The sequence below is a fragment of the Thermoactinomyces sp. CICC 10521 genome (genome assembly GCF_016055135.1).
GTDB classification, from domain to species: domain Bacteria; phylum Bacillota; class Bacilli; order Thermoactinomycetales; family Thermoactinomycetaceae; genus Thermoactinomyces_A; species Thermoactinomyces_A daqus.
The window spans coordinates 115,344-230,686 of the sequence record NZ_JAECVZ010000002.1; the positions used below are offsets into that span (position 1 = coordinate 115,344).

Genomic DNA, 115,343 nt, shown 5'->3' on the forward strand with positions numbered 1-115,343 from the left:
GATTGGCAAGGATGTGGCCGTTTTGGGATTTGATGATATGGAATGGGCACCGCTGATCGGCCCCGGAATCACGACCCTGGCACAGCCTACTTATGAAATGGGCGTGACCGCGATGAAAAGAGTGTTGGAGCGGATTGACGGGGATCGGTCGCCGGCGCAAAATATCGCTTTTTCCGGTCAATTGCTGGTGCGCGGCTCTACGCCGGAAGTGAGGGACTAGAAAGATTGCCTGTTTTCGCCCTTTTTTGAAACCGATTTCAAAAAAGGTGGGAATGAGAGTTGGATTATGCCGGATGTCGTAACCTTTGGCGAAGCGATGGGAATGTCTGCGGCCGGTAAAGCCGGAGCGCTTCATCGGGTAAGCAGTTTACGCCGGGGGTGGCCGGGGTGGAAACCAATGTCCCCGTCGGTCTGTTCCGGTTGGGATATTGTGCCGGCCGGGTGAGCGAAGTGGGGAATGATCCGTTTGGACAATGGATCAAGGAGAGTTTGTGATGGGAAAACGTGGATATTTCCATGGTGGCGATCCGGACCATCCGACCGGTTTTCAGTTGAAACCCAAGGCGGGCAGCGGTGACCCCGAGGTGGTTTATTTCCGGAATCGGGTGATCTGCCCGGATCCTCACCGGCTATACCGGCCCGCGTGATCTGGCAGCATTTTATCTTGATAAGGAGGTGAATTGGTTGTGATCAAGTTGGGGGCAAGAGGCGCTGATGATCGTACGGTGACGGAAGAAGGGGAAGTTACAGGATTTCCTGTTTCGCAAGTGGTCGATACAGTAGGAGAGGGAGACGGATTTGACGTCGGTGTCCATCAGCGGAATGCTGGAGGGTTTGCCGATCCGTGAAGCGGTTTTGCGGGCAAATGCCATCGGGGCTTGGCAGTAATGAGTCAGGGGAACCAGGATGGATTGCCCGTACGGGAGCAGCCGGAGTCCTATGTCTGCACACCATGACTGCGCACCTGAGGAGTGAATCAGATGGAAAACAATCGTTTGGCCAAAAGCCGCTGGTATCGCTTGATTCCGATCGTTTTCATCACTTACAGCCTGGCCTACCTCGACCGCGCCAACTACGGGTTTGGAGCGGCAGGCGGGATGGCCGAAGATTTGCATATCACAGAGGAAGTTTCCTCGCTGATCGGGGCCTTATTTTTCCTTGGTTATTTCTTTTTTCAAATCCCCGGTGCGCATTATGCCGAAAAGAGAAGTGCGAAAAAGCTGATTTTTTGGACGCTGATCCTTTGGGGATTGTGCGCATCGGCGACTGGATTTCTGACTGATGTAAAAGCGCTGCTGGTAATTCGCTTTGTGCTCGGCGTTGCCGAAAGCGTTGTAATGCCGGCCATGCTCGTGTTTCTCTGCCATTGGTTCACCAAAGAGGAACGATCCCGCGCCAACACGTTTCTCATCCTGGGGAACCCGGTGACGGTTTTGTGGATGTCCGTTGTTTCGGGCTATTTGGTCGATGTGTTCAATTGGCGCTGGATGTTTATCCTTGAAGGGCTTCCGGCGGTGATCTGGGCCTTTGTTTGGGTAAAACTGGTTGACGACAAACCGGAGATGGCGAAATGGCTCACCAAAGAAGAAAAAGCCGGGATTTCCCGAGCATTGGAGCAAGAGCAGCAGACAGTACAGCCGGCCAAAAACTATTGGGAAGCGTTTAAATCGAAAAATGTGATACTGCTCTCCCTGCAATATTTTTGCTGGAGCATCGGTGTTTATGGATTTGTGTTATGGCTGCCATCGATTTTAAAATCGGCGTCAAAAATGGGGATCGTCGCGACAGGATGGCTTTCCTCCGTTCCCTATCTGCTCGCCGTCATTCTTATGCTGGTCGTCTCATATTACTCCGACCGCCTGATGAAGCGGAAAGTATTTGTGTGGCCGCTTCTGCTCATCGGAGCCCTCGCCTTTTCCGGATCGTATCTCTTGGGTAACTCCGACTTTTGGCTTTCCTACGTTTTGCTCGTGATTGCCGGCGGTACGATGTACGCGCCATATGGTCCTTTTTTTGCAATTGTTCCCGAGATTTTGCCGCGCAATGTCGCCGGCGGAGCGATGGCGTTGATCAACAGCATGGGAGCGCTCGGTTCCTTTGTCGGTTCATACGTTGTCGGGTATTTGAACGGTGCGACCGGCAGTCCGAATGCTTCTTATATCTTCATGGCGGCAGCCCTCCTGCTGTCGGTGGTTTTAACCCTGGCTGTAAGCAAAAAAGAGGAGAAACATGAAAGGTGAATATCAGATGAATGACGGCAGGCGAGGCGGTCAGGATCGCTGCCCGGGTGGAAGCGGAAACGGATTGGATTGAAGCGGGGACTTCACTGATCAAGAAGATGGCATGTCGATTGAACGTCTATGTCGTCGGAGAGACGATTGCTCCCGCCATTGCCGCAGAGGATCTCGTCATCACTGTTTCCGGGAAGACACAATCAGTACTGATGATCGAGGAAAAAGCGAGACGGATCGGCTGCAAAGTTCTTGCCGTCACCGCTAATCCGAAGTCTCCGCCGGGGGGTAGGCTGACGCGATCCTTCATGTACTGGCCGCGACCAAGGATCGCCGGCGGGGAAAGAAAGCCGCCATCCAGCCGCCCGGTTCCCTGCCTGACCAGTGCCCCCGCTTTTGCCGGATGCCATTTGCCTGCGGTATGCCTGGTTGAACGCAATCGGCCACCGAAAAGCCAGAGCCAGACATGCTGATTTGGAGCAGCAGATATGTACAAGGCTGTTGCCAAATAGGGTGAAGCGGGATTGATGCTCTATTGCAGCACTTTGTGAGAAAGAAGACAGAAGCTGAAAAGCACCAAGACCAACAGGAAAAATTGAATTTTTTCAATAATAAGGCACGCCTCTTCCAGTTTGGAGAGGTGTTATTTATTAATTGCATTATTATATTTTATTTTCTTTCTATTAGGGTAAATTATCCGTGATTCCGGCTGAGCAGAAAGGAAGGATCAACGTGGAGGCTATCCTGATTAAAAATGTGACCTTAATTGATGGAAAAGGGGGTGAACCGAAGAAAGAGATGGCCGTGCTGGTCCGGGATGGACGCATTGCTGAGGTCGGGCATGTGAATCGCATTCGGATTCCCGATGTGCCGGTGCGGACGATTGATGCGGATGGGTTTACTTTATTGCCGGGATTTATCGATGCCCATGTTCATGTTATGATGTCCCCGGTCAATTTCGCCAATAGTTTGAACACCCCTTTTTCTTATAAATTTTATGATTCGATCCGGAATATGAAAGCCACGGTTGCGGCGGGTGTGACCACTGTGCGGGATGCAGGCGGCGCCGATGCCGGGGTGAAGATGGCCGTGGAAAACGGGCTGGTTCTCGGCCCGCGGATGAAAATCAGCATAACTCCCTTAAGCATAACGGGGGGACACCTCGATTTTTGGCAGCGTTCGGGTGTGGATGTAACGCCGGCCCTTTTTGGCGGATATCCGGGAAACCCGCTGGGGGTCTGCGACGGGCCCGATGAGGTTCGCAAAAAAGTGCGCGAAGTGTTGCGGGCAGGGGCCGATTTCATCAAAGTTTGCAGCACCGGAGGGGTGATGAGCCCCACTGACCATCCGGAATTTACCCAATTTACCCAGGCGGAGCTGGAAGTGATGGTTGAGGAAGCGGCGTTTCGCCGGGGAATCAAAGTGATGGCTCACGCCCAGGGGAACGAGGGGATTAAAAATGCCGTCCGTGCCGGTGTTCATTCGATTGAGCACGGGATTTTCTTGGATGATGAAGCCATTGAGCTCATGCTGAAACAGGGGACGTATCTCGTTCCCACGCTGCTCGCCCCGCTGGCTGTTCTGGAGATGGCGGAGCAGGAGGGAACCATGCCGGAACATGCCATCCGCAAATCAAAAGAAGTGATTGAAATTCACCGGGAGAGCATCAGACAGGCTTTTCGCGCCGGCGTGAAAATCGCGATGGGCACCGATGCCGGGGTGATGGCCCACGGCCAGAATCTGCGCGAATTGGGACTTCTCTGCGAGATCGGCATGTCCCCGATGGAAGCGATTGTGGCTGCGACGCAGATGGCTGCAGCTTGTTTGCAATGGGAGGAAGAGGTGGGCACAATTGAAAAAGGAAAATGGGCGGATTTTGTTTTGACCGGGGTTGATCCGCTGAAAAATATCCGTGCACTTGAAAATCAGGATCAGATCGTGATGGTTATTAAAGGCGGGAAAATCGTGAAGGATCTGCGCAAGCAGGAGTCAAAAACAAAATAAATGGCGAAGCGCCACCTCTTTGCAGGGAAGGGGTGGCGTTTGCCGCTTAAGACTGCACAGCTTGCAGTTGTTGGTTCAATAGCCGCGCCTGATGTAAGGCGTGCTGATCATTCATCACTTCGCCCGGCTTATTTCCGACACCGAGGATATATCCGCCGAATTTCATCGACATAAAGTCAAAAATCAGCTGGAATTGCTGAATGAGAGGAAGTCCCTTCACGTTTATCGAATCTCCTCCGGTGACAATGACAAATGCCTGTTTATCCTTCATGCTTCCTTTGAAATCGTAGTTCGTGTTGCGCAGGCTTTGCGACCAGCGATCGATGAAATTTTTCATCAACCCGGACATTCCGTACCAATACAGCGGAGTAATAAAGAAAATAACATCATGATTTATTACCTGGGTGATGATGCTTTCATAGTCATCGTCAACAGGGTGAAATCCTTCGGGCGAGTGGCGGCCGTCAGCAACGGGAAGGATTTTTTTATGCCGCAGGTAAATCTTGGTCGCCTGAAGCCCGTCCAGGGCATAATCGGCCAGTTGTTCCGAATTTCCACTTTCTCGGGAACTGCCGTAAAGGGCGACGATTTTCATATCCATCAACTCCTGCTTTTGGGAATAGGCAACTTAAACTTGTGTGTTCGCCATCATACAGCAATTCCCTTGTTTTCATGAACGGAAACCGGAAATTCACATGAACGCGCAGACAATCATCATCTTTTTTTATTGTTGACGGAAGCGAAAAACGGGGACAATGGCGCAGGAAAATGGTTCTTTTTTAAAAAGGAGTCCCTGATACAATCAATGTGAAAGACTTTGGGCCGGACAGCACAAATCTGTTACAATTGGATGGAGAGTTTTGTCTGGTGGCAAGGCTTTCAGTCAATAATGTTTTATGATAAACACCTGATGTAAGGTTGATGCTGTCTTGGGAGGGCATTATGAAACGGAAACCGGTTTTGAAGGTGAACAATGTCACGAAAAAAATACATAATAAAACGATTGTCGAAAACCTCTCCTTTAAGGTTTATGCCGGAGAAGTATTTGGGCTCCTCGGTCCCAACGGTGCCGGAAAAACGACCCTCATCCGGATGATCGTCGGATTGATGGGAATCACCGAGGGAGATATTATGATTCATGATTTCAGCATTAAAACGCAATTTGAACAAGCGGTCCGCGGGATTGGAGCGGTGGTCGAAAATCCGGAGTTATATCAATTCATGTCGGGGTACAAGAATTTGGTTCATTTTGCCAGGATGACACCGGGTGTAGACCAGGAGCGGATCGATGAAGTTGTTTCCCTGGTCCGGTTGGAAAATCGCATTCATGATCCGGTTAAGACGTACTCCCTGGGGATGCGCCAGCGCCTGGGTCTGGCACAAGCGATTCTGCACCGCCCTTCGTTGTTGATCCTGGATGAGCCGACTAACGGTCTGGACCCTGCCGGAATCCGCGAACTGCGCGATTATTTGCGCGAACTGGCCAAGAAGGAAAATGTCGCCGTTCTTGTGTCCAGTCATCTTCTGTCCGAGATGGAGCTGATGTGTGACCGGGTGGGAATCATTCGCCAGGGGAAACTGGCAGGCATAAGATCGGTTGGAAAACTTGAAAATCAGAAGGCCGGGATGTTCAAGGTTCACTTTGAAGTTGATTCGGTTGAAAAAATTCCTGAGCTGCTTAAAAAGAAAAGCTGGAACAAAGAATGGGCTCAAGTGCCGGGAGGGTTTGAGATCGAGCTGAAACGGGAGCAGATCGCCGAACTGAACGCCAGAATGACGGAAGCAGGAATAAAAGTTTACGGAATTCGGACCATGGATCAATCGCTGGAGGACAAGTATCTGGAAATGACAGAAGGTGATGAGATTGCCTGATTTTTTTCGCTTGATTCAAAATGAAATGATGAAACAATTTGAGCGGACGAGAACCTATGTAATGCTCGGATTCTATATCGTGGTCAGTTTTTGTTCCGCTTTCGTCTTGAAGTATATGGAAAAGGCTTCGGGAAGGCCGGAGGATCTATGGGGATTTTTCGAGTTTGACTCACACCTGTTGCCGATCGCGCAAATCTTGACCGTGGTGATTGCCGGAGACATCGTGTCGAGCGAGTTTAACTGGGGAACGGTGAAAATGCTGCTGATCCGTCCGGCGCGACGTATAAAAATCCTTTGGGCCAAGTATGTTACCGTGTTGCTGTTTTCCGTGATTTTCGTGGTAACGCTCATCGTCTGCTCCTTTTTGTTTGGAGCGGTCTTTTTCGGCGTCACCTCCGCTTACGGAAGTCCGGTTCCCCTGATCAAGGAGCTGATCACCACATATTCCCTTTATTTTGTGGAAATTGTGATGATGGCGACACTCGCTTTTATGCTATCCGCTTGGACGCGCAGCAGTTCAGTGGCGATCGGCCTCTCGGTTTTTCTGGTGTTTGCCGGGGCCGTTCTGATTGAGTTTTTAAATATGTTCGGCTTTGCCTGGGGAAAATATCTCCTCTTTGCCAATATGGATTTCACACAGTATCTCTCAGGGGGACAACCGCCTTATCCGGGCATGAGCGCCACTTTTTCCGTCATCGTTTTACTGGTCTATTTTATTCTTTTCCACATAATCTCATGGTGGGCATTTGCAAAAAGAGATATTACTGTTTGAGGCCGGAAATTTGGTTTGAGATCAAAAGTGGACCGGGAAAAGGGTTAACAGGTTTGCTTTTGTGAAAAAATGTGCCGAAAAAATGATGTTTTCTTGAACCAAATTTGCGATGGAGGCGAAAGTATGGCCGAAGCGTTGGCAAACAAAAAGATCTTATTGGTAAAAAGGCCGAAAGGACTGCCGGCAAAAGACGATTTCAAAATGGTTGAAGGGACTGTGCCGGAGCCGAAAACGGGTGAAGTATTGGTTCGCACCTTATACTTATCGGTTGATCCCTATATGCGGGGACGGATGAATGACCAAAAATCGTATGTTCCTCCATATCCGCTCAATGAAGTGATTACCGGAGGGGTGATCGGCGAGGTTATCCAGTCCAGGGCAAGCGAACTGGATGAAGGGGATCTCGTGATCGGCAATTATGGCTGGCAAACGATGCAAACGGTGGATAGTGCGCAATTGCGAAAGATCGATGAAACGATCGCCCCGGTTACCACGGCCTTGGGGATTCTGGGCATGACCGGGCTGACCGCGTATTTCGGGTTGCTTGATATCGGCCGGCCGAAACCGGGGGAAACCGTTGTTGTGTCCGGTGCGGCAGGGGCGGTTGGTATGACGGTTGGCCAAATTGCCAAAATTAAAGGGTGCCGTGTTGTGGGGATTGCCGGTTCAGACAGGAAGATTCAATACCTGCTCGACGAGCTTGGATTTGATGCCGCCATTAACTACAAGACGACGAAAGAGTTGAAAAAAGCGTTGGCAGAAGCTTGCCCGGAGGGTGTGGATATCTATTTTGACAATGTCGGGGGCGAAATCTCCGATGCGGTCATGCGACTGTTGAATCCCCACGCCCGTATTCCGGTCTGTGGCCAAATTTCCTTGTACAACCTGGAAAAGGCCGATATCGGGCCGAGGATACAACCCTTGCTGCTGATCAATAAGGCGCTGATGAAAGGGTTTATCGTATCCGATTATGCAGCCCGATTCGATGAAGGAACCAACCAGTTGGCTGAATGGTTGAAGCAGGGCAAATTGAAATATGAAGAAAATATTGTGGAAGGTTTTGAGAATACCATTGATGCTTTTCTCGGATTGTTCAAAGGGGAAAATCTGGGCAAACAGCTGGTCAAGGTGGCAGAGCCCTCCAAGCGGCCTGTGAAAGAATAACCTTAACAGCCTGATGTGATATAAAAAGTCGGTGACGCAAAGGACGTTACCGTCTTTTTTTATATTTTTTTGCGAGCGGGAAAGAGTTCATCTTTGGATCGTGTTTGTTTTGAGCGGGGCAGAAATCAGAATCAGCCTGATTTTTTCTTCGGTTGAATTTATCCTGATTTTGAAACAATTATTGATTTATAAAGGGTTGATGTTTTGATATGATATTGAAAGCGGGAATTAAATCGTAATAATTTTGATTTAGCTCGTCATAAAATTCCAATATGATGACAAATCAACATGCCGGATCGCGTTCAGACTGGAGGAACAATCAGAATGTGGCTGAAAAATTACTACATTGAGATTACGGGAGTTCTCGTTTTTATCGCCCTGTTTTACTTTTTAACTTCCGGTCAGATCATGGAACTCGGAAGTTTGATGGCGAAATTTGCAATTACGGATAACGTTCAGTTGCAAAACCTGTCCACCATTTTTCTCAGCATTTTTATTGAAGGTTTGCCATTTATTTTGATGGGGGTATTTGTCTCCGTCTTGATCCATGAGTTTGTGGATGAAGAGGTCATCTGGAAGTGGATCCCCAAAAACCCGCTCTTATCAATCCCTCTGGCGGCGTGTCTTGGAATCTTTCTTCCGATCTGCGAATGCGGAATTGTGCCAGTCGCCCGTCGTTTGATCCAAAAAGGGCTTCCGGCTCATACCGCATTTACGTTTTTACTGGCAGCTCCGATTGTGAACCCTGTTACCGCCGTTTCTACCTATATTGCTTTCCGAAACAACTGGGATATGGTTTTCCTGCGTCTCGGATTGGGGGCGGGGATTGCCGTGGCGATGGGGATTATGTTTTTGCTTTTTTTCAGTAAGACCGATGTTTTAAAAGGAAATCTGCAAAAAGCAGACTGCCATCATTCCTGCCATCACGATCATGCTCATCCACATGATCACTGCCATGACCATCGGGGTTTGGAAGCGCGATTGTGTCATGCGTTCTATCATGCGATCTTTGAATTTATTGACATGGGAAAGTATTTTGTGGCCGGCGCTTTCATCGCAGCCTGCTTTCAAACGTTTATTGGATTGTCAGTGATGAAATCGGTTGCTGCACATGAGGGGATCGCTGTGATCGTGATGATGGGAATCGCATTCGGACTGTCCATTTGTTCATCATCGGATGCGTTTGTGGCCGCTTCTTTTCGGGGAATTTTAGGAAACGCTCCCCTGTTCAGTTTCCTCGTATACGGGCCGATGATGGATTTGAAAAATTTACTGATGATGATCGGGAGCTTTCGCTCTTCTGTCGTTTGGTTTTTTTGGGGCGGAACCACGCTCCTGACCATTCTGTCAATCTTGCTGTTTGTCTAAATGAAAGGAGACCGGATGAATGACCGCAATCCTTCGCACTGCCATTCTCATCGGGAATGCGATCATGCTTTTATACCTTCTCGTCACGAAAAACATCGACCTGTTTATTAACCCGCGGTTGAAGTGGTTGGTGGCGATCAGTATCTTTTTATTGCTTGTCCTGGGTTTGATTCAATTATGGAATCTGAAAGAGAAAGATATACATAGAACAGGATTTTGGGGATATGGATTCGTCATTTTTCCCCTTTTTATGTTTTTCCTGTTTCCGCCGAAGGTTTTGGATGGGAGCATTGCCAATCATAAAATGTTTACCTACTTATCTTCGCAATCGGATCAGAAAGTGTTAACCAAAAGCCAGTCTGATCAGAATAACGATGGGAAAAATAGCACCGACAAAGGCCAAAGCGAGACTCTCTCCGACGGCCAGGAGAGCTGGGAGGCGCAATACAAAAAGGAAGCGGCTGAATTGGTAAAAATGCCGGTAATTACTTTCAACGATCAAAATTATTTTGAACGGCTGAACGTGATTTTGCTGTATCCCGAGAAATTCAAAGGAAAGAAAATCCGGACCATGGGTTTTGTCTACCGGGACGAATCGTTTAAATCCAACCAGTTTGTTCCCGGACGGATGGCGGTTAGCTGTTGCGTGGCCGACGCGGCGGTTGTGGGAATCTTGGCTGAAGACAATCATGCCGATTCTCTGAAAAAGGACCGTTGGGTTGAAGTGGAGGGAACGCTGAAGACGGAAAAGATTGAGGGGGAAATAACGCCCGTGATTAAAGTAGAGTCTGTGAAGTTTGTATCTCCTCCCAAAAATCCCTATATTTATCCCTCTTAGACATTGACGGCTTTCGCTGCTTTTCGCAACTTCAATGAACGGAATGGTTGGAGATTTTTACGTTGCAGGTCGTTTCATTTTAACAGCCCTGCATCTTCAGTTTTCAAAGGGCTGCTGCTATCCTGAAAAAACGGTCAGTCTGCGAAAGGGGAAAAACATTCCCGCACGCCTGAGCAAACGAATTTTCAATCGGAAAGAGGATACAAGAGATTATCAGCGGAAAGACCATGGGACTTTGGAACGAGTTTTTCATTTCAGAGTCCTTTTTTGTATGCTAAAAAATAAACCGAATGAAATTTTATTATGAAAGCTTTAAAAAATATTTCACAAACCTAATTGTTTTTGGTGTTGACATTTAACCTCATTAAATTTTATTATATTAATCGTTCGTATGAGGAATATTTTCGATCCCTAAATGTTAACGGGAGTGACCATCTTTGGTAAGCGACGAACAGATTCAAGAACTCATCAATGCCATGCACAGTTGTTTTCAGGCTTATCGCAAGATCTTGCAAGAAGAGTTAAAAACTTGCCATTTGACGATACCTCAGGCTCGGGTGATCCAGGTTTTGCGGGAGGACGGCCGGCAATCGTTCGGCGAGTTGAGCAAGAAATTGGAAACATCGACCAGTTCGATCACCGGGATTGTCGATCGTTTGGAAAAAAGCGGATGGGTCAAGCGCGAGCGGGATGAACATGACCGGCGTATCGTCTGGATCAGCCTGACGGAAAAGGATCAGGAAATGTTTCAACAGTTTTCGTCGAACCAGATTCGCCAGTTGCGTCGATATGTCGACCGCTTAAAACCAAAAGAGGTTGCCAGTTTAACGGATACATTGTTAAAGCTGGCGACCATAATTGAAAGCGAGCCAAATTTATAAGAAGGAGTAAGCCGCATGAAGCGTATTGCAATCAGTATCATCGTGATCGTCTTTCTGGTGGCGGCGGTCGGAGCCGGGGCTTATTATTGGTATCAAAATTCCTTATATGTCAGCACTGATAATGCGCAAGTCCAGGCAGACCTCACCACCGTATATGCCAAACAGACAGGAAGGATTACAGACTGGAAGCTGTCATCTGGAGATAAGGTCTCAGCGGATCAATTGCTGGGAGACGAACAGATGGCCATCGATTCAACGAGCTCGGCCGATGCTGTCAAGCTCTCCGGTCTGGATCAGGCAAAGATGGCAGAGCAACCGGCAGTTGATAAGATTACGTCTCCGATCAACGGGGTGATTTTGCAAACCGATGTCGTGCCGGGAGAAGTGGTGGCACAAGGACAGCCGCTCGCCATGATTGCCGATTTGTCCAATGCTTACATTACCGCTTATATCGATGAACAGGAGATTAACGATGTGAGCAAAGGCAAAGACGTCGACATTTCACTGGATTCTTATCCTGGTGATTCTTTCCACGGAAAAGTGGTGGAAATCGGCAATTCTGCCGGAAATGTCCTTCAGGCGTCATCTGCATTGACGGCGAAAACGACGGATTCGCCGGAAGTGCAACGTGTTCCGGTCAAAATTTCGATTGATGATTTGAATGGGAAATACATCGCTCTTGGAATGAATGCGTCCGTACAAATACACAAATAGGAGAGCAGAAAATTTTCCGGTGAGAGGAGAACTTTCATGAAGACAGGAAAGTTATTGTTGATCAATGCGGTTATTTTTATTATCATTGTCGGACTTGGGATCGGCGGATACTACTACTATTACAACGAAACCAATTTCATTCAAACCGATGATGCGAAAGTGATGGGAGATATTGTACCTGTTGCTGCTGACAGCGCAGGAAAGTTGACCGAATGGAAAGTGAATGAAGGAGATCAAGTGACCAAAGGACAGGCGCTCGGAAAAGTTAACATTGGGTCGAACACGGTCGATATTCAAGCTCCGATTGACGGAACGATTGTGCAAAACAAAGGACTGGTCGGGCAAATGGTCGCTCCGGGTCAAGCGTTGGCTGATGTCGTTGATTTTAGCAAGTTGTATATCCTTGCCAATGTCGAAGAAACGGAGATCAAAGATATCAGTGTCGGTCAAGAAGTGGATATTACTGTTGATGCAAATTCTGATACCCGGATCAAAGGGAAGGTCGAGCAGATCGGTCAGGCGACCAACTCTGTTTTCTCTTTGATTCCGCAAAACAATGCCAGTGGCGATTATACGAAAGTGGTACAGCGGATTCCTGTGAAAATTTCGATGGACAATTATCCAAACGGGCTTGTTCCCGGGATGAACGCAGAAGTGAAGATTCATAAATGATCGTTGGCAGAAACAGAAAGGAGGGGCACTTGTGACTCAGCGAAATGAAGCGGAGGCCCAGGGAGGGATTGCCCGTCATATTCCCTTGTTGTCCATCTTGATGTTGGGGGTATTTCTGGCGATCTTGAACCAAACCTTGCTCAATGTCGCCATTCCTCACTTGATCAATGAATTTAACGTCAGCGCGACAACAGCGGAATGGCTCCTCACAGGCTACATGCTGATTAACGGGATCTTGATTCCGATGTCTGCTTACCTGATTGAACGGTTTGGGGTAAGGACCTTATTCCTGGGAGCCATGATCTTCTTTACAGTTGGATCGTTCCTGTGCGGAATCGCGCCTACCTTCAGTGTGATGCTGATCGGCCGCCTGATTCAGGCAGTCGGCGGAGGAATCCTGATGCCGCTCGTTATGACGATCATCTTGTCGATCTTTCCGCCGGAAATGCGCGGGAAAGGAATGGGGATCTTTGGTCTCGGGATGATGTTTGCTCCCGCCGTCGGTCCCACTCTGTCGGGATGGGTCATGGAGCATTACAGTTGGCGCGTGTTGTTTAACGGCATCGTGCCGCTCAGTTTGTTTGTCACCATCTTTGCTTCGTTCTTGCTAAAAGATACAAAGCCGCGGTCCAAACCGCCGTTTGATTTGTGGGGAACGATTATCTCCACCGCCGGCTTCGGACTGCTCCTGTATGGGTTGAGCGAAGCGGGAAGTAAAGGCTGGGATGATACGGTGGTCGACGTCTCGATCATCGTCGGGATCGTCTTGATCGCCCTGTTCGTTATTTTGCAGCTCAGCTCCAAACATCCGATGCTGGATTTCCGCGTCTTTAAATACGATGCCTTTTCACTGTCCAGTGTCATCAGCGCGCTGGTAACGATCTGCATGTACGCCGGGATGTTTCTGACTCCGATCTATCTGCAAAACTTGCGCGGTTTTACTCCGCTCGAATCCGGCCTGCTCATGTTGCCGGGGGCGGTGATCATGGGGATTATGTCCCCGATTTCCGGGAGTTTGTTTGACAAGATCGGTCCGCGTCCGCTGGCGATTGTTGGCATGCTGATTACGGCTCTGACCACCTATGGATTTACCCAGCTGACATTGGATACGGATTATTTCCATATTCTCATCTTGTTCATGATTCGTTCCTTTGGAATGTCGCTTTTGATGATGACGATCATGACAGCGGGATTGAACCAATTGCCCGCGGAAAAAAATGCGCACGGAACGGCGATGTCCAATACCTTGCGCCAAATTTCCGGTTCGATTGGGATCAGTGTGGTTACGACCATTTTCAGTACGCGCACGACATTCCACCTCGGTAAAATGACGGAATCGGCAAACCTGATGGACCCCGGATTTGCACAAACTTTTCAGGAGCATGTGATGAAATTGACGGATGCCCTTGGAATTCCGATGGCGCAAGCAAAACAGACGCTGGCGACGCTCTTGTTCGGGCAAATTAACCAGCAAGCAGCTGTAATGGGAGTCAATGACGCCTTTTTCTGGTCGATGGGTTTTGCCGTGGTCGGATTTGTCTTAAGTATTTTCCTGCGTGACGTGCGCAAGGATCATCTGAAAAAAGCGACGAAGGAAGATGTTGCCCTCGAAACGGAAAAGATGGAACCGAAAAAAGAGGTTGCAGCAGGTTGATTGCTGACAGGAGAAAATCCGGGCCGGGGAGTGAGGGACCGTGTCCGGCTATTGAGTCATCCGGCAAGATGGGTGCCTCGCGGCCTGATCTCCAATGCACTTTGATAGAAGCAAAGAGAAGCACCAAGATCCTGAAACATGGCAAACAAGCGGAGCGCCCCAAGATCCCGGGGCGCTCTTTTCATTTCGCGCTCATGATTATTTGCACTCACAATCGTCTTTGCCGCAAACCGAACATTTGGAACGGATCAGCATAAGGAATCCTCCTTTCCAGGGATGATAGTTTTATTATAATATAAAATTCATGTTTATTATGAATAATTTGATTATTTTGTTATGAATCAAGCCCGGGGATTTCAGTTTCCGATTCCGAAAAAAGTGAAGAATTTGGTAGAATGAAAGAACGGAACGGATCAACTTGGCAAAAGGTGAGAGAGATGAAAAGCGTGCGCGTGTTTGCGTGGGTTCTGCTGGTAGCCTTATTGGGCGGAGCTTTTTGGCATTACATAGAAAAAAAAGAGACGGGGGAAGCGAAAAGCCGTCAGACCCCTGTTTATACTGTCAGCGACTACATTCAGGATCATGTCCCGAAAACAGGTACAAAAGCGCCTGATTTTACCCTTCCCAAATGGGGAGGTGGCGAAGCGGGACTCGGCCAGAGCAAGGGGAAACCGGTGGTGATCAACTTCTGGGCGACCTACTGTGATTATTGCCAGGAGGAGATGGCCGCTTTTCAACGAGTGTATGCGCAGATGGGAGATCAAGTAAACTTTTATATGATCGACGCCGCATATACCGAGCATGAAGCTGCCATCGGCCGGTTTGTGAAGAGAAATCACATCACACTTCCGGTTTTGCTGGACCAAAGCGGAGATGTCGGCAATTCCTATTTTGCCAAGGCTTTTCCGCAAACCTTTATTCTGGATCGGGAACACAGGATCTTTTATCATCATTCGGGCCCGATGACGGAAGAACTGCTGCGGGAGCAGTTGCAAAAAGTGTTGAAAAAAGGGAAATGAACAGATGGGAATAAAAACAGGAGGGACAAAGGTGAAAAATATCTGTGTCTTCGCCGGTTCCAATCCCGGCAGGAATCCCGAGTACAGGGATGCAGCAAAATCACTCGGGCTCGTGATGGCCAAATCGGGTTTGAGCTTGGTTTATGGAGGTTCCAGTAAGGGATTGATGGGCATTGTCGCAGATGCCGTTTTGGAAAATGGCGGTATCGCAATCGGAGTGATGCCCGCTTTTTTATCGCGGAAAGAATTGAAGCATCACCATCTGACCCATTTTTACGAGACTGAAGGCATGCATGAGCGCAAAGCGAAAATGGGGGAACTCTCCGATGCTTTTGTCGCTCTTCCCGGCGGGTACGGCACTTTTGAGGAGATTTTTGAGGTGTTGAGCTGGGCACAATTGGGAATTCATCAAAAACCGATCGGACTGTTAAATGCGGCCGGATATTTTAATCCGCTTTTACAGTTGGTGGAGAAAGGGATTGATGACGGTTTTATCAGGCCGGAATATCTCGATTTGTTTGTCTGTGAGAGCGATGCAGAAGCGTTGGTAAAAAAACTGTTTTCTTACCGCCCGCCGAAGCCGGTGCTTAAATGGGAAGAGCTAGCTCCCCAAAAAGGTGCATCAAAGCGATCATGACCTGCCGGCACACCCTGGCATAAAAGCCCGGGCAAGCTGGCCCCCCCTGACCGGCCATCGGAGATGGAGGGGAGCAAAAGAATCGACTTGTCATGACGGGGTTTACGGTTCATCACTCATAGGGCTTGTCGGTGTTCCTTGATGGAAGATCATTTGCCATCTTCCCTCTTTCAGTTTCCAGACAGAGCTGCGCAGTGTATCCATTTTTCGCGTTTCATCTTTCACGCGGTAAGTCGTTAAAGCTACATCCGGAGCCAAAAGATGCACTTCAAAATGGGACAAACTCATTTTCCTTACACTCAGCCCTTCGCTTCCAATCTCCTCTTTGGACCAGACTGTGCCTGAGCTTCCAAACTCAAAAAATTCATCAGCGAGCAATTTGGAAAGTTCCTCCCGGGATCTGCGGACCTCGGGCAGTAATAATTTTTCCTCAAGCTGACGCAAATGTTCTTTTAAAGAAGTTCCGCTTTCCATGGACATTCTCCCTGAGAAGTTTTGATTTTTTTCTGAACAGTATAGCGGTTTTTGCTGCCGGCGTCAAAGGTCTCCGCTGGCGGCCAATCCGCTCCACGCTGTTTTCCAAATATTATGTATTCTGTCGCAGAGTTGGTTGTGATCGTCATTCAAAAACATATGAAGGAAAATTCCATCCAGCAGACAGAGATAGGTTTGCATCCGGATATCCGGGTCATGTCCTCCGCAGGGATCTTCTGCAAAAATGGTGTGAACGGTTTTGGAAAGAAGGTTGTTCATTTCCGAATATTTGGCGCTCAGTCGCTCTTTCAGGTGCTCGGGTGGAAACAGGAGAGTCCGGCGAATAAATGTGATCTTCTGTTCATTGTGCATCTGAAAGTGGACAAAGCTTTTAAGAAGGGAAAACAATTTTTCTTTCATGTTGTGACCATGCAAATGCCCGCCAGCCCGGAGCAGTTCATGTTGAAGTTCCTCCATCGCTTCATCGAAGACGGTCAGCAACAAATCATCTTTGCCTGAGAAAAAAGCATAAACGGACGGGGGCTTGATTCCGACCTCTTTGGCGATTGCCGCGAGGGATGTCCCTTCGTATCCGCTTTTGGCAAAATGCTTCAAGGCTGCGGCTTTTAATTTCTCTCTTGTCATGGTTCCTCCCGCAGAACGAACGAGAATTGGAAAATAAAAATTTTCATTTATCCGGCTGTTGGGAAAATTGAGCGGCAAGGGATGGTGGTTTTTTCGTCCACCCGGCCCCGCCGGACTTGTCAATAATCAGTTTTTATTTATGATACAATATTTATTTTTATAAATAAAGAAGGCAGAAAAACCTCTTCTGAAAAAAAGCATTCAGAAGTGGTTTGGGGCTGTCGGCCAACTTCATTTGGCAGGGGATGGGTGCTTTTTCAGCGGGCCGCCTTTGCGCCGAAGGAACCGGGGACAGAGAGAAGCCCCCTGCCCCAATGGATTCCTACCACCACCAGGTTCTCCAAATGAACGGGCCGAAAAAGGGAAACCCGAAGAAGGGAAAGAAAAACGGGAATAAACTGGTGTGGGCAGCCGGTTGGAAGTAGCCATCATCATAAGCGGGAGTGTGCGGGGGCAAGGCAGGGAAAGAAGAATATGAATAATAATACATAACAAGCACCTCATTTCGTTTTTAATACCGTATTCAATAGGTGAATGAAGGTGAATTGATTTTTCGTGAAAAGAATCGATTCTCATTGGTGACACATGATTTTCGTCGTGAATATACTGGGCATAAGCCGATCATCAGAGAGAACAACGGAGACCGACCCCTGGGTGAACAGCAGGCGGCCATGCAGTGTGACTGGCAGTCAGAAAGGGGTCATTATTTTTTATGGGAGCAAGTGTAATCCCGCAATTTCAGGGCTTCGGAAAAAGAGCAACCCCTGTAATTTTTACGGGATTGAGTCACTCATGCCCGGATTACTCATACATTAAAGTAGGCTTGTGGCAAATGATTAAGGAGGAAGTATTTTGAACATCAAGGTTGGCGTATTAAAAATAAACTCGGTCTCCATGACATCGTCAGTGACGATCGGTACGCACATATCCGTTTTGCCACTCAGCTTTCAAAAAGCAAATACAGGGGTTTCGACGGCGGGAGATGGTGCAGTGATTAAAGCGGCAAACCCGGTCATTGATCCGGATACGAATGACCACCCTGTACTGATCCACCGATAAATGAATGATTGGGAGGTAAAGTAATGGCGATTTACGTTGGAAGTGCGGAGATCATCTCTGTTACGTCAACAGCCAATATCAATGTGGCTCCTTGCACGGTGTCTCTCTTTTCCGAGAGTTCCGCGAAAAGTAACGGAGCCAGTTCGACAGTTGGTGATGCGCTGCGGATTACCCACATCGGAGCGATCATAGACCCGGATGTGCTGGATTCAGTGATGGGAGAAGTAAAGCCTTACTAAAAAATGGGGAGGGTCAGGGATGCCCTTTTTGATCAAATTGAACAATATTTCCAGTTCGGGACAGCTTAATATGTCTCCGGTCAATCTCTTGCTGAACCAGGAAAGTTTTCAGAAGAACAATATCTCCAGTAACAACCTGGGTGATCTGGTATTGTCCCTGATGTACGGGCCGATTTATGATCAGGATTTTATGGATACTCCCATTTCCCAGATCAAGATCGTCTAGTTTGCGAAAGGAAGATCACGATGATCCAGCCGATTATTGTTGGACCGTTTAAAGTAAATAACGTGTCGGCAACCGCCAAGGTGAATTTGTCTTATGGCTTGAATTTTCTGGCCTATCATCACAGCTTCAATAAGAGCAATTCGGTCAATAGCCACACGGGGGATGCACCGATTCAAGTGGTTAATGCACCAATCTGTGATCAGGATCTGATTGACACGCCGATAGCGGAAGTCAAGCTTATTTAGGCCTGCGGGTCAGAGCGGGAAATGCTTCGTTTCAACTGAAAATAAAACAAAGGATGATGGATGATGCTGTTTTTACCGAGAATGAAATTTAACAACACCTCTTCGAGCGGAGAGCTGAATCTGAATAACCTGCTGAATCTGCTGATCCAGAATGACAGCTTGCAAACAAACAACACAGCTAGTTTCAACAATGGCGATTTTGCCGTGAATCTGTTTTGGACGCCCACGTTCGACACTGATGTATTTGATACGCCGATCACCCAATCAAAAGTTACTCTTTAAAACCATGCAGGAGTTTCAGGAGAAATGTATGTAGGCGGCTTTGCCGAAGATGATGTTGGTAACCGTCCATTGTGTCAACCGGATCGGAATCTGTCCCGCCCCCGGCCTGCACGTATATTTAATGGGGAGCAAAAGGAAATCAAAGGGTGGATGCACAATGTTGTTTTTACCGTTGATGAAATTTAACAGCACCTCTTCGAGCGGAGAACTGAATCTGAATAACCTGCTGAATCTGTTGGTCCAGAATGACAGCTTGCAAACAAACAACACAGCTAGTTTCAACAATGGCGACTTTGCCGTCAATCTGTTTTGCACGCCTACATTCGACACTGATGTATTTGATACGCCGATGACGCAACGCAAACTTACTTTTTAAGATTCATCAAGGAGTATTGTCTGAAATGTCATTTGTTAACGGCATCATCGAGAATGAATTTTTTCTACTTGCTTGCACTCCATTGAGGGAAAAAGAGACAACGTTGGAATCCGGGTGGCCATATAACCGGAGTTTACCCCCGGAGTGGAAGCATGTAGTTACATATCGCTTGATCATAAAAAGATGACGATAGGAGGATGGCGATGCCGAATCAAAATATATTTTTCCAATTTGACATCGGCAGAATTTGGACTGCTTCGCGAAATGTTCGCGAAAACCGATTGGATGTCTTGGCAATGATGAAACAGGAACTTGTCGCCGATTCCGTCCATGAAAGGAACAGTTACTTTGACGTGGATGATCTCGACTACTTTTGCTTTCGCAACAGAGGGAAGATAAAAAAGCCCAGAGCCTGGGCGATCAATACAGATCCCAATATGGATAGGGAGTGAAAGGAGGCGGATTACCCGGCGGAATGGGACGAGGCGGCCGGATCGGACGCGAAGGACGCCGGGGGAAAATGGGATTGGGACGGGGAGGACGACCCCGATGTGGATTGGAATGGGGAACACGGAAATGTGGGAGTTCCTTCAGGCGGCAGTAAGGTACATACGGATAAATCTGATATTGATAGGAGTAATGAGCCGGGTCAAAAGGAATCATGCTTTGACCTCCTTGAATTTCTCCTCCTAGTTTATGTTCACGAAAAAGGCGGTATGATCCCGTTTTTTGTCAGTTAGAAGTATTTCTTTTTCCAGAAGATCATCGCCGTAATACATGACAACAATAAAGATAACAGCAAAATGATCAAAAAAGCATGGCGATAATGTTCAAAGGGCAAAGGGACATTCATTCCGAATAAACTGGCCACCATCGTCGGGAAGGTGAGCACGATGGTAAACGAGGTGAGAACCTTCATCACATGGTTCACGTTGTTGGAGATGACCGAGGCAAACGCATCCATCATTCCGCTTAAAATATGGCTGTAGATCTCCGTCATCTCCATCGCCTGTTTGTTTTCGATGATGACATCTTCCAACAGATGCTGATCTTCTTCATACATCTTCAGGTACTGGTTTTTTAACAGTTTTTCGGTGACGAGATTGTTTGTTTTGAGCGAGGTGGTAAAGTAGACCAGGCTCTTTTCCAGGCTTAACATGGAGAACAGCTCTTGATTCTGCATCGATTCCTGCAATTTGTTCTCAAGTTTGCTCGTTTTGCGGTTTATCTGTTTCAAATAGGTTAAATAATAGGTTGAAATCCGGTAAAGAAGTTGCAGGATGAACCGTGTCTTCATATAAGTATAGAAATTTTTGATCTTGTTGGTGATAAATTGCTGGACAATGGGTGTTTCTTTCAGACAGACAGTGATGAACAGGTCCGGGGTTACAATCATTCCGAGGGGGATCGTAATATATTGTTCATCCCTGCTTCCTTCATTTTCAAGGATGGGAATATCCACTATGATCAGGAGATTGTCTCCTTCCTTGTCGATGCGTGACCGCTCCTCCTCGTCCAGGGGATCACGGATAAAATCGGCGGGAATTCCCAGCGACTGCACCACTTTTTGAATTTCTTCCTCATCGGGAGCGGTGAGGTGAACCCATGCACCTTTGGCAAATTCGTTTATTTCCTGTAATACGCCATCTTCTCCGGAAATATAAATGTTTAACATTGTTTTTCACCTCTTTTTGGGCAAATGAGAAACCTTGCCTGTATATAATATAGGCAGGAATGGAGAAGAAATTACGAAGGTTTTCTGGTTGTCGAACAAAATCGAAACATGTCCCAAAAAATCGCCTGAGGAGATTGACATTTCTGTCATTTAGTTATAAACTTTCTACAAAAGTTGTGGATAAGATTGAAAAGTAAGGGCAAATTCCAACCGGTTTTGGCGGTTTTTGTCGAAAAAATAAAAAATGCAGCGCAAAACGCTGCATCCCGTTCACGGTTTCATTGGAATCAACGAGTCAGCAGGCTGGCGGTTCGCCGTCAAAGAGGTGTTTCAACTTTTTTCGCCTCCTTTCTCAAACATCATTTGCACGTAATACTGGAAGAAGCGGTTTTTGTACTTTTCATAAGTAGCCGGGTCTTCTCTCTCGCAACATTTTGCCAATTTGACCAGGATATCGGGCAGATGGATTTTCAAACCATGCTTTTCCGCAAAGGAAAGCGCTTGTTGGAAACAGGAGCGGGCATCCAGATCCTTGCCCTGTTTCATATAGCAATCGCCCAAAGCGACCAGTGCGTTGCAATACTTAAGGGCGTCATTGGTTTTTTGCCCGATTTGCACCGCTTTCAGCAATGCGCTTTGCGCAGAGGAGATTTTTTTTGACTTTAAGTACAGCATGCCGAGTTGTGTATAGGTAGAGACCAGCATGTTCTTTTTTCTGATTTTTTTCTCCAATTTCAGCGCGGTGCGAAAACAAATCTCGGCTTTAAAGAAATCACCGCGGTTTTTATAGCTCTCACCCAACGCCGTCCACAGCTCAAACGAACGATCCACATTCTGGTCGATTCGCGCGAGTTGAATGCCGCGGGTGGCCGCTTGCGCAGCTTTTTCGTACAGTTCCTGCTTGGCCAGCAGCACGGAGTGAACTTCGTACATCGACAAGCGGATTTCCATGCTGTCGATTTCGCCGATATGATCCCATAAAAATTCCAATGTGCGAAAAGCATCCTCGTTGCGGCTCATCTTTTCCAGATAAATCGTTTTGCTGATCATCAAATGGTAGATAATATAGTCGCGTTCACCATTTTTATTATACGATTCCAGTCCTTTTTCAATATAATTGAGCGCCTGTTCCAGATTGTTCTGATAATAACAGCACCGTCCCAATTCGTTGTACGTTGAGGCTTTCAGATTGCTGTCTTCCAGTTCGGGAAACTGGTTCAAGAGACTGAGCGTTTTCATGTATTGGGCTTGCGCTTTTTTCCACTGCGTTTTGCGGTCATAACATTTTCCTTTCAGAAAATAGACAAAGGTTTGCAGCGGTGAATCTTTTGCGATTTCGATATTTCTCAGCTGCTCCAAACCTTCCTCGGGGCCGACGAGATCGATATCATGTTCAATCGCAAATAAGAGAAACCGCAGGCGCTCTTCTTTGTCGCATTCATCTTCATAAGTTTCCAGGAGTTGCTGCAAATCGATGTCCAGCTTTTCGCAAATGCGCATGTAGATGTCATCGTTGACGACTTCCCCTTTTTCCGCTTTGCGGATGGAGTGCAATTTGACCACATCATCGACCAGATCGCTCTGCCTTAACCCCAGTTCTTTTCTTCTCTTGCGAATCACTTTGCCCGCATTCTCATGATCCAGCGGTAACAAAAGGTTCACCTCCCAATTTAAAAAATTTTTTTGGTTGATTGAGAGGGAAATCATACCGTTTTTGTACATATGTGCAAAAAATGGATGAACATATTCGTTGTTTTGTTCAGATATTTATCTATTTTGGCACATATGTTCAAAATACCTTCTTTTCAGCGTGATTTTTTATTAATTTGCAAATGAGTATTTAGATTTATAAACTGTAATCAAGAGGTTTTAGCCAACAATTTCTTGCCTATTTCATAAAAGCTCACGCGACTTTTGGGAGGGGACAAGCAAATGTTAAAGGTACTGGTGGAAGGACAAATGGAACAGGTGCAACCGTTTTTGTCAGATTTGAAGCAACGTTCGCAAATCGAATTGCTCAAAAACGAAATCAAAGAGAACCAAATGGAGGTTAACGAAGGCATCCGGGTTGTCTGCTATGTTGATCATAAACCGGAGCGAAGGGTAAAAACGATCAAACTGCACCTGGCGGACGGAACACAGATTCAGCTTCCTTTGATGGATTTAATCGAGGTCGAGATGGAAAAAGGGGTTCGCATTTTGGCCGGCCGTTCTTATGATATATTTGCTTGAGATAAAGAAGAAAAATATTCTTTAATACAACGTTTTTAATTAAAATTAAAATAACTGGGAAGTTGGAGGCAAACGGAGAGCAACATTCTACCACAAAAACCAACAGGATTGCATGCCCTTGCCAAATATGAGCGTTTCAAGAGAAGGCCTTGTTCGGGTCTTCTTTTAATTTTCCCTGAAAGTCCATGTTGATCAGGTCGTGGTTCCACGCAATTCGCGCAATCTTGCTTCGTTTTATCATCGGAATGGGCCGACAGGAAAGAATCTTTACCAGGACTGTGTTTTGGACTTTTTTTGCGTATTTTACGTCCTGGTTTGCCAATGCAGGTATAAAACGTTTTGGTTTTTACCAAAAATTACTTAATAGATAAAGGGAACGTTAAGATGAGGTGAGCGCAGTGTTAAAAGAAACGAGAAAAAAGCTAACCCCTGTTCAACAGGAATATCATCAGTTTGTGAAAGGACGCGAACCCAAACGCCCTATTTTAAAGAATTGCCTGTGTGCTTTTTTTATTGGCGGGGCAATTTGTTTGCTCGGACAATTGATTTCCACTTTTTACATTCATTTTTTCGGGTTTAACGAAAAAACAGCCGGAGATCCGACTGTAGCAACCTTGATTTTTATTTCAGTCCTTTTGACAGGATTCGGGGTTTATGACCATATTGCACAAGTGGCCGGGGCGGGAACCATCATTCCGGTGACCGGATTTGCCAACGCGATCTCTTCAGCGGCGATCGAACATCGTTCCGAAGGATACGTTCTGGGGGTCGGGGGCAATATGTTTAAACTGGCAGGGTCGGTAATTGTATTTGGGGTATTTTCCGCATTTGTGATCAGCACAATCAAAGTGATCATAAAAAGTTTGGGAGGATTCTGAGTGATTCAGGGAAGAACATGGGTGTTTGAGAACCGGCCCTATATTGCAGCAAGCAGCGCTGTCGGGGGCCCGTTTGAGGCGAACGGACCGCTGGCAGAGGACTTTGATTTTTTGCACGGCGATCTGTGGCTGGGGCAGGACAGTTTTGAAAAAGCGGAAAAGATGTTGTTGGAACAGGCGTGTAAGAAAGCTGTGGACAAGGCGGGGATGAAAGCGGACGACATCCAGTTTTTTTTGTCCGGGGATTTGATGAACCAAGTGATCTCCAGCAGCTTTGCGGCAAGGACTTTGGCTGTGCCTTATCTCGGTTTGTTTGGGGCCTGTTCCACTTCGATGGAGAGTTTGGCGCTCGGCGCGTTGATTGTCAGCAGCGGGTTTGGCGACAAAGTTCTGGTGGGCACAGCCAGTCACAATGCTGCGGTTGAAAAGCAATTCCGTTACCCGACGGAATACGGAGGGCAAAAACCTCAGACCGCACAATGGACGGTGACAGGAGCAGGTGCGGCTGTCCTCACTTCCAAAAAGACCAAAGATGAAATCTACGTGGCAGCGGCAACAGTTGGCCGTGTCGTTGATATGGGGATCAGTGACCCGTTCAATATGGGGGCGGCGATGGCTCCGGCGGCTGTCGATACGATCGAGGGCCATTTTCGTGATCTGGGGCTTTCCGAAGACGAATACGATTTGATTTTAACCGGCGACCTTGGGAAGATCGGTCATCGCATTGCCGGGGATTTGTTGGTGAAGCATGGCCTTAAACTGCCGGAAGAGAAGTTTGGGGATTGCGGTTTGATGATTTACGATGAGCAACAGCCCGTTCAGGCGGGGGGGAGCGGTTGTGCCTGTTCCGCTTGCGTCACTTACGGACATGTCCTCAACCGCATGAAGAACGGAGAACTGCGCAAAGTGTTGATCGTGGCAACCGGAGCTCTGTTGTCTCCGATCAGTTATCAGCAAAAAGAAACGATACCTTGTATCGCTCACGCTGTGGCGATTGAAAAGGGAGGAGACCCGAAAAAATGATCTTTTTCTGGGCATTTGTGGTCGGGGGGATTATTTGCGTGATCGGTCAATTGATGATGGATGGATTAAAACTGACCCCCGCCCATACGACGAGTACGCTGGTGGTAGTCGGAGCGATTCTGGACGGCTTGGGTCTATATGAGCCGCTGATCAAGTTTGCCGGCGCCGGGGCGACAGTGCCGATCACGAGCTTTGGAAACGCATTGGTTCACGGTGCGATGATGGAAGCGAATAAGTATGGTTTGGTCGGTGTCATCACGGGAATTTTTGAAGTGACAAGTGCCGGAATTTCAGCGGCAATCATTTTTGGCTTTTTGGCGGCGCTCCTGTTTAAGCCGCGTGGATGAAGCAGGAAATCGGAACCGAAAAAGCGTGTTCGGTTCCGATTTTTTATTATTGTTGGTTGTATTGCGGCTCTTCGCTCATAATTTCCTGTTCGCGCGCTTTCAGTTGTTGAACCACTGTGTCAACGTTTTGCGCCAATTGGTTGTATGTTTGCTTTGCTTGTTGGTTGTTGGTGTCAAGGGCAAAAGAACGCAGGTTGGCTGCTACCGATTCCGCGCTGGCGATCGTTTGCTTGATTTTTGTACCTACCGTCATCTGGATTCCCCTCCTTTCAACTTGCCCAATGATATTTTGTGCTCTCTTTGCCGGTTTATTCAGTTGGGATCATGTGATTTGATTCCATGAATATCTTTGTAAAGAAATCACGTCAGGTATGTTGATCAACCAATGTATGGTTTCATGGCGGGATTTTTGAAACAGAGCGGTTTATCGCTGCTGAGTCAGCGAAAGAAGAGCCCGGGACTCAAAAATCTCCTCGTTTCTCCTTCCGATCTGATGCAAATCAACATGCCTGAAATTCGTTTTTAAAAGGAGTTTTGGCGGATGCACGGAGAGCATATCGATCGCGCAAAAAAATGGATCGGGCGCTTGTCAGATGAATTGCTCCGCAAGCAGAGTCCGGACGGAAGCTGGCGTTTCTGTTTTGAAAGCGGGGTGATGTGCGATTCATTTTATTTGTTGTTAAACCGGGTGCTTAAAAGAAGGGGAGATCCGCTCGAACCGTTATTGATTGAACGTATTCTCTCCCGGCAAACGGGGGATGGAACCTGGAAACTGTACGAAGATGAGCCGGAGGGAAACCTTTCGACCACGGTGGATGCCTGTTTGGCCCTTCTGTATGCGAAAGTGAAACAGCCGGATGATCCGGCGATGCGCAAAGCACGGGAGTATATAATGGAAAATGGGGGAGCGGGGAACGCCGGTTCCCTGACCAAAGTTGTTCTGGCCCTGTTGTCGCACTTCAGTTGGAACAATTTTATCAAGTTGCCTGTTGAATTTTTCTTGCTTCCACCCTCGGGACCGATTTCCTTTTTTGATTTTGTCGGATATACCCGGGTGCATTTGGCACCGATTCTCATCGCCGCAGACCGCGAATATGCGACAAGACTCGACGGGTTTGACGAAGTGGAAGAATGGCTTCCGGTTCAACGCCGTTCAGGGAGAAAAGCGGAATATGTTTGGACTGCGGAGCAGCTGTTCCCCGAAAGTTCGATTAGTTCGGAACTGCGCCGGCGGTTGCATGAAAGAGCCTTGCGCTGGGGTGAGTCCTTTATGCTCAGCCGGGTTGAAAAAGACGGAACTCTGTACAGTTATATGACCACGACGTTTTTAATGATTTTTGCCCTTCTGTCGCTGGGTTACTCCCGGCGTCATCCGGTGATTCAAAAAGCGATGAACGGTTTGGCGCAGTTTGCCTTCCCGCTCGGGGATGGGACCCATTTGCAGGAAACGACTTCGACGGTCTGGGATACATCACTGATCCTGCATGTCCTTCAGGAAGCAGGGGTGGGAATCAGCCATCCCGCCATTAAGCGAGGCCTTCATTATCTCAAATCCAGACAGCAGACATCCCCGGGAGACTGGTCAATCAAAAACCCGTACGCGGCCCCGGGGGGATGGGGGTTCTCCGATCTCAACACAATCAATCCCGATGTCGATGATACTTCCTCCAGTTTAAGTGCGCTCGCGCCTTCCGTTCGGTCCGGCCGTTACCGCACAGAATGGGATCGCGGGGTCAGGTGGCTCATTTCTATGCAGAACAATGACGGAGGATGGCCGGCGTTTGAAAAAAATACGAATAAAAGGTGGCTCCGGCTCATGCCTTATCCTGACGGGAAGACAGTCTGGGGAGACCCGTCCAGTGCGGATCTGACCGGACGCACTCTGCGATTTTTCGGACAGGAGCTCGGATGGACGATTGACCGGCCCGAAGCAAGGCGTGCCTGGAGTTGGTTTTATCACAATCAAAAGAGAGACGGCTCCTGGTTTGGGCGCTGGGGTGTCACCTTTATTTACGGAACGTGGGCGGCCATCACCGGGCTCACCTCCGTTGGCGTGCCACCCGAGCACCGGATGATTCAAAAAGGGAAAAACTGGCTTTTGAGCAAGCAAAAAGAGGATGGAGGATGGGGAGAATCGTGTGCGAGCGATGTGAAAGGCAGATTCGTTTCCCTTCCCTATTCGACTGCGGTGCAAACGGCCTGGGCACTGGATGCGCTGATCGCTTGCCATGACCGGCCGACTCCTGAGATCGAAAAAGGGATGGAAAGGATGTTCGCCCTTTTGGAACGGCGCGGAAGGGAGTGGACATACCCTGTCGGGGCCGGGCTTGCCGGGCAATTTTATGTTTATTATCACAGCTATCCCTATGTGTGGCCGTTAAAAACTTTGGCCCACTATGTGAAAAAATACGGTAAATAACAGCGACAACGCTGGTTCAAAGCGATGTCGCTGAAAAGAGATTAACGGAGCGGTGTTCGATCCTGCTGGATGCGCATGACGGATGATGCGATCCAGTTTCGCGGCAAAAAGCGCGTTCCGAACAACAGAGACCGGAACACCGCTCCCGGAACCACGACTGGCTTTCCGCTTAGCAAACCTTCATATCCCGCCTTGGCGACGGTAAAAGCGTCAAGGGCGTTTTTCTCCGTCAGCCGGGATTGGTGCATCTTTGCCCGCATGGCAAAACGGGTTTTAACCGGCCCGGGGCACAAGGCGGTTACCTTGACTCCGCTCTCTTTCAGCTCATGGGCCAGCGCTTCAGTAAAAGAGAGCGTATAGGCTTTACTGGCGTAGTAAACAGCCATCAATGGCCCGGGCACAAAGGAGGCCATCGAACCGACATTTAAAATGCCGCTGCTTTTGCTGGCGAGCAGATCAGGCAGAAAATAATGGGTTAATGCCGTCAGCGCCTTGATATTCAGATTGATCATCTGCATCAGGTCTTCAAGCGGTTGCTCGGCGAACGGACCATACAATCCAAATCCGGCATTGTTGACGAGATAATCGATTTGCAGACCGAGGCTTACGCACGTATTGCGGATTTGGCGCGGAGCATCCGGCTGACTTAAATCTTGGGTGATGATGTGGATCGTTCGCTGATAACGCTCTTCGATCTCGGTGGCGACCCTGTTGAGCTGATCGACATTGCGCGCGACCAACACCAGATCATGCCCGTCTTTGGCGAAGAGATAAGCGAGTTCTTTTCCGATCCCCTCTGAGGCTCCGGTGATCAGTGCGATTCCCAAATTCCTTCCTTCCTTTCCACGATTCCTGGTGACAATGTTAATGATTTTGATTTAAATTTCTATATAAGAATACAAATACCCCTTCAAATCTGGCAATATAGTACTTGAGTCACTTTTTTAAATTTCGACAGGCGAACGGAGAGGATGAAATATGTTTCTCGCCATTCTTCACTATTTGCTGACGGCGGAAGAGGTGGCAAAGCATCGGCAGGCACATCGGGATTATCTTGATACATGCTATCGGAAGAAGCAATTGATCGCATCGGGTCCGATGGTTCCGCCAACAGGCGGGCTGATCCTGTTCAGGGTGAAGAAACGGGAAGAAGTGGAACAAATTATTGAACAAGATCCCTTCTTTAAAAACGGGGTGGCTGAATACCAGGTGATGGAATTTGACGCGGTGAAGAGCGACCCGGAGTTTCGGGCGATGTTTCTCGACGAATAACCTTTTGTTTCCGCACAAAAAGCGCTCGGGTGGTTGCCCGGCGCTTTTTCTCAAAATAGATGAGCAAACTCTTATCTTTTAAAAAAATAATGTCAATATCAGATGGATATCAGAGTAAATCCTCTTTTTTCAATAAAACGGCTGTCAATAATCAAACCGTTTCAGGGTTAAAGATGTCGGTGTTTTTTGTTTTTTTAAAATAAAAAGTATTGCCAAAGCGAAAGGGCATTTGTATAATTATTTTAAAAATTATTAAACATAGAAATGGCGGTATGAAACTGGCAGACCAGATCGGGCAAGGAACAAGGGGAGTTGTCTCCGCTGAATCTTATCCGTTTTATAAAAATAAGGATCATGCTTTTGTTTACAGCTCGTTTTCGCCCCGGATTGCCAATCATCGGCCATTGCCATTTTGCGCATACACAGCTCAGTGCAGCCATCGAAGGAGGATGAGACAGCAGACTTGAAGGGAGGTGAAAGGAATGTTGCGTTTCTTAAGCGGTGGAGAGCCGCCGGCTTGTTAAGTTTTCCTCTCGATTTAAGCTATCTTTCATTAAACATACTGAAAAACAGCAACTGATGATGACAATGAGGATGTTGACAAACCGAATAGGAAGGGATGGGTGTTTATTTGCAGCAACCTTTGTGACGGAGGAACCGGAAGCAAAGAAAAACACCCTTACCCGGCGGATTCATGTTTTGGGATCTTGTCAAAAAGCTGGCGGCTGATGATGCCGCTGTTTTTTTGTGCGTTTTTGAGTATTGACTCTATTGTTCCAGACAGGAAGAAATATGAAGAAAGAACCGGGTTGAATTATATCAATGATTCTCTTTTGCTTATATCGTGATTTATTTCATTTGCCGTTACCGTTTTTCCAAATCATTCATAGAATAGGTTGCTTGAATTTTTTGGAGTTAAGGAGGGTTTCTGATGGTTCGTTACCGGTATATTCCCAATGATCAGTTAACCCAGGCCATTGGCAAACCGATCATGTTGCGGCTGAAGAACGGAAAGAAACTCTATGGGACGATTGACGAGGTCCGCAAAAATGGAATCATGTTTCTGCCGGCCCGCGTCGGTTCCAGGGGTTCTTCCGGTCAGGCAGAAGTGAGACTCTTTGTACCATTTTTTATCCCGTTCGGGTTTTTTGTTCCGTTTTTGATTATTTTCTGAGGAGATATCTTGAGGACAGGGCACATCAAAAGTGATGTTGCCCCTTTTTTTGGTTCGTACATAGTGATCCGGGCGAAGATATGGTATTTTAAAACTGGTGTCATTATCTTTTTATATGGATGCAAGATCACGGACAGAAACCGATCACCTCGTTTCGGGAACTACCTGGGAACGGGAAGTACTTAGAGCGGGAGGGGATTGGTGTCCCCGCCGTTCCGGCTTGTGATACTTTTTACAGGCGAATAATTCGTATAGCTAATAAAGTGGAAAGGAGCAAGCAGATGGAAGAAAAGGAGTTGTTGGAACTTACGGAGCCCTTCCTGGCGAGTATTGGAACGATTATCAAAATGAGCAAGCAACAGTTGGAGAAACGGCTCAGGGAACAGGGAGAAGAGATCACGGCTCACCAATATGCCATTTTGGTTCGTTTGAGCAAGGGGAACTTGACAGTAAAGGAATTAGGGGAAAGTTTTTCGATTGAACCGCCAACCCTGATTCCGATTATCGACCTGTTGGAACGAAGAAATTTGGTGGTGCGGATTCCGGATTTGAAAGACCGGCGCCGCAAGTTGCTTCAGGTGACAGAGCGCGGAAATGAGCTCATCAGCAGAATGCGTTCAGATATCAAGAACGATGCGGTGGCGCAAGCATTTTTGCGAATGGGGAAAGAGAAAAGTGTAACACTTGTCGGATTATTGCAACTACTGGCCAAAGAACTTCAATGATGAGCGGCAGGACGGGAAAGGTTGCAGGATATTGAGCTTGAGACTGTCATCTTTTGCAACAGTCTCAAGCAGATTCTGTTTTTTAAAGAGGAGGAAGTTCCAGTTTTCCTTGTTCAAACAGGGCTTTAATCATGTGTCGGGCATAACCGGACATTTGGGCATAAGTGATATGAGAGGGCATCGGTGCTTCGTCCGGATCGACAACGACATCGATGATACAGGGTTTGTTCAGTTCTTTCGCCTGCATAAAGGCAGGGAGCAGATCTTCGCTCTTCTCCACCCGGAATCCGACACCGCCGCAAGCTTCCGCGTATCGCGCAAAGTTCGGATTGTGGAGATCGGTTCCGTATTCCAGGTTTCCTTTTACTTCCTGCTCAAACTTGATCATTGCGATTTTATGGTTGTTTAACACAACGACGATGATGGGCAGGTCGTATTTTACAGCAGTGACAAAATCGTTCATGGTCATCCCGAAGCCGCCGTCGCCGCAGATGGCAAACACTTGGCGCTCGGGATGGGCAATTTTGGCGGCGATGGCCCCCGGCAGTCCGCATCCGAGCGTTGCCAGCCAGCTGGAGATGATGAACTTTTGCCTGGTCATGCGAAAATGGCGGGCCACCCAGACGGTGACGTTCCCGACATCGACGGACAGAATTGCATCATCGTGGGCGATCTTCTGCAATGCTTTGATCACCGTTTGCGGTTTCATCGGAGATGCTTCCTGCTCTTCCTGTTTTTTTAGCCGTTCCCACCATTCCTTCATCATCTTTTGATGCTCTTCGAGATAAGAGCGATCTTCATGACGCTTGATTTTTTCCGTCAGCCAGGAGAGAGTTTTTCCTGCTTCGCCGGCAAGTCCGAGATCAACCGGATACCGTTTGCCGATCTGTGCCGGATCGATATCGATTTGAATCGTATTGGCATCTTCCGGCAAAAAACCGGTAAAAGGAAAAGAAGTGCCGACCATGATCAGTGTATCTGCGGTCTGCATGGCATGATAAGCGGGAGATGTGCCGATCAGCCCCAATCCCCCCAGACACAGAGGATGTTCATCGGGAATGGTTCCTTTTGCCGGAAGGGACAGAACGATCGGGGAGGCGAGTTTGTCGGCAAAGGAGATCAAGGCATCACTGGCATGTTGTGCGCCTTTTCCCGCCAATATTACCGGCCGCTTGGCCTGATCCAGAATTTCCCTCGCCTTTTCCAATTCGGACAACGGAGGGCTGATTTCAGAAACGGAATAAGAGGTACTGGTGACCAGCGCCTTTTTTTCCAATTCAAAAGTGGGAATATCATCGGGAATGGTCAGCACGGACACGCCTTTTTTCACATATGCGGTGCGGATCGCCTGATTGACGACGGCTGGAAGCTGTTCCGCTGACATGATTCGCTGATTGTAGACGGCGACATCATCAAAGAGGCGGTCAAGATTCACTTCCTGAAAATAGTCTGTTCCGAGCAGATCCGATTCTACCTGGCCGGTAATGGCCAGGACGGGAACGCGATCCAATTTGGCGTCATACAATCCGTTGAGCAAATGGATGGCTCCCGGACCGGCGATCGACAGGCAAACACCGAGCTTTCCCGTCAATTTGGCGTAAGCTGCCGCAGCAAGGGCACCCGCTTCTTCATGGCGAACCTGAATGAATTTTATCTTGTCACGCGCTTTTCTGAGCGGCTCGATGACCGAGTTGATCGAATCTCCGGGCATCCCGTAAATGTGATCCACTCCCCATTCGATGAGCAGATCGACGAGTGCTTCTCCGGCTGTTTTCCGAAACATGTTTTTTCCTCCTGTAGGTGAATGTTTCCAGATTTAGTTTGCACAGAACGATTCCGATCATTCGGTCAAGATCAAAAGAGCCGGCGGGAAAAACTTCCCACCGGCTCTTTTGTTTAATGATAGCGATACCAAGCGACCCAGCCTTTTTTTGTTTTGGCCACAAAGATTTGCCCTTGAGAGAGGCTTGCGCTCGGAAGAAACTCGGGAAAGAAAAGATCGACCAGCCAGGATTGGTTCGCGACCTCTTCTCCGCATTGCTGTTTGGCTATGTCAGAATAGGGAGACGAATCAGGATCGGCGAGGGAGATGATCCGTTTGGCTTCCCATACCTTGTAATGGGGGTCTTTGCCATAGGTTTTGCGGATCAATTTCGGCAGAGCCGCCTGAATTTCATCTGCCGCATCCGGCCCGGGTTTGACCAGATCAGCAATATTCGGACAACCGTCCGACTTCTTTGCCGCTTTTTGGGGAACGGGATCAGCCGAGGGTGAAACAAAACCGGTGGCAGCCACAAATGATAAGGTTAACAAGATGCATAAACACCATTTCGCAACGTAAGGCACCCGCTTCATAAGCTCACTCCCTGGATGATTGGTTCATTATGTGGATATTGGCACAAGTCATAAATAATATTCCACCATCTGCTCTTTTCCTAACCCAAAAGGAAAAACAAAGTTCGAAAAGCCCCTGATGCGAAGAGGATGCGGGCCCGGTGCTGCCTAATACCAGGAATTACGGCTTTTTCCTTCCCTTTTCGCCTGGTTTTCCAGTTCCAGCCGCTCCCGTTCTTCCGCTTTGGCCTCATCCAGTTTCTGTTCAGCCCGGATTAATTCGCTTATGTATGTGCGCATCTTTCGTTCCCAGCGCAATTGTTCCTGCCGGTGGTAGCGCTCGATCTCGCTTTCTCCCTGACGGTGGGCCCGCTGCATCTCATCCTGGTGATAATAAATTTGCCATTCGCATTCCTTCAAGTCCCTTTTGATCGCATCGATTTCTTGAATAAAACGGCTGACAGACATATCAAACCTCTTTTACAATGGGATAGTAATAGGGGTTTTCCTTTCTCTTGGCAATAAACATGCCCCCATATGTATGTTCATGAATTTCGTCAAAGGCGAAACTACAAAGCACTTCAAAGTTGGTCACGTGATCTTTTGTCCAGAGATCGAGTTCAAGTATTTGTCCGTGTTGCCACAGGCAGAACAGTTCCCATTTGGTATAAAGATAAATCCGGCTGAACATGTCCGGTTTCTTTTTGCTGATGATGAACATGCCGTTGTCGGTTATTTCCCCGATTGAACTCCAGTCGAATTCAACCAAAATTTCGAATTCTCCGGCGTGATCTTCGGTCCACGCAGGGATGGCATGCCCGGTTTCGTTCCAGCTTTTCCAGTAATCCCATGTGGTGTACAGCAGCAGTTTGTTCATATGTCTCCGTCCCAACTTTCGGAATAAATGAGTGTCCATCCCTATTTTAATGGATATGATTCCCATTATTCAATTTATTTTTTCAAGGGGTAATGTTTTTTATTATAATAGGTTTCGGGAGCGCTTTCATACGAAATATCAGGAAAGCATTCACTTGATTTGCAAAAAAATTCGAGAAAAAGCGGACGGAGGGAGAAAATGCCCGAACAACACCCTGATGCCGAACAGATTCATCTTGATTTTCGTGAACATATGACTTACGGCGATTACCTCCAGCTTCAGTCTTTATTGTCCAGCCAAAAATTGTTATCCGGCCACCACGATGAAATGTTGTTTGTCATTATCCATCAGGTGAGCGAGTTATGGATGAAGCTGATCCTGCATGAATTGAAAGCGGCGATTGTGAATATTCAGCGGGGGGATTTATCTTCCGCTTTTAAAATGCTGGCGCGCGTGTCCAAGATTCAGTCACAGATTATTCAATCCTGGGATGTTTTGTCTACACTGACTCCTGCCGAGTATATGGAATTTCGCCATCATTTGGGGCGGGCGTCCGGGTTTCAATCTTACCAGTATCGCCTGATTGAATTTTCTTTGGGCCGTAAGGATCAGCGCATTTTGCAAATTTATCAAAATTCCCCCGAGCTGTTGGACACACTTACCCGTGCCCTTTATTCCCCGAGTTTGTACGATGTGTCTATTCAGGCGCTGGCCAGAGAGGGATTGGACATTCCGTCCCGTGTGCTTGAACGTGATTTCAGCCAGCCTTACCAGCCGAGCCCTGATGTTGAGGCTGCCTGGCTGGAAGTGTACCGCCATGTGGATCGCTATTGGGATCTCTACGAACTGGCGGAAAAGCTGGTTGATCTCGAAGACTGGTTGCAGCAGTGGCGGTTCCGGCACATGAAGACGGTGGAACGGATTATCGGCCATAAACCGGGTACGGGCGGGTCATCCGGGGTTCCTTATTTGAAAAAAGTGTTGGATCACCGGTTTTTTCCCGAACTATGGGATGTCAGAACCAAATTATAGTGAGGAGGAGCCGTATGGAACCGTCATTTTCCCAGACGAGGGAGTATGCGGAGGAACGGGATCAGCGTGATGAGCTTCGCTCCTACCGGAGGGAATTTTATATCCCTGAGGGCGTGTTGTATATGGATGGGAATTCACTCGGGCTTTTGTCGAAACGGGCGGAACGGGCGGTTATGCACATGGTTGAAGCCTGGAAGCAGTTTGGTATCGATGGCTGGACAGAAGGTGACAAGCCTTGGTTTTATTTGGCCGAGCAATTGGGAGGACAAATGGCGCCGCTGGTCGGGGCAAAGCCGCACGAGGTGGTGGCGGCCGGTTCGACCACGACCAATCTGCACCAATTGCTGGCCACTTTTTACCGTCCGTGCGGAAACAGGACAAAAATCGTCGCGAATGAACTTGATTTTCCCACCGATATTTATGCTATAAAAAGTATAATCAGGTTAAAAGGATTGGATCCTGAACAGAATCTGATCCGTATCAAAAGCGAGGACGGGCGGTATTTGCGCGAAGAGGAGATCATCTCCGCCATGACGGAGGAAGTGGCGTTGGTTTTGCTCCCGACCGTTTTATATCGCAGCGGGCAATTGCTGAATGTGAAGCAATTGACAGAAGCGGCCCGTGAAAAGGGGATTTTGATCGGATTTGACGCTTGCCATTCAATTGGCACCGTTTTGCATCAATTTCATGCGTGGCAGGTTGATTTTGCCGTTTGGTGCACCTATAAATATCTGAACAGCGGCCCGGGAGGGGTGGCCGGACTTTATGTGCATGAGAAGCATCATTCACACTCTCCCGGTTTGGCCGGTTGGTTTGGTTCGCGAAAGGACCGGCAGTTCGACATGGATCACACATTTGAACCTGCCGGGAGTGCAGGTGCGTACCAAACGGGGACACCGCATATTCTGAGCATGGCACCGCTGTCTGGTTCGCTGGAAATGTTTGCTGAAGCGGGAATGGAGCGGATCCGGAAAAAATCGCTCGCTTTGACGGAGTACTTGATGCAGCTGATTCGGGTGAGACTCGACGGCATGGGCTTTACCATCGGCAACCCCGTCGAGGAGGAGCGCCGCGGCGGTCATGTCGCTCTGGAACATGTGGAAGCGGTGCGCATCGCCAAGGCGTTGAAGGCGGAAAAAGTGATTCCTGATTTCCGATCCCCCAATGTGATTCGCCTTGCTCCCGTTGCCTTATATACTTCATTTGCCGATGTATGGGATGTGGTTGACCGCTTGAAGCGGATTATGGAGGAGCGAACATACGAACGATTCCAACAGGAGAGGGGAGTAGTCGCATAGATGAAATGGATTGATATATCGCGGACGTTGCGGGGTGGCATGCCGGTTTGGCCGGGGGATACCCCTTTTTCTTTCAATCTGGAATGGACCAAGGAACAGAGCGGTTCTGTCAATGTGGGCAAAGTGGTGTTCAGCACCCATGCGGGAACCCATGTTGATGCCCCGTATCATTTTTCCGAAGCAGGCAAAAAGGTGCATGAATTGGAACCCGATATCTTTGTGGGAAAGGCCAGAGTGCTTCATTTGCCGGGGTATGAGAGCATTGGTGCGGAAGAATTGGCGGCCCATGATCTGACGGGAGTTGAACGGTTGCTGATTCGGACGGATTCCTGGGAAGATCCGGACCGTTTTCCCGATTCCTTTTGCTGCCTGCGCCCTGATGCGGCTCCGTTGCTCGCTGAAAAAGGGGTGAAACTGCTCGGCATCGATGTTCCTTCCGTTGATCCCATTGACAGCAAGGAGCTTCCGGCCCACCACGCTCTCTGTCTCTCGGGCATTCATATTTTGGAAAGCGTCGATCTCAGTCGTGCGGATGCCGGGGATTATGAGCTGATCGCCCTGCCGCTTAAGCTCGAGGGGGCAGACGGCAGTCCTGTGCGCGCAATTTTGAAAAAAACGGCGTAATGCACTGTTGGAACCGGAATTGCCGGATGCGGAGTTTAAATGGTGAAAGGAGATCGTGTTTCAGATCGAAGATGAGGCATTCTGAAGAAGGAGACGGATCGGGGGAAATAATTAAGAAGGCAGATACTCCTTGAACATGCTCCGTTGTTCCAGCGGGAGATGTCAAGCCGTACCTGCCTTCATCTTCTGCTCAGTACTCAAGGATTCATCAACCTCGATTCCTTAGAAGTTTAGAGATGCAAAACCGCTTTTGCTATGCTCATATAGATAATCAAACCGGTTCCGTCGACCAATGTGCTGATGAGCGGTCCCGATACAACGGCCGGATCGATTTTGAGGCGGTGCAGCACAAGCGGCAATGCTGCGGAAACCAAGGAAGACCACAAAACGATAAACAGGGCTGCCAGAGAGACCACCATGCTGATGGCAACGGACACATCCATCAGTTCGGCCCTGAAGAAGCCGATGATTCCCAAGGAAATGCCTAACAGCAATCCGGTGACCAGTTCTTTGCGGATCACGCGAAACAAGTCGCGAAACTTTACTTCTTCCGTTCCCAGTGCGCGGATCAGGGTGGAGATGATTTGTGACCCTGTATTTCCGCCGGTACCGATCAGCAAGGGAATAAAGAAGGAAAGGGAAACCACTTTATCCAGTGTGCTTTGGTACGATTCCAGGACGGTCGAAGTATAGGCCCCGCCGACAAAGAGAATAAACAGCCAGACGATCCGTTTGCGGTACAGGCTCCAGACGGATGTTTTAAAGTAAGGTTCGCTGAGCGGCTGGCTTCCTCCTAGTTTTTGGATATCTTCTGTCGCTTCCTCTTGAATTACCTCGACGACATCGTCATAGGTGATGATCCCGATCAGGCGGTTTTGCCGGTCAACGACGGGAAGTGCGTAGAAACCATAGCGGGAAAGGATGGCTGCAACCTCTTCCTGCTCCATATCCGCCGGAACGGAAATGACATCCTTTTTGGCGATATCCGCCAGCTTGGTCTGCGGATGGGCGAGGATCATTTCTTTAAGCGAAACGATTCCCACCAGTTCGCCGCGCATTCCCGTTACATAGATATAGGAGATGATCTCGGCTTCTCCTCCCACCTTGCGAATGTGGCGGAGCGTTTGTTCTCCGGTCCAATGTGCCCGGGCGGACACGTAGTCGACGGTCATCAGGCTCCCTGCTGTATATTCCGGATAGCGCATCAGAGCATTGATTTTTTCCCGGTAGTCCTCCGGCAGCATTTTGAGCATCTTTTCCGCCTGCAATGGATGGACGGCAAGCAGCATGTCTACGATCATGTCACTCGACATCTGCTTCAGCAGCATGGAAGCCAGATTGCCGTCCAGGTGGTTGAGCGTTTCATACTGCAACTCCGGTTCCAGATATTCCAACGCCTCGGCAGCTAGAGTTAATGGAAGGGCGGCAATCCATTTGAGCCTTTTCTTTTCATCCATTTCCCTGAGCATTTCTGACAGATCATAGGGTTGCAGCTGGTGCAACAATTCTGCCGGCGGATCTGCATTTGCCAGCACGGATTGAGGCTCATGCTGTTTCAGCAAAGCGTTATCCATGTGAATCCCTCCTTTTTGCGAATATAAAAAATAACCCTTACTCTTGGCGGAGAGGGTTTCAACACAAATTGAGCCCGCACTTTCCAGGCCCGATCGCTTATCCCCCTCATTGAGCTTTGGCACTGAACGGCATAGGTTTGCGCGAAACCAGCTACATTAGAAAAGACCTTCATTCCGATCTTTCCTGCTGACCCATTGGTGTCTCTCGACATTTTTGGGCAGTAGCGTATCTCCGAACAGGAACCTCACCTAATAGAGATAAGAGCTTTCCATATGCTGTTGAATCGAAGTTAGTATAACGTCTGATACCGGAGATTGTCAATTTATTTTATGTAAATATCGGCCTCAATGCGCATGTGAAGTTTGATAAATGGACAAATATTCTTTATAATTAAACTAAGCGTTTCTATACCCGATTTTAGGTTTCATCCTGTGTAAGATGCTGTTCCAAAACCTTTCCCTTTTGAATGAAATAGTTTTAAGGATTCGTTGTTGACACTCATTATCAAAGGCTGTTTCCTTAGGGTGTAGATCTTTCTCGTTACCGCACCAACAGATCCGATTTCCGATGATAGTTTCACGGGCTCGGGGAAAGGTCATTTCAAGGGAAGGAAGGGATGCCGAGTGAAAGAGGATCTGAAAAAGCTGGAGCGGGCGATTGAAGAAATTACGGAGATCGCAAAAGGATTTGGCCTCGATTTCTTCCCCATGCGTTATGAAATCTGTCCTGCCGATATTATCTATACATTTGGAGCATATGGAATGCCGACGCGCTTCTCCCACTGGAGCTTTGGCAAAACTTTTTACAAGATGAAATTGCAGTATGACCTGAATCTGAGCAAAATCTATGAGCTGGTGATCAACTCCGATCCCTGTTACGCTTTTTTGTTGAAGGGGAACAGTTTGACGCAAAACAAGCTGATTGTGGCTCATGTTCTTGCTCACTGCGATTTCTTCAAAAATAATATCCGCTTTTCCAATACCTCCCGTGACATGGTTGAAACGATGGCTGCCAGTGCCGAGCGCATTCGCCAGTATGAGATTGAGTATGGGAAAGAAGTGGTGGAGGAATTTCTGGATCACGTACTGGCCATTCAGGAGCATATCAATCCCAGCCTGATCGATGCCAGGTTGCACCGGAAAGGAAAACGAAAATCAACGCCTGATACCCCGAAGCCAAACCGCACCTCCCCTTACGATGATCTGTGGAAGTTGGACCATATCGCCGAACCTCCTGCCAAGCCGAAGCCCCGCAAAAAGCGTTTCCCCGAGGAACCGGAAAAAGATCTGCTGCTCTTTATCATGGAAAACAGCAAAATCCTTGAGGATTGGCACCAGGACATTCTGACGATTTTGCGTCAAGAAATGCTCTATTTTTGGCCGCAATTGGAAACGAAGATCATGAATGAAGGCTGGGCCTCCTACTGGCATATTCGCATCATGCGGGAACTGGATCTGGATGAGGAAGAAGCAATTGAGTTCGCCAAGTTGAATGCTTCCGTCCTTTCGCCATCGAAAACCTCAATTAATCCCTATCATTTGGGACTCAAGTTGTTTGAGGACATTGAAAGGCGCTGGGACAATCCGACGGAACAGGAACAGAAGCAATTGGGACGCAAACCGGGACAAGGGCGTCAAAAGATTTTTGAAGTGCGTGAACTGGAGTCCGATCAATCGTTCTTGCGCAATTACCTGACCAAGGATTTGGTGGAAGACCTGGATCTCTATGTTTTCAGCCGTCAGGGGAATGAATGGAAGGTCACGGATAAGGATTGGGAAAATGTACGGGATCAATTGGTGGCAAGCCGGATTAACGGAGGATATCCCGTGATTCTGGTGCAGGATGGGGATTATCTGCAAAATGGCGAATTATATCTGATTCACCGGTATGAAGGAATTGAGCTGGACATTAAATATCTGGAAAAAACACTGCCCCATGTTTATGCTCTCTGGGGGCGGCCGGTTCATCTGGAAACGGTGATTGACGAACGCCGGGTCATATTTTGCTATAACGGGAAAAAGTGCACCAGGCGGTTCGTTTAAGCGGAGCACACAAAAAACTGCTGATCGTGTTTTTGATCAGCAGTTTTTTTGTTTAGTCCCACGGGTTTTCATCATGGGTTGAGGCGGGAGAATCCGTTTTTCGGCAAGAAGCGATCTGCAGTGTGTCTTCTGTTTTTGTTTCAACCTGTTCAATCGGGATCTCAGCGGGAGAGCCGGAAAAGGATTGTACCGGATTGGCGATCCAAAAGACCGTGCCTCTAATTTGTTCTTGTGTTTCCTTGATTTGGTGCACGCGAAGCACAAAGCTGTCTTCCTGCAAATCGGAGAGAGTCGCAAAGCAATAGGGCTGGTTTGTCATGGCCACCACAATGTAGGGCGAGGGAATATGACCGTTAAGATGGATGTGTACGGTTTGTTCCGGTTTCCCGGCCGCAATCTCAAACGGAGCAGATCCGGAAATGGCGGCAGCAGGCCCGGGCAAAGCAAAACTCAGTTTTTCCGGACCGATTGCCCCGTCGGCAATCTTCTCAGCCGTAACAGCTCCGTCAGCGATGGCATCCGATTGAACGGCTTGCTTGGCGATATGATGCGATTCCACTGCCTGGGAGCGGATTTTTTGGGCGGTTATCGCTTCATCCTCCAGATGTTTCGTTTTGATTTGTTCATAATCGATATGGCGGGAGGTGACGCATTGGGAAGTCAGGTGTCCGGCACGGATCGCTTCTTCTTGTAAATGTTCCGGTGAAATCGCTTGTTTTGCGATGTGGTGTCCTTCGATCTGGCGTTGGCCGATGTGGGCGGATTGAATTGATTGTTCGCTAAAGTGCAGGGTTCCAATTGAAAGGGGAGCAATTTTTTCCGCAGTTATGGCTTCGTTTTGAATATGGGCAGAGGTAACCGAATGTGCGCCGAGATGGCGGCTGTGCACTTGTTCATCTCCGATGTGGGAAGCGTTGATTGCCTGCTCTGTTAAATGATTTGCCCGGATGCTGTTTGGAGCAATTTTGTCTGCATTGATTGCATGGTTTTGCAGATGAACGTTGGTAATAGTTTCAGGTTTAAGATGCTGCCCGTCGATTTGACCTGGGGCGATATGCTCCTCGCCGATGAGATTTTCCCTGAGGTGTCTGGCTTCGACTGCTCCCGATGCAAGTAATTCCGAAGTGATTGAATCTTTTTCCAGATGGTGGCTTTGTACTTGCCGCTCTGCGATGTGCGTGGAAAGAATGGCTTTTTCTGTGATGTGTTTTGGTTGTACCGCTTTGTTTGCCAGTTGGCCGGAGCCGATTGCCTGGGGTTTAATGTGATGGCTCTGCACCTGTTCGTCCCCGATGTGGGAAGCGTTGATTACCTGCTCCGTTAAGTGATTTGCTTGGATGCTGTTTGGAGCAATTTTGTCTGAATTGATCGAATGGTTTTGCAGGTGAACATTGGTGATGATTTCAGGTTTTAGATGCTGCCCGTCGATTTGACCCGGGGCAATATGCTCCTTGCTGATGATATTTTCCACGAGATGTCTCGTTTCGACTGCTCCGGATGCGAGTAATTCCGAGGTGATCGAATCTTTTTCCAGATGGTGGCTTTGAATTTGCCGCTCCGCGATGTGAGTGGAAAGAATGGCTTTTTCTGTGATGTGTTTGGGTTGTACCGCTTCGTTTGCCAGTTGATCGGAGCCGATTACCCGGGGTTCAAGGTGATGGCTTTGCACCTGTCCGTCTCCGATGTGATGGGAGAGGATCGTTTTTTCATCCAAATGTTTTGCCTGTATTGAATGGCTGGCGATTTTATCTCCGGTGATCGCCTGTTCCTGAATATGATCCTGATGGATGATGTTTTTCGCCAAATGATGTGCATGGATTTGTTCTTCTCCGATATGTTTTGACCTGACCGCGTTTTCTGCAAGATGCACTGACTGGACTGACTCCGGTGACAGTGTTTCCGACGTCACTGATTCCGCTTCCAAATGGTGTGTTTTAATTTGCTGGATGTCGATATGCTCTCCCCGGATTATCTGTTTTCCGAGGTGCCGGCTTTGGATCGCCTCTGCTTCCAAGTGTTTGGATTGAATTGCTCCGGGGGACAAATGTCTTTTTTGTATTTGTTCGGATGCAAGATGAGAGGAGCGGATGGCTTGTTCCTGTACATGCTCTGCTTTAATGGCGGCAGGGGCGATTTTATCCCCGGTGACCGCCTGATCCTGAATGACGGCGGAGGTAATGGTTTGCCGTTTCAGATGTTCTTCCTCAATTTGTTCCGGAGCGAGATGCATGGATAAGATCGCTTGTTCTTTGATATGCCCTGATCCCACCGATCTTTCTTCCAGTTGCTCGGAATTGACTGCTTTGGGTGCGAGATGGTTTGTTAAAATTTGCCCGTTTTGAATATGACGGCTCTGGATGGCGTTTTCAGCCAAGTGCCCGCCTTCCACCGATTGCGGAGCTATTTTTGACGAGGTGACGCAGTGGTCGGCGAGATGATTTTCCGTAATTTCATACGGTGAAATGTGGGATGCGGTGATGGTGTCGGCGGCGATGTGTTTGCCCAGTATCGCTTCCCGTGCCAGCTTGTTTGAAGTGATTGCTTCGTCGCAGAGATGTTCGGTTTTTACCTGCTCCGCGCCAATATGCTTATGCAAAATCGCCCGCTCTTCGATGTGTTCGCTTTGAATGCTTTTCGGGGCGAGCTTGCCTGAGTTTACGGCTCGATCTGCTATTTTATTGGTGCTGATCGCCTGATCGATAATTTTATCCGAGGAGATCGACTCGGGTGAGAGCTTCGAGGTCGTGATGGAATGATCCAACAGTTTTGTGCCGGGAATCGAATTGTTGGCAATATGTTGCTCCCCGATGCTCGCCTCTTTGATGTGCGTTTTGTTGACACTGTTTTCTTGCAAATGCTGTTCTGAAATGCTGCGAGGAGCCAGGTGATTCGATTTGATCGCCTGATCCTGAATCCGATGGGCGTCGATGCTTGCCGGGGCGATTTTATCCCTGGTGATGGAATCATCAGCCAAATGCTTCCCTTGAATCACACTTGGCCCGATATGATGAGACCCGATGATTTGATCGCGCAAATGGTCTGACATAATGACAGAATTGGCCAATTTATTGCTGGTGATCGCTTTGTTTTGCAGATGGTGGGATTGGATGGTTTCATCGGCAATGTGGTGGGAACGGATGGCCGCTTTGGCTACTTTGTCGGAGGTGATTGCTTCGCCGGCGATCTTGTCGGAGCTGATGCTGCCGTTTTGTATCTTGGCTTCCGTGATCGCCCCATCGGCGATTTTGGGATTGTTGATAATTTGATTCATCAAGTGATTCGTACTGATCGCACCGCTTTTGATCTTTTCTCCGCTGACCGACTGGTCGGCCAGATGTTCGCTCTGAATGTGGCCGAGTCCGATGTGCTTGCCCAGAATCGCCCGGTCTTTGATTTTGCTTTCACCAATACTCTGGTCTTCCAGTTTTGTGCCGGGAATTGAATTGTCTTTGATGTGTCTCGCAGTGATGGCTTCTTTTCTGATTTTTTCTTCCCCGATGATATCATCGTCGAGATGGGATGACTTGATGTTTTTTTCCGCGATTTTGGGAGCGGTAACGGCTCCTGCGGCAATCTTGGCCTCGATGATTGCATCTTGTTCGATATGGTCCGCGCTGATGGAACCTTTTTTGATTTTACTTCCATCGACAGCCTGATTGGCGATTTTTTCTCTCGTTACGGAATAATTGGTCAGATCATCCGTGTAAATAAAGGATTCGGATCCGGTCACATTGCGCGTCTCTTTGATCGATGGGGACGGCGGTTCATTATATTCGGGCTTCTTCAAACTCTCTTCCGGTTCATTTGATTCTGCCGGTTGCTGCGTTGGCCGGGCTGACGCCTTTTTTTTCCTGAGTTCTTCCTGTTCGAGCCGGATCAGCTCTTCCAGAATGATTTCATCGCGCAGGTGAGGGGATGTTGTCCCTGTTTTCCTGGATGAGGATGATCTTCGCTTTTTCAATTTCCAGGCCCCTTTCTTATGCAAATTCCTCTTCTAGGTATATTCACCGGGCGGGGAGATGGAAACATGTCAATAGAAAAAAATGGGACATTTTTCGCGACAAACGCCGTTATCGGATTTTCCTGACAATGGAAGTTTTTACATAATCATCTCGTGTTGATCTATGTTACCATAGGACATGCCGTTAACAAATAAAAATTTTATTTGCAGAGGGGGATTTGATGCGAAATAATAAAGGCATAAAGAAAACAGTTTGGACAGTTGCTGCATCTTTAATGGTTACCGGATTGATTCCGACGGGGATTTCCCATGCTGCCACGTTGAATGCAACATCGGAAAATTCCAGTTTTCTCAGCTCTGTTTTCAGCAAAGTCGGTTTAGAGTGGGTATTCGATAATAGCCGAGCAATTTCCAATTCTTCGGAAGTTAAAGATAAAACGTTTACACCTGTATCCAATAACGAATCTGCACAAACTCCTGTGCAGGCGCCAGTGCAAAACAAGCCGGTACAAGGAACAGAGAAAGAACAATCAAATGGCCATCGTCTGCAAGTGGCGGACAACATTATTAAATTGGGTAAACAATATTTGGGCACCCCTTACAGATTAGGGTCTCCTTCCGGAGTAACCTCCACGTTTGATTGTTCTTCCTTTGTTCAATACGTTTACGGGAAAAACGGAATTCATTTGCCGCGTACTTCCCGTGAACAGGCACACGTGGGAAAAACCATCCCGCGTTCCCAAATTCAAAAAGGGGACTTGCTGTTCTTTTCCACAAGCCACTCCCACGGCAAAATTGGACACGTGGCCATTTATGTGGGAGACAATAAAATCCTGCATACTTGGGGTCCGGGCGGCGTTCGCTTTGACAGTCTGAGCACACCGTGGCTGGATAAAGGATATATTACAGCCAAACGCGTCATCCCGGATAAGTAAGCTTGAAATGAATGGAAAAAGAAGCGGACATTACGATCCGCTTCTTTTTTCTTCTGCTCTGGGGGAGATTTTGGCGATATATTCCATCCGAATGACGTCTTCCGTCGAATAGTCCCCGCCGGCAAGCCAGAGCGTCGGTTTTCCCGTCGGCCCTTTGATCAGTTTAAAAGCGATTAATCCGCAGGAAAAACACAGCTTGAGACTGGGGATATTATCACAGGCGACCCGCGTGTAAATTTTGGGGAGTTTGGCCAGCGCGCTTTTGAGCAGAACTTCCCCGACACCGCGTTTGCGATACTGCGGATGCACTGCGATGAAGGATTCCTGAAGTCCGTAATGACCGAACACGATCACGCCGATCAATTTCTTTTTGTCCAGCGCAGCCGCCACATATGTGCCTTCCGGGATGTTTTGCTTGGATAAACGTTGAAACCAGCGCAAAGCGCGATGGGTAATTCGCCCATCTCCGTACCGTTTCATAAACCGGATGACGGGAACCTTGGCCGTTTCGATATCCTGTGGTTCAAACTGGCGGATAATCATCATCTTCCTCCTTTCACTGCCTGTGAAAACTCACTCAGATACAGGGAATATTGGATGATTCGGCGCAGGGAGCGGATGCGGATATCCGGTTCATCAAATTTCATCGGTTTGGAATTCGCTTCGAAAAACCACATTCTCCCATTCGGCTCGATCCCGAGGTCGATCGACATCTCTCCGAGCGGGCCGGCCTGTTTCGTCTCGATGAAAGAAGCCAACTCCAAACCGATATTTTCGATCTTTTCCCTCATTTCTTTTTTCCTGTCGCCAAATGCGGCCTGGAATACCTGATCAAGTGATTCGATTTTCCCGCCCATCGGAACATGGGTGGAGATCGCCGTTGCACCGGCCACGCGAATGCCGGCGCCGCTTAATCCCCAGTTTCCCTGACCGTCTTTTTGCAGCAGCATGCGCACGTCAAAAGGCCTGCCATGATACTGTGCCAGGGGAATTCCCTGCTGCAGGATATAGTTGCCGGGTTTTTTCAACTGTTGCACATGATTCCAAAGTGCAGGCAGCGATGCGATTGAAAAACGTTTTTTCGCCGACACCGACTGATAGTGGAGTTCAAAGCCGTCCGGCTTTTTATTGACGCGCATCATTTTGATTCCCGCTTTGCCGTTGGCCGGTTTTAAATAAATGGAAGGATAGCGTTCGAGCATCTGTTTCAGACCGGCCGGATTTTCCAGCATGGCTGTTTCCGGCAGGAACTGGCGCAGCCGCGGAGAGGCGGAGAGCAACCGGTAGAGTGACCATTTGTCAAAAAAACCGGGGTTGAAAAAATGGATGCCGGGTGTGTTCATCAATTGTTTTACAACTTGCTGCACTTCCGGTTTCTGCTCCTCGGTCCGCGTGGGAATGCGGTTGTAAACGACATTGGGCATCGGAAGTTCGGCCGGAATCCAGCGCAGGTTGCGGCTGCGATGATCCAACAGAAATCCTCTGACGGTATGGGGATTCTGTTGGTTGTGCCTGAACCCGGCGGGGGTCATGACATAAACGCTGACGCCCATTGTGCGTCCGGTTCGGATAATGTCGGCAAAGTTATTCTGATTTCCGTAAAAGGGCTGTTTTCCGTCAGCAGCCAGAATGGCGACAAACGGGCCCACTTGGTAGCGATGATCGGATGTTTTCTTCACTCTTGCCGGGGTGAAGACGGGAAGGTGCTGCTTGGAAGACCAATTTCTGATGATGAGTTGCCCGGGTGTCTTTGCTCCGACAATGGCGGGAAGCGGACTTTTTAACTCCGAAGTTTGGTGACCTTTCAGCGGAATGAAAAAATATTGTCCGCGATTATGTTGGATGGATAACCAACCTGCTTCTGGCACCTTCACTTATGCCCCCTCCTTCTCAGATAAAATTGGCTAACTTTAGACAGTAATCCGTTATATACTTGGCAGATTGGCGCCCTGCTTCCCTGAGAGACGGATGGAGAAAGATATGGCGGCCGGGTTTGGCGTTGATTTCAAAAAGCCATACTCTTCCGCTGCGGTCGACTCCGATATCCATCCCCAATTCGCCGAGCGGACCATTGATCTGATCTTCAAGAACCTTGGCGATCAAAATCGCCGATTCTTTAATCGACATTTCGATATAGCTTGCATTTTCGTGAAAAACTTTCTTTAACAGTTCATCGGTGGGGATGATCGAACCGCCTGTTCGTACATGGGTGGTTACACAGCCAAAGCCCGCCGCTTTGGAACCGATCGCCACCACCTTCCATTCTCCGGACCCGTCTTTATGCATGTGCACGCGAAAATCAACGGGACGGTCGTTATGTTTGATCAGGCGAATGCCTTGCTGTACGAGGTATCGTTTAAACCGTTCAGACTCGTTGCTGCCAAAGTAGTGGCGAATCAGTTTTTCCAATGAGTTGAAGCGGTGGAGCACATTTTTGGTTCCCTGATGAAAGCGGCAAAAGTAACCTTCCCGCGGATGATAGGTGATGCGAAAAATTCCGAGCCCCAAACTTCCTCCGCTCGGCTTTAAATAAATCATCTGATGTTTTTCCAGCATCTTTTTAATGGTTTGAATCGAAGGGGAGAGATAGGTTTCCGGAATATACTGGGAACTCTCCGGATGGGTGCTCAAACATTGATGAATGAACCATTTATTGAAGAAGCCCTGGTTGAAAATCTTGCTCTGATTGGTTTCCCTCAGGCGGGAGAGACAGGATTGGACATGGGAAAGAGACTCTGCTTTCCTGTTGGGAACACGCTCATAGACAACATCGGGAAAAGGCGAAAGCAGGCGAATCCAGCGCATGCCCCCGCTTTTATTCTGAATGCAATACCATCCGGAAACGGTCCGGTTTTGCCAGTCGACCATATCGGGGGTAAACACATAGATGAAAGGTTTTTCCTTTGCACCCGCTCGAATGAAACTGAGGAAAAGTTGTGATCGTCCGCCAAATGGCTGGGCGGCGTTCCCGGTGAATCCGGTTGTCAGGATGCCGATCACCGGGCCGATTTTCAGGGTTCTGTTGTAAAAAAGGGCCCGGGTTTGTCCGGGGTAAGGGAGAGTGAGTTGTTTGGCAAGAGCGGGCGAGAAAATAATTTGCTGCCCACTCATTTTCCCTCTTGCCACACGGGTAATAACCGTTTTATTGCCTACTTCCACCTTAATGGACTGCCCATTGACACAACCCCATTGCTCCATCAGAGCCTGGCTGATCACGATCGCTTTTGCAGGTGTTTTGGAATGGATTCGGGTTTGGCATATGATTGATTTCATAGTGACCCTCCTAGGTGTTCTTAAGTAAAGAATGGGCATAACGAATAGGGAGTTGGACAGCGCGACGGCGAATGTTGATTTCGCCGGTTCTGAGGAAAACAGCGCGGCCGGGTTTTGAATTCACCTCCAAGATCCAAATGCGCCCGCTTGGTTCGATTCCGACATCGATTCCCAGCTCGACAAGCGGCCCGTGTTGTTGTTCGATAAAACGGGGGACGATCGAGCTCAAAAATTGAATGGTTTCTTGAATTTTAAAAATGGTTTCTTGTGCATAATGTTTTTGGAGGAAGGGTCTGAATGCGACAGCTTGCCCTCCTCCGTGAAGATTGGAGGTGATGGAATTCGGTTTGCCCGTCCGAACTGCCATTCCCGTTGTTTCCCAGTTCCGTTCCTCGTTCTTTTGCACTAAGATCCGGACATCAAACGGTCTTTGATCCGGTGTCATCAGCGGCAGAAGCGGTTGGATGATATACCGGGTGCGGCCGATGAAGTTTTGGATCCAGGTTTCCAGTTCCTGCACGGTTTTCAACTGGCGGTAAAACAATTTATTGGCCTGTGTGCGTCCCTGAATCAAATAGCCCGGGGGATGCTTCGTGATCGCCACGACTCCCCGCCCGTGACTGCCGCCGTTCGGTTTGATCAGGGCGCTTGGCTGATTTTGCAGAAAAGCGAGCACATCATGGCTTGATCGGTAAAAAATCGTGTGCGGGAGATACGGAGCGATTTCCTTATGCTGTTTCAATATTTCATATGTCTGCCATTTGCCGCCGAGCGCCCTCCCCAATAAGCGGATATGCGGGTCATTTGCCAGCTTCAGAACATAGGGTTTATATCTTAAATAATGTTCGGTCGTATGGTAGTAACATCGGTCATAGATCAGGGATGGGAGCGGTTTGACCGCCATTTTCCATCTGCCGTTTTCCACAATCCAGCAGGGAACGGTCCGCGTTTTCCAATGAACCAGCTGGGGATTGAAGACGCAAACCTCAATTCCCAGAGACTCACCTTCCACTGCCAGTTGCGAAAAAAAAGGAGCTTCTGAAAAGGGCGGCATCTTTTCCGTTTTTCCATAACATACGATGATTCCTAACACCTTTTTGCTTATGTCCATTTTCATGTCGGACCCCTCCCGCGTATTTTTCGTACCGGTTTCGGAGAAAAAGGAGGGGAATGGGGTCCGCCCGCGGTTTCCGTCAAAAAGTGCACATACTCGATCAGGCGCAAAACAGAAGGTCGGGTATTGGCCGTAGGATTGACCATGGTGTCATCGGTTTTGGAAGGTTTGGAATTGATCTCGATCAGCCAAATTTTTCCTTTTGTGTCGAGGGCCAGGTCAATTCCCAGTTCGGCGAAGTGTCCTTCCGCCAGGTACTCAAATGTTTTGGCGATTTCCAGTGCTGTCGCTTTAATCTCCCTGTCTGTCGGTTTGCCGGGAATATGGTTCAGCTCTTTCAGCACATCCGCTGCTTTGCGCACGGTACCTCCGCGTGCGAGATTGGAGACAATATGCTGGCTGTTGGCGATTCTCGCGACGGAAGAAGTGACCCGCCAGTCTCCGGTTCTGTTTTTTTGCACCAAAACGCGAAAATCCATTTGCCGCTGATCATATTTCACCAGGGACAGCCCTTGCTGCACGAGATAGGGTTGACGTCCGATCCTTTGGGCCATCAGTTTGCACATCTCGGCTAAAGTTTTGGTCGTGCGCGTCAATGTACCGCCGGGCGTGGAGGATTGGCAAATCCACTTGCCGCCGGATCTGCTCACCTTGATGATCCCGCTGCCCAAGCTGCCGTTATTTGGCTTGAGATAAACAGTCGGATAGCGCTGAAGCAGTTCTTTAAATCTGGAAACGCGAAATGGATAGGTTTCCGGAAGCATCTCCCGGGTGCGTTCATCTTTGATCAGGATTTGATATACTTGGTATTTGTTAAGGAATTTTTCGTTGAAGACCGGAATATGAAAATGCGTTTTCAGCTGGTACAGTTTATTTTGAATCTGATCCTGCTGCTCCAGCTTGCGGGAGGTAATCCGGTTGTAGATCACGTCGGGAAGAGGAAGCCTGGTGAAGATCCATCGTCCTTTCTCGCGAACCCAAGCGCCGGTTTCCCAAGATTTGAGATCTAGCTGTTCCGGGGAAAAGATGGCGACGCGGACGCCTTGCGATTGCCCCGCGGCGCAGCATTCTTCCAAAAAGCGAGTCATCAGTCCGAATAATTGATCCTGTTTGCCCTGTGGTTCGGCATTGATTAAAATTCCAAATAAAGGGCCAAACCGCAAGCGGAAAGAGCGGGAGTCAAACCGTGCTTGAATCAGTGGTTGGTTGATCATTTTCAATTGTGAGGCCAGCCGGGAACTCATCCGTACCAAATTGTTCGTTTTGTTGGTAAAGGCAATCGCTCCTTTGGCTGTTGCGGAACCAAACGTCACCCAAAAAGGGTTGGTTTCTATTTTCAGCTTTTTTGCCAGCATTCGGCTCATAACCATATTGATATTCCTTGGAAATTGGCTTTCGGGAACAATTTGAATTTGTACTTTTTGGCCCCCCATGACTATCCCCTTCCGCCTGAAATGACTAATTCATCGTATGTAGGCATGTTTGGCAGGGTGAAAAAAACAGGCTTGGCATTCACGGATGAATCTGGGATAAGAAAATGGTAGGATGAGAGAAAGGGGGGAATGCACATGGTTAATCCGTACGACCACGCCCATCAGTTGGCGCGGAGCATCCGGGCTTCACAGCAGTATCTGGAAGTGAAGGAAGCAAAGCGGAAATTGGAGGAGAATCCCAAGTTTCGCGAGATGCTGGACAAATTTACGGAGAAACGCCTTCAGATGCAAACCCTTTATCTTCAGGGGAAACAACCGTCTCCGGAGCAGTCGGAAGAAATGGAAAAGTTGTCGACTGCCATCCAGGGAGTGCCCGCCATTACTGCCTATCTCCAGGCGGAGGAAAGACTGATGATCTTGCTTCAGGATTTGCAGCGCATTATCATGGAGCCTGTAGAAGATATTTTTGGCAAAGAAATGAAATAAGGAGAGTAAGAAAATGAGAGTTACATACCATGGTCATGCTTGTTTTGAAATCGAACACAACGGTTACCGTCTGCTGATTGATCCTTTTATTACCGGGAATCCCTTGGCGAAAGTAAAACCGGAGAACTTGAAACCGGATTATATCCTGCTGACACACGGCCACAATGATCATGTCGGCGATACAGTCGAGATTGCCAAGGCCTCCGGTGCCACGGTCATCGCCCCGCACGAACTTTCCGTCTGGCTCGGCTGGCAGGGATTAAATACCCATGGGATGGGAACCGGCGGAACCTTCTCCTTTGAATTTGGAAGCGTCAAGTTGATCAATGCCCTGCATGGCAGCGGGCTGGTGTTGGATGAGAAAAAAGAAATCATTTACATGGGGCCTGCTTCCGGGTTTGTGCTGACGCTCGGAGACAAAACGATTTATCACGCCGGGGATACCGCATTGTATTCCGACATGAAACTGATCGGGATGCAAAAGCCGATTGATCTGGCCATGCTTCCGATTGGCGGCAACTTCACCATGGACCCCGATGATGCCTTGATTGCCGCTGAATGGGTCGGGGCAAAACAAGTGATTCCCATGCACTACAATACGTTCCCGGCGATTCAGCAGGATGGAGAGGCATTCGTGAAAAAATTGGAGCAAAAAGGAATCAAAGGCGCGGCGCTGAAAGCCGGAGAATCCCTCGAACTATAAGATATGGAATTGTAAATCTCCTGTAATCATCCTGTAAAAATCATCGACTAAAATAAATACAGGATGAAAACCCCCTTTGGTAGAGACGGCCCCGGAAACCGTCTCTTTTTTTTGTTTATTTTTCTCCCTGCTGCCGGGAGCAGTAGTGGTACACCCTTGTCATTTTTGAAGGTGAATGCTGATATGAATACGATCGCTGTCGTGAGAACAAGTACCGTGCTTAACAGGGAGGCAATCGATTTTGGAAAAATGGTATCAGAATGTCAATGCTGATGCAAAAATTGCTTATTTTTTAGCATTATCCGAAAAAGTATTGGATAAATTAACCGATTATGATTGGTATCCAACGGTCAGGGAATCCATCGACCTGTGCTGGGAATGGGTAGAGGAAAGCATGAGGGATATGACCTTTACATAACGATCGACGATGAAGATGAGGGGCTGTTCGTTATTTCCTGTGAAGAGGATCCTTTCACAGGTGACCGGCAAGCCGAGTTGGTTTATTGGTGTGTATTTCATGCAGCCTCTTATACAATCAAGCAAGCATATGTGTTTGAACGTAAGAAACATAAAGTTCCGCAACCTATTGAGGGGGTAAATGACGAATATACAAACAGCGGGTTTATGGAAAAAATAAGAGAAGTGGACGGATATCGGGAAGAGTGGGCTGAACGGTTGAAAAAGTATTTGCTCGAAAATGTTCCGGCAGGCAGTGACAAAAAGATCAAGCGGTCGGAACTCTTGAGTCAGATTTAATTTCGATCATGATCCCCGAAAAGAGACGAGGCAGGGAGAGCATAAACCTGTCCGGCGCTTTTCGGGGTTATTTTGTATTTAACACTTCGCGCAGAATAGCGAGGATTTTTGCCATATGTGAACAGAAATTTAAGGATGAAAAATGAGCTTTCCTGAATTGAATCCCTGGAATGATGGGTGAAAAAGTATTTTTGTTCAAAGAGGATAGAAATTTATTATTTTATCATATTATTAGACCTTTCCATCAATTGGCTGTTGACATAATATATTCATATAAATAAATAACCCTTCAGGTGGTGGATATCATTTTGAAAAATGTTAATTACATCAGAAGGAGTAAATTTTTTTACGGGTTCCTGCTGCTCCTTCTGGTCTTCATTGTCGGTGCAGGATGTTACAGCAGTCAGGCATATGCCGCCGGAAGCTTTCAGGTTCCGCAGGTAAATGACCATTTTGATAAAGGAAAGGAAGATCCGCCGCCGTCGAAGACGCAGCTGCCTCCCCAGCCTGAAAAGAAAGATGAGGGAGGATTTTGGCATTCGGTGACCAAACCTTTTAAGAGCGCGTGGAATTGGGCCTCGGACAAGGCTTCCGATGCCTGGAACTGGACGAAAGACAAGGCCTCACAGCTTTGGGACTGGATTTGCAAGGTGTGTGACAAGATCGCCAAAGTTGTAGTGGATGCGTTATCCGCCACCTGGAATTGGATTGTCAAGTATAAAGAGTACATCGCTTGTGCGGCCGTGGTGATTGTCGGGGTGGTCTTGTGCTTTGTCGCCCCGCCGCTGGGAGCTGCCGTATTGAGCGGTGCAGCTTTATCATTTTTGATCAGCGCCGGGCTGAATGGCGGGAAAATCGATAAACACACTTTTATGGATGCGGCCATCGGCGGATTGCTTGGACTGTGCGGGGCGGGCATCGCCGGCGGAGCATCAAGAGCCCTGGCCACCGGAGTTGGGCAGAAACTGCTGACCGGACTGGCTGAATCCCGATTTATGGGTCCGCTGATGCGCGGGGGAAGCAAACTGATCGGGAAACTTCCCGGGCCGATGCAAAAAATCTTTACCCGGGCCGGATTTGTCAATGCAGTTGAAGGTGCAGGAACCAGTATGGCCGACGATCTCCTGCACGGCCGGAAGATCAACTGGAAAATGATGATCTTCTCCGGGGTCTTCGGAGCCGGAATGCTGGGACTTTTCCATTTTGCCGAACCGGCGGTCAATAAGGCGGCCTCCTCACTGGAACCATTGCTGGCCAAAACGCCGATTGTAAAAAACCTCTTTAAAAGTGCGACCAATTGTGTGGCACTGAATCAGGAGCGTGGCTATTTTGCCGTAGCAACATCATGCATTAATACGAAACTGCTGGAAAATGATCTGGCCGCCTATCGAAACAAATTAAATGTGCCTAAAACAGAGACCGTCGCAGTAGGCAGAACCGATATTAAAGGATTGGAAAAAGAAGTATTTGAAGGTGCTTCTCCTCAAGTACTGAAAGAGGCTGGTTTGCCGGATCTGGATACGTTAATGCCAAACCGACCGATTAAATCACCGTTTGGACTGGATAAGGCCAAAAATCATGCTGAAGAGATGGTCATCAATGATTTTGTTCAAAAGGTTGATGCGAAGTTTCCAAATCGGCTTGATGTGAAAGGGAAACTCTATATTCATCAATCCAATCCAACGGGAGTATGCTCTTCGTGCAAATCGGGACTCGGGAAGAATCCGAATGCGATGGACGGAATTCTGAGTCAACTCAGCAAGCGGTATCCAAATCTTGAGATTGTTGTTTCAAGTGAAGTTAATCAAGGAGCAAAAGTGACAAAAAAGCATTTCTTTATAGTGAAAAATGGTAAACAATATCCGTACAAGCCGTAGTAAAGGGGGAGTTATGATGGGGTGGTACGAGAAGATCAATGAAGATGCCAAAGCTGCTTATGTATTGACCTTGACTGAAAAAATCATTGATCAAACCAAAAAATACGAATGGTACCCTCTGGTAAGAGAAATGACAGACATGTGCTGGGAATGGGTTGAAGAGAAGAAGTACGGTGCAGATGACCTTTATGAGAGATTTGATGATGAAGATGACGGATTAATTTTGATTGAAGGATATCCCGGGGTAAAAGAAAATCCGCAAGCCAAATCCGTCCTGTTTTCGATCATTGAAGCGGTATGTTACGTGATCTGGCAAGCTTATCAATATGAAAAGACAGAGTATGTTCCCCAACTCTTGGAAAGCGAAAGTGATCAATCCATTGATCAGTTTATGGAAAGAATAAGAGAAGTGGATGGATATCAAGAAGAGTGGGCTGAACGGTTGAAAAAGCATTTGCTCGAAAATTATCCGGCAGGCAGTGACAAAAAGATCAAGCGGTCGGAAATTTTGAGCCGGATTTAGCTTCGCTCACGACCTCAAAGTGCCTGGGCAGGGAGAAGGGCATGAACCTGTCCGGCGCTTTCGGGGTCATTTTTTATTTAACAAAGTGCAACAACACCGGCGGATTGCCCGGCCTGTGCGAGGCGTGCATCGCCGGCGAATCCTCAGAAGTTCCGACAGTGTTGATAAAGCGGTTCCAATGAATGATTGAATAATCAGAATGAAAAAAATGGATAATTTATGGACTGATTGGCAGATGGGTTGAAGCCAGGTTTAAAAATACACCGGGAGGAAAATGAGATGGATGACACCCGTTTGGGGAAATTATATCAGCAAATGGCGGAAACGGTAATCGAAATGATCCCGGAGGAATGGGAAAAGGTTTATTTGTACGGGGAAGTCGCAGATGGATTCAGCAAATCGTTTTTCTTCTACTATCCGAGTGAACGCAGGGAACCGGTTTATAGTCTGGATATCCCGGAGCTTTTTCACGTGTCTGAAGAGAAATTTGCCGAATTAAAACATCAGTTGCTTGATGAATTGGAAGAACTGTGGACTGAATATCAGTCACAAGGACATGAACCATGGACCAATCTGACCTTCATCCTTGATAACTTCGGAAAATTCAAGATTGATTTTGACTATACCGATCTTTCGGAAGCAAATCCGCATCAACAGCAAATTATTTGGGAGTATCAGTATTTAAGACTGGTTCCCGAGGATGAGGACGACAGGGCTTTTTTGGAAGCATATTTGAAAAAGACCGGTCAATCCTGAATCCTTCTATTCTTGTTCAGTTTTTCCACTCCACAATGCCGCATGTGTTTCATCGGCATTGTGGTTTTTTAGTAATCATATCTGCAATTGCAGCCATTTTTTGCATGAAACAGAAGTTTCCTGCGTACATGTTTAAAAAGAGCTTGTCACAAGGGAGGAGGAAAGGGTGGTTATGAAGCACGGCGTGCTTGTGGTGAGCGGGATTCTGCTGCTTTTGTTCGGCATTTCCCAATTGACCATGGGGTCCGGATCGCCGCTGGCGGATGCATTTGCGTTGACATGGGTTATTTTAATGCTTTTCTATATCATGGCCAATGCCCGGCAGATGCGCAGGATGCAAGAACAAAGAAGGAAGAGGATGGAAGCGGAGAGACGGTTGGAATGGCTGGCTGCGGAGCGGAAGTGGAAAAAGGAGCAGATGAAAATGAGGCGGGTCAAATCTGTTTCTTTACAATAAAAACATCTGTTTTAAAAAGAATTATCGGGAGTGACCAACGGGTCAGCTCCTTTTCTTTTTCCTGTCCCTCCGTTTGTTATATAATATGGTATAACAGACCAACGAAGGCGGAGGAAAGAAGGGGAGAATGTGACGACCAAGCATGAGCAGATTTTGCAATACATTGCCAATTTGGAAGTCGGGGAAAAAATCTCGGTGCGAAGCATCGCCAAGGATTTGGGCGTAAGCGACGGAACTGCTTACAGAGCGATCAAGGATGCCGAGGCGCAGGGATTGGTCAATACAATCGAACGGGTCGGGACGGTGCGAATTGAAAAAAAGCAGCGCTCCGACATTGAACGACTCACGTTTGCAGAAGTGGTGAACATCGTTGACGGCACGGTTGTGGGAGGGAGAGCCGGACTCCACAAAACACTGAACCGCTTTGTCATCGGGGCGATGAAGCTGGAAGCAATGATGCGGTATGTGGAATCGGGCAATCTGTTAATCGTGGGAAACCGGGATAACGTTCATCGCATTTCCCTGGAACGCGGAGCAGCCGTTCTCATCACCGGCGGTTTTGATGCCACGGATGAAGTGAAAGCATTGGCCGATAAACTGGAACTTCCGGTCATATCCAGCAGTTATGACACGTTTACGGTGGCTGCGATGATTAATCGGGCCATTTACGACCGGCTGATCAAAAAGGAGATCCTGGTGGTCGAGGATGTTATGAGCAAAGAGCCGTCTCCGGTTTACCTGACGGTGCATGACAATGTTGAACGGTTTCATCAGTTGGTGCGGGAAACCGGTCACAGCCGTTACCCCGTGGTCGATGAATCGATGCGTGTGGTCGGTATGGTCACGGCCAAAGATGTGATGGGTTTTGTTTCAGATGATAAAGTGGAAAAAGTGATGACCCGGAACCCGATTGTGGCCAATCCAAAGACATCGCTCGCTTCGGCCGCACATGAAATGGTGTGGGAAGGGATCGAACTGTTGCCGGTGGTGAATGATCAGCGTCGTCTCTTGGGTGTGATCAGCCGCCAGGATGTGATCAAATCGCTCCAATATATGCAAAAACAGCCACAGGTGGGTGAAACATTTCAGGAACTCAGCTTTCGTTCGTTTGAGGAACTGATGAAAAACGGCCAGCCGGTGTATCGGGGGAAAATCACCCCGCAGATGACCGATTCGCTGGGAACCTTGAGCTCGGGGGTTTGCACTGCCCTCATTACGGAAACGGCGCTTCGGACCCTGCGCAAACAGAGGCGGGGGGACTTGTCTGTTCACAATCTCACCTTGTATTTTCTCAAACCAGTACAGATCGACAGCATAGTTGAACTGGTGCCGCGCATCCTCGATTTGGGGAGAAAACAGGCCAAACTCGATGTGGAAATGGTTTTGGATCACCAGATCGTCGCCAAAGCGCTGATTACGGCCCATACGATTGAAAGATAAAATAAGCCGGCTTCTCAGGCTGCTTGAGAGCGGCTTTTCTTTTTGCGCTTTTTCATTGAGCGGCTTCGGATTGCTTGTTGATCATTTCGGTATAGTAGCGGCGGTATTTGATTCCGTAGTAGAGGTTGATCAGGCCTGCTGCGATGACAAGAAAAAGCAGGAAATAACGTAGGAAGGAAGAGCCGGGCAATGTTAATTGCAACGCGGCGATGGAGATGAACATGACACCCATGTTAATATTCATGCGTGCTTGGTACAGGCGCTTGATCATTCCTTCATTGCGCCGTTGCAGGATGCTGTTGAAAAAAGTGCCGAAAATCGTGATGAGGATCAGGCAAATGAGCAAAATTCCGACTACTTGCATGAGGATAACCTCCCAAAAAAGCGTATGGAAAAACAGTTTGGGGAGCATGGCAACTGCTCATGCGCCCCATAAGCAGTGACCGGTGTTACTCTTCTCGCTCAAGCGGGGTAAACCAGCATCCATGAGGGGTTTGATCGACAACGACACGGAGGTTTTGTTTTTCGATTTCTTTTTTGAGGAAATGTGCAACGGTTTCGGTTTCAACAAATGCAGTGTAGCCTTTTTTCAGCTTTTCCGCTTTGGCTCTGGCGAGCGCTTTTGGACTTATGATCATGGTGGTCCCCCCCTTTCCTGTCATTTAATATTACCGCAAAAAAAAGATTTTGAACAGGCCGGACGACTGAAGGGGGAAGACCCGCATGGTATCAACCGTCCGTTTCCGGGATCTCTTCTCCGGAAAGATCCGAAGCAGTAATCCATATCTTCAACGTAGAGCGGTAAAAAGAGATATATTTCAAGTGAATTTCCACTTTGCTTTTCTGGGCGCCATCGATCACGATCGGCTGTTTGTCCAGAATCAGCTCGATGATGTCCGGATTGTTGCTGATCCATTGCATTGATTTATTGAGAAACGGAGAAAGTTTTTCCTCCACCTGTGTCTTGACGGCATCGGTGATATAGGGCTGATCGCTGTTGACTTCGACGATGATTTTTTCAATGCGGTCTTCTTTTTCCTCCCTTTTTTCGCCTTTTCGTGTCAGATTCTCGATCTCTTCCTGCAGCTTCAGGATTTCTTTGTATTTTTGATTGTTGGCATAGTAGATGGCATTGCGTTCGGATAACAGACTGTCGATTTTCTGTCCGTAGAGGAAAAGAAAAATACTTCCGCCAAAGATGATACCGATGAAAAACATCACCCATGAACGTTTGTTTTTGACAATTCCGCGATAGATTTCGCGTGCCATTGTCTCACTCACCCATCAGCCCTGAATCAGCCAACGCACCAGGAGCGTGCCGGCATGTGCGCCCAAAAAAGCACTGATGATGAAGATTAATTGTTGAAAAGCGAGGTTGAGCTGACCGCCCATAATCGTGATCTCAAAGTTTTTGATCGTATCAAACGTTCCGCCGATTGCCGCCACCATCGCCCAGATTTTCAGCTGTTCAGCCAGGCGGACCATTCGAAACATCGGATATTCGTCGGTGATAAAGGCGCCGATCCCCCCAAGGATCACGCCGCCGAGCACGACTCCGAGGGCAATCAGGAAATCGAGTATCGTGGTGGCCCAAAATTCCTGTTCCATAAGCAACCCGTCCTTCTCTGGATTCTTTTAAAATCGTATGAGGAGAGTTGGAGATTGATGACTCTGACCGGGTTCAATATGGGAGGAATAAAACATACGTTCGCAGATGGAGATCCATTATAATAGAAGGAAGATGGGAGGTCGGGGCAATGGATCCATTTGTGCATTTGCACGTTCATACGGAATACAGCTTGCTGGACGGTGCCGGACGGATCGAGGAACTGGTCGGCGAAGCGAAAAAATTGGGAATGAGCGCACTGGCGATTACGGATCATGGTGCGATGTACGGAGTGGTTCCTTTCTATCAAGCGTGTCTCAACCAAGGAATCAAGCCGATTATCGGTTGTGAGATGTACATGGCATCCGGAGACTATCGCGATCGTCCTTCGCCGCGGGAACAAAAAATCTGTCACCAGCTGTTGCTGGCGGAAACGACGGAGGGTTACCGCAATCTTTTACGTTTGACCACGGAGGCTCATCTGCATGGATTTCATTATAAACCGCGAATCGATAAAAAATTGTTGCGCCGGTTTTCCGAGGGACTGATTGCCACCAGTTCCTGCCTGAGCGGGGAAATTCCCCGGGCGATTTTGGAGGGAGACCTGACAAAAGCACGTCTTCTGATCGAGGAGTATGTGGATATTTTTGGCCGGGACCGCTTTTTCTTTGAACTTCAAGATCACGGACTGCCGGAACAGCAGAAAGTAAACCGGCAATTGATCGCCTGGTCAAGGGAAATGGGGATTCCGCTCGTTGCCACCAATGATGTCCATTATGTCCGCCGGGAAGATCATGCCATGCACGATTGTTTGCTCTGCATCGGCACCGGACGGAAATTGGCCGATGAATCCCGGTTGCGGTTTCCCAGTGATTCCTTTTATTTGAAATCAGGAGAAGAAATGAAACGCTTTTTCTCTCATGTACCGGAAGCGCTGGAAAACACGGCCCGGATCGCCGAACGCTGTCAGGTGGAAATTCCGCTGGGAATGCGCCTGGTGCCGCGTTTTCCCGTACCCGGGGACATGACGGCAAAAGACTATTTGCGGATGCTTTGTCTCGACGGATTGCGTGAGCGGTATGGGGAGGTTACGGAGGAAGCGAAAGCGAGACTGGATTATGAGCTGGAGATCATCGACCGGATGGGATTTAATGACTACTTTCTGGTCGTGTGGGATTTCGTCCGTTTTGCGCATGAAGCGGGAATAGCTGTCGGGCCGGGGCGCGGTTCGGCGGCGGGCAGCCTGGTAGCCTATGTGCTGAGAATTACAGATATCGATCCGATCCGGTATCAGTTGCTGTTTGAGCGTTTTCTCAATCCGGAGCGGGTGACGATGCCGGATATTGACCTCGACTTTAATTATGAACGCCGCGATGAGGTCATTCGCTATGTTGTCGACAAATACGGAGCTGACCGGGTGGCGCAGATCATCACCTTTGGAACGATGGCACCGAGGGCAGCAGTACGCGATGCGGGACGGGTGATGGGGTTGCCGTACAAGGCGGTCGATCAGGCTGCCAAGCTGATCCCCGCCCAACCGGGCATGACGCTGAAGCGCGCGTTTGCCATGGAGCCGGAGTTAAAGCGAATGGTACAGCAGTCCGAAATACGCGAGCTTTTTTCTGTCGTGCGCAAAATTGAAGGAATGCCCCGGCATGTCTCCACTCATGCCGCGGGAGTGGTGATTTCCAATGAGCCGTTAACCAACCATGTTCCCTTGCAGGAAGGAACGGACGGCATCCCGCTGACCCAGTATCCGATGGAAGTCCTCGAAGGGATCGGGCTGTTGAAAGTGGATTTTCTGGGGCTGCGCAATCTGACGGTCATTGAAAAAGCGTTGCAGCTGATTCGGACCGGTCGCGGGACAGAGGTGAATTTCGCGCAAACGGAATATGATGACCCGGCAACCTATGAATTGCTGGCCAGCGGGGAGACCACCGGTGTTTTCCAATTGGAATCGGCCGGCATGCGCAAAGTGCTCCGGGAACTGAAACCGTCCAACTTTGAAGACCTGATCGCTGTTTTGGCACTGTACCGGCCGGGTCCGATGGAGCAGATTCCGCGCTTTATCCGTGCCAAACAAGGACTGGAAAAAGTGGATTACCCTCACCCGGATCTGGAAGCGATTCTCAAAAATACGTACGGGATTATTGTGTATCAGGAGCAAATTATGCAAATTGCCGCCAAGATGGCCGGATTTTCCCTGGGGCAGGCCGATCTTTTGCGCCGGGCTGTCTCCAAGAAAAAGAAAGATCTCCTGGCCGCGCAGCGAAAGGCATTTGTCGAAGGCTGTATCAATCGGGGATACAGCGAAGAAGTCGGTCATCGCGTTTATGACCTGATCGTCCGCTTTGCCGATTACGGGTTTAACCGCAGCCACTCCGCCGCCTATGGCGTATTGGCTTATCAGACGGCTTATTTAAAAAGGCACTATCCGCTCGAATTTATGGCGGCGCTGTTGGCGACAGTCGTCGGGAATCAGAGCAAGCTGGCAGAATACATCGATGAGACCCGGAGAATGGGCATTCCCGTTTTGCCGCCGGACATACAGAAAAGCGGCGTTTCGTTTACCGTGGAAAACGGGGCGATTCGCTTCGGACTGGCGGCCGTCAAAAACGTGGGGACGCTGGCGATCGAGAATATTTTGAAGGAACGGGAAGAAAAGCCATTTGCCGATTTGCTCGATCTTTGCCGCCGGGTCGATTTGCGCTTATGCAACCGACGGGTGATGGATGCGCTGATCCGTTGCGGTGCGCTCGATTGCCTGCCTGGTGACCGCGCGCACAAACTGGCGGCACTGGATGATGTGATCGAAATAGCCAGCCGTGACGGAAAGAGGCAGGGCAAGGATCAGATCAGCTTGTTTCAGGATGGGAATCAGATTACCTTCGAGCAATTGCTGTCGGAGGTTCAGTCCGTTTCTCCCTACACGGAAAAAGAAAAGCTGGAGGCGGAACGCGAACTGCTCGGAATCTATCTGTCAGGCCATCCGCTTGACCGCTGGCAACCGATGATTGAACGGACGATCACCCATCGTTTAAATGAATTGCCGGAATGCCGGGATCGCCAATCAGTGACAGTGGCCGGATGGATTACACATCTGAAGCTGGTCCAGACCAAACGGAAAGAGATGATGGCTTTCCTCACAGTGGAAGATCGCAGCGGCAGGGCGGAGATCGTTATTTTTCCGCAGCGGTTTGCCGAATGGCGCTCCTGGCTGAAGGAAGATCAGCCGGTTTTGGTGTGGGGAAGCGTTGACCGCCAGGATGAGTCTGTCAAAGTGATCGCCGCTAAAATCGCAGATTTGTCTGACGGTCGCCTGCCGAAGCAGCAGGTCGTTTATCTCAGAATTTCTCAAGAAAGGGAAGATCCGCAGTCACTTCATCAGTTGAAAAAGATCCTTGGCCAGTATCGCGGGACAATGCCTGTCTATTTGTATTATGAGCGGAGCAAAAAGGTTTTGTCATTGCCACCGGATCGCTATGGCCTTTCGGTGAACAAGGGGAGCCTGGCCAAGTTGGAACAGCTTTTGGGAGAAGGAAGCGTCCGCATCGCGAAAAGGGATGAAAGTTAAGCGAGCGATGAAGGGAAGTGGTGCCCCGCGGAGCGACGGTTGGAAATGCAGGAGGGATCCGGGAGGCACCACGACCTGATTCTGCGAAAAAACGGTCGGAGGTAAAAAAGGTCATCAGACAGCCGGTCAGGGCAGGGGTTGTCCGGGCAAGTTCCAAATCCGGCCTGCATATATTGGTTTAAACCGGCTCTTCAAGGAGACAAAGGGCCTTTTTCTGAGAAGGTGAGAAACTGTGTTTTATGAACACTCAGTTGTATTGCTGGAAAAACGCGGAGTGACGACGGAAGATATCGCACGGATCGTCTACGATTTGCAGCGGCCATACAATAAGAACCTGACATTGGACGAATGCGTGGATAATGTTGATGCCGTTTTGCACAAAAGAGAAGTTCAGCATGCGATTATCACCGGGGTTTCCCTTGATATGCTGGCAGAGCAAAAGCAGCTGCCCGAACCGTTTCAAACGATTATGGAAGCGGACGAACCTCTTTACGGAATCGATGAAATTCTGGCTTTAAGCATTACCAATGTTTATGGAACAATCGGCTTGACCAGTTTCGGATACCTTGATAAAAATAAGGTCGGCATTATGAAAAAGCTGAATAATCACGGGGAGCAGATTCATGTCTTTCTCGATGATCTGGTTGCAGGGATCGCCGCTGCTGCCGCAGCCCGGATTGCGCACCAGAATCCGAATATCAAAAGGTACGATGCCAGTTTGCTGCTGAAGAAAAAAGATGCGGAGAACAGCAGAGATCAAAGGCGGGAAGATTGAGATCAACTCAATTGAAAACGACTTGTTTTTAAACCAGGTGCAAGAAGATGTCTGTTTTTTCGTGATCCTTACTTGTTTATAATAAAGAGGATTGATTAATTTTGTATCATTCCTTATTATCTGAAAATAGAAAGAGGAGGATTGCATCATGAATGGAGCATGGTCATCGCTGATGCGAAAAGAAGGAAAGCGGGAACTGGTTGATCCGCTTGGAGGTTGCCGGTATCTGGTGCGGTTTGCGAAGGAAAAGAGCGATCTCATCATCTCAGGCGGGGAAGAGGAGATGGAAGAGCGTATTGAAGAGGAAGCAAAAATGAAACAGGTTCTGGAAGAAGTATATGAACGCTTTCGCACCCGGCTCTCTTCTTATCTGGAGCATGTGCGCAAGGAAGGAGGGGTTTGGCGTTTTTTTGATGTTGCCTATGGAGTGCAGATCTCCGTAAAATGGGCCGACGGCGCGTGGGAAATCTGGATGGATCAAGATCTGGGTTTTCGTACCCGGGACGAGGAAGAGGCAGCGGCCTATGTTCGCGGACTTATATTCGAATTTGACTCCTGGCTGGAAAAGGAATTGATGAAATTCCATGATGCCATGGTCGCCATGATGAAAAAATAATCTCCAGCGCGTCAGAACTATCGTTGGACGAGCCCTGTACCGGAACAATAGCGTCGACCGATCGGGCGGGTGGCAAAATTTGCCGTATGGAAGTTTGAGAAGAAATGATAGAACCGATCTGGCGGAGATGATAAATTTAATTAAGGATTTGCTAATATAACCGGAATTTGGATTAAGGCGGCTAATGGGAAAGCAGAGGTTGATGACATGATATTACGATGGAGAGTGGCTTGGTTCCTGTTGATCTTTTGTTTCATGTTGTTGAACGCTTGTTCCGGACAGGGGGGCAAGGGGAGTTTGTCCGGAAAAAGTGAGCATTGGTCTGCCGTATTCCAATATCAGATGAAGGACTCCGTCTTTGAGAAGAAACTGATCATTCGCTATCTGGGCTCCGACGCGGTGATGGTTGGCAATGTTACATACAAACTATTGAAAAATGGAAAAGTGGCCGATACAAGAAATTTTGTCTTGGGGGATAACGGGCAATATGAAGCGGTCAGTTTTGCGCAACAAGCGGAGGACAAGCCTCAGGAGTTGAAGCTGCAGCTGGAATGGAACAACCAAACGGAGACCGTGACTCTGAAATAAGCTTGCTCCTCGACAGAACACAGCCGGTTTCGCTGTGTTCTTTTTTTTGGAAGATAAAGTGAACGAAGCAGGGATCCGGCATCGGACGGAGGAATCGTATGTAGAAAGCGAAAAAGCGCATGTTCGTTCCGTTTTTTAAGTTGCCTAAATTTGATATAATGGGACATGCTGGTGGTCTGACCACCAACAGTCGGGAAAGGGAGCGATTTTTTTGTCAAGTTTGCGGGAAGAAGCTTTGAAGCTGCATGGTGAGAAGCGCGGAAAACTCACCGTTCAATCCAAAGTTCCGGTGGGATCGGCCCACGATTTGAGCCTGGCTTATTCTCCGGGAGTGGCTGAGCCTTGCCGGGAGATTCATACCAACCCTCAAACCGTTTACGATTACACAGCGAAAGGAAATCTGGTGGCAGTTGTGTCGGACGGAACCGCAGTACTGGGGCTGGGAAATATCGGTCCGCACGCAGCCATTCCGGTGATGGAAGGCAAAGCCGTATTATTTAAAGCGTTTGCAGGTGTCGATGCCTTTCCGCTCTGTCTGGATACAACCGATATCGATAAAATTGTGGAGACTGTAAAGTTGCTTTCCCCGACATTTGGGGGGATCAATCTGGAAGATATTGCCGCTCCGGCTTGTTTCATGATCGAAGAACGGCTGAAAAAGGAACTCGATATCCCTGTCTTTCATGATGACCAGCACGGTACGGCGATCGTCACATTGGCCGGATTGATCAATGCCCTGAAAGTCGTGGGCAAAAAGATGGATGAGATTCGCGTTGTCATGAGCGGAGCCGGTGCAGCGGGGATTGCGATCATCAAGTTGCTGCGGCGCATGGGCGTCAAAGACGTGATCATGTGCGACAGCAAGGGAGCCATCTATGAAGGACGATCCTTCGGGATGAATCCGATCAAGGAAGAGATCGCAAAAGTAACCAACCGCACGAGGATTACCGGTGATCTGGCGGAAGCGATTAAAGGAAGCGACGTCTTTATCGGGGTATCCGTGGCAGGGGCCGTCACCCCGGAAATGGTCCGCTCGATGAACAATGATCCGATTATCTTCGCGATGGCCAACCCGGTTCCCGAGATCATGCCGGAAGAAGCAATGGAAGCGGGCGCTGCGGTAGTTGGAACCGGCCGTTCGGACTACGCCAATCAGGTTAACAATGTGCTGGCTTTTCCGGGTATTTTTCGAGGTGCTCTCGATGTGAGAGCCAAAGGCATTAATGAAGAGATGAAGATTGCGGCTGCTTACGCCATTGCTGATTTGATTGAAGAACATGAATTGTCTCCCCATTACGTGATTCCGAAGCCATTTGATCCGCGTGTGGCGGCCAAAGTGGCTGCCGAAGTGGCCAGGGTGGCAATGGAGACGGGAGAAGCCCGGATTCAGGTGGATCCTGAGGAAATCTACAGAAAAACGATACGCCTGACAAGTTCTTTTGTATCATAAGGGTGAAAGTTCCAAGTGAGGAAACAAGAAACCGGATCAAACAAATTCAAGGAGATTTTCAAAGGAATTCAGCAACTGATCGAAGAGGACGGGCTTCAGCCTGGTGATCGTTTGCTATCCGAACGTGAGTTGTCCGAACGCCTTGGCGCCGGCCGTTCAACTGTGCGCGAGGTACTGCGCTCGCTTGAACTGTTGGGACTCATCAGCACCAAACGGGGGGAAGGAACTTTTTTGGAGCCTTATCATGCCCATCACTTCGTCGATTTGCTGGCCGGGTTCATCTTGCGCGACCAGCGGTCAAAAGGGGATCTGACGGAAACGAGAATGCTGATCGAAACCGGCGCGGTTCGGATGGCGGTGAGGAAAGCGACGAAAGAGCAGATCGACAAACTGGAAAAAATATTGGCTCGAATTGAGCACTTGCTTGAAAAGCAAAACAATCCGAAAAAAGAAGTACGGGATTTTCATGCGCAGATTATCAGGATGGCTAACAATTATTTGCTGACCCGGATCTGGTATCCGATTGTTCATTTTGAAGAAGCAATCGGGCAAAAAGGGTGGATGGAACAGGAGTATTTTGCGCACAAAATGTTAAGATACTATCATGAAATTGTCCTGGCTTTCAAAAAACGGCAGGAGCTTGAAGCGATGATGCTGTTTGAACGGATTTTTTCCTTGATGGAATGCGCGCATTAACGTCTTTTATGGCTCCGTTGAATCGGATCAAGGGAATGAGATATAATGACGGGAGCATAAAAGAATCGGGATTTGAAAGGCGAAGCTGTGCTTGAAATGATCGGTTAAGTTCAAACTCAGATGAGGTGTTATTGTGTTAAGAGATTTATTCAGAAAGCAAAAGAAATACGCAACCATCCCTTCTGAGCAAGTCAAAAAGGCGGTCCCCGAAGGGATTATGCAAAAATGCCCGCGGTGCAGCACCATTCTGATCACCAAGGAACTGGAAAAGAACTTGAAGGTATGCAAAGCGTGCGGTTATCACTTTTCGCTTTCCGCTCCGGAGCGAATCGCCTCCCTGGTTGATGAAGGGCATTTCATTGAGTATGATCGGGATTTGTTATCCAAAGATCCGCTTCAGTTCCCCAATTATATGAGCAAACTGAAAAAAGATATGGAAAAAACCAATCTGAATGAAGCAGTTGTTACGGGAGAAGGGACGATTGGCGGTTATCCGGCCGTGATCGGTGTGATGGATTCACGCTTTCGCATGGGCAGCATGGGATCGGTTGTCGGCGAGAAAATTGCGCGTGCGGCGGATCGTGCGGCGACGAAACGCTATCCGTTTATTCTGTTTTGCGCTTCAGGTGGTGCCCGGATGCAAGAAGGGGTCCTTTCCTTGATGCAGATGGCCAAAACAAGTGCGGCGCTGGAGCGTTTGCATCGGGAAAAGGGTTTGTACATTTCCGTGTTGACCAATCCGACGACCGGAGGAGTATCTGCCAGCTTTGCCTCGCTGGGGGATATCAATATTGCTGAACCGGGGGCGCTGATCGGGTTTGCCGGGCGGCGCGTCATCGAACAGACGGTGCGCCAGAAGTTGCCGGAGGACTTTCAGACAGCCGAATTTTTGCTTAAACACGGACAATTAGATCTGGTCGTGGAGCGCCACCAGATGCGTGATACGCTCATGAAAATTCTGGAGCTTCACGCATATGGGAGGGAAGCGAAATGAAAAATGGCTACTTGGATTTTGAAAAGCCGTTGGTGGAGTTGCGTGACAAGATTGCGGAACTGAAAAAGTTTGCTTCCGAAAAACAACTGGATATGTCGGAAGAGATCAACACGCTTGAAGCCAAAGCGCAGCGGCTGGAAGATGAGATTTACGGGAACCTGACGGTCTGGCAAAAAGTGCAGATCGCCCGGCAATCGAGCCGTCCCACGACATTGCACTATATCCATACGATTTTTACCGATTTTATCGAGTTGCACGGGGACCGGCTGTACGGGGACGACCCGGCGATTGTCGGAGGAATCGCCAAGTTCAACGGGAGACCGGTGACCGTGATCGGACATGAACGGGGAACGGATACCAAAGACAAGATCGCCCGCAATTTTGGCTTGCCGCATCCGGAAGGGTATCGCAAGGCGCTTCGCCTCATGCAGCAGGCCAACAAGTTTGGACGCCCGATTATCTGTTTCATTGACACTCAGGGCGCTCACCCCGGGGTGGAGGCGGAAGAGCGCGGACAAAGTGAAGCGATTGCCCGCAATCTCCGGGAGATGGCCGGCTTCACCGTTCCGATCATCTGCGTGGTTACCGGGGAAGGAGGCAGCGGCGGAGCTCTGGGGATCGGAGTGGGAAATCGCCTGCTAATGCTGGAGCATGCCTATTATTCCGTCATTTCCCCGGAAGGAGCAGCCGCGATCCTGTGGAGGGATTCCGCCAAAGCCCAGGAAGCCGCCGAAGCCCTCAAGATCACGGCAGGAGACTTGAAAGAGTTGGGGGTAATCGATGAGATTATTCCCGAACCAAAAGGTGGAGCTCATAAAGATCCCATGTTACAATCAAACTATATCAAACAGGCGTTAAATGAACATTTGCAGTCGCTTTTGCAATTGACGCCGGACGAACTGTTGGAGGATCGTTATAAAAAATACGCTGGTATGGGAGAATTCACTTCCTTGGTGGCAAAGTAAAAAACAGAGGCTGTGGACAAGTTTGGAACGGGAGGGGATTGGTGCTTTTCTGCAGCGACCTTTGTGAAAAAAGAAACCGGAGCAAAGAGAAGCACCAAGACCTGACGGACTCCTGTTTTGGAACTTTGTTCACCAGTTGAAAAACCGATCAGCGGTTTTTCTTTTTGTCCCGCATGGACATTTTTTGTCCCTTAGGGATGGGATATTCTTTTAATAGAGGTGATACATCATGAAACGGATTGCTGTTTTGACCAGCGGTGGCGATGCCCCCGGAATGAATGCCGCGATTCGGGCGGTTGTACGAAGCGGGGCTTATCACGGTGTGGAAGTTTTTGGGGTTTATCGTGGTTATACGGGACTAATTCAAGGTGATCTGAAACTTCTCTCGCTCGGGGATGTCGGTGATATTATCCATCGTGGAGGAACGATTTTATACAGTGCCCGCTGTGAAGAATTTAAAACCGAGGAAGGGCGCAAAAAAGCGGTTGAACAGTTGCGCAAGAACAAGATTGACGGATTGGTTGTCATCGGCGGGGACGGGAGTTTTCAGGGAGCGAAAAAATTGACAGCTCTCGGATTTCCCACCATCGGAGTTCCGGGAACGATTGATAATGACATTCCTGGAACGGATTTTACGATCGGATTTGATACGGCGATTAATACCGTGATTGACTGTATCGATAAAATTCGTGATACGGCTTATTCGCATGAGCGGACTTATGTGGTTGAAGTGATGGGCCGGGATGCCGGTGATATCGCTCTTTGGGCGGGGCTTGCCGACGGAGCGGAATCGATTTTGATTCCTGAAGCACCTTATGATTTGAACGAGATTGTGGAGCGTTTGAAGCACAGCAATGAACGCGGGAAAAAACACAGCATTATCATTGTGGCGGAAGGGGTTGGAAGCGGCATCGAGATTGGAGAGAAGATCAAAGAAATCACCGGATGTGAAACGCGGGTAACCGTATTGGGCCATGTGCAGCGAGGCGGTTCCCCGACGGCATTTGACCGGGTTTTGGCCAGCAGGATGGGAGCAAAAGCCGTTGAGCTTCTGTTGGAAGGGAAAAAAGACAAAATGGTGTCGATCCGGAATAATGAGGTTGTGGGAATCGACTTTGACAAAGCCTTTTCCATGAAACACAAGCCTGATTTGCAATTGTATGATTTAGCCAAAATTTTATCCATTTAGTGAGTAGGGGATGAAAAAGGATGATGCGAAAGACGAAAATTGTTTGTACGATTGGCCCGGCCAGTGAAGAGATTGGAATTCTGCGCAAGCTGATTTCGAGCGGCCTCAATGTCGCACGCCTCAATTTTTCACACGGATCGCACGAAGAACATGGAAAACGGATCAGAAATATCCGCGAAGCGGCCAAAGCAGAAGGGAAAAATGTGGCCATCCTCCTGGATACGAAAGGTCCGGAGATTCGGACCGGCGATCTGAGGGTACCTGCAGTCGAGCTGGTCGCCGGCGAAAAAATCACTTTGACCACAGAGAATATTTTGGGAGATCAAAGCCGGATTTCCGTCTCTTATGAAGGTTTGCCGCAGGATGTCGCAGTCGGTTCATTGATCTTGATCGATGACGGTTTGATCGGATTGACCGTGGATGCTGTAGAGGGAACGGAAATTCACTGCACGATCCAAAACGGTGGCACGTTAAAAAGCCGCAAAGGCGTAAATATCCCGGGGGTCAAAATCAATCTGCCGGGAATTACGCAAAAGGATGCAGAAGACATTTTATTTGGAATCGAACAGGGAGTAGACTTTATAGCAGCCTCTTTTGTGCGCAAACCGCAAGATGTCCTGGAGATTCGCCGGATACTGGAAGAGCATGGTGCGAACATCCCGATCATTTCCAAGATCGAAAATCAGGAAGGAATCGAAAACCTCGATGCCATCCTGGAAGTGAGCGACGGGCTGATGGTGGCGCGCGGGGATTTGGGAGTGGAAATCCCGGTTGAAGAAGTGCCGGTCGTGCAAAAAGAGATGATTCGCAAATGCAATCAGCTGGGCAAACCGGTGATCACGGCCACGCAGATGCTGGATTCGATGCAGCGCAACCCCAGACCCACCCGGGCTGAAGCGAGCGATGTCGCCAACGCCATTTTGGACGGTACGGATGCCATTATGCTTTCGGGTGAAACGGCTGCCGGAAAATACCCGGTTGAAGCGGTAACAACGATGGCACGAATTGCTCTGCGCACCGAATCCTCCCTTCGTTACCGGGAACTGTTCCGGCAGCGGACGAGAGAAATCGGCAATACGATCACCGAATCGATCAGCCAGGCGGTTGTACATACTTCTCATACCTTGGATTGTTCGGCTATCATCACTGCGACGGAAACGGGTTTCACTGCACGGATGGTTTCCAAATACCGGCCGTTGGCCCCGATTATCGCTGTTACGCCAAATGAAGATATTATCCGAAAACTTTCTCTCGTCTGGGGCGTATACCCTGTTTTGGGCAAGGAAGCGCCGACAACGGACGAAATGTTTGCCACCGCCATATCCGCTTCCCTGGAAAACCGATGTGTAAAACAAGGGGATCTGGTGGTGATCACCGCCGGCGTGCCGGTTGGGAAATCCGGTACAACCAACTTGATGAAAGTGCATGTGATCGGCGGAGTGCTCGCCAGCGGACAAGGGATCGGCAAGCAAGTGGTCACCGGGCCGGTCGTCGTTGGCAATACGGCTGAAGAACTGAAGGGAAAAATGGTCGATGGGGCGATACTGGTTACTCGCGCCACGGATAAGGACATGATTGATTCAATCAAACGGGCCGCCGCGATTATTACGGAAGAAGGTGGATTGACCTCCCATGCGGCGGTTGTGGGTGTCAGCCTCGGAATTCCGGTGGTCGTGGGCGTGGAAAATGCAACCAGCCTGTTGGCTGCCGAGACCATGGTCACGGTGGATGCGGATCGCGGTCAAATCTATTCCGGTAAAGCCAACGTGCTATAATAAAAAAAGCGCTGGAGACATCCAGCGCTTTTCGAATAAGTGCGGAATCAATGGGGTTTACAGCAGTCCTAAACGGGGGTAGATCCACCAACGGAGTCTTTTGCGCCGTTGTTTTCTCTTTCTGAGTTTCATGATGACGATGCTCCTTTCTTTCTTAGGTTGCACTTTTTTCAGAATTGATTTTATCTGTAAAAAAGGAATTGGCTGTTCTCATTATGTGAAGTCGGGCGGGCAAATATGTGTACAACCCGGTTTTAACCCATCGGCTATTGACTATTATAAAAAGAGTGGCGATCTGGGGCAATAAGACAAAAGTCATAATTGGAAAAAAACTGATGGCAATGGCTGGAATGCTTCGCTCACAAACCAATTCCTTTTTTCTGTGAATGCTTTTGTCTGATACTTCATTTGGTTGGAGGGAATACTTAATGGAAGAGTATGCAAATGTACCTTGTAATGAAACCGTTCTGCGGGTTCGCTATCAGGAGACGGATCAAATGGGTGTCGTGTACCATACGAACTATCTCGTGTGGTTTGAGATCGGCCGAACGGAACTGATCCGCCAATTCGGTTCCTCTTACCGTAAGCTGGAAGAAAACGGTCTGCTCTTGCCCGTGGTGGACATCCATTGTAAGTATATGCATTCAGCCAAGTATGATGACCTGGTTTTGATCCGTACCGAGATGAAGGAGTTATCCGGTCCCAAAGTCGTTTTCTCGTACGAGATCTCAAACAAGGAGACCGGTGTAAAGCTGGCGAAGGGGACGACGACACACCTGTGGGTGAATAAAGAGATGAAAAGAGTAAACATAAAACGTGCATTTCCGGAGATTTATGAGCTGCTGGTTCAGATGCACAATCCGAAAAAAGGATGAGGAATGGTGTTTTGGTTCATTGTGCTTGCCATCATACTTGTGCCTGTCATCGAATTGTGGGGACTGATCAAAGTGGGGGAGTGGATCGGTGCATTTCCGACCGTGCTGTGCGTGATCGCGACAGCGATCATCGGGGGATATTTGGCCAAGAGGGAAGGATGGGCGACGATTCAGTTGTTGAAGAAGCAACTGCAAAATGGAGAACCACCCGGGGAAACACTGCTGGAAGGAGCGTCGATCCTTGCCGGAGCCGTTCTGATGATGACGCCCGGATTTTTTTCCGATATTCTCGGTTTCTTCCTCATTTTTCCCTATACGCGCCGAATAGTGGCTTTTTTGCTGAAGCGATGGCTTTACGCCAAATGGGAGCGCGGGGAAATATGGATTTGGCGGCGTTAGTTTCCCATCGCCGCCAAGAAATCATTTGACAACAGCATTGCCCCCCTGTCTTTTTTTCTTTTGTTCCTCAACCACTTCTTTTAACAGATCCGGACGGTTGGTCAAAATGCCGTCTGCTCCCAAATTCAGCAATTCCCGCATTGTTTTTTTATCGTCGATGGTCCAATAATAAACCTGCATGTTGAAGCGATGTGCCGTCTCGATCAAGTGTTTGTCCCGCAAATTGACGCCGCTGTTTTCCACGGGAATCTCCAGAACATTGGCTTGCGGTCGGTAAAAACCGGACAAGTGCAATTTGCTGAGAATCACAAAACGCTTCACTTCGGCCCGGCTGGCGCCAAGTGCGACCTGTCTGTGCGATATTTGTTTAAAAGAGCGGATGATGTCATCATCAAACGAATTGATGATCACTTTATGCTCGAGATGATATTTTTGAATGAGCATCCACAGCTTATGCTCGATTTGCGGAATCTGTCCGGCGGGATTATCATCTTTAATCTCGATATTGAAAAAGGAATCGGGGCCGTAGGTTTGAAAAATCTCTTCCAATGTCGGGATCGTGACACCCATTCCGCGATAGGCATGTTCCCCGCGCAAATCGGTAAACTTGTAGCCGGCATCCAGATTTTTGAGTTCTTTCAGGGTATGGTTGCTAATCGAACCCGTTCCGTTTGTCGTCCGGTTGACGGTCGGATCGTGAATGGCTACCAGATGCCCGTCTTTCGTCATATGAAGATCCAGATCCAGCACCGGTGTGCCAAGCGCATGTGCCAGATCAAAGGCTGTCATCGTATTGGACGGAGCGAGTGATGCCCCGCCCTGATGCGCGATTTGCACCGGCCGCTCCAGTTCCGGTAAGACTGTGGGCATTTTCGGGGTGAAGAACGTTGTCAGCAACAGATTGACAAAGACGAGAAGCAGGAGAGCAATGAGAATGCCGATAAACCATTTCTTTGTTGTTTTCATCTTGATGGCTCCTGTCAGAGGTGATTTGTGAAGATTTCCAATGTGGAAAGGAGAGTTTCATGACGGATCTTTCAAAAAATATTTCAGGCAAGAGAATCCCATTGCCCGGGGAATGAGTTGACCGTTGGCGTGAAGCGGGCAATGGGATTGGATGATGAGCATACAAGGTACGGGACGCAACCTGTTTCCGGTATTAGTCCCTACTCAGCAGGTTTGCCAACAATGTACTGCCAAATGTCCTTAAACACATGGGTGCGATGAAGCGCCTGCAGGAAAACGACGGTAACCGGCCCCAAGATCAATCCGAAGAATCCGATCAGCTTTAATCCGATAAACAGGGCGATCAGCGTCAACAAGGGGTCGATTCCCACATTGCTTGCCACCAGTTTCGGTTCCAGCAATTGCCGGACGATGATAATCACTCCGTAGACAATCGACAGCCCGACAGCGAGGTGAATATTTCCGGTCAGGAAAAGATAGATAATCCAAGGAATGACCACTGCCCCGACCCCGAGATAAGGGAGCAGGTCGACGACACCCACGATGATGGCGATCGTAAAGGCGTAGGGAACCCGCAAAATCACCAGACCGATAAACATGATCAACGCGGTGATGGAGACCAGGGTGAGCTGGGCGCGAATAAATCCGAACAGCGCTCTTTTCAAATCATCCAGCACAAAGCCGACTGTCTTGTGAATCTTGTTTGGTATAAGCGAAATCAAGATCGAGCGGAGCCGCGGCCATTCCAGCCCGATAAACAGCGAAGCCAGTGTGATAAAAACCAGCACGGTGATGTAGTAAGGCAAGTTGCTGAGGAACGACCCGATTCCCGAGAGAATGTCGGTGATCATCTCCGTCCCTTTATTGGCAAGAATGCCGATGTTCTCCTGGATACTGGAAGCAATGCGCTGTTGATGTTCGGGATTTTTTTCCAAATAGGACTGAACGGTGTCGATGATCCGCTGAAAGTCCTGATTTTTGGTAAATGTACCCACGACCATCTGGCCGACCTTGTTAAACAGAACCGGCAGAAATTCGGCCAGCTTGGCCAGTTCAACGACCACTTCGGCCACGATGAAAATCAGTAAAGAACTCAGGAGAACCAGCAATATAAACAGAATCACAGTGACACCCGCCCAACGGGGCATACGGGCCCGCCGTTCAAGCCACCTGACCATCGGTTCGATTGCCATGGCGATGAGCCAGCCGATCAAAAACGGATAAACCAGAGGGAGGGCAAAGGAGATGAGCAAATATGTACAAATAATGATTGCCAGCACGATGACGGCTCGGGTAACCGGTCCAACCCAAGGGTTTAAATTCATCTGTATGGACCCCCTCGTGTGTAATCCTTTCTGACTCATTATACCATTTTTTGTTGAAATCCACAGTGAAGTCCAGTTATCTTCCACTTTCAGGGTGCGCATGTTAAAAATAAATAAATACGCGTTATGTGCGAATTTGTTCAATTTATGATAAAATAAAAAACGGTAGGAAGAGTGGGCACTGACCAAAAAAACTGACTCTCCTTTAATATTGCATACTTAAGTGATATTAAGGGCAAACATTGTACTTGATTCCTGCACTCGAATCTTGCAAAATTTGTGTAAATACGAACAAGTGCTGTTTTACTCAAAAAGATATTTTATAATAAATAAAGAGAATGATGATTCATTCATCGTCTCTTGTCTTAAACATTTCAATTGCAAGTTTTAAGTCAGAGTGCCCTCTTGCAAGTTTTCAGAAAAGGAGCGGATCATATGACGGTTGCTAAAGGGTTAGAAGGCGTAGTTGCTTGTACTTCTGGAATTAGCTCCATCGTGGATGGCGTACTCACCTACCGCGGGTATAATATTGATGATTTGGCGGTATATGCCAATTTCGAGGAAGTGGCTTACCTCTTGTGGCACGGCAAATTGCCGACCCGATCCGAGCTCGACCAATTGAAAAAGGATCTGAGCCAGCACGCATCCATTCCTGATGAACTTTTGCAACAATTGAAAGCGTATCCGAAGAACGTCCATCCGATGTCACTCCTCCGAACAGCTGTTTCCGCCCTTGCTCTTTATGATGAAGAGGCAGAAGTAAACAGTGAGGATGCCAATTATATTAAGGCGATTAAATTGACGGCAAAATTGCCGACCATTATCACGGCGATCGCTCGTATTCGCCAAGGATTGGAACCGGTTTCTCCGAAAGCAGAACTGGGCTTTGCCGCCAATTTTCTCTATATGCTCAATGGAGAAATTCCTTCGGATGTGTCTGTTAAAGCTTTTGATAAAGCGCTGGTACTCCATGCAGACCATGAATTGAACGCTTCTACGTTTGCCGCCCGCGTCACAACTGGAACCCTGTCGGATCTGTACTCCTCGATCACGACTGCCATCGGTACCCTGAAAGGTCCGTTGCACGGCGGAGCCAATGAGCGCGTGATGGCAATGCTTGAAGAAATTGGTACTTTTGAACGGATCGAGCCGTATATCCAAAGTAAGCTGGACAACAAAGAAAAAATCATGGGATTTGGCCACCGCGTTTATAAAGATGGTGATCCGCGCGCCAAACACTTGCGTGAAATGTCTCGCCGCTTGGCCGAGCAAAGCGGGAACTCCCTGTGGTATGAAATGTCTGCCGCCATCGAAAAGCTGGTATATGAGAAAAAAGGCTTGAAGCCGAATGTTGATTTCTATTCTGCATCGGTTTATACCTACCTTGGAATCCCGCGCGATCTGTTCACGCCGATTTTTGCCATGAGCCGTGTGACCGGCTGGACCGCGCATGTACTGGAACAATATGCGAATAACCGTCTCATCAGGCCACGTGCAGAATACACCGGACTGACCAACCAGTCATATGTTCCAATCGACCAACGCTGAGAAAATCGTTTAGAATAAATGGGACGGGGTTTTTTACCGTCCTTTCTTCGATCTATAAAGTCAGGAGTGGTAGCATGGCACAATTTAAACATCTTGAAGCCCCGGTCAAAGGGGAAAAAATAACCGTGGAAAACGGAAAGCTGAATGTTCCGGATCAACCGATCATTCCCTTTATCGAGGGAGACGGGACGGGGCCGGATATCTGGGCTGCCGCCAAACGCGTGCTTGACGCGGCCGTGAAAAAGGCGTACAACGGAAAAAAAGAGATTGCTTGGTATGAGGTATTCGCCGGTGAAAAGGCATACCAAAAATTTGGGGAATGGCTGCCCGAAGACACCCTGAGCGCGATCAGCGAGTATTTGGTTGCCATCAAGGGACCGCTCACCACACCTGTAGGCGGAGGAATCCGCTCCCTGAATGTCGCTTTGCGCCAGGAGCTCGATCTTTATGTCTGCCTCCGTCCTGTTCGTTACTTTGAAGGTGTCCCCTCCCCTGTCAAACGCCCGCAAGATGTCGATATGGTCATTTTCCGGGAAAACTCGGAAGATATTTACGCAGGGATTGAGTGGGAAGCCGAATCCGAAGAAGTAAAAAAAGTGATTCGCTTCTTGCAAGAGGAAATGGGCGTCAAGAAAATTCGATTCCCGGAAACTTCCGGAATCGGCATTAAACCGGTTTCGCGTGAAGGAACCGAACGGCTGGTAAAAGCTGCGATTGAGTATGCACTTCGCCACGGGCGCAAAAGCGTAACCCTGGTACATAAAGGAAATATTATGAAGTTTACCGAAGGGTCATTTAAAAACTGGGGTTATGAAGTGGCAGAGCGTGACTACAAGGATCGCGTCTTTACCTGGGCTGAATATGACCGCATCAAGGCGGAAAAAGGAACGGATGCGGCGAACAGCGCTCAGGCCAAAGCGGAAGCAGAAGGAAAAGTGATCGTAAAAGATGTGATTGCCGATGCATTCCTGCAGCAGATTTTAACCCGTCCGGCCGAGTATGATGTAATCGCCACACTCAATTTGAACGGGGATTACATTTCCGATGCGCTGGCCGCACAGGTGGGCGGAATCGGGATCGCTCCGGGTGCCAATATCAATTACAGCACGGGCCATGCCATCTTTGAGGCGACTCACGGCACGGCTCCCAAATACGCCGGCCTGGATAAAGTTAACCCCGGTTCGGTTATTTTGTCCGGCGTCCTGATGCTGGAGCACTTGGGATGGCAAGAAGCAGCCGATTTAATCTATGCAGCCATGGGCAAAACCATCCGTGAAAAAACGGTCACCTATGATTTTGCCCGTCTGATGGAAGGGGCGACCGAAGTGAAATGCTCCGAGTTCGCCGATCATCTGATTAAAAATATGTAAGTGGATTGAAGGAGGAAACGAAGATGGCCATTCGTCGCAGAAAAATTTCCGTCATCGGTGCAGGATTTACCGGAAGTACCACAGCGCTTATGCTGGCTCAAAAAGAACTGGGCGATGTCGTATTGGTTGATATTCCCCAAGCGGAAGGCCCAACCAAGGGAAAAGCGTTAGACATGCTTGAGGCAAGCCCGGTGCAAGGATTCGATGCCAACATCATCGGTACGAGCAACTATGAAGATACCAAAGATTCCGACGTGGTGATCATCACTGCAGGAATGGCCCGCAAACCGGGAATGAGCCGGGATGATCTGGTCAACATCAACGCGGGGATCGTCCGTTCGGTAACGGAGAATGTTGTGAAGTATTCGCCGAATTGTATCATCATCGTCCTGACAAACCCGGTTGACGCCATGACTTATGAAGTCTACCGCACCTCCGGCTTTCCGAAAAACCGCGTAATCGGTCAATCCGGTGTCCTGGATACTGCACGTTTCCGCACTTTTGTGGCGCAGGAGCTGAATGTGTCGGTTGAAGATGTGACCGGATTTGTGCTCGGCGGACACGGGGATGATATGGTTCCGCTCGTGCGTTACTCTTATGCAGGCGGCATTCCGCTGGAAAAACTGATTCCGGCAGAGCGTTTGGAAGCGATTGTCGAGCGCACGCGGAAAGGCGGCGGTGAAATCGTCGGCCTGCTGGGCAACGGAAGCGCGTATTACGCACCGGCGGCCTCTCTCGTGCAAATGGCGGAAGCGATCCTGAAAGATAAAAAGCGCATTCTGCCGGCTGTTGCCTACCTTGAAGGGGAGTACGGTTACAATGACCTCTATCTCGGTGTACCGACCATTTTGGGCGGCAACGGTTTGGAGAAAGTGATCGTGCTTGAATTGACAGACGAAGAGAAAAAAGCACTCGATAAATCTGCTGAGTCCGTGCGCAAAGTGATGAAAGTTTTAAATTGAAATAATCGGAGAAACGAATTGCCCGGGGTGCCTTCCTCCGGGCTTCTTTTTTAAGTAAAATAAAAATATACATAAGGAGGGGATTCGATTGGATTTTGGGAGAATTTTGACAGATGGCCAATGCTTTGATCAGGTGCAAATCGGAGAGAGCGTCGTGCAAAAACGAATTGTCGAGCTTCGTGATGTGCTCGGCTATCTTGGGATCGCCGGTGATTTTAACCCGCTGTATTTGACGGAAAATTATGCTGGACAAACGCCATTTGAACGGGTGATCGTACCGCCGGGGTTGCTTGTCGGCTGGTTGACCGCGCTCGTTTCCACGCGATTGCCTGGCCCGGGGAGCGTCGTTCGGGAAATGAAGGTGAACATGCCGGGAGTGGCCCATCTCGACGAAGAAATGGAACTGTATTTGCAAGTTGCCGGCAAAATCGAGACTGAGAAGCGGATTATCATAGAGGCAAGCGCTCGAAGAGGAGAGAAGGTGATTTTGAATTGCGAATTCTCCGTTGTGCCGCCCGAACCGCTCAAACCGCTCCAAGGTTTGCTAGATAATTTCTGAAAAGAGAAACAAAGCAGGCTCTTTTTTGACAGCGCTTCCAAAAGTGAAAAAACTGACATGCAAACGAGTGGCTGTTGCCGGTGTCAGCGATTCAACAGGGATGACAGAAAAGAATGCATTTATTTGGTACCCGATGTATTGGGTGCCATTTTTAACGGAATCTTAACTTTGTTATGGTATGATTTATTTTGTTCAAACATGATTTCGGAGAGTGAGGGATCACCTTGGGTAAGAAGATCCTGGTCGTTGATGATGAAGCATCGATTGTCAAACTGGTGCAGTTTAATTTGGAAAAAGAAGGATATGAAGTGGAAGTCGCTTATGATGGCCAGATGGCACTGGCGATGCTCGAAAAAAGCCAACCGGATCTGGTTGTTTTGGATCTGATGTTGCCCAAAGTTGACGGTTTGGAAGTGTGTCGCCGGATGCGGCAGGAAAAAACCCATATCCCCATCCTGATGCTGACTGCGAAAACAGATGAATTCGACAAAGTGCTGGGGCTTGAATTGGGCGCCGATGATTACATGACCAAGCCGTTCAGTCCCCGTGAGCTGACAGCGAGGGTGAAAGCGATTTTCCGACGGGTGGATCAGCTGAAAAAGAATCTCGGAAGCGGGGAGCATCAAGAGCTGATCAAGATCGGTGACCTGGAGATCGACCCGGAAGGATATGTTGTGAGCAGAAGCGGGGAAGAAATCGAACTGACGCCGAAGGAATTTGAACTTCTGTTGTATATGGCCAATCATCGGGGAAAAGTGCTATCGCGCGACCAATTGCTCAATGCGGTATGGAATTATGATTATGTCGGCGATTCACGGATCGTGGATGTCCATGTCAGCCACCTCAGGGATAAGATTGAAACCGATTCTAAAAATCCTTTCTTCATTAAAACCGTTCGGGGAATCGGTTACAAATTTGAAGGCCCGAAACGAGCATGAAAACGTTAAAAGCGAAAATTACCTGGTCATTTCTGCTTTTAATCGGCTGTTCCGTTCTCGGGACAGGGATTTTTGTCGCGCTTCTGTTACAAACATCCTATCTGGATTCCCTGTCCGGCCGTTTGCAAAAAGAAGGGAAAATGCTGGCGGAAACAACCCGGTGGGATTCAGACAGATCGTTACAGCATCAGGCGCAGGTCTATGCACAGACGCTTGACGTGAGGGTTACCTTTTTTGACCGGAACGGACGGGTGCTTGGCGACTCTGAAGGGAAATCGTTCGACGGCAAAGAGTTTACGGAAGTGGCAGAAGCCCTGAAAAACCACATTCCCGATCCGACCATCCGCAATGACTTTTTACATGCGGCATTACCTGTCGAACGGAATGGTCATATCGTGGGGGCTGTTCGCTTATCATTGGACATCCGGGAAGTCAATCGTTCTTTGCATCAAGTTTGGTTCTCACTGGCTCTTGGACTCTTGTTCGCCTATGCATTGGCCGCTTTTTTCAGTTCGCGCATCGCCAGCGGAGTGACCCGCCCGCTTGAAGAAATCACGCAAGTCGCCAGGGATATCGCGGAGAAACGTTTTTATCGCCGGGTTCAGCAGGAGGGACGGGATGAGGTCGCCCATCTGGGGCAGGCGATCAACCGGATGGCCCGCAGTTTGCAAAAGCAGATGGAAACGATTCGCAAGTCTGAACGAAGATTGAACAGTGTGATTGAATCGATGGAAAGCGGCCTGATCATGGTGGACCCGACGGGAAATGTCAGCCTGGCCAACCGCGCCTTTGAACGCATGTTCTCCATGCCGGCGTCTGATTTGATCGGCCATTCTTACAAGAAGCTGAGTTATCCCTATGATCTGAGCGAATTGATCACCGAGTGTGCCGAATCGGGCATTCGCCTGCGGAAAGAGATTCATCTCTATTACCCTGAAGAACGGATGTTGCTCGCGCATCTCACTCCGATGTGGGTGGAGAAAAACGGTGTCGGTGTGGTTGTGGTTTTCCATGATTTGACGGCCATCCGCCGCTTGGAGCAACTGCGCAGGGATTTTGTGGCCAATGTTTCACATGAATTGAAAACCCCGATCACTTCCATTCGCGGATTTGCCGAAACGCTGCTGGACGGGGCGATGCACGACCGGGAGACATGTCAGGAATTTTTGCAAATCATCCATGAGGAGAGTTTGCGGTTGCAGCGATTAATCGGCGACTTGCTCGATTTGTCCCGGATCGAATCCAAACAATTTCATTTGAAGACCGAAATAGTCCCGGTTGATACGCTGATTTACTCTGCCCAAAAAATGGTGCGGGATCAGTTGAAGGCCAAAGACCAAAATCTGACGATTGAGATCGACGAGCTGTTTGAGGTTGAGGTGGATCCTGACCGTTTCCGGCAGATTATCTTAAACTTGCTGACCAATGCCATTCACTATACCCCTGCGGGAGGGCATATCACCGTGGTAGCGCGGCGGAGAAAATCAGATTGGCAATTGATCATCGGCGATTCAGGGATCGGTATTCCGGAGAGTGATCTTCCTCGCATTTTTGAACGGTTTTACCGCGTCGACAAAGCACGGGCGCGAAATTCGGGTGGTACCGGCCTCGGTCTGGCGATCGTCAAGCACCTGGTCGAAGTGCACCATGGGAAAATTCAGGTCGAGAGCAAGGTGGGGGAAGGGACGTCGTTTATCCTCACTTTTCCGTTATCCCCGTCTGATTGACTGTACGGCGAAATAATTCTTTTACAGAGAATGCAGCGGCGGATCAGACTGATGGTTTGATCGGCCGCTGCGTTTCGCTTTTAGAAGTGCGAAACCCAATTGTGCATGTTATTGTTAAAAATTTCTGTATTCAAGGTATCTGAACCGCCTGATCGCTGTAGAAAGGGCAGATGCCCTTTTTTTGTTTATCAAACATTTACATCGCATTCATTTTTATATAAAAGAAGTAGATTATAGTTCAAATTGAAATCATTGTTTTTGCGATGATCATGACGTTGATTAGGGGGAACTTTTCATCATGTTGAAAAAAAGTCTCTTACTTGGAGGCGTATTTGCCTTGGCATTCGGAGCGCTGACAGGTTGCAGCGAGGGTACGTCCGGACAACAGCAGGCAGGCGGTTCTTTAACCATCGTTGGCTCTACGGCCATGCAACCCTTGGTTGAGGAAGCGGGCAAAGCATATTCCGCCAAAAATCCAAACGTCCAAATCAATGTTCAAGGCGGGGGAAGCGGACAGGGACTCAGTTCGGTGATGAATGATACGGCCGACATCGGCAATTCCGATTTGTTTGCGGAAGAAAAATCGAATGAGAATATCGACCCATCCCAATTGGTTGATCATAAATTGTTTGTCGTCGGTTTCGCACCGGTTGTCAACCCCGATGTGGGTGTGGATAACCTAACCCAGCAGCAGCTGATCGACATTTTCACGGGCAAAATCAAAAATTGGAAAGAGATCGGGGGAAAAGACCTGCCTGTCGTGTTGGTCAACCGTCCGGAAAGTTCCGGAACCCGGGCGACATTTGCCAAATATGCTTTGAAAGGAAATACGGAGTTCCGCGCGAAGGGAGGCATTGAAGAAGATTCTTCCGGCACGGTGCGCAAGATCGTCTCCGAAACGCCGGGTGCGATTGGATATCTCGCTTTCTCCTATATCGACTCCTCGGTGAAAGCTTTGAAGCTGGACGGTGTCGAACCGACCAACCAAAATGTCTGTACGAACAAATGGAAAGTTTGGTCCTATGAGCATATGTACACCAATAAAAACGGCAAAAACAGCAAAACGGAAAATGCTTTTATTCAATATATCCTCTCCGGGGAAGGACAAGCGCTGGTCAAAAAAAGGGAGTATATTCCCGTCAGCCAAATGAAGGTGGAGCGTGATGCCGACGGGAGTGTCAAACCGGAGTAAAGATTGATGATTCAAGCGCGGGATAGAATTCTCTCTATCCCTTGTGCTGTTTATTCGGAAAGGGTGTGGGAAGATGGAACAAGCAGCCGTTCGCGTTTCATCGATGGAAAAAGAGCTGACCAAACCGAATCAGAAATGGACTCGCATTGAATACAGAGGAAAAGTGATGACGCTGGTCAGTGCATGGGTATTGATCATCACCCTGTTTTCGTTGCTTTACTTTATCGCTTCCAAAGGGATCGCCCCTTTTCTTCACGGAGAGGTTACCCTCGCCGACTTCTTTTCCGGCAATTGGGGGCCTTCTTTATCTGCTGAGCAGGGCGGACCGCAATACGGCGCCCTCGATTTTATCCTGGGATCGCTGATGGTGGCCCTGGGTTCGGCCGTGATCAGCGGGCCGCTTGGAATTGGGGCCGCTCTTTTCATGACGGAGATCGCTCCGAAGGCAGGCCGGAAAATCTTGCAGCCTGCGGTGGAAATCCTGGTGGGCATTCCGTCGGTTGTGTATGGTTTTATCGGGCTTACCCTCATCGTCCCGGCTCTTCGTTCGATTTTCGGCGAGGTGGGATTTGGCTTGTTGGCCGGGATCATCGTCTTGTCGGTCATGATTTTGCCGACGATCATCAGTATCAGTGCCGATGCCATCCATTCGGTTCCGCAGGGGATCCGTGAAGGTTCCTATGCATTGGGAGCGACGAGATGGCAAACGATTTCCGGGCTGGTAATCCGCGTGGCACAGCCGGGATTGCTGACCGCTGTCGTTTTGGGGATTGCCCGCGCATTCGGCGAAGCGCTCGCCGTGCAAATGGTGATCGGAAATACGGCGGATCTCCCTTTTCACCTGCTGAAACCGATGAGCACATTGACGAGCGTGATTACACTCAATATGGGAAATACGGTGCAAGGATCCACTTATAACAACGTCTTATGGTCGATGGCGCTTATTTTGCTGCTGATGACTCTCATCTTGATCCTGGCAATCCGTTTTATTGCGCGAAGGAGAGAGGTTTGATATGAGGGCGAAGGTGACAGACCGGATCGCGACTCTCTGTTTTTATTTGATCGCCATCCTAATAATTGGCATTTTGGCCGGGATGATCGGTTTTATTTTGTTTAAAGGTTTGCATGTGATCAATTGGGATTTTGTTACCGAAGCGCCGGGTTCGGTTTTAACCGGCGGCGGAGGAGTCGGCCCCCAGCTGTTTAACTCCTTTTATCTGCTTGTTTTAACCATGATCATCACCGTTCCCCTCGGTCTCGGCGGCGGAATTTATCTGGCGGAGTATGCCAAACCGGGTCAACTTACGAATGTCCTGCGGTTAAGCATTGAGGTATTATCATCCCTTCCTTCCATTGTTGTCGGATTGTTTGGATTGATGGTATTTGTCCAATACACCGGTTGGGGGTTCTCTTTGGCTGCCGGCGCGTTGACGCTGACAGTGTTTAATCTGCCGTTGATGGTAAGGATTGTGGAGCAGGCGCTCGGAACCGTGCCCCGGGAACAAAAAGAAGCGAGTTTTGCTTTGGGAGTCACCCATTGGCACACCATTGTCAAAGTTCTTTTGCCGGCGGCGCTTCCCGGCATTTTGACAGGAACGATCCTGGCGGCCGGACGGGTGTTTGGGGAAGCGGCGGCACTGATGTTCACGGCGGGGATGTCTTCGCCTGATCTCGATTTCAGCAATTGGGATATTACCTCGCCTGTTTCACCCCTCAATCCTTTCCGGCCGGCATCGACGCTGGCAGTTCACATCTGGAAAATCAATTCCGAGGGAATTGTTCCGGATGCGAAAGAGATTGCCAGCGGGGCCTCTGCACTGCTGGTCATCGCCGTATTGATTTTTAATTTGTTTGCACGGTGGTTTGGGCGCCTGATCCATGCCCGTTTGACTTCGACAAGGTGAGGAGGATGGCGGATGGAAAAATTAATCACCCCTTTCCGGTTCCAGCCGAAAACCGATGGAAGATCGTTGTTGACGGATGAAACGCGGCCGATCCAGCTGGAAACACTGGATTTGGATGTCTATTATGGTGAAAAGCATGCGATTAAACAAGTCAATCTTCCGCTATATCAAAACACGGTGACAGCATTAATCGGCCCATCCGGTTGTGGAAAGTCCACTTTTTTGCGCTGCCTTAACCGGATGAATGATATGATTCCCGGGACAAGAGTAATGGGCAAGATTTTGGTCGAAGGTGTGAATATCAACGATTCCAGAATTAATGTGACTCAGCTTCGCCGCCAGATCGGCATGGTTTTCCAACGGCCCAATCCATTTGCCAAATCCATTTATGAAAATATCGTGTTTGCTCCCCGCCTTTACGGCATTTCCAAGAAGGAACAAGAGAAGTTGGTCGAGGAAAGCTTGAGAAAAACGGGATTGTGGGATGAAGTGAAAGATCGTTTGCATACTTCCGCCCTGGCGTTGTCCGGCGGGCAACAACAGCGCTTGTGCATTGCCCGGGCCATTGCCATGAAGCCCAAGATTATCCTGCTTGATGAGCCTGCTTCCGCCCTTGACCCGGTTTCAACAGGAAAAATCGAAGAGTTGGTCCAAGAGTTGAAGAACGAGTTTACCATCGCCATCGTGACGCACAATATGCAGCAGGCTGCCCGCATCTCCGATTACACCGCCTATTTTTACATGGGAGAATTGATTGAACATGACCGGACGGATGTATTGTTTGTTAATCCCAGGAAAAAAGAGACGGAAGATTATTTGACAGGGCGGTTTGGTTAAGCGGGGGAAAGGAGGGGGAAGGATGTCGCAAAAAGTTCGTGTTCGCTGTTTTCAGCTTTACTATGGAACCAATCATGCATTGAAAAATATTGATCTTGATCTCGCAGAAAATCAGGTTACCGCACTGATCGGTCCATCGGGCTGCGGCAAGTCCACATTTTTGCGCAGTATCAATCGCATGAACGATATGATCAAGGGTGTGCGAACGACCGGAACGATCCATATCGACGGTCAAAATATTTATGGTGAAAAAGTGGATCTGGTGGAATTGCGGAAGAAGGTGGGGATGGTGTTTCAACAGCCCCATCCGTTTCCGCTTTCCATCTATGACAACGTCGCCTATGGGCCGAGACTACACGGAATCAGGGATAAAAAGAGATTGGATGAGATCGTGGAACGGACACTGACGGAGGCCAATTTATGGGACGAAGTGAAAGATCGTTTGCACCGCTCCGCCTTGGGAATGTCCGGAGGACAGCAACAGCGCCTGGTACTGGCCAGGGTATTGGCGGTGCAGCCGGAAGTGATTCTGATGGATGAGCCTGCATCCGCATTGGACCCCATTTCCACTGAACGGTTGGAAGAATTGATCATGAGGCTGAAAGACCAGTACACCATTATTATCGTGACACACAATATGCAACAAGCAGCACGCGTATCCGATACTGCCGTTTTCTTTTTGAACGGAGAAATTGTCGAAAGCGGTCCTACGGATCAGATCTTTACCAATCCAAGTGATCCGCGCACGGAAGATTATATCAGCGGACGATTTGGATAGGCTCGCACGGGGATGGGAGGACGGACATGATTACGCGCCAATTTGACCAGTCGTTAAACGATGTGCAGGCGATGCTCCTGAAAATGGGAGCCCATATTGAAATTGCGATAGATAAAGCAATGAGAGCACTTGTCGGCCGCGATGAGCTGTTGGCGGATGAGATTGTCAGGCAAGACAGTCAGATCGATGAAATCGAGGTTCAGATCGATGAACTGGTGGCAAAACTGATTGCAACACAACAGCCGGTTGCCGGTGACTTGCGAAAACTGATCTCTGCGCTGAAAATAGCGGCCGACATGGAAAGAATGGGAGACCTGGCGAAAGATATCGCCATCGAGACGATTTCCTTGGCGAAAATGAATTTTCCGGAGTTTAATCCTTTGCAAGAAATCGTAACCATGTCCAAACGGGTTCAGAAAATGGTGAATGACGGGATTAACAGCTATATAGACGGAAATACGATGTTGGCCCAACGATTGGCCGAAGACGATGATGAGGTGGACCGGCTATATGATTCCATTGTTAAGGAGATGAAAGTGTACTTTCCGACCGGTAACCGTTATGCCGAGGTTGCGTTAAAATGCTGCTTTGTCGCACGTTATCTGGAGCGGATCGCTGATCACGCCACCAATATTGCGGAAAACATCATCTATATCGAAACAGGAAAACAGGCTGATCTGAACTGAGCCTGATTGGGGGAATCGCGGGCAAACTGTTTCCGCTTCGGCGGAGGCGGTTTTTTTTCTGTTTTTTGAAGTAGGATCATTTGTTCGGAACTTGTTACCAATTTGCTGGAAGGAGGGGAAACGGGCATGATAGAATGAGAATGTTGACCTGAACCTGTACAAACGGACCGGAAAAGGCGAATTAAGGATAAAGGTGTGAAAAAAGTGGGTAAACTGGTGTTGATCGATGGCAATAGTATTGCTTACCGGGCGTTTTTTGCATTGCCGCTCCTGACCAACTCGAGCGGAATCTACACCAATGCCGTTTATGGATTCACCATGATGTTGCTGAAGGTGTTGGAAGAAGAAAAACCGACGCATATGCTGGTTGCCTTTGACGCCGGAAAAACGACGTTTCGGCATCAAGATTACCAGGAATACAAGGGAACACGGCAAAAAACGCCGGGAGAGCTGGCCGAGCAAATGCCGCTTGTCCGGGAAATGCTTGACGCGTTTGGCATTCGGCATTATGCGATTGAGAATTATGAAGCCGATGATATTATCGGGACACTTGCCCGCGCAGGGGCCGGCAAGGATTTGGAAGTCCTGATCGTCAGCGGGGATAAAGACTTGCTGCAATTGGTGAATGAGCAAGTGAACGTATTGCTCACCCGAAAAGGCGTCACCGAGACGGAACGGTACGACCGGAAGGCCGTGGCGGACCGGTATGGATTGACCCCGCAACAGATTATTGATCTGAAGGGATTGATGGGAGACGCTTCCGACAATATTCCCGGCATCCCCGGAGTGGGAGAAAAAACAGCGCTGAAACTGCTTAAACAATTTCCGACCGTGGAAGAGATCGTTGACCATGTGAGCGAGTTGCCCGGGGAAAAATTGCGGGAAAAAGTGGAAACATACCGTGATCAAGCCTTGTTGAGCAAAAAGCTGGCGACGATTTACACGGAAGTTCCCCTTGATCTGCAATTGGAAGATCTGCTGCTGGCGGAATTGGATGTGAACCGGATTGCCGACTTCTTCCGGAAAGTGGAATTTAAAACGCTCCTGGATCGCTTGAAGAAGTTCAGCGGCGCCGATGAAGAGGAGACGAAGACCGTCTGTGAAGAACAGGACGCGATCGAATCAGTGACAGTATTTGGCGAGGAAGCGCGGGACGAGTGGGAACCGTTTTTAAAACAAAGCGGATTGGCGCTGTTTGTGGAGATGACCGGGGAAAATCCGCACCATTCCGATGTGATCGGCCTGGCACTGTCAGACGGGGAAAAACAGCTCTACATTCCGATTGAAGAGGCTATGGACTGGCAGGCGTTTCGCGAATATCTGGCGGACGGCGAACGACACAAGGTGGTTTACGACGTCAAAAAGACGAGTCTCGCGCTGAAGCGAAAGGAACTCGATGTGGCCGGCCTTTCCTTTGATGTGCTGTTGGCCGCCTATTTGCTGGATCCGTCGGAGTCGCAGATGGAACTGAATGAAATCGTGAAACGGGCTGAAGCGGGTTACCTGCCTTCTGATGAGGAAGTCTACGGAAAAGGGGCCAAACGTCGCCAGTTGCAGGGAGAGGAATTGGAAAAACATCTGGCTCGCAAAGCCAGAGCGATTTATCAAGTGTATCCAGTGCTTGACCGGCAATTGCAAGAGGCCGGATTGGATGCGCTGATGTTTGATTTGGAGATGCCCCTGGCTGCCGTGCTGGCCAACATGGAGAGGCACGGGGTTTTGGTTAATCGGGAACGCTTGGACGAGCTCGGGGTGGAGCTGAAACGGAGCATGGATTTGCTTCAGGAGGAGATTTACGAACTGGCCGGGGTGCCTTTCAACATCAATTCCCCCAAGCAATTGGGAGAAATCCTGTTCGACAAATTGGGCCTGCCGGTGATCAAGAAGACGAAAACGGGGTATTCCACCAGTGCCGATGTCCTGGAAAAACTGGCCCCGCAACATGAAATTGTCGAGAAAATTTTACACTACCGACAGGTAGGAAAACTGTATTCTACTTATATAGAAGGATTGAAAAAAGAGATTGGATCTGATGGCAAGATCCACACCCAGTTTAATCAAACGGTCACCGCAACCGGCCGCTTGAGCTCGACGGAACCCAACTTGCAAAACATCCCGATCCGGATGGAGGAAGGGAGGAGAATCCGACAGATTTTTATCCCGTCCGAGCCGGGTTGGTACATGCTTTCCGCCGATTATTCGCAAATTGAACTGAGGGTGCTGGCCCATATTTCCGGCGATGCCAATTTGCAAAAAGCGTTTAAGGAAGGCAAAGACATTCATACGCAGACAGCGATGGATGTTTTCGGCGTGGCGGAAGATGAAGTGACCAGCCTGATGCGCCGTCAGGCTAAAGCCGTCAACTTCGGGATTGTGTACGGGATCAGCGGGTACGGACTTGCTCAGGGCCTCGATATCCCGCAAAAAGAAGCGCGGGAATTTATTGAGCGTTATTTTGAAACGTACCCTGGGGTGAAAAAGTATATGGATTCGATTATCGCCCAGGCGAAACAGGAAGGCTATGTGACCACTTTATCCGGACGCCGCCGCTATTTGCCCAAAATCCATTCCCGCAATTTCGGGGAGAGAAGTTTTGCCGAGCGGACGGCGATGAATACTCCGATTCAGGGGACGGCAGCGGATATCATTAAGATCGCCATGGTTCGCCTTGACCGGCAGATCCGGGAGCGCGGGTTGAAAGGACGCATGCTGCTTCAGGTTCATGACGAACTGATTTTGGAAGTGCCGGAAAGCGAGCTGCCTGCGATGCAAGAACTCGTCCGGGATGTGATGGAACACGCTCTTGAACTGTCGGTTCCGCTTGTGGTTGATGTCAATTGCGGGAAAAACTGGTATGAAGCGAAGTGACAGGAGGAAACAGCGTTGCCGGAGTTACCAGAGGTAGAGACTGTACGCAGAACATTAAACAAACTTGTTGTGGGGAAAACGATTTGCGATGTGACGGTTCATTTGCCCCGTCTGATCCGGGAGCCCGCAGATGTCGAGCTGTTCAGGAAAGAGTTGGTCGGAACGACGATCACGGAAATCGGGCGCCGGGGCAAATTTTTGAAGATCGTTTGCCCGCCATGGGTTCTTGTTTCTCATTTGCGCATGGAGGGTAAATACCGGTTGGCCAGGCAAAATGAGCCGTATGAGAAACACACGCACGTGATTTTTCACTTCACGGACGGAACGGAACTGCGCTATCGTGATGTGCGGCAGTTTGGAACGATGCATTTGTTCCCCGCGGGAGAGGAAGAACAGCATCTTCCTTTGAAAAAACTGGGGCCCGAGCCGCTGTCCGATCAGTTTACACTTGAATGGTTTCAAGCGGCGTTGACGAGGCGGATGACCAAAATCAAAGCCGTTCTTTTAAATCAAGAATTTCTGGTCGGGCTCGGCAATATTTATGTGGACGAGTCGCTGTTCTCAGCCGGAATTCATCCGGAGAGGCCGGCCTCTTCCTTGTCGGCGGCCGAGGTGGAGCGTTTGTACCACAGTATAAAAAAGACATTGTCCGAAGCGATAAAATCAGGAGGTTCTTCGGTTCGCTCTTATGTCAACGGCGAGGGCGAAATGGGGATGTTTCAGCTCCAGATTCAAGTGTACGGGCGGAAAAATGAGCCTTGTCTGCGCTGCGGCAACGCGATTGAGCGGATTGTGGTAGCGGGACGGGGCACTCACTTCTGTCCGGAATGCCAAAAATAACACATGCTTGAGCCCTTCATCATAAGATAGGATACGCAACAGCCTACTGAGATGAGGGGTGACGGTGATGTGGCATATATTTTCGATCATCGGGATTGCCTTTGCACTTAGTTTGGACAGCTTCGGAGCCGGCACGACATATGGAATGCGAAAAATTCGTATCCCGTTGCTATCGACCGTGATTATTGCCGGATGTTCCGGGGCTGTTATTTACTTGTCGATGGTCGTGGGAAAATGGATCGCTGTCTGGCTGGCGCCCGCAGTCACCCATTTTGTCGGTGCTTTTATTTTGATTTTGCTCGGAAGTTATGCACTGTACCAGGGAGACAAAAATAAACTTGAGATGAAAAATGGAACGGGTGCAAGGCAAAATCCCGCCATCATGGAACCCAAAGTATGGACGATTAAAATCCGCCAGCTCGGGCTCGTCGTGCAAATCTTGAAGACACCCCTTGCCGCGGATCTGGATAATTCGGGCTCCATCTCCAGTTCGGAAGCGTTGTTGCTGGGGGCCGCCCTGTCACTGGACTCGTTTGGCGCCGGATTGGGAGTGGCGTTGGCCGGCTTTTCACCTTTGCCGACAGCGGCGGTGATCATGGTGATGAGCGCATTTTTTTTGCGGCTGGGCATCTGGCTCGGTTTTTCCTATGCCGGGCGCTTTAACCAGCGATTCGTGGCTTATGCGCCCGGATTGATTTTGATCGTATTGGGATTGCTTCGTTTTTTTTAGAGGGGCGATGATGAGATGTTGCTTGGACTTACAGGGAGTATTGCCACCGGCAAAAGCACCGTGGCTGAAATGTTGAAAAGGCGTGGCGCCGTCGTGGTTGATGCCGACCAGGTCGCCCGGAAAGTGGTGGAACCGGGGAGTCTTGGCCTGAACCGGATCAAAGAGACTTTCGGCAGCGAAATGTTGACAGCGGACGGGCAGCTGGATCGTGCGAAACTGGGGGAACTCGTATTTGCTGATGAGGAAGCGAGATTGCGTCTGAATGCTCTGTTGCATCCGCTGATTATGGATGAGATGAAACGGATGACGGCGGAAAGTCTGGACAAAAACCCGAAAAGCATTGTTATTTGGGATGTTCCGCTCTTAATAGAAGAAAATTTGACACAATTTGTTGAACAAGTTATTGTGGTATATGTACCTCAAGCGATTCAACTGAAAAGGCTGATGGAGCGGAATCACTTGACGAAAACGGAAGCGATCAAACGGATGCAATCCCAGCTCAGTATCGAAGAAAAGAAAAAGGTGGCCGATTATATAATTGACAACAGCGGATCTCTGGAAGAAACAGAAAGACAGGTTGATCAGTTATGGAGATATCTAACATTAAAAAGTGGATCAGACCAGCCGTAGATGCCTTGCCTTCCAAACGAGTCCTTTTGATCGCCTTTGTGCTGTTATTGATTTTTTTGCTTGTGGCATCTCCACTCTTTAATCGTTTGATGTATCCGCTGAGGTATGAAGAAAACATCTTTAATAGCGCTCAAAATACGGGAGCCGACCCCTTTTTGATCATGGCGATCATCCGGGCCGAAACCCAGTTTGACCCGGACGGTGAATCGCGTGTCGGAGCCCAGGGGCTGATGCAACTGATGCCGGGAACGGTGGATGATATTGTGAAACGGGGCGGTTTTTCCCCGGGAATTGTGAACTACATCAAAGACCCGGCGATCAATATTCAGCTGGGCAGCTGGTATATTGCTTCCCTGACGGAAAGGTACCATGGAAACAAAGTGGCGGTCATGGCCGCTTATAATGCCGGTCCGGGGAAAGTGGACCGCTGGCTTAAAAATGGGACTTGGGATGGAACAAGCCAGCACGCATCGCAAATCCCTTTCTGGGAAACGCGTAATTATGTCCAGCGCGTCAGCTTCTACTATGAAAAATATAAGCAGTTATATAATGACCGTTATGAAAATTACCTGCAAAAACAAAAAAATCACAGGCAAAATTGAGAAAACCCATTCCGCTGTGGAATGGGTTTTATGTTTGTCTGTTGCAAAATGTGACATACTGATTATAATAATAAGAGGGAATTGGTATGTAACATATGGTGGAAGGAGATTATCTTTATGGCAATTCGCATCGCGATAAACGGTTTCGGTCGGATCGGGCGCATGGTTTTTCGCCGGTTGATTCAGAATTCAATGGTGAAAGTGGTCGCAATCAATGCCAGTTATCCGCCGGAAACGATTGCCCATCTGATTAAGTACGACACCATCCACGGGATGTTTGATAAAGAAGTGACCCCCAAAGAAGACGGACTGATCGTTGATCATCAATTCATTCAACTGGTAAACAACAGGGAACCGGAACAGCTTCCCTGGTCTGAGCTGGATATCGATATCGTGGTGGAAGCGACCGGGAAGTTTCGCGACCGGGAAGGGGCGTCCAAGCATCTGAAGGCCGGAGCGAAAAAAGTGATTATCACGGCACCGGGCAAGGATGAAGATGTGACCATTGTGATGGGGGTTAATGAAAGGGTTTACAACCCCGGAGAGCATCATATTATCTCCAACGCATCCTGCACGACCAACTGTTTGGCGCCTGTAGCCAAGGTATTGCACCAAGCGTTTGGCATTGAATACGGACTGATGACCACTGTTCATTCCTATACCAACGATCAAAAAAATCTGGATAATCCGCACAAAGATCTGCGGCGGGCGCGGGCATGTGCCCAATCGATCATCCCGACGAAAACGGGTGCTGCCAAAGCGCTGGGTCTGGTAATTCCGGAATTGAAGGGACGATTGAACGGATTTGCGCTTCGGGTGCCGACTCCCAACGTTTCTGTTGTCGACCTGGTCGCCGATTTGCAGACAAAAGTAACAGCAGATGAAGTAAACGCAGTACTGAAACAAGCAGCGGAAACGACGATGAAAGGGATTCTGGCTTACACCGAGGAACCGCTGGTCTCGTCGGATTTTAACGGAAATGATCATTCCTCGGTCATCGATGCCCTTTCCACCATGGTAATCGGAGAAAAGCAGGTAAAAGTGCTGGCCTGGTATGACAACGAGTGGGGATATTCCTGCAGGGTTGTGGACTTGGTCGAATATGTCGGTGAACGGCTCCTGGCGGCGAAAAAGGTGACCGCATAAGCAAACTCCTGAAAAAACAGGAGAATTTGAGGCTGTCGGTAAAATGAAGAAAACGGTGTTGGAAAGTTGGCAGGATCAGCGCCAAGTGTTCGATGGAAGAGGACGGGTTTTTTTCGGCAGCGACGATGGGCCAGGGAGCTTGGAAAAATATATCGAGGTCTCACAAATTTCAACTTTTTATTGCGTAAACAAGCGGAAATTCCCCTGAAAAATTCAGGGGAATTTCTTATCTTTTAATTGGGATGTAAATGTCAAACATATTGTCCGGAGCATCGAGCGAGTGGGTGACCGGCGTATAGCGATGGTCATAAACCTCCAGCCCCAATGTGCTGTGATCCTTGCGATAACCCATCTTTTCGATCCATTTCCATGCGCGTTGATAGGTTGCCGGAACATTGCGAATCGATCCTCTATGGGTAAAAACAGCGTACCGCTGAGTTGGAACCGTCAACGCCAGCATTCCGTCGGGTACATTTTCCGCTTCGGATACTTCAACGGCAATATAGCAGGTGAAATCGGTGACACGGTCATGGCAAGGACAGACAAAAGAGCCCGGTTTCACTTGGTGCGGAATTTCGTGTATCCTTTTTACAAACTGTTCCCACAGTTTCGGAATCTCACGTGACAAGGTATAGGGTCCTGTCCAACCGATCCCGACCACTTGGAAAGAGTCTTTGGTTAAAATTCGACCTTGCATGTGGCCCCCCTTGGTGAAGGAAAAGGAATCTATGTTCTTGTTGATATTGTAAAGGAAAATTCAAAAAGTAACAAGTAAGAAGCGGTTCTTTTCCCGATAAACTTAATCCGCTATGATAAAGTTATTGGATTTGGTAAAAGGATGAGAAATAGAGAGAAGGACGCTGGAGGGATCGTGTGAACGCTTTGCTTCGTAAGCGGCTGAAGGGAATTGCAATGGTGATTGTCGGCGGTTCCCTGTGGGGAATTTCCGGAACCGTGGCCCAAGTTCTGTTTCAACGATACGGTTTCCAGGCGGGAGGGCTTGTGACGATCCGTCTGCTGTGTGCCGGGATTCTCCTGTTGTTCTGGGCGGGGATGAAGAAACAGGGAATTTGGGCTGTTTGGAAAGATCCGCGGACCGGGTTGAAAATTCTTATTTTTGGTTTGATCGGGATGCTCGGAGTGCAATACAGTTACTATGCCTCGATTCAATCGGGCAATGCTGCGACTGCGACGCTTTTGCAGTATCTCGGCCCGGTTTTCATCACCGTGTATATGGCGCTGAAAATAAGGCAACTCCCGGGGAAAAACGATATAGTTGCGCTTGTGCTGGCTATGCTCGGCACGTTTTTGCTGGTAACCAATGGTTCATTAAAAGGGCTGACCGTACCGCTCCCCGCGGTTTTATGGGGGCTTGTGTCCGCACTGACCGCCGCTTTTTACACCGTTTACCCCGGACGATTGATTAGCCGCTTCGGTTCGGTTGTCATCGTCGGGTGGGGGATGCTGGTCGGGGGGATCGGCATGGGGCTGGTCAATCTGAATGCCCCGGGGAGGATAAAAGCCGATATGATGACGCCCCATGTACTGGCATTGGTCGGTTTTGTGGTCATATTTGGCACGCTGCTCTCTTTTTATCTGTATCTGGACAGCCTTCGTTATTTATCTCCGGATGAAGTGGGAATTCTGGGCAGCGCCGAACCTTTGTCGGCGGCGGTGATGTCGGTTTTTTGCTTTCATCATATTCCCGGAGCGTTTGAGTTGGCGGGAGGACTTTGCATCATTTCCACTGTTGCGATTTTGTCACGCAAAAAAGAGGAAAAAGTGGTCCCGATGGATCAGAAAACAGTGGTGTGAAGTAGTCGGGCCGATGCGAGCAGATTACGGATGTGAATAGAATAAACGGTCATAAAACTTCGGGTGTGTTATGGGATCAAAATCGGAATGAAGGGGAGAGTATCTTTGAAATGTCCAATTTGCGGCAATAACGGCAGCCGGGTTCTTGATTCACGTCCCGTTCACGATGGGCGGGCCATCCGGCGCCGGAGAGAATGCGAAAAGTGTGAACAGCGGTTTACCACCTTTGAAATGGTGGAGGAGCAACCTCTGATCGTGATCAAAAAAGATGGCAGCCGTGAGGAATTCAGCCGTGAGAAGCTGTTGCGGGGGCTGATTCGCGCGTGTGAAAAAAGGCCGGTTCCGCTGGCCAAGTTGGAGTCGCTGGTGGCCGAGATCGAAAGCCGCTTGCGCCAGGCCGGTTCGGCGGAGGTTCCTTCAAAGGAGATCGGTGAAATGGTGATGGAGCGCCTGGTGGATATTGATGAAGTGGCTTATGTCCGCTTCGCCTCTGTCTATCGCCAATTTAAGGATATCAACGTTTTTGTCAATGAACTGGAAGATTTGCTCAACCGTTCGCGCCGCGCCCTGCAGGAAGAAAAAAAGCGTCAATCCTGACCTGAAAAACCGGGAGGGCGGCGGTGTCCTGCCGGCTGATCTGCAACACATTTTCGCAAAAAACGTTTGATCCCTCGTCTGTATGAACCGGAAAAGCATCCTTGGCAGATGCCGGATCACCTGATAAAATGGTACAGCGTTTCGGGGTTTTTGTAAGTAGAGGGGGACTGACGATGTCATTTTTTTGGAAAGATCTCGGCTGGCGATGCCGTACGCACCGTCCGCTTCACACCGCCGATTCGCTTTGCCTGCTTCATCTGTACCAGCCGATTGTGGGCACGACGGCGATCTCTCTATACATGACGCTTTATTATCAAGTGCCGGTTCATCGTGCCGGTTTTTCCGATTTTCACAGCCATTCTTATTTGCTTAATCTCTGTCGGCTTACATTTGACCAACTTTTGGAATCACGCTATTTGCTCGAAGGAGTCGGTTTGATTTCCACCTTCGAAATCAAAGATCAGGAGCACGGCCATTTTTATGAATATGAGCTGATCCCGCCTCTCACTCCGGCTAAATTTTTCCAAAGCGATGTTCTCAGCTTCGCGTTATATAACCAGATCGGCAAAGAGCGTTTCTTGGCGATGAAAGATTGGCTGACTGGCGGACAGGAAAAGGAAGAGAAGAATCAAAACACGTTGACGGTCAATCTCACCCGTTCATTTCAGGAAGTATTTAAAAGCCTTTCTCCGGCTGAGTTGGCGCGGGCCGCGGAGTTGGGGAAAGAGGCGGTCGGGCCGGTTGCAAAGATCGATGAGAGCTTGCATGAAGGAAAGTGGCCGCAATTGGATGGCCCGGACGATGGTTTTGCCCTGATAAAAATGAGACTTTCATCCTTGGTTGATGAAAATGCCTGGACAGATGAATTAAAAAGGGAATTGAGAGAGATTTGCTTTTTGTATCAGCTCGATGACTGGGATCTCCTGAAGGCATTGCAAAATCCTTATGTTACGAGAAATGGGCAGATCGACACAGATCGGCTGCGCTCCTATATAAAAAGCGAATACCGGTTGCGGTTTGGCGACAATCCGGTCGTAACCCGCAAGCCGCTGAAACCGTCAACCAGCACCGACGAAACTCCGGAGGCCCCGAAGAGCCATGACGAAGCATCTCTGTCGGAAGAGGAGAAGCATTTTAAGCAACTGGCCCAAATTTCCCCATTGGAATTGCTTTCCTATTATCATAAGGGAACGCGGATTCCCGACAGCGATGTGGAATTGGTGGAAAGGCTTATTCGCCAATATGGTTTGCCGCCGGCAGTGATTAACGTCCTGCTGGAATATGTGCTGCTGAAATATGATTATAAATTGCCGCGCAATCTCGTCGAGAAAATTGCCGGCCAGTGGAAACGGCTGGGGATTGAAACTATACAGGATGCCCTGAAGCAGGCTCGGAAGGAAATATGGGAACCAAAACGGAAAAAGACGCGTCTGAAGGGACAGGCCAAACAGGAGGAGAAGTTGCCGCAAATGCTGAAAAAGCAATTTGAAGCGGAGGCCGTTTCCGCAGAATCACCGGCGCAGCAGAGGGAAACGGAGGACAGGCAGGCACAAATCCGGGCAAAGCTTCGTTTAATGAACGAAAAATTTAGCGCTGCGCAAAAAGAAAATAAGAATACTCCCTGAGCAAATCACGGGGAGACCGATGGATGATACTTCTCGGAATTTGTGATCACAAAAAAATAATAAAAACAATTGCAATCCATCTTTCCCCGTGTTATAATCTCTTTTGTCAGCCAATCAAATAGCTTTGTTTGGTTCGGTAGCTCAGTCGGTAGAGCAGAGGACTGAAAATCCTCGTGTCGGCGGTTCGATTCCGTCCCGAACCACCATCTTGCGGAAGTGGCTCAGGGGTAGAGCATCGCCTTGCCAAGGCGAGGGTCGCGGGTTCGAATCCCGTCTTCCGCTCCATTTTTTATAAGCCGGGGTGGCGGAATTGGCAGACGCACAGGACTTAAAATCCTGCGGTGGGTGTACTACCGTGTCGGTTCGAGTCCGACCCTCGGCACCAGGTCCAAGTCCTTCCACCCGGAAGGTTATTTTTTTGCCTCCGTTTGATTGACGGGGGCTTTTTGTTTTGATTGACGGGTGAACGGCTTCTGGCGTACAATGAAGTAAAATGAGAACGATTATCAATTGATGGAGCGAAAAGAGGGGAAACGGATGGAACTTTTTGAAGCGATTCGCACAAGGCGGAGTATCGGCAAGGTCAAGCCGGATCCGGTGCCGAAAGAGAAAATCGAAAAAATGCTGGAAGCGGCGACGTGGGCTCCGAATCATCACCGGACTGAGCCGTGGCGCTTTTTGGTTCTGACGGGGGAAGGCCGGAAGCGTTTGGGCAATGTGATGATGGCCGTGGCGAACGAAAAGAACGAGGAACTCTCGCCGGCGGAAAAAGAGGAGCAATTACGGCGTGAATTGAACAAGGCGTTTCGCGCTCCGGTGGTAATCGTGGTGGTCGCTTCTCCTGCCGACCGTCCCAATGTGCTTGAGGAAGAGGAGCTGGCGGCTTGTCATGCGGCTGTGCAAAATATGTTGCTCGCCGCGCATGCGCTTGGTTTGGGAGCCGTTTGGCGAACCGGAAAAGCGGCATATCATCCGGCGGCCAGACAGGAATTTGCACTGGCAGACCATGAGAAAATCGTCGGCTTTGTTTATACCGGTTATCCGGATCTCCGGCCTCCTGCCGCAAAACGGACCCCGTTTGCTGATAAAACCACCTGGATCGGATAGTTGCCGTTATCCCTGGCTATGACAATTTCCCGTCATTTGTGATACGATAAACAAGGTAATCTCATTCGGGTATGTTGATACCGATACAGGATATCCGTTCAACACGCCTGAATCAAATGATTGTCCGACCTGGTCAGGGAGGGTGAGAATATATGACGAAGATCGATTCCATATTGGAACGGGCATTGGCCGGTGAGCGTTTGGGATTGGAAGATGGGATCGCATTATGGGAAAGCGACGAAATCGAAAAAATGGGCCGGGCCGCTGACCAGATCATGAAGAAGTGGCATCCCGAGCCGGTAACCACATTTGTGATCGGGCGAAATATCAATTATTCCAATGTCTGCGATACTTACTGCCGTTTTTGCGCTTTCTATCGCGCGCCGGGGTCTCCGGAAGGGTATGTGTTGCCCAATGAGACGATTTTTCAAAAGATCCAGGAGACCGTTGATGTAGGAGGGACGGAAATCCTGATGCAAGGCGGAACAAATCCGGATTTGCCGTTCGAATATTATACTGATTTGCTCCGTGAGATCAAAAAGCGATTTCCCGGCATTACGATGCACTCCTTCTCACCGGCGGAAATTCTCAAAATGAAGGAAGTATCCGGATTATCACTGGAAGAAGTGATTCGCCAGCTCAAGGAAGCCGGCCTTGATTCGCTTCCGGGCGGCGGGGCTGAGATTCTGGATGATGAGATCAGAAGGAAAATCAGCCGTTTGAAAGGGTCTTGGCGTGACTGGATGGATGTGATGCAGACAGCGCACCGGGTTGGCATGCATACGACCGCGACGATGGTGATCGGATTTGGTGAAACCTACGAACACCGTATTAACCATTTGCTTCGCATCCGGGAAGCGCAGGACGAGACCAAAGGCTTCCTCGCTTTCATCGTCTGGACGTTCCAGCCGGATCATACCAATCTGAAACGGGAAAAACTTCCGCCGGAAGAGTATCTGAAAGCGGTGGCGATTGCCCGGCTGATGTTGGATAATATCCCTAATTTCCAATCTTCTTGGGTGACGATGGGGCCGGAAATCGGCAAGTTGTCGCTCCAGTATGGCTGTAACGATTTTGGCAGTACGATGATTGAAGAAAACGTGGTGTCAGCTGCGGGAACGACACATAAAGTGAATACCAATCTGATTTTGCGCCTGATCCGGGAAGCAGGAAAAATCCCCGCCCAACGCAATACCAAATATCAAATTTTGCATGTGTTCGGGGAGAACGAGACTGCCGCCCGCGATTTTGTCATGCAGAATTAGCGAGAACACCACAAAAACCTTGGTCAGAGTATATTCTGATCAGGGTTTTTTTCTTTGGTAATTTATTTTATAAATAATAAAACTGTTCTTGTGAAATGGATTTTATTATAAAACTTTGATATTTTTAAGAAGGTTGTATGGAACTTTTTACATATTGACATTCTTGGAGGAGGAGAAACAGTGCAAGGAAAAACGCATGTGGCTATCGGAATCGCCACAGGAGTGGGACTGGCCTGTTCATCCGGGAGTGATGACGTAGCCGAACTCAGCTTGACAATTGTGCTGTCGGGATTCGCTTCGCTTCTGCCGGACATTGATGAAGACGGGAGTCTGATCAATAACTTTATCTTTCCCTCATTGAAGCGAACCTATCGTTCCTTTGCGTTAGCGGCATTGGGGGTGATTATGGCTGCGCTTTATTTTGTGAAAGGATTGCCGTTGTGGGTTCTTCTCATTGGCATTTATGCAGCCGGGGTGGCTTATGTTCCTCATCGGACGGTTACCCATTCGGTTCTGTCGGTATTCTACGTTGGCTGGGTTACGTACCTGATTTCGCCCCCGTATGTATTTGCAGTGGTCATGGGCTATTTGTCCCATTTATTTGCGGACACATTAACCACGGCCGGTGTACCTTATTTGTGGCCTTATCATAAAAAATTCAATCTGAAAAAACTGGGGATTCATATTAAAAGCGGGGGAAAGGAAGATCATCTGATCGGCACGTTATCGCTGGTTTTGGCTGCAATCGGATTTGTTTATCTGGTCGGCCATATTTTTTATCAGCAGGCGGCTTCATCGGGCTGGTTTTAAACCGCTGTTGCAGGTCGGGGCAGGGTGTTGCCCTTGACCTCTGCCAGGAGGTAAACTTGGCAGATGGTTTAAGCCGCAGACGTGAAAGAAGAGTTCCCCGTTTGTATAAGGGGGACCAAGCGCCATTCATATGTGAATCACAAACTTAGAAAAAATATCGCAGGTGATTAAGGGATGATGGAGAGAACGATCGTTGGAAAGCTTATCCTCCGGATACCCAATGGATCTTATTTTATGTAGAAGGATATGAGGGATTCTATGGAATTCGTCCAATACCAATGAAAGGGTCCTGTTCGATTTATGAAGCGAAGTTACAAGATCTGGGGTTTGACTTCTCATCTGTTTGTTACTTTGATCCAACCGAACTGGATGATGGTGAAATGGAAGAATTTGACGAATGCGCTGAAGAATATTTGTACGAGTGGTTCTCAGACCGGTTTTTGGAAGCAGGTGGAGATTCATTTCCTCTTCCTTGTTACCTGCAATTCCATGATGGCGGGAGGCGTTTTAACATGAAAACGAAACAATGGACAGAAGAATAAAAATTGTTATTATTCAATCCGGCTCTTTTGTGCGCTGTCCGCCTTGCCGGCTGCATCCAAATTCCCCCGGCTTAAATGTGATACACCGAAGGAAATGGCGCGTTCCATGCTTGTGGCGGGAGGCAAGATTGACCGGCTGTTGCGACAGGGTTTTCTGTAAAGCCGGGCGATTTGTGTATACAGATTCCCACAATCCCATATATTGTTATTAAGCTTTTGCCGAAAGGGGGAATTGGGTGAATTATTTAATTTCCGTTCGCTTTCATGACCGAAAAAAAGAACTGCGCTTGCGGCCCTATCTGCAAAATCTGTTGGCCGAACGCCGTTGTTCGTTGACGTTGGCGGAAATTGAAGGAAGACATTTTTTTTGGCTCCAATTTCCGCCGGGACGTGAAGAAGAAATAAGAAAAAAAGTGGGTTGGGCCGTGGCGCGCTACATATGCGATCAGATTGAACCGGACCTGATCAATTGGATGATCCGCCGGTATGATCCTTTTCGTTCGCATGAAGAGGTCGGGAGAATCAGGCGGGAGGTGTTCAGGCAACTGAAGTCGAGCGCCTGGGAGTACAAGAAATCCGTCTACGCTGACCGCAGGGAGAAATTGGCGGAACAAGTGGAATGGTACTTGCGGGAGAATTGCCGGCTGGCTGTTGACGGTTATGTGCGCTTTCGCATGAAAGGACATTTCCGCGTACTGGCCTCCTGTGTCAAAGAAGCAGTCGCCTCCTATCGCCTTGATCAGGAATATAAGGAATTTATCCGTCTGTTGCGCCAATTTGTTCAACTCCAAGTTCCCAAGGTTCCCTTGATTCATGTTGTTCACCAGGCGGATGGCGGGTTTCGGCTGCTGTTGGCAGACGGTCGGACGCTTCCGCAAAAAGAATTGAATGAATGGGGGTATGAAGGATGGGAAACTCCTTTTTCCAATGAGGATTATATTCTGGGCGCCTTGCTGACAGCCGTGCCTGAACGGGTGGTCGTACATACGGAACAACGGCATGAAAATGTGATCCGCACCCTGCTGCAAATCTTTAAAGGCCGCATTATGCTTTGTGATGGTTGCAGCCGGTGCAAACCGGCAGTAAAATGGGGAGAAGATGCTTGACTAAAATGCGGGGAAATGAGTATAATACATAAAAATTTCAATTTTAGCGGCAATGCGAAGGACACGAGCAGTTTTCCATGGTTTCAGAGAGCGGGGGTCACCGGCTGCAAACCCCTGTACCCGCTGGGAAGGTGCTTACCCCCTTCAAGCTGCAACGGGGAACGCGGAAGTTTGCCAGTATCCGTTGCCGGCAACACACCGTTATTGTGTTGGAGGATTCCGTTGGTTTTCTTTTTGTTTGCAACGGGATTGAAAAAGGGTGGAACCACGACAGCAACGCTCGTCCCTTTCCGGGGATCGGGCGTTTTTTATTTTTTCCTATACTGAAGGAGGAGAAGCAAAATGGAAATGGCAGTGAAATTGCCTGACGGTTCGATTCGCCAATACGACCGCCGGGTGACTGTAAGCGACGTGGCGGAATCGATCAGCAAAAGTTTGCTCAAAAAAGCGGTGGCGGGAAAAATCGACGGAAAAGTGGTCGATTTGAACCGGGAAGTTCCCGACGGCGCCCAGGTGCAAATTCTGACGCTGGAAGACAAAGACGGAGTCGAGGTATACCGGCACAGTACGGCGCACTTGCTGGCACAGGCTTTAAAACGGCTTTACCCTGACGTGAAACTGGGAATCGGTCCGGTCATCGAAGACGGATTTTACTATGATGTCGATTTGCCGGTGCGCCTGACGCCGGAAGACTTTCCGAAGATCGAGGCGGAGATGAACAAGATCGTCAAAGAGAATCTGCCGATCGTCCGCAAAGTGGTCAGCAGGGAAGAAGCGATCCGCCTTTACGAAAAAGTGGGAGACCATTTGAAATTGGAGATTATTCGCGACCTGCCGGAAGATGCCGTGATCACCATTTATGAGCAGGGAGAGTTTTTCGATCTCTGCCGCGGTCCGCACCTGCCGTCGACGGGGAAAATCAAAGCGTTCAAATTGCTCAGTGTGGCCGGGGCGTACTGGCGCGGCGATTCCGACAACCAAATGCTCCAGCGCATTTACGGCACGGCCTGGCCGAAAAAATCGGAGTTGGAAGAGTACCTGCATTTTCTGGAGGAAGCCAGAAAACGGGATCATCGCAAACTGGGGCGTGAACTGAAGCTGTACATGTTCTCCGAAGAGGCTCCGGGGATGCCGTTCTACCTGCCGAACGGGATGACCCTGCGCAATGAGTTGGAGCAGCTTTCACGCGAAATGCAAACCAAAGCGGGATACAAAGAAGTGCGCACGCCGCTCATGATGAATCAGCGCCTTTGGGAACAATCGGGCCACTGGGATCATTACCGGGAAAACATGTACTTCACCGATGTGGACGAAGCCACATTTGCCGTCAAGCCGATGAATTGCCCCGGGCACATGCTGATCTTTAAAAATGAGATTCGCTCTTACCGTGATCTCCCGCTCCGTCTGGCCGAGTTCGGGCAAGTGCACCGCCATGAGTTGTCGGGCGCTTTAAACGGAATGTTGCGCGTTCGCACGTTTACCCAGGATGATGCCCACATTTTCGTGCGCCCGGACCAGATCGAAGAAGAAGTGATGAATGCGCTGAAACTGATTGACCAAATTTATTCTGTTTTCGGATTCCCTTATTCCGTTGAGCTTTCCACCCGTCCGGAAGATTCGATGGGATCCGATGAATTGTGGGAAAAAGCGGAGTCCGCTCTGAAAAGCGTGTTGGACCGCGCCGGAATCGACTACCGGATCAATGAAGGGGATGGCGCCTTCTACGGTCCGAAAATCGATTTCCACATTCGTGACGCCCTGAAACGCAGCCATCAATGCGCCACAATTCAGCTCGATTTCCAGATGCCGGAGAAATTCGATCTCTCCTACATCGGCGAAGATAATGAACGGCATCGGCCAGTGGTGATTCACCGCGCCATTTACGGTTCCATCGATCGGTTTATCGGCATTCTCGTCGAACACTACGGCGGTGCCTTCCCGCTTTGGCTGGCGCCGGTTCAGGTGCGCGTGATTCCGGTTTCCCGCGATTATAATGAATATGCCCGAAAAGTGACGGATGAATTACAAAGAGCCGGCATCCGCGTCGAACTGGATGCGCGTGACGAGAAGGTCGGCTATAAAATCCGTGAAGCTCAGGTGCAAAAAGTGCCGTACATGTTTGTCGTCGGGGAAAAAGAGCTGAATTCCGGAACGGTAGCCGTCCGCAAGCGCACCGAAGGGGATCTCGGCGCCAAACCGCTGGATGAGGTAATCCGTGAGCTGAAAGAGGAGATCGGCGAAAGAAGATAAAGTCACCGCACAGGCAGGTTGTAGGCCAATCCGTTCGGAGTGCCCTTGCCTTCAATGGGCATAAAGGGGCTTCGCAGGATGAGATCAGGACTCGCTTGACAGCAGGGATATTTTTCGATACCCTGTTGTCTGTCTGTGATCGTGAAACGGCGTAAGCTTGACATTTCCTGTTAGCGTATGATACGATATCTTCATCATGCAAGAAGAAGCGCCCGCTTCTCACCTGATCGACGCTGTGTTGCTGTTGACAGGTCATTAGGAAACGGTTGAATTTCCTTGTGATAATGGGATTTAAATGTGGGCGTTTACTTGCGCCCGCATTTTTTTGTTTTCAATACTTTTCCGGAGGTGGCAGGTTATCAGCAAGGAACATCAGCACCAAGTTAATGAGTCGATCCGTGCTCGTGAGGTTCGCTTGATCGGAGTCGATGGGTCGCAGTTGGGGATTAAACCGCTCAGGGAAGCATTACGCTTGGCGCAGGAAGCGAATCTGGATCTTGTCAATGTCGCACCGCAAGCAAAGCCGCCTGTTTGCCGAATCATGGACTATGGCAAATACCGCTATGAGCAAAGCAAACGGGAGAAAGAAGCCCGCAAAAACCAAAAGATCATTCAGATTAAAGAAGTCCGTCTGAGTCCGTCGATCGAAGAAAATGATGTCCAAACCAAGCTGAACAACGTGAAGAAGTTCTTGCAAAAAGGGAATAAGGTGAAGTTGACCATCCGTTTCCGCGGACGTGAAATCACGCACCAGGAGCTTGGCCGCAGGATTTTGGACCGCATGGCGGACGAGGTGAAGGAGATCTCGGACATCGAGCGTCCGCCAAAGCTTGAAGGCCGTCAAATGATTATGATTTTAACACCGAAACAGTAGTTGCAAGGAGGATACACGCGATGCCAAAAATGAAAACCAAACGCGCTGCAGCAAAGCGTTTCAAAAAAACGGGAACAGGCAAAGTGAAACGCAACCATGCGTTTAAAAGCCACTTGCTCGAAGGAAAAACTGCCAAGCGCAAACGCAAGCTTCGCAAAAGCGCACTCGTTCATTCCGGCGATGTAAAACGGATTAAGCAACTGATCGCATATATGTAAGCAATTGATTAGAGACAGAAGTTACTTCAGGAGGGATTTATTGTGGCTAGAGTGAAAGGTGGTACCGTTACTCGCGCTCGTCGCAAAAAGGTACTGAAACTGGCGAAAGGTTATTTTGGTTCCAAACACCGTTTGTTCCGCACGGCGAAACAACAAGTGATGAAATCCTTGATGTACGCTTATCGCGATCGCCGTCAACGCAAACGCGATTTCCGCAAACTGTGGATTACTCGGATCAATGCTGCTGCGCGGATGAACGGTCTTTCCTACAACAAATTTGTCCATGGCTTGAAAGTGGCAGGTGTGGACATCAACCGCAAAATGCTGGCTGAACTGGCCGTCAGCGATCAAAAAGCATTTGCTGAACTGGTCAACGTTGCGAAAAACGCAAAGTAACCCAGACTCACAAAAAGGCTTTTTTCCGGCCCGGATTTCCCGGGAGGAAAAGGGCCTTTTTTGCATAAAAAACACTCTCTGTGGCGAGAGTGTAAGAGAATTAAGCTGTTTTTCGCTGCCAGTCGGGATCTTCTTCCACCGCCTGCGCATTGGAGGTGCGCAACGGGATTTCCCTGACCAAAAGCGCGATGAGAATCGCCATGAGCAAAATCAAGCCGGCAATGAAGAAAACATGGTGAATCGCGATGGTAAGCGCTCCCCTTGAGAATGAAACGATGGTGTCGAACACGGGAATGAGCGAACCGGGCAAACGGGAGCGAATCTGGATGAGCTGGGCTTGATCCATCAGCAGTTGCGGATTGCCGAGCGATGCGATTTTCTTCAGCATCTGCGGGGTTCTGGCCGCAGCGGGCAAATGGTGGCGGATATTGGCCATCAAGGTGCCCATCCGGCTTTGAATCGCTGTATTCATCACCGTTCCCATGATGGAAACCCCAACCGTACCGCCCATCTGGCGGAATAATTGGGAAGCGGAAGTGGCCACCCCGAGAAACCTGTAATCGACTGCATTTTGAATCGTCAGGTTGAAGATCGGGAAACTGCTGCCCAGCCCGATGCCGATCAACAGCATGCGCCAGGCGATTTGCCAATTGTCGGCGTTTTCCGTGAGGGTTGTCATACTGAATACGCCAAAGGCCATGATGACCAGCCCGGTAAGCGCAATCCATTTATACCGTCCGGTGCGGGTCACGATTTGCCCGGACCCGGTGCTGGCGAGCACCATGCCGAGGGTCATCGGCATCATGAGAAAGCTGGAATGGGTTGCCGACAGCCCCAGCACCCCCTGAATGAAGAAGGGGGTGTACATAATCGAACCGAACATGGCAAATCCGATCAAAAAAAGAGCCGCATTGGACAGGGAGAAAATGGATGTGCGAAAAAGGCTGAGGGGTAAAACCGGATTTTGTGCCGATCGTTCAATCAGCAGAAAAAGGATCAGGAAAGCGGCAGATCCGGCGAAGAGTCCGAGAATGACCGGTGATGTCCATGCATATCGCGTGCCGGCCCAGGAAAAGGCCAGCAGCAAGGGAATCATGGTGATCATCAGGAAAAGGGAGCCCAGGTAGTCGATTGAGACAGGCCCTTTTCTGGGAACGGACGGGAAAAGGAACCAGATCAAGACGAATGCGATAATGCCAAAGGGCAGGAAAATCCAGAAACACCAATGCCACGCCAAGTGATCCACGATATACCCGCCCAGGGCAGGCCCCAAAATGCTGGCCAGGCCAAACGATCCGCTCATGATTCCCTGCCAGCGCCCGCGTTCTCTGGGTGAAAACAGGTCTCCGACAGCGCTGAAGGCGGTGGACATCACCATCCCTCCGCCAAATCCCTGCAATCCGCGGTACAAGATCAATTCAAGAATTGTCGATGAAGTACCGCAAAGAAGTGACCCGATCACAAAGATGCCCAAGCCGATCAGGATAAATGGCTTCCGCCCATAGATGTCTGACAGCCTTCCAACCAAAATCACGGTAATGCTCGAGGTGAGCATATAGATGGTGAACACCCACTGGAAATACTCCATTCCTTTCAGTTCGGCGATAATCCGCGGCATGATGTTTCCCACGATCGTTTGATTCAATGCCGCAAACAGCAAACTGGCAACAATCGCGACCATGATGGTCATCTTCTGCTTGGAGGATAAGTGTTCCACCGACTGGTAACCCCTTTTTGGAATGATTGAATGGTCAAGGGTCGACTGCTGTCATGATCCCGGACTGGAGCAAAAAGAGATTATCTGTTTATCTGTTTAACTTATCTTTTGCAGCAAAGTCAAAAGTGTTTCAATCTCTTCGGTGGTTAATTTTTCAAACTTACGGCGAAAATACTCCGATTTTTTATAAGACAATTCTTCAATTGTTTTTTTTCCGAGTTCGGATATGTGCAATTCCACCACCCGCTTATCCAGCTTGGAACGCTTTCGGTAGGCCAGGTTTTTCTTTTCCAGCTGGTCGGCGACATGGGTGATGTGGCTTACGGAAACATTAAATTCCTGTGCCAGCGCCGTCACGATTTGCGGGCTCTTTTGCTCCAATTGTTTTAAGACGCCAAACTCCGCTCCGTTAATTCGATCACCCCAGATTTCTGCCAAATCCCGTCGCAAATCACGCAAAATATGGCGAAAAACCTGTTCGAGTTCCAGACTCATTTCCAATCGGTCTGACATAAGAAAATCTCCTTAATTCATACAGTTGGATTCATAATACTAATGTTTAAGTAAGTGAAATAGTTTAACCATCATTATATCTTTTTTCGTTTATTCAGGCAATATAAATTTATTTATTAAAAATATTAATTTATCTATATAGAGCCGAGTGTGGAATTTGCCCAGTCAGGCAGGTTAATTTGCACGCAGGAAAATACCGTATTTCGTTCAGGAATGTTGGAGACCGAACGCTCATCCCGTTTCGGTCCGGCGTGAGCGCTTCTCCATCGACCCGGTCGGCAACTAACATTTACGAAAATAAGAGAGTGACATAAAAAAATATTTGATATAAACTGATATGAAAAAAAGTTTGCACCATCCAGGGAAGGTGATAAGATGCGAAGTGACCGAATCAAAAAAGGAATTGACCGGGCTCCCCATCGTGCATTGCTCCGTGCGGCCGGCGTCAAGGAAGAGGATTTTGGCAAACCGTTTATAGGCATATGCAACTCGTTTGTGGAAATTATTCCGGGGCACATCCACCTTAACCGTTTTGCCGAAATTTTGAAGGAAGCCGTACGGGAAGCTGGTGGCGTTCCGTTTGAGTTTAATACGATTGGTGTTGACGACGGGATTGCCATGGGCCATATCGGAATGCGCTATTCTCTGCCCAGCCGGGAAATTATCGCCGATTCGGTGGAAACGGTCGCGCTCGCTCACTGGTTTGACGGGCTGATCTGCATCCCCAATTGCGACAAGATTACACCCGGTATGATGATGGGCGCGCTCCGGGTTAATATTCCCACGATCTTCATCAGCGGTGGTCCAATGGCTGCAGGTGTGACGCCGGCAGGAGACAAAGTGGACCTCTCGTCCGTTTTTGAAGGCGTCGGAGCGTATCAGGCGGGGAAAATTGATGAACAGCAATTGGAAACCCTTGAGAAATTCGGTTGTCCGGGATGCGGTTCCTGTTCCGGCATGTTCACCGCCAATTCGATGAACTGCTTGGCCGAGGCGCTCGGGCTTGCTCTGCCGGGGAACGGAAGCATTCTCGCCCGGACTCCTGAGAGGGAAGAATTGGCGCGGCGCGCGGCACGGCAAATCATCCGCCTGATCGAAGCCGATCTCAAACCGCGGGATATTGTGACGGAAAAAGCGTTGGACAATGCCTTTATCCTGGACATGGCGATGGGCGGTTCCACCAACACCGTTCTGCATACGATGGCGATCGCCCATGAAGCCGGGGTGGAGTATCCGTTGTCCCGCATCAATGAACTTTCCAAACGCGTTCCCTATATTTGCAAGGTGAGCCCGGCCGGGCAGTGGCATATGGAAGACGTGGACCGCGCCGGCGGGATTTCGGCGATCTTGAATGAGTTAAGCCGCATCGACGGTTTGCTTCATCTCGACACGAAGACGGTGACACTGGGGACGCTTGGGGAAAATATCGCCGGAGCCGAAATAAAAGATCCCCGTGTGATCAAACGGGTGGAAGAGGCCCACAGCCAAACGGGAGGTCTGAAAATTTTGTACGGAAATCTTGCTCCGGATGGCGCAGTTATCAAAGCGGGAGCCGTTGATCCGTCAATCACGAAGTTTTCCGGCGAAGCCATTGTTTTTGAATCACAGGATTCCGCTTTGGCCGGGATCGCCTTGGGCAAGGTAACACCGGGCCATGTGGTCATCATTCGATATGAAGGTCCCAAGGGCGGGCCGGGAATGCCTGAAATGCTTTCACCGACCTCGGCCATTGTTGGAATGGGCCTGGGCAAGGAAGTCGCGCTGATCACAGACGGCCGCTTTTCCGGAGCGACAAGGGGCATTTGCATCGGCCATGTTTCACCTGAAGCCGCAGAAGGCGGACCGATTGCTTTGGTTCAGTCGGGAGACCGGATTGAGATCGACTTGGAAAAAGGAACCCTTCATCTGGATGTCCATGAAGAAGAACTGGCTGCCAGACGTGCCCGCTGGCAAGCTCCGGACGTTCAGGTTTCCGGAAAATATTTGCGCCGGTATGCGAGTCTTGTCACTTCGGCCAATACCGGAGCTGTGTTAAGAGAGGTGTGACTTTTCTTCCGTTCCCTGTCGGGAGCGGATTATTAGAATTTTGTAAACGCTTGCAAATTTGTAATAAAAAAATGAGAGAAACTGTGTTGACAGCTGTTTAGGATGATGACTATAATATCAGCTAAATAATCAAAATCTTTACCCGAGGGTTACAAGATTGAAGCTTCTTTATTTATCCGATCCAATATTTCCTCCAATAATTGCAGGGATTGCTTTTGCAATGCCGATTCGTCGGATAATTCGATAAGTTAAGACGATGAAAAGGACGATGGCAAGGAGGCGCGATACAGAGAGTCCGGGTTTGCTGAGACCGGAACCGCAGCCTTGTACATCTCTCACCTTGGAGTTGAGTGTCGAAAGGCGCTTTGCAGCGCTGAGTAGTACACTACCGGTTGTCCCGTTAACGGCAGGAGTATGGAGTTGATCCATACTCAGTGAGGTCGATTTTCGCGAGAAGTCGACAAAATTGGGTGGTACCACGAACCTGTTCGTCCCAATGAGCGCTGCTTGGCATGCGAGCAAAGGGCGGATCAGGTTCTTTTTATTTTTGCTTTTTTAAAAGGAGGAGAAATGCCAGTGGCTCCCCAGATGGAAACCCTGTCTGGTCAGTTAGTTGAGACGAAGGTTGAGGAGAGAAAGTTTACCGGGTCAGAAATCTTGCTTCGATGTTTGATCCAGGAAGGAGTCGAGGTGATTTTCGGTTATCCGGGTGGAGCTGTGTTACCGATTTATGATTCGCTTTATGATGGGCAGATCCGCCACCTGTTGGCCCGCCATGAGCAAGGTGCCATTCATGCGGCGGACGGTTATGCGCGTGCGACGGGGAAACCTGGCGTCGTCGTGGCCACTTCCGGTCCGGGAGCAACCAACTTGGTGACCGGGATTGCCACCGCGATGATGGATTCCGTTCCGCTGGTCTGCATCACCGGCAATGTGGATCAGTCCCTTTTGGGAACCGATGCCTTTCAGGAAGCAGATATCACGGGCATTACCATGCCGATTACAAAGCACAATTATTTAGTGCGCGATGTGAATGACCTGCCGCGGATCGTCAAAGAGGCGTTTACGATTGCGACTCAGGGCAGGCCGGGTCCGGTGTTAATCGACATCCCGAAGGACGTATCCAATGCGAAAGCCGCTTTTGAATATCCGGAAAGCGTTGAGATTCCCGGGTTTCATCCTTGGCGAACGCCCGGAAGGGAACAAGTCGAACAGCTTTACGAAGCCATTGCCGAGGCGAAAAAACCGCTGATTTTGGCTGGAGGCGGGGTTGTCAGCTCCGGTGCGGCGGGTGAATTGATCGCGTTTTCGGAAAAAACGGGCATTCCGGTCACGACCACTTTGATGGGCATCGGCGGTTTTCCCGGAACCCATCCGCATTGGCTCGGGATGCCGGGAATGCACGGGACTTATGCAGCCAATCACGCCCTGCTGGAGTGTGATCTTCTGATCGGGATCGGGGCGCGATTCGATGACCGGGTTACCATGGGGCGCATTGACAAGTTTGCGCAAAAAGCCAAAATCGCCCACATCGATATCGACCCGGCGGAAATCGGCAAAAATGTGCGGATCTACATTCCGCTGAACGGGGATGTCAAATCCGTGCTTCAGCTGATCAATCAGGAGGTTCCACGCAGTCGCTCAAACAAGTGGATGGATCAGCTGGATGAATGGAAGCAGCGGTTCCCTCTTCAATACAAAGAGACGGAAGATGGCCTGAAACCGCAATGGGTGATTGAGCAAATCTACCGCACGACTCAAGGGGAAGCGATCATTACGACCGATGTCGGACAACACCAGATGTGGGTGGCTCAGTTCTACCGTTTCCACCATCCGCGTTCCCTGCTGACCTCCGGTGGGCTGGGAACGATGGGATTCGGTTTTCCGGCAGCGATCGGGGCACAACTCGCTTATCCGGATCGGACGGTAATCGCAGTCGTCGGCGATGGAGGTTTTCAGATGACAGCGCAGGAGCTGGCCGTCGTTTCACTGGAAAATATCCCCGTGAAAGTGGCGCTCATCAACAATCAGTGCCTCGGCATGGTACGCCAGTGGCAGGAAATTTTCTACAAAAAGCGGTATAGCGAAGTCGATCTGGCTGGCAGCCCTGATTTTGTCACACTGGCGGAAGCCTATGGCGTAAAAGCCTGGCGGGCCCGCACCAAAGACGAGGCGAAAAAATGCTGGGAAGAAGCTTTGGCCCACCCGGGACCGGCCCTCGTCGACTTTTGGGTTTCCCCGGAAGAGAATGTTTATCCGATGGTGGCGCCGGGATCAGGCTTGGATGAGATGGTAATGGGAGATGAGATCTAGATGAGGCATATCCTTTCCGTACTGGTAAACAATCAGCCAAGGGTGTTGGCCCGCGTTGCCAGTCTGATCGGGCAACGCAATTACAACATCGAGAGCATCAGCGTAGGAGAGTCGGAGAAAGAAGGCCTGTCCCGCATGATCATTATCACCGGCGGCGATCACCAGACATTGGAACAGGTAAGAAAACAATTGGAAAAATTGATTGATGTGATTAAGGTTGAACATTTGGAAAAAGAAAAGACCGTCGAAAGGGAGCTGCTTCTGATCAAAGTGGAAGCAACTTCGGCGGTGAGAGCCGAGATTTTCGGCATTGTCGAACCTTTTCGCGCCTCGATCGTCGATGTGAGTCCACAGTCGCTTACCATTCAGGTAACGGGCGAACCGGCGAAACTGGAAGCAATGGTTGAACTGCTGCGCCCGTACGGC

At 49.0% G+C, this 115,343-nt stretch carries 118 protein-coding genes, 3 tRNA genes, 1 riboswitch and 1 other annotated feature (2 of these 123 cut by a window edge); of the genes, 94 read left to right on the forward strand and 27 right to left on the reverse strand.

Going from position 1 to position 115,343, the window contains the following annotated elements:
* From I8U17_RS02510 to I8U17_RS02530, 6 genes are all read left to right on the forward strand, one after another.
* Positions 1 to 220 carry the end of a LacI family DNA-binding transcriptional regulator gene (locus I8U17_RS02510; RefSeq protein ID WP_198055444.1) on the forward strand. 821 nt of this gene lie to the left of the window's left edge, so 220 of the gene's 1,041 nt are visible here — the last part of the coding sequence; its start codon lies off the left edge, out of view; the stop codon is at positions 218 to 220.
* A gap of 274 nt (positions 221 to 494) precedes the next feature.
* Positions 495 to 647 carry a hypothetical protein gene (locus I8U17_RS18710; RefSeq protein WP_370589203.1) on the forward strand — a complete coding sequence of 51 codons (153 nt, stop codon included), beginning with the start codon at positions 495 to 497 and terminating at the stop codon, positions 645 to 647.
* A gap of 39 nt (positions 648 to 686) precedes the next feature.
* Positions 687 to 848, forward strand: coding sequence for a hypothetical protein (locus I8U17_RS18715; RefSeq protein ID WP_370589204.1), 162 nt, complete (start codon positions 687 to 689; stop codon positions 846 to 848).
* 132 nt (positions 849 to 980) lie between these two features.
* Positions 981 to 2,240 (forward strand): MFS transporter, encoded by a 1,260-nt coding sequence (locus I8U17_RS02520; protein WP_198055443.1) that lies wholly within the window; start codon positions 981 to 983, stop codon positions 2,238 to 2,240.
* A gap of 11 nt (positions 2,241 to 2,251) precedes the next feature.
* On the forward strand, positions 2,252 to 2,704 hold the full coding sequence (locus tag I8U17_RS02525; RefSeq protein ID WP_198058991.1) for a phosphoheptose isomerase family protein: 453 nt from the start codon (positions 2,252 to 2,254) through the stop codon (positions 2,702 to 2,704).
* Between the two features lie 259 nt (positions 2,705 to 2,963).
* Complete coding sequence (locus I8U17_RS02530) at positions 2,964 to 4,235, forward strand: metal-dependent hydrolase family protein (RefSeq protein ID WP_198055441.1); 1,272 nt, start codon at positions 2,964 to 2,966, stop codon at positions 4,233 to 4,235.
* A 46-nt stretch (positions 4,236 to 4,281) separates the two neighbouring features.
* Here the strand turns inward: I8U17_RS02530 and I8U17_RS02535 are convergent, their stop codons facing one another.
* Entirely contained in the window at positions 4,282 to 4,830 is a 549-nt protein-coding gene (locus tag I8U17_RS02535; RefSeq protein WP_198055440.1) for a flavodoxin family protein, read from the reverse strand.
* A 347-nt stretch (positions 4,831 to 5,177) separates the two neighbouring features.
* Here I8U17_RS02535 and I8U17_RS02540 point away from each other — a divergent pair, with 347 nt between their 5' ends.
* The 11 genes from I8U17_RS02540 (at position 5,178) to I8U17_RS02590 (ending at position 15,826) form a co-directional block, all read left to right on the forward strand.
* A complete protein-coding gene (locus I8U17_RS02540; protein WP_198058992.1) occupies positions 5,178 to 6,107 on the forward strand; it encodes an ABC transporter ATP-binding protein in 930 nt (309 codons plus the stop codon).
* Entirely contained in the window at positions 6,100 to 6,879 is a 780-nt protein-coding gene (locus tag I8U17_RS02545; protein ID WP_052154200.1) for an ABC transporter permease, read from the forward strand. The genes I8U17_RS02540 and I8U17_RS02545 overlap by 8 nt, the downstream gene beginning before the upstream one ends.
* 123 nt (positions 6,880 to 7,002) lie before the next feature.
* Complete coding sequence (locus tag I8U17_RS02550) at positions 7,003 to 8,043, forward strand: NADP-dependent oxidoreductase (RefSeq protein ID WP_033101056.1); 1,041 nt, start codon at positions 7,003 to 7,005, stop codon at positions 8,041 to 8,043.
* A 324-nt stretch (positions 8,044 to 8,367) separates the two neighbouring features.
* The gene (locus I8U17_RS02555) at positions 8,368 to 9,411 is read left to right on the forward strand and encodes a permease (protein WP_081943851.1); all 1,044 of its coding nucleotides are present in this window, start codon (positions 8,368 to 8,370) and stop codon (positions 9,409 to 9,411) included.
* A gap of 19 nt (positions 9,412 to 9,430) precedes the next feature.
* Positions 9,431 to 10,249, forward strand: a complete 819-nt coding sequence (locus I8U17_RS02560; RefSeq protein ID WP_198058993.1) for a TIGR03943 family putative permease subunit — start codon at positions 9,431 to 9,433, stop codon at positions 10,247 to 10,249.
* A gap of 437 nt (positions 10,250 to 10,686) precedes the next feature.
* Entirely contained in the window at positions 10,687 to 11,130 is a 444-nt protein-coding gene (locus I8U17_RS02565; RefSeq protein ID WP_052154201.1) for a MarR family winged helix-turn-helix transcriptional regulator, read from the forward strand.
* Positions 11,131 to 11,145: 15 nt separating this feature from the next.
* Positions 11,146 to 11,844, forward strand: a complete 699-nt coding sequence (locus I8U17_RS02570) for an HlyD family secretion protein (protein WP_052154202.1) — start codon at positions 11,146 to 11,148, stop codon at positions 11,842 to 11,844.
* Between the two features lie 36 nt (positions 11,845 to 11,880).
* A complete protein-coding gene (locus I8U17_RS02575) occupies positions 11,881 to 12,516 on the forward strand; it encodes a biotin/lipoyl-containing protein (protein WP_198055438.1) in 636 nt (211 codons plus the stop codon).
* A 100-nt stretch (positions 12,517 to 12,616) separates the two neighbouring features.
* Positions 12,617 to 14,170 carry a DHA2 family efflux MFS transporter permease subunit gene (locus tag I8U17_RS02580; RefSeq protein ID WP_198059028.1) on the forward strand — a complete coding sequence of 518 codons (1,554 nt, stop codon included), beginning with the start codon at positions 12,617 to 12,619 and terminating at the stop codon, positions 14,168 to 14,170.
* A gap of 395 nt (positions 14,171 to 14,565) precedes the next feature.
* Positions 14,566 to 15,189 (forward strand): TlpA family protein disulfide reductase, encoded by a 624-nt coding sequence (locus I8U17_RS02585; RefSeq protein ID WP_198058994.1) that lies wholly within the window; start codon positions 14,566 to 14,568, stop codon positions 15,187 to 15,189.
* Between the two features lie 31 nt (positions 15,190 to 15,220).
* On the forward strand, positions 15,221 to 15,826 hold the full coding sequence (locus I8U17_RS02590) for an LOG family protein (protein ID WP_033101063.1): 606 nt from the start codon (positions 15,221 to 15,223) through the stop codon (positions 15,824 to 15,826).
* Positions 15,827 to 15,928: 102 nt separating this feature from the next.
* Here I8U17_RS02590 and I8U17_RS02595 read toward each other — a convergent pair whose 3' ends face one another.
* Positions 15,929 to 16,300 carry a nuclear transport factor 2 family protein gene (locus tag I8U17_RS02595; protein WP_033101064.1) on the reverse strand — a complete coding sequence of 124 codons (372 nt, stop codon included), beginning with the start codon at positions 16,298 to 16,300 and terminating at the stop codon, positions 15,929 to 15,931.
* Positions 16,301 to 16,363: 63 nt separating this feature from the next.
* Positions 16,364 to 16,945 carry a TetR/AcrR family transcriptional regulator gene (locus tag I8U17_RS02600; protein WP_198055435.1) on the reverse strand — a complete coding sequence of 194 codons (582 nt, stop codon included), beginning with the start codon at positions 16,943 to 16,945 and terminating at the stop codon, positions 16,364 to 16,366.
* An 852-nt stretch (positions 16,946 to 17,797) separates the two neighbouring features.
* On the opposite strand from I8U17_RS02600, the gene I8U17_RS02605 reads away from it, so the two are divergent.
* From I8U17_RS02605 to I8U17_RS02635, 7 genes are all read left to right on the forward strand, one after another.
* Positions 17,798 to 18,004 carry a spore germination protein gene (locus I8U17_RS02605; protein WP_033101066.1) on the forward strand — a complete coding sequence of 69 codons (207 nt, stop codon included), beginning with the start codon at positions 17,798 to 17,800 and terminating at the stop codon, positions 18,002 to 18,004.
* A gap of 23 nt (positions 18,005 to 18,027) precedes the next feature.
* Positions 18,028 to 18,243 carry a hypothetical protein gene (locus I8U17_RS02610; protein ID WP_033101067.1) on the forward strand — a complete coding sequence of 72 codons (216 nt, stop codon included), beginning with the start codon at positions 18,028 to 18,030 and terminating at the stop codon, positions 18,241 to 18,243.
* Between the two features lie 19 nt (positions 18,244 to 18,262).
* Positions 18,263 to 18,469, forward strand: a complete 207-nt coding sequence (locus I8U17_RS02615; RefSeq protein WP_198055434.1) for a hypothetical protein — start codon at positions 18,263 to 18,265, stop codon at positions 18,467 to 18,469.
* A gap of 20 nt (positions 18,470 to 18,489) precedes the next feature.
* Positions 18,490 to 18,714 (forward strand): spore germination protein, encoded by a 225-nt coding sequence (locus I8U17_RS02620; RefSeq protein WP_198055433.1) that lies wholly within the window; start codon positions 18,490 to 18,492, stop codon positions 18,712 to 18,714.
* A gap of 63 nt (positions 18,715 to 18,777) precedes the next feature.
* On the forward strand, positions 18,778 to 18,996 hold the full coding sequence (locus tag I8U17_RS02625; RefSeq protein WP_033101069.1) for a hypothetical protein: 219 nt from the start codon (positions 18,778 to 18,780) through the stop codon (positions 18,994 to 18,996).
* A 157-nt stretch (positions 18,997 to 19,153) separates the two neighbouring features.
* Positions 19,154 to 19,372 (forward strand): hypothetical protein, encoded by a 219-nt coding sequence (locus I8U17_RS02630; RefSeq protein ID WP_152568548.1) that lies wholly within the window; start codon positions 19,154 to 19,156, stop codon positions 19,370 to 19,372.
* Between the two features lie 203 nt (positions 19,373 to 19,575).
* Positions 19,576 to 19,824 (forward strand): hypothetical protein, encoded by a 249-nt coding sequence (locus tag I8U17_RS02635; protein WP_198055432.1) that lies wholly within the window; start codon positions 19,576 to 19,578, stop codon positions 19,822 to 19,824.
* A 284-nt stretch (positions 19,825 to 20,108) separates the two neighbouring features.
* On the opposite strand, the gene I8U17_RS02640 is transcribed toward I8U17_RS02635, so the two are convergent.
* Positions 20,109 to 21,047, reverse strand: a complete 939-nt coding sequence (locus I8U17_RS02640) for a magnesium transporter CorA family protein (RefSeq protein WP_198055431.1) — start codon at positions 21,045 to 21,047, stop codon at positions 20,109 to 20,111.
* Between the two features lie 330 nt (positions 21,048 to 21,377).
* Entirely contained in the window at positions 21,378 to 22,700 is a 1,323-nt protein-coding gene (locus tag I8U17_RS02645) for a helix-turn-helix domain-containing protein (RefSeq protein WP_033101072.1), read from the reverse strand.
* A gap of 279 nt (positions 22,701 to 22,979) precedes the next feature.
* Between I8U17_RS02645 and I8U17_RS02650 the strand changes: the two genes are divergently transcribed.
* The 4 genes from I8U17_RS02650 to spoVAE all read left to right on the forward strand — a co-directional run bounded on the left by I8U17_RS02650 (position 22,980) and on the right by spoVAE (position 25,527).
* Entirely contained in the window at positions 22,980 to 23,279 is a 300-nt protein-coding gene (locus I8U17_RS02650; RefSeq protein WP_033101073.1) for a hypothetical protein, read from the forward strand.
* Positions 23,280 to 23,677: 398 nt separating this feature from the next.
* Positions 23,678 to 24,157: a stage V sporulation protein AC gene (gene spoVAC / locus I8U17_RS02655; RefSeq protein WP_033101074.1), complete on the forward strand. Its 480-nt coding sequence runs from the start codon at positions 23,678 to 23,680 to the stop codon at positions 24,155 to 24,157.
* Entirely contained in the window at positions 24,158 to 25,180 is a 1,023-nt protein-coding gene (gene spoVAD, locus I8U17_RS02660; protein WP_198055430.1) for a stage V sporulation protein AD, read from the forward strand.
* Entirely contained in the window at positions 25,177 to 25,527 is a 351-nt protein-coding gene (gene spoVAE, locus I8U17_RS02665) for a stage V sporulation protein AE (RefSeq protein ID WP_033101076.1), read from the forward strand. The genes spoVAD and spoVAE overlap by 4 nt, the downstream gene beginning before the upstream one ends.
* Before the next feature lie 46 nt (positions 25,528 to 25,573).
* On the opposite strand, the gene I8U17_RS02670 is transcribed toward spoVAE, so the two are convergent.
* Positions 25,574 to 25,780 (reverse strand): DUF1657 domain-containing protein, encoded by a 207-nt coding sequence (locus I8U17_RS02670; RefSeq protein ID WP_198055429.1) that lies wholly within the window; start codon positions 25,778 to 25,780, stop codon positions 25,574 to 25,576.
* Positions 25,781 to 26,068: 288 nt separating this feature from the next.
* On the opposite strand from I8U17_RS02670, the gene I8U17_RS02675 reads away from it, so the two are divergent.
* Complete coding sequence (locus I8U17_RS02675) at positions 26,069 to 27,946, forward strand: terpene cyclase/mutase family protein (protein ID WP_198055428.1); 1,878 nt, start codon at positions 26,069 to 26,071, stop codon at positions 27,944 to 27,946.
* Between the two features lie 41 nt (positions 27,947 to 27,987).
* Here I8U17_RS02675 and I8U17_RS02680 read toward each other — a convergent pair whose 3' ends face one another.
* Positions 27,988 to 28,773 (reverse strand): SDR family NAD(P)-dependent oxidoreductase, encoded by a 786-nt coding sequence (locus I8U17_RS02680; RefSeq protein ID WP_198058995.1) that lies wholly within the window; start codon positions 28,771 to 28,773, stop codon positions 27,988 to 27,990.
* Positions 28,774 to 28,924: 151 nt separating this feature from the next.
* Between I8U17_RS02680 and I8U17_RS02685 the strand changes: the two genes are divergently transcribed.
* From I8U17_RS02685 to I8U17_RS02695, 3 genes are all read left to right on the forward strand, one after another.
* Entirely contained in the window at positions 28,925 to 29,218 is a 294-nt protein-coding gene (locus I8U17_RS02685; RefSeq protein ID WP_033101080.1) for a YciI family protein, read from the forward strand.
* A 931-nt stretch (positions 29,219 to 30,149) separates the two neighbouring features.
* Positions 30,150 to 30,392 (forward strand): hypothetical protein, encoded by a 243-nt coding sequence (locus I8U17_RS02690; protein ID WP_033101082.1) that lies wholly within the window; start codon positions 30,150 to 30,152, stop codon positions 30,390 to 30,392.
* A gap of 281 nt (positions 30,393 to 30,673) precedes the next feature.
* The gene (locus I8U17_RS02695; protein WP_052154205.1) at positions 30,674 to 31,117 is read left to right on the forward strand and encodes a MarR family winged helix-turn-helix transcriptional regulator; all 444 of its coding nucleotides are present in this window, start codon (positions 30,674 to 30,676) and stop codon (positions 31,115 to 31,117) included.
* An 82-nt stretch (positions 31,118 to 31,199) separates the two neighbouring features.
* Here I8U17_RS02695 and I8U17_RS02700 read toward each other — a convergent pair whose 3' ends face one another.
* The 4 genes from I8U17_RS02700 to I8U17_RS02715 form a co-directional block, all read right to left on the reverse strand.
* Entirely contained in the window at positions 31,200 to 32,900 is a 1,701-nt protein-coding gene (locus I8U17_RS02700) for a pyruvate oxidase (protein ID WP_198058996.1), read from the reverse strand.
* Positions 32,901 to 33,013: 113 nt separating this feature from the next.
* On the reverse strand, positions 33,014 to 33,472 hold the full coding sequence (locus I8U17_RS02705) for a hypothetical protein (RefSeq protein WP_198055424.1): 459 nt from the start codon (positions 33,470 to 33,472) through the stop codon (positions 33,014 to 33,016).
* A 147-nt stretch (positions 33,473 to 33,619) separates the two neighbouring features.
* Entirely contained in the window at positions 33,620 to 33,919 is a 300-nt protein-coding gene (locus I8U17_RS02710; RefSeq protein WP_033101084.1) for a hypothetical protein, read from the reverse strand.
* 1 nt (position 33,920) lies between these two features.
* Complete coding sequence (locus I8U17_RS02715) at positions 33,921 to 34,328, reverse strand: hypothetical protein (RefSeq protein WP_033101085.1); 408 nt, start codon at positions 34,326 to 34,328, stop codon at positions 33,921 to 33,923.
* Between the two features lie 198 nt (positions 34,329 to 34,526).
* Here I8U17_RS02715 and kynA point away from each other — a divergent pair, with 198 nt between their 5' ends.
* Genes kynA through kynB form a run of 3 tightly spaced genes read left to right on the forward strand, consistent with a single transcriptional unit; the run spans position 34,527 to position 37,282 of the window.
* A complete protein-coding gene (gene kynA / locus I8U17_RS02720; protein ID WP_033101188.1) occupies positions 34,527 to 35,360 on the forward strand; it encodes a tryptophan 2,3-dioxygenase in 834 nt (277 codons plus the stop codon).
* 14 nt (positions 35,361 to 35,374) lie between these two features.
* Complete coding sequence (gene kynU / locus I8U17_RS02725) at positions 35,375 to 36,658, forward strand: kynureninase (protein WP_198058997.1); 1,284 nt, start codon at positions 35,375 to 35,377, stop codon at positions 36,656 to 36,658.
* Positions 36,659 to 37,282, forward strand: a complete 624-nt coding sequence (gene kynB / locus I8U17_RS02730) for an arylformamidase (RefSeq protein WP_033101087.1) — start codon at positions 36,659 to 36,661, stop codon at positions 37,280 to 37,282.
* Positions 37,283 to 37,512: 230 nt separating this feature from the next.
* Here the strand turns inward: kynB and mgtE are convergent, their stop codons facing one another.
* Positions 37,513 to 38,856: a magnesium transporter gene (gene mgtE, locus I8U17_RS02735; protein WP_033101088.1), complete on the reverse strand. Its 1,344-nt coding sequence runs from the start codon at positions 38,854 to 38,856 to the stop codon at positions 37,513 to 37,515.
* A gap of 95 nt (positions 38,857 to 38,951) precedes the next feature.
* A riboswitch (M-box (ykoK) riboswitch) is annotated at positions 38,952 to 39,120 on the reverse strand.
* Between the two features lie 360 nt (positions 39,121 to 39,480).
* On the opposite strand from mgtE, the gene I8U17_RS02740 reads away from it, so the two are divergent.
* Positions 39,481 to 40,899 carry a SpoVR family protein gene (locus I8U17_RS02740; protein WP_198055421.1) on the forward strand — a complete coding sequence of 473 codons (1,419 nt, stop codon included), beginning with the start codon at positions 39,481 to 39,483 and terminating at the stop codon, positions 40,897 to 40,899.
* Positions 40,900 to 40,951: 52 nt separating this feature from the next.
* Here I8U17_RS02740 and I8U17_RS02745 read toward each other — a convergent pair whose 3' ends face one another.
* The gene (locus tag I8U17_RS02745; RefSeq protein ID WP_198058998.1) at positions 40,952 to 44,860 is read right to left on the reverse strand and encodes a WIAG-tail domain; all 3,909 of its coding nucleotides are present in this window, start codon (positions 44,858 to 44,860) and stop codon (positions 40,952 to 40,954) included.
* 221 nt (positions 44,861 to 45,081) lie between these two features.
* On the opposite strand from I8U17_RS02745, the gene I8U17_RS02750 reads away from it, so the two are divergent.
* Positions 45,082 to 45,795, forward strand: coding sequence for a C40 family peptidase (locus I8U17_RS02750; RefSeq protein WP_198055419.1), 714 nt, complete (start codon positions 45,082 to 45,084; stop codon positions 45,793 to 45,795).
* 30 nt (positions 45,796 to 45,825) lie between these two features.
* Here the strand turns inward: I8U17_RS02750 and I8U17_RS02755 are convergent, their stop codons facing one another.
* The 5 genes from I8U17_RS02755 to I8U17_RS02775 are packed head-to-tail and all read right to left on the reverse strand — an operon-like array spanning position 45,826 to position 51,552.
* Positions 45,826 to 46,338 (reverse strand): GNAT family N-acetyltransferase, encoded by a 513-nt coding sequence (locus tag I8U17_RS02755; protein ID WP_052154208.1) that lies wholly within the window; start codon positions 46,336 to 46,338, stop codon positions 45,826 to 45,828.
* The gene (locus I8U17_RS18720) at positions 46,338 to 47,669 is read right to left on the reverse strand and encodes a YheC/YheD family endospore coat-associated protein (RefSeq protein ID WP_198055418.1); all 1,332 of its coding nucleotides are present in this window, start codon (positions 47,667 to 47,669) and stop codon (positions 46,338 to 46,340) included. The genes I8U17_RS02755 and I8U17_RS18720 overlap by 1 nt, the downstream gene beginning before the upstream one ends.
* A 16-nt stretch (positions 47,670 to 47,685) precedes the next feature.
* Positions 47,686 to 49,068, reverse strand: coding sequence for a YheC/YheD family endospore coat-associated protein (locus I8U17_RS02765; RefSeq protein WP_198058999.1), 1,383 nt, complete (start codon positions 49,066 to 49,068; stop codon positions 47,686 to 47,688).
* A gap of 10 nt (positions 49,069 to 49,078) precedes the next feature.
* Positions 49,079 to 50,185 (reverse strand): YheC/YheD family endospore coat-associated protein, encoded by a 1,107-nt coding sequence (locus I8U17_RS02770; RefSeq protein ID WP_081943856.1) that lies wholly within the window; start codon positions 50,183 to 50,185, stop codon positions 49,079 to 49,081.
* Positions 50,182 to 51,552 (reverse strand): YheC/YheD family endospore coat-associated protein, encoded by a 1,371-nt coding sequence (locus I8U17_RS02775; RefSeq protein ID WP_181735390.1) that lies wholly within the window; start codon positions 51,550 to 51,552, stop codon positions 50,182 to 50,184. The genes I8U17_RS02770 and I8U17_RS02775 overlap by 4 nt, the downstream gene beginning before the upstream one ends.
* Positions 51,553 to 51,750: 198 nt before the next feature.
* On the opposite strand from I8U17_RS02775, the gene I8U17_RS02780 reads away from it, so the two are divergent.
* The 9 genes from I8U17_RS02780 (at position 51,751) to I8U17_RS02820 (ending at position 58,613) form a co-directional block, all read left to right on the forward strand.
* Positions 51,751 to 52,101 carry a YlbF family regulator gene (locus I8U17_RS02780; protein ID WP_198055416.1) on the forward strand — a complete coding sequence of 117 codons (351 nt, stop codon included), beginning with the start codon at positions 51,751 to 51,753 and terminating at the stop codon, positions 52,099 to 52,101.
* Between the two features lie 13 nt (positions 52,102 to 52,114).
* Entirely contained in the window at positions 52,115 to 52,804 is a 690-nt protein-coding gene (locus tag I8U17_RS02785) for a metal-dependent hydrolase (RefSeq protein ID WP_033101093.1), read from the forward strand.
* A 241-nt stretch (positions 52,805 to 53,045) separates the two neighbouring features.
* Positions 53,046 to 53,222, forward strand: coding sequence for an Imm6 family immunity protein (locus I8U17_RS02790; RefSeq protein ID WP_198059000.1), 177 nt, complete (start codon positions 53,046 to 53,048; stop codon positions 53,220 to 53,222).
* On the forward strand, positions 53,183 to 53,560 hold the full coding sequence (locus I8U17_RS02795; RefSeq protein WP_255518238.1) for an Imm6 family immunity protein: 378 nt from the start codon (positions 53,183 to 53,185) through the stop codon (positions 53,558 to 53,560). Before I8U17_RS02790 ends, I8U17_RS02795 begins: the two co-directional genes overlap by 40 nt.
* Positions 53,561 to 53,868: 308 nt before the next feature.
* Positions 53,869 to 55,437, forward strand: a complete 1,569-nt coding sequence (locus I8U17_RS02800) for a hypothetical protein (protein WP_052154211.1) — start codon at positions 53,869 to 53,871, stop codon at positions 55,435 to 55,437.
* Between the two features lie 16 nt (positions 55,438 to 55,453).
* The gene (locus I8U17_RS02805; RefSeq protein WP_033101095.1) at positions 55,454 to 55,960 is read left to right on the forward strand and encodes an Imm6 family immunity protein; all 507 of its coding nucleotides are present in this window, start codon (positions 55,454 to 55,456) and stop codon (positions 55,958 to 55,960) included.
* A 279-nt stretch (positions 55,961 to 56,239) separates the two neighbouring features.
* The gene (locus tag I8U17_RS02810) at positions 56,240 to 56,716 is read left to right on the forward strand and encodes an antitoxin YezG family protein (RefSeq protein WP_198059002.1); all 477 of its coding nucleotides are present in this window, start codon (positions 56,240 to 56,242) and stop codon (positions 56,714 to 56,716) included.
* A gap of 166 nt (positions 56,717 to 56,882) precedes the next feature.
* Positions 56,883 to 57,173, forward strand: coding sequence for a hypothetical protein (locus I8U17_RS02815; protein ID WP_160173854.1), 291 nt, complete (start codon positions 56,883 to 56,885; stop codon positions 57,171 to 57,173).
* 129 nt (positions 57,174 to 57,302) lie between these two features.
* Positions 57,303 to 58,613: a DRTGG domain-containing protein gene (locus tag I8U17_RS02820; protein ID WP_033101098.1), complete on the forward strand. Its 1,311-nt coding sequence runs from the start codon at positions 57,303 to 57,305 to the stop codon at positions 58,611 to 58,613.
* 52 nt (positions 58,614 to 58,665) lie between these two features.
* On the opposite strand, the gene I8U17_RS02825 is transcribed toward I8U17_RS02820, so the two are convergent.
* The 4 genes from I8U17_RS02825 to I8U17_RS02840 all read right to left on the reverse strand — a co-directional run bounded on the left by I8U17_RS02825 (position 58,666) and on the right by I8U17_RS02840 (position 60,221).
* Entirely contained in the window at positions 58,666 to 58,977 is a 312-nt protein-coding gene (locus tag I8U17_RS02825) for a YtpI family protein (protein ID WP_033101099.1), read from the reverse strand.
* A gap of 85 nt (positions 58,978 to 59,062) precedes the next feature.
* Positions 59,063 to 59,251 carry a YtzJ family protein gene (locus I8U17_RS02830; protein WP_033101100.1) on the reverse strand — a complete coding sequence of 63 codons (189 nt, stop codon included), beginning with the start codon at positions 59,249 to 59,251 and terminating at the stop codon, positions 59,063 to 59,065.
* 91 nt (positions 59,252 to 59,342) lie between these two features.
* Positions 59,343 to 59,882, reverse strand: a complete 540-nt coding sequence (locus I8U17_RS02835) for a sporulation membrane protein YtrI (RefSeq protein WP_033101101.1) — start codon at positions 59,880 to 59,882, stop codon at positions 59,343 to 59,345.
* 15 nt (positions 59,883 to 59,897) lie between these two features.
* The gene (locus I8U17_RS02840) at positions 59,898 to 60,221 is read right to left on the reverse strand and encodes a YtrH family sporulation protein (protein ID WP_033101102.1); all 324 of its coding nucleotides are present in this window, start codon (positions 60,219 to 60,221) and stop codon (positions 59,898 to 59,900) included.
* Positions 60,222 to 60,370: 149 nt separating this feature from the next.
* Here I8U17_RS02840 and I8U17_RS02845 point away from each other — a divergent pair, with 149 nt between their 5' ends.
* The 12 genes from I8U17_RS02845 (at position 60,371) to I8U17_RS02900 (ending at position 74,115) form a co-directional block, all read left to right on the forward strand.
* A complete protein-coding gene (locus I8U17_RS02845; protein ID WP_033101103.1) occupies positions 60,371 to 63,793 on the forward strand; it encodes a DNA polymerase III subunit alpha in 3,423 nt (1,140 codons plus the stop codon).
* A 232-nt stretch (positions 63,794 to 64,025) separates the two neighbouring features.
* Positions 64,026 to 64,568, forward strand: a complete 543-nt coding sequence (locus tag I8U17_RS02850) for a phosphatidylglycerophosphatase A family protein (RefSeq protein WP_198055412.1) — start codon at positions 64,026 to 64,028, stop codon at positions 64,566 to 64,568.
* A 148-nt stretch (positions 64,569 to 64,716) separates the two neighbouring features.
* Complete coding sequence (locus tag I8U17_RS02855) at positions 64,717 to 65,184, forward strand: hypothetical protein (protein ID WP_033101104.1); 468 nt, start codon at positions 64,717 to 64,719, stop codon at positions 65,182 to 65,184.
* Positions 65,185 to 65,391: 207 nt separating this feature from the next.
* On the forward strand, positions 65,392 to 65,772 hold the full coding sequence (locus tag I8U17_RS02860; protein ID WP_160173855.1) for a hypothetical protein: 381 nt from the start codon (positions 65,392 to 65,394) through the stop codon (positions 65,770 to 65,772).
* Positions 65,773 to 65,983: 211 nt separating this feature from the next.
* Positions 65,984 to 67,222 (forward strand): NADP-dependent malic enzyme, encoded by a 1,239-nt coding sequence (gene ystJ / locus I8U17_RS02865; protein ID WP_198055411.1) that lies wholly within the window; start codon positions 65,984 to 65,986, stop codon positions 67,220 to 67,222.
* Positions 67,223 to 67,237: 15 nt separating this feature from the next.
* Complete coding sequence (locus I8U17_RS18725) at positions 67,238 to 67,918, forward strand: FadR/GntR family transcriptional regulator (RefSeq protein ID WP_198059003.1); 681 nt, start codon at positions 67,238 to 67,240, stop codon at positions 67,916 to 67,918.
* Positions 67,919 to 68,051: 133 nt separating this feature from the next.
* A complete protein-coding gene (gene accD / locus I8U17_RS02875; protein ID WP_033101108.1) occupies positions 68,052 to 68,912 on the forward strand; it encodes an acetyl-CoA carboxylase, carboxyltransferase subunit beta in 861 nt (286 codons plus the stop codon).
* Entirely contained in the window at positions 68,909 to 69,877 is a 969-nt protein-coding gene (locus I8U17_RS02880) for an acetyl-CoA carboxylase carboxyltransferase subunit alpha (protein ID WP_033101109.1), read from the forward strand. The genes accD and I8U17_RS02880 overlap by 4 nt, the downstream gene beginning before the upstream one ends.
* 229 nt (positions 69,878 to 70,106) lie before the next feature.
* Positions 70,107 to 71,066 carry a 6-phosphofructokinase gene (pfkA, locus tag I8U17_RS02885; RefSeq protein WP_033101110.1) on the forward strand — a complete coding sequence of 320 codons (960 nt, stop codon included), beginning with the start codon at positions 70,107 to 70,109 and terminating at the stop codon, positions 71,064 to 71,066.
* A gap of 23 nt (positions 71,067 to 71,089) precedes the next feature.
* Complete coding sequence (gene pyk / locus I8U17_RS02890) at positions 71,090 to 72,841, forward strand: pyruvate kinase (RefSeq protein ID WP_198059029.1); 1,752 nt, start codon at positions 71,090 to 71,092, stop codon at positions 72,839 to 72,841.
* Positions 72,842 to 73,269: 428 nt separating this feature from the next.
* Entirely contained in the window at positions 73,270 to 73,716 is a 447-nt protein-coding gene (locus I8U17_RS02895; RefSeq protein ID WP_198055409.1) for an acyl-CoA thioesterase, read from the forward strand.
* 3 nt (positions 73,717 to 73,719) lie between these two features.
* On the forward strand, positions 73,720 to 74,115 hold the full coding sequence (locus I8U17_RS02900; RefSeq protein WP_033101112.1) for an FxsA family protein: 396 nt from the start codon (positions 73,720 to 73,722) through the stop codon (positions 74,113 to 74,115).
* Between the two features lie 21 nt (positions 74,116 to 74,136).
* Here I8U17_RS02900 and I8U17_RS02905 read toward each other — a convergent pair whose 3' ends face one another.
* Positions 74,137 to 75,081 carry a glycerophosphodiester phosphodiesterase family protein gene (locus tag I8U17_RS02905; protein WP_198059004.1) on the reverse strand — a complete coding sequence of 315 codons (945 nt, stop codon included), beginning with the start codon at positions 75,079 to 75,081 and terminating at the stop codon, positions 74,137 to 74,139.
* A gap of 200 nt (positions 75,082 to 75,281) precedes the next feature.
* Complete coding sequence (gene ytvI, locus I8U17_RS02910; RefSeq protein ID WP_033101113.1) at positions 75,282 to 76,406, reverse strand: sporulation integral membrane protein YtvI; 1,125 nt, start codon at positions 76,404 to 76,406, stop codon at positions 75,282 to 75,284.
* A 435-nt stretch (positions 76,407 to 76,841) separates the two neighbouring features.
* Here ytvI and citZ point away from each other — a divergent pair, with 435 nt between their 5' ends.
* The 18 genes from citZ (at position 76,842) to I8U17_RS03000 (ending at position 95,723) form a co-directional block, all read left to right on the forward strand.
* Positions 76,842 to 77,954 carry a citrate synthase gene (gene citZ / locus I8U17_RS02915; protein WP_033101114.1) on the forward strand — a complete coding sequence of 371 codons (1,113 nt, stop codon included), beginning with the start codon at positions 76,842 to 76,844 and terminating at the stop codon, positions 77,952 to 77,954.
* A 74-nt stretch (positions 77,955 to 78,028) separates the two neighbouring features.
* Complete coding sequence (gene icd, locus I8U17_RS02920) at positions 78,029 to 79,324, forward strand: NADP-dependent isocitrate dehydrogenase (RefSeq protein WP_198055408.1); 1,296 nt, start codon at positions 78,029 to 78,031, stop codon at positions 79,322 to 79,324.
* A gap of 23 nt (positions 79,325 to 79,347) precedes the next feature.
* Positions 79,348 to 80,286 (forward strand): malate dehydrogenase, encoded by a 939-nt coding sequence (gene mdh / locus I8U17_RS02925; protein ID WP_033101116.1) that lies wholly within the window; start codon positions 79,348 to 79,350, stop codon positions 80,284 to 80,286.
* An 88-nt stretch (positions 80,287 to 80,374) separates the two neighbouring features.
* A complete protein-coding gene (locus I8U17_RS02930) occupies positions 80,375 to 80,845 on the forward strand; it encodes a hotdog family protein (protein ID WP_052154216.1) in 471 nt (156 codons plus the stop codon).
* 224 nt (positions 80,846 to 81,069) lie between these two features.
* Positions 81,070 to 81,783, forward strand: coding sequence for a response regulator transcription factor (locus I8U17_RS02935; protein ID WP_033101117.1), 714 nt, complete (start codon positions 81,070 to 81,072; stop codon positions 81,781 to 81,783).
* The gene (gene pnpS, locus I8U17_RS02940; protein WP_198059005.1) at positions 81,780 to 83,510 is read left to right on the forward strand and encodes a two-component system histidine kinase PnpS; all 1,731 of its coding nucleotides are present in this window, start codon (positions 81,780 to 81,782) and stop codon (positions 83,508 to 83,510) included. The genes I8U17_RS02935 and pnpS overlap by 4 nt, the downstream gene beginning before the upstream one ends.
* A 298-nt stretch (positions 83,511 to 83,808) precedes the next feature.
* Positions 83,809 to 84,702 (forward strand): phosphate ABC transporter substrate-binding protein, encoded by an 894-nt coding sequence (locus I8U17_RS02945; RefSeq protein ID WP_198059006.1) that lies wholly within the window; start codon positions 83,809 to 83,811, stop codon positions 84,700 to 84,702.
* Positions 84,703 to 84,775: 73 nt separating this feature from the next.
* A complete protein-coding gene (pstC, locus tag I8U17_RS02950; protein ID WP_198059007.1) occupies positions 84,776 to 85,714 on the forward strand; it encodes a phosphate ABC transporter permease subunit PstC in 939 nt (312 codons plus the stop codon).
* A 1-nt stretch (position 85,715) separates the two neighbouring features.
* Entirely contained in the window at positions 85,716 to 86,606 is an 891-nt protein-coding gene (gene pstA, locus I8U17_RS02955; RefSeq protein ID WP_033101120.1) for a phosphate ABC transporter permease PstA, read from the forward strand.
* 66 nt (positions 86,607 to 86,672) lie between these two features.
* Positions 86,673 to 87,443: a phosphate ABC transporter ATP-binding protein PstB gene (gene pstB / locus I8U17_RS02960; RefSeq protein ID WP_370589205.1), complete on the forward strand. Its 771-nt coding sequence runs from the start codon at positions 86,673 to 86,675 to the stop codon at positions 87,441 to 87,443.
* Positions 87,444 to 87,465: 22 nt separating this feature from the next.
* Positions 87,466 to 88,221, forward strand: coding sequence for a phosphate ABC transporter ATP-binding protein PstB (gene pstB, locus I8U17_RS02965; RefSeq protein ID WP_198059008.1), 756 nt, complete (start codon positions 87,466 to 87,468; stop codon positions 88,219 to 88,221).
* Positions 88,222 to 88,247: 26 nt separating this feature from the next.
* Complete coding sequence (phoU, locus tag I8U17_RS02970; protein ID WP_232330856.1) at positions 88,248 to 88,907, forward strand: phosphate signaling complex protein PhoU; 660 nt, start codon at positions 88,248 to 88,250, stop codon at positions 88,905 to 88,907.
* 204 nt (positions 88,908 to 89,111) lie between these two features.
* Positions 89,112 to 91,775, forward strand: a complete 2,664-nt coding sequence (gene polA, locus I8U17_RS02975) for a DNA polymerase I (protein ID WP_198059009.1) — start codon at positions 89,112 to 89,114, stop codon at positions 91,773 to 91,775.
* Positions 91,776 to 91,790: 15 nt separating this feature from the next.
* Positions 91,791 to 92,615 (forward strand): DNA-formamidopyrimidine glycosylase, encoded by an 825-nt coding sequence (mutM, locus tag I8U17_RS02980; RefSeq protein WP_198059010.1) that lies wholly within the window; start codon positions 91,791 to 91,793, stop codon positions 92,613 to 92,615.
* A gap of 67 nt (positions 92,616 to 92,682) precedes the next feature.
* A complete protein-coding gene (gene ytaF / locus I8U17_RS02985) occupies positions 92,683 to 93,345 on the forward strand; it encodes a sporulation membrane protein YtaF (RefSeq protein ID WP_052154217.1) in 663 nt (220 codons plus the stop codon).
* Between the two features lie 15 nt (positions 93,346 to 93,360).
* Positions 93,361 to 93,975, forward strand: coding sequence for a dephospho-CoA kinase (gene coaE, locus I8U17_RS02990; RefSeq protein WP_033101126.1), 615 nt, complete (start codon positions 93,361 to 93,363; stop codon positions 93,973 to 93,975).
* Positions 93,933 to 94,577 (forward strand): lytic transglycosylase domain-containing protein, encoded by a 645-nt coding sequence (locus tag I8U17_RS02995; protein ID WP_052154218.1) that lies wholly within the window; start codon positions 93,933 to 93,935, stop codon positions 94,575 to 94,577. The genes coaE and I8U17_RS02995 overlap by 43 nt, the downstream gene beginning before the upstream one ends.
* Before the next feature lie 117 nt (positions 94,578 to 94,694).
* Positions 94,695 to 95,723, forward strand: coding sequence for a glyceraldehyde-3-phosphate dehydrogenase (locus tag I8U17_RS03000; RefSeq protein ID WP_198059011.1), 1,029 nt, complete (start codon positions 94,695 to 94,697; stop codon positions 95,721 to 95,723).
* 226 nt (positions 95,724 to 95,949) lie between these two features.
* Here the strand turns inward: I8U17_RS03000 and I8U17_RS03005 are convergent, their stop codons facing one another.
* Complete coding sequence (locus I8U17_RS03005) at positions 95,950 to 96,420, reverse strand: GyrI-like domain-containing protein (protein ID WP_052154219.1); 471 nt, start codon at positions 96,418 to 96,420, stop codon at positions 95,950 to 95,952.
* A gap of 176 nt (positions 96,421 to 96,596) precedes the next feature.
* Here I8U17_RS03005 and I8U17_RS03010 point away from each other — a divergent pair, with 176 nt between their 5' ends.
* The 15 genes from I8U17_RS03010 (at position 96,597) to rplT (ending at position 108,328) form a co-directional block, all read left to right on the forward strand.
* Positions 96,597 to 97,538 (forward strand): EamA family transporter, encoded by a 942-nt coding sequence (locus I8U17_RS03010; protein ID WP_033101128.1) that lies wholly within the window; start codon positions 96,597 to 96,599, stop codon positions 97,536 to 97,538.
* A gap of 105 nt (positions 97,539 to 97,643) precedes the next feature.
* Positions 97,644 to 98,135 (forward strand): transcriptional regulator NrdR, encoded by a 492-nt coding sequence (nrdR, locus tag I8U17_RS03015; protein WP_033101129.1) that lies wholly within the window; start codon positions 97,644 to 97,646, stop codon positions 98,133 to 98,135.
* A gap of 173 nt (positions 98,136 to 98,308) precedes the next feature.
* A complete protein-coding gene (locus I8U17_RS03020) occupies positions 98,309 to 99,760 on the forward strand; it encodes a replication initiation and membrane attachment family protein (RefSeq protein WP_033101130.1) in 1,452 nt (483 codons plus the stop codon).
* 130 nt (positions 99,761 to 99,890) lie between these two features.
* Positions 99,891 to 99,966 (forward strand) — tRNA-Phe (locus I8U17_RS03025).
* A 4-nt stretch (positions 99,967 to 99,970) separates the two neighbouring features.
* Positions 99,971 to 100,045, forward strand: a tRNA-Gly gene (locus tag I8U17_RS03030).
* A gap of 10 nt (positions 100,046 to 100,055) precedes the next feature.
* A tRNA-Leu gene (locus tag I8U17_RS03035) sits at positions 100,056 to 100,145 on the forward strand.
* 152 nt (positions 100,146 to 100,297) lie between these two features.
* Positions 100,298 to 100,867: a nitroreductase family protein gene (locus I8U17_RS03040; RefSeq protein WP_033101131.1), complete on the forward strand. Its 570-nt coding sequence runs from the start codon at positions 100,298 to 100,300 to the stop codon at positions 100,865 to 100,867.
* Positions 100,868 to 101,019: 152 nt separating this feature from the next.
* Complete coding sequence (gene mqnC, locus I8U17_RS03045) at positions 101,020 to 102,132, forward strand: cyclic dehypoxanthinyl futalosine synthase (protein WP_033101132.1); 1,113 nt, start codon at positions 101,020 to 101,022, stop codon at positions 102,130 to 102,132.
* Positions 102,133 to 102,312: 180 nt separating this feature from the next.
* Positions 102,313 to 102,942, forward strand: coding sequence for a metal-dependent hydrolase (locus tag I8U17_RS03050; RefSeq protein ID WP_033101133.1), 630 nt, complete (start codon positions 102,313 to 102,315; stop codon positions 102,940 to 102,942).
* Positions 102,943 to 103,220: 278 nt separating this feature from the next.
* Positions 103,221 to 103,484, forward strand: a complete 264-nt coding sequence (locus I8U17_RS03055) for a hypothetical protein (RefSeq protein WP_198059012.1) — start codon at positions 103,221 to 103,223, stop codon at positions 103,482 to 103,484.
* A 236-nt stretch (positions 103,485 to 103,720) separates the two neighbouring features.
* Complete coding sequence (gene ytxC, locus I8U17_RS03060) at positions 103,721 to 104,590, forward strand: sporulation protein YtxC (protein ID WP_198059013.1); 870 nt, start codon at positions 103,721 to 103,723, stop codon at positions 104,588 to 104,590.
* Between the two features lie 342 nt (positions 104,591 to 104,932).
* Positions 104,933 to 106,840: a threonine--tRNA ligase gene (gene thrS, locus I8U17_RS03065; protein ID WP_033101137.1), complete on the forward strand. Its 1,908-nt coding sequence runs from the start codon at positions 104,933 to 104,935 to the stop codon at positions 106,838 to 106,840.
* 194 nt (positions 106,841 to 107,034) lie between these two features.
* Positions 107,035 to 107,173 (forward strand) — a sequence feature (ribosomal protein L20 leader region).
* Positions 107,136 to 107,714, forward strand: a complete 579-nt coding sequence (infC, locus tag I8U17_RS03070; protein WP_198055395.1) for a translation initiation factor IF-3 — start codon at positions 107,136 to 107,138, stop codon at positions 107,712 to 107,714. Its footprint overlaps the feature before it by 38 nt.
* Before the next feature lie 20 nt (positions 107,715 to 107,734).
* The gene (gene rpmI / locus I8U17_RS03075) at positions 107,735 to 107,932 is read left to right on the forward strand and encodes a 50S ribosomal protein L35 (protein ID WP_033101138.1); all 198 of its coding nucleotides are present in this window, start codon (positions 107,735 to 107,737) and stop codon (positions 107,930 to 107,932) included.
* Positions 107,933 to 107,974: 42 nt separating this feature from the next.
* Positions 107,975 to 108,328: a 50S ribosomal protein L20 gene (gene rplT, locus I8U17_RS03080; RefSeq protein ID WP_033101139.1), complete on the forward strand. Its 354-nt coding sequence runs from the start codon at positions 107,975 to 107,977 to the stop codon at positions 108,326 to 108,328.
* Between the two features lie 100 nt (positions 108,329 to 108,428).
* Here the strand turns inward: rplT and I8U17_RS03085 are convergent, their stop codons facing one another.
* Together I8U17_RS03085 and I8U17_RS03090 are read right to left on the reverse strand one after the other, a co-directional pair.
* Entirely contained in the window at positions 108,429 to 110,045 is a 1,617-nt protein-coding gene (locus I8U17_RS03085) for an MDR family MFS transporter (RefSeq protein ID WP_198059014.1), read from the reverse strand.
* A 96-nt stretch (positions 110,046 to 110,141) separates the two neighbouring features.
* Entirely contained in the window at positions 110,142 to 110,558 is a 417-nt protein-coding gene (locus I8U17_RS03090) for a MarR family winged helix-turn-helix transcriptional regulator (RefSeq protein WP_052154221.1), read from the reverse strand.
* Between the two features lie 375 nt (positions 110,559 to 110,933).
* Here I8U17_RS03090 and ilvD point away from each other — a divergent pair, with 375 nt between their 5' ends.
* The 3 genes from ilvD to ilvN form a co-directional block, all read left to right on the forward strand.
* Complete coding sequence (gene ilvD, locus I8U17_RS03095; protein WP_198059015.1) at positions 110,934 to 112,604, forward strand: dihydroxy-acid dehydratase; 1,671 nt, start codon at positions 110,934 to 110,936, stop codon at positions 112,602 to 112,604.
* A gap of 588 nt (positions 112,605 to 113,192) precedes the next feature.
* On the forward strand, positions 113,193 to 114,917 hold the full coding sequence (gene ilvB, locus I8U17_RS03100; protein WP_198059030.1) for a biosynthetic-type acetolactate synthase large subunit: 1,725 nt from the start codon (positions 113,193 to 113,195) through the stop codon (positions 114,915 to 114,917).
* On the forward strand, positions 114,918 to 115,343 hold the 5' portion of the coding sequence (ilvN, locus tag I8U17_RS03105; RefSeq protein WP_033101141.1) for an acetolactate synthase small subunit. The gene runs 72 nt beyond the window's last position; 426 of the gene's 498 nt are visible here — the first part of the coding sequence; its start codon is at positions 114,918 to 114,920; its stop codon lies off the right edge, out of view.

Coding starts and splice junctions, on each gene's coding strand:
- I8U17_RS18710 (WP_370589203.1), top strand. CDS start 495: ATGGGAAAACGTGGATATTTCCATGGTGGCGATCCGGACCATCCGACC.
- I8U17_RS02520 (WP_198055443.1), top strand. CDS start 981: ATGGAAAACAATCGTTTGGCCAAAAGCCGCTGGTATCGCTTGATTCCG.
- I8U17_RS02525 (WP_198058991.1), top strand. CDS start 2,252: ATGACGGCAGGCGAGGCGGTCAGGATCGCTGCCCGGGTGGAAGCGGAA.
- I8U17_RS02535 (WP_198055440.1), bottom strand. CDS start 4,830: ATGAAAATCGTCGCCCTTTACGGCAGTTCCCGAGAAAGTGGAAATTCG.
- I8U17_RS02540 (WP_198058992.1), top strand. CDS start 5,178: ATGAAACGGAAACCGGTTTTGAAGGTGAACAATGTCACGAAAAAAATA.
- I8U17_RS02550 (WP_033101056.1), top strand. CDS start 7,003: ATGGCCGAAGCGTTGGCAAACAAAAAGATCTTATTGGTAAAAAGGCCG.
- I8U17_RS02555 (WP_081943851.1), top strand. CDS start 8,368: ATGTGGCTGAAAAATTACTACATTGAGATTACGGGAGTTCTCGTTTTT.
- I8U17_RS02560 (WP_198058993.1), top strand. CDS start 9,431: ATGACCGCAATCCTTCGCACTGCCATTCTCATCGGGAATGCGATCATG.
- I8U17_RS02570 (WP_052154202.1), top strand. CDS start 11,146: ATGAAGCGTATTGCAATCAGTATCATCGTGATCGTCTTTCTGGTGGCG.
- I8U17_RS02575 (WP_198055438.1), top strand. CDS start 11,881: ATGAAGACAGGAAAGTTATTGTTGATCAATGCGGTTATTTTTATTATC.
- I8U17_RS02580 (WP_198059028.1), top strand. CDS start 12,617: ATGTTGGGGGTATTTCTGGCGATCTTGAACCAAACCTTGCTCAATGTC.
- I8U17_RS02585 (WP_198058994.1), top strand. CDS start 14,566: ATGAAAGAACGGAACGGATCAACTTGGCAAAAGGTGAGAGAGATGAAA.
- I8U17_RS02595 (WP_033101064.1), bottom strand. CDS start 16,300: ATGGAAAGCGGAACTTCTTTAAAAGAACATTTGCGTCAGCTTGAGGAA.
- I8U17_RS02600 (WP_198055435.1), bottom strand. CDS start 16,945: ATGACAAGAGAGAAATTAAAAGCCGCAGCCTTGAAGCATTTTGCCAAA.
- I8U17_RS02610 (WP_033101067.1), top strand. CDS start 18,028: ATGGCGATTTACGTTGGAAGTGCGGAGATCATCTCTGTTACGTCAACA.
- I8U17_RS02615 (WP_198055434.1), top strand. CDS start 18,263: ATGCCCTTTTTGATCAAATTGAACAATATTTCCAGTTCGGGACAGCTT.
- I8U17_RS02620 (WP_198055433.1), top strand. CDS start 18,490: ATGATCCAGCCGATTATTGTTGGACCGTTTAAAGTAAATAACGTGTCG.
- I8U17_RS02625 (WP_033101069.1), top strand. CDS start 18,778: ATGCTGTTTTTACCGAGAATGAAATTTAACAACACCTCTTCGAGCGGA.
- I8U17_RS02630 (WP_152568548.1), top strand. CDS start 19,154: ATGTTGTTTTTACCGTTGATGAAATTTAACAGCACCTCTTCGAGCGGA.
- I8U17_RS02635 (WP_198055432.1), top strand. CDS start 19,576: ATGCCGAATCAAAATATATTTTTCCAATTTGACATCGGCAGAATTTGG.
- I8U17_RS02640 (WP_198055431.1), bottom strand. CDS start 21,047: ATGTTAAACATTTATATTTCCGGAGAAGATGGCGTATTACAGGAAATA.
- I8U17_RS02650 (WP_033101073.1), top strand. CDS start 22,980: ATGTTAAAGGTACTGGTGGAAGGACAAATGGAACAGGTGCAACCGTTT.
- spoVAE (WP_033101076.1), top strand. CDS start 25,177: ATGATCTTTTTCTGGGCATTTGTGGTCGGGGGGATTATTTGCGTGATC.
- I8U17_RS02670 (WP_198055429.1), bottom strand. CDS start 25,780: ATGACGGTAGGTACAAAAATCAAGCAAACGATCGCCAGCGCGGAATCG.
- I8U17_RS02675 (WP_198055428.1), top strand. CDS start 26,069: ATGCACGGAGAGCATATCGATCGCGCAAAAAAATGGATCGGGCGCTTG.
- I8U17_RS02685 (WP_033101080.1), top strand. CDS start 28,925: ATGTTTCTCGCCATTCTTCACTATTTGCTGACGGCGGAAGAGGTGGCA.
- I8U17_RS02690 (WP_033101082.1), top strand. CDS start 30,150: ATGGTTCGTTACCGGTATATTCCCAATGATCAGTTAACCCAGGCCATT.
- I8U17_RS02695 (WP_052154205.1), top strand. CDS start 30,674: ATGGAAGAAAAGGAGTTGTTGGAACTTACGGAGCCCTTCCTGGCGAGT.
- I8U17_RS02700 (WP_198058996.1), bottom strand. CDS start 32,900: ATGTTTCGGAAAACAGCCGGAGAAGCACTCGTCGATCTGCTCATCGAA.
- I8U17_RS02705 (WP_198055424.1), bottom strand. CDS start 33,472: ATGAAGCGGGTGCCTTACGTTGCGAAATGGTGTTTATGCATCTTGTTA.
- I8U17_RS02710 (WP_033101084.1), bottom strand. CDS start 33,919: ATGTCTGTCAGCCGTTTTATTCAAGAAATCGATGCGATCAAAAGGGAC.
- I8U17_RS02715 (WP_033101085.1), bottom strand. CDS start 34,328: ATGAACAAACTGCTGCTGTACACCACATGGGATTACTGGAAAAGCTGG.
- kynA (WP_033101188.1), top strand. CDS start 34,527: ATGCCCGAACAACACCCTGATGCCGAACAGATTCATCTTGATTTTCGT.
- kynU (WP_198058997.1), top strand. CDS start 35,375: ATGGAACCGTCATTTTCCCAGACGAGGGAGTATGCGGAGGAACGGGAT.
- kynB (WP_033101087.1), top strand. CDS start 36,659: ATGAAATGGATTGATATATCGCGGACGTTGCGGGGTGGCATGCCGGTT.
- mgtE (WP_033101088.1), bottom strand. CDS start 38,856: ATGGATAACGCTTTGCTGAAACAGCATGAGCCTCAATCCGTGCTGGCA.
- I8U17_RS02750 (WP_198055419.1), top strand. CDS start 45,082: ATGCGAAATAATAAAGGCATAAAGAAAACAGTTTGGACAGTTGCTGCA.
- I8U17_RS02755 (WP_052154208.1), bottom strand. CDS start 46,338: ATGATTATCCGCCAGTTTGAACCACAGGATATCGAAACGGCCAAGGTT.
- I8U17_RS02765 (WP_198058999.1), bottom strand. CDS start 49,068: ATGAAATCAATCATATGCCAAACCCGAATCCATTCCAAAACACCTGCA.
- I8U17_RS02770 (WP_081943856.1), bottom strand. CDS start 50,185: ATGAAAATGGACATAAGCAAAAAGGTGTTAGGAATCATCGTATGTTAT.
- I8U17_RS02775 (WP_181735390.1), bottom strand. CDS start 51,552: ATGGTTATGAGCCGAATGCTGGCAAAAAAGCTGAAAATAGAAACCAAC.
- I8U17_RS02780 (WP_198055416.1), top strand. CDS start 51,751: ATGGTTAATCCGTACGACCACGCCCATCAGTTGGCGCGGAGCATCCGG.
- I8U17_RS02785 (WP_033101093.1), top strand. CDS start 52,115: ATGAGAGTTACATACCATGGTCATGCTTGTTTTGAAATCGAACACAAC.
- I8U17_RS02795 (WP_255518238.1), top strand. CDS start 53,183: ATGGGTAGAGGAAAGCATGAGGGATATGACCTTTACATAACGATCGAC.
- I8U17_RS02805 (WP_033101095.1), top strand. CDS start 55,454: ATGGGGTGGTACGAGAAGATCAATGAAGATGCCAAAGCTGCTTATGTA.
- I8U17_RS02810 (WP_198059002.1), top strand. CDS start 56,240: ATGGATGACACCCGTTTGGGGAAATTATATCAGCAAATGGCGGAAACG.
- I8U17_RS02825 (WP_033101099.1), bottom strand. CDS start 58,977: ATGCAAGTAGTCGGAATTTTGCTCATTTGCCTGATCCTCATCACGATT.
- I8U17_RS02830 (WP_033101100.1), bottom strand. CDS start 59,251: ATGATCATAAGTCCAAAAGCGCTCGCCAGAGCCAAAGCGGAAAAGCTG.
- I8U17_RS02835 (WP_033101101.1), bottom strand. CDS start 59,882: ATGGCACGCGAAATCTATCGCGGAATTGTCAAAAACAAACGTTCATGG.
- I8U17_RS02840 (WP_033101102.1), bottom strand. CDS start 60,221: ATGGAACAGGAATTTTGGGCCACCACGATACTCGATTTCCTGATTGCC.
- I8U17_RS02845 (WP_033101103.1), top strand. CDS start 60,371: ATGGATCCATTTGTGCATTTGCACGTTCATACGGAATACAGCTTGCTG.
- I8U17_RS02855 (WP_033101104.1), top strand. CDS start 64,717: ATGAATGGAGCATGGTCATCGCTGATGCGAAAAGAAGGAAAGCGGGAA.
- I8U17_RS02860 (WP_160173855.1), top strand. CDS start 65,392: ATGATATTACGATGGAGAGTGGCTTGGTTCCTGTTGATCTTTTGTTTC.
- I8U17_RS02880 (WP_033101109.1), top strand. CDS start 68,909: ATGAAAAATGGCTACTTGGATTTTGAAAAGCCGTTGGTGGAGTTGCGT.
- pfkA (WP_033101110.1), top strand. CDS start 70,107: ATGAAACGGATTGCTGTTTTGACCAGCGGTGGCGATGCCCCCGGAATG.
- pyk (WP_198059029.1), top strand. CDS start 71,090: ATGCGAAAGACGAAAATTGTTTGTACGATTGGCCCGGCCAGTGAAGAG.
- I8U17_RS02895 (WP_198055409.1), top strand. CDS start 73,270: ATGGAAGAGTATGCAAATGTACCTTGTAATGAAACCGTTCTGCGGGTT.
- I8U17_RS02900 (WP_033101112.1), top strand. CDS start 73,720: ATGGTGTTTTGGTTCATTGTGCTTGCCATCATACTTGTGCCTGTCATC.
- I8U17_RS02905 (WP_198059004.1), bottom strand. CDS start 75,081: ATGAAAACAACAAAGAAATGGTTTATCGGCATTCTCATTGCTCTCCTG.
- ytvI (WP_033101113.1), bottom strand. CDS start 76,406: ATGAATTTAAACCCTTGGGTTGGACCGGTTACCCGAGCCGTCATCGTG.
- citZ (WP_033101114.1), top strand. CDS start 76,842: ATGACGGTTGCTAAAGGGTTAGAAGGCGTAGTTGCTTGTACTTCTGGA.
- icd (WP_198055408.1), top strand. CDS start 78,029: ATGGCACAATTTAAACATCTTGAAGCCCCGGTCAAAGGGGAAAAAATA.
- mdh (WP_033101116.1), top strand. CDS start 79,348: ATGGCCATTCGTCGCAGAAAAATTTCCGTCATCGGTGCAGGATTTACC.
- pnpS (WP_198059005.1), top strand. CDS start 81,780: ATGAAAACGTTAAAAGCGAAAATTACCTGGTCATTTCTGCTTTTAATC.
- I8U17_RS02945 (WP_198059006.1), top strand. CDS start 83,809: ATGTTGAAAAAAAGTCTCTTACTTGGAGGCGTATTTGCCTTGGCATTC.
- pstC (WP_198059007.1), top strand. CDS start 84,776: ATGGAACAAGCAGCCGTTCGCGTTTCATCGATGGAAAAAGAGCTGACC.
- pstA (WP_033101120.1), top strand. CDS start 85,716: ATGAGGGCGAAGGTGACAGACCGGATCGCGACTCTCTGTTTTTATTTG.
- pstB (WP_198059008.1), top strand. CDS start 87,466: ATGTCGCAAAAAGTTCGTGTTCGCTGTTTTCAGCTTTACTATGGAACC.
- phoU (WP_232330856.1), top strand. CDS start 88,248: ATGATTACGCGCCAATTTGACCAGTCGTTAAACGATGTGCAGGCGATG.
- ytaF (WP_052154217.1), top strand. CDS start 92,683: ATGTGGCATATATTTTCGATCATCGGGATTGCCTTTGCACTTAGTTTG.
- coaE (WP_033101126.1), top strand. CDS start 93,361: ATGTTGCTTGGACTTACAGGGAGTATTGCCACCGGCAAAAGCACCGTG.
- I8U17_RS02995 (WP_052154218.1), top strand. CDS start 93,933: ATGGAGATATCTAACATTAAAAAGTGGATCAGACCAGCCGTAGATGCC.
- I8U17_RS03000 (WP_198059011.1), top strand. CDS start 94,695: ATGGCAATTCGCATCGCGATAAACGGTTTCGGTCGGATCGGGCGCATG.
- I8U17_RS03005 (WP_052154219.1), bottom strand. CDS start 96,420: ATGCAAGGTCGAATTTTAACCAAAGACTCTTTCCAAGTGGTCGGGATC.
- I8U17_RS03020 (WP_033101130.1), top strand. CDS start 98,309: ATGTCATTTTTTTGGAAAGATCTCGGCTGGCGATGCCGTACGCACCGT.
- I8U17_RS03040 (WP_033101131.1), top strand. CDS start 100,298: ATGGAACTTTTTGAAGCGATTCGCACAAGGCGGAGTATCGGCAAGGTC.
- mqnC (WP_033101132.1), top strand. CDS start 101,020: ATGACGAAGATCGATTCCATATTGGAACGGGCATTGGCCGGTGAGCGT.
- I8U17_RS03055 (WP_198059012.1), top strand. CDS start 103,221: ATGAAAGGGTCCTGTTCGATTTATGAAGCGAAGTTACAAGATCTGGGG.
- thrS (WP_033101137.1), top strand. CDS start 104,933: ATGGAAATGGCAGTGAAATTGCCTGACGGTTCGATTCGCCAATACGAC.
- infC (WP_198055395.1), top strand. CDS start 107,136: ATGTGGGCGTTTACTTGCGCCCGCATTTTTTTGTTTTCAATACTTTTC.
- rpmI (WP_033101138.1), top strand. CDS start 107,735: ATGCCAAAAATGAAAACCAAACGCGCTGCAGCAAAGCGTTTCAAAAAA.
- I8U17_RS03090 (WP_052154221.1), bottom strand. CDS start 110,558: ATGTCAGACCGATTGGAAATGAGTCTGGAACTCGAACAGGTTTTTCGC.
- ilvD (WP_198059015.1), top strand. CDS start 110,934: ATGCGAAGTGACCGAATCAAAAAAGGAATTGACCGGGCTCCCCATCGT.
- ilvB (WP_198059030.1), top strand. CDS start 113,193: ATGGAAACCCTGTCTGGTCAGTTAGTTGAGACGAAGGTTGAGGAGAGA.